This window comes from Streptomyces sp. NPDC057099 (assembly GCF_042671245.1).
Taxonomy (GTDB): domain Bacteria; phylum Actinomycetota; class Actinomycetes; order Streptomycetales; family Streptomycetaceae; genus Streptomyces; species Streptomyces purpurascens.
On the sequence record NZ_JBHUTX010000008.1, the window covers coordinates 112831 to 224904 of the forward strand.

A 112074-nucleotide genomic window follows, 5' to 3' on the forward strand; every position below is an offset into this window, starting at 1 on the left:
GGCCCGCATCCTGGCCCTGCTGGCAGCGGGCGCCACCACGGCCCGGGCCGCCCGCGAGACCGGCCTCACCACCGACGGCGTGACGTACCACCTGCGCCGTCTGTCCTCCCGCTGGCACGCCGCCAACCGCACGGAACTGGTGGCCCGCGCCTACGCGCTGGGGGTACTGGCCCCGGGGGTGTGGCCGCCGGAGCCGGGGTGAGACGGCCTTCCGGAAATTCACTCGCCCCGTTCGTCGCGGCTGTCTAACCTGACCTGGCCCCCAAAACCTAGGACCCCTAGGTTTGGCCCGAGAGAAGCAGGAGCCCTCCCATGAAGCCGCTCACCGAGCAGGACATCCGCACCTCGTTCATCAACTGCTCCAAGGGAGAGGCCAAGCGTCTGGCCGTCCCCCGGGATCTCGGGGAACGCCCCTGGGACGATCTCGACTTCCTCGGGTGGCGGGATCCGGGGGCGCCCGATCGGAGCTATCTCGTGACCGAGCGGGAAGGCCGGCTCGTCGGGGTGACGATGCGGTTCCAGCCCGCGCGGCGGGGGTCCCTGCAGCGCAGCATGTGCTCGCTGTGCCTGACGACGCACCCTCGGGGCGGGGTCTCGCTGATGACCGCACGGAAGGCCGGGGCGGCCGGGCGTGAGGGGAACTCCGTCGGTGTGTACATGTGCACCGACCTCGCCTGTTCCCTCTACGTACGCGGGAAGAAGGTGCCGGAGAGCGGCTCCCGCCTCGAGGAGAGCCTCACCCTGGCGGAGCAGATCGAGCGGACCACGGACGGGCTGGCCGCCTTCCTCGACAAGGTGCACGCCTGAGCGTCCACGGTCGCCCCTGTTTTCCCTCGGCGCTAACGTCCTTCATGGATGCGTTCGATGCGCCAGGCGAAGGGGAACGGCCCGAGGATGCGAGAGGTACGTGAGTGGAGGGCGCACGCCACTCGGATCATGCACAAGCGCCGGGATCCCGTGGTCGTCCAGACGTTCCGGTCAGCGACCGCGGCGACGATCGCGTACGTCATCGCGCTCCGGCTGAGCCCCGAGCCGACGGCCGCCCCTCTCACCGCTCCCCTGACCGCGCTGCTGGTCGTCCAGGTGACGCTGTACGCCACGCTCACCAACGGCTTCCGCCGGGTGAACGCCGTGGTCACGGGAGTCCTCGTCGCCATCGCGTTCAGTCTGCTGGTGGGCCTGACCTGGTGGAGCCTGGCGATGCTCCTCGTGGCGGCGCTGGTCGTGGGGCGGCTGGTCCGGGTGGAGGAGTACGTCCCCGAGGTGGCGATCAGCGCGATGCTGGTCCTCGGGGTCACCACCGTCGGGAACACCGCCTGGGCCCGGGTGGTGGAGACGCTGATCGGCGCGAGCGTCGGGCTCGCCTGCAATCTGCTGCTGGCTCCGCCGGTGTGGGTGGAGGAGGCGGGCGAGTCGATCGAGGGCCTGGCGCGCCGGCTGCGGCAGCTGATGCTGCGCATGGGCGAGGAGGCCGCCGGCGGTACGCCCGTGGACCGCGCGGCGGAGCGACTGCACGAGGCACGCCGCCTGGACCACGACATCATCGAGGTGGATACCGCCCTGAGGCGGGCCGAGGACAGTCTGCGGCTGAATCCGCGTGTGCAGGACAGTGTGCTGCACCGGGTGGTGATGCGCACCGGCCTGGACACGCTGGAGATCTGCACGGTCGTCCTGCGCGTGCTCGCGCGCTCCTTCACCGACCTGGCGAAGGAGCGCGAACCCAAGCCGCTGTTCGAGGCCGAGACGGGGGCCGCCCTGGAGCAGCTGCTGTCCGAGATCGCCGACGCCGTGGTGAGCTTCGCGGTGCTGGTCACCACCCACCTCAGCACGAGCGCCGAGTCGGCGGAGGAACGTCTCGCCGCGGAACTGCACACCGCGGCGGGCACCCGCGACAAGCTGGCCCTGCTGCTGCGCGAGGAGGCCGAGCGCGGCCCAGGGCACTGGCAGCTTCCGGGCGCCGTCCTGACGGAGGTCAACCGCATCCTCGACGAGCTCGACACCGAGCACCGCACCCGGCGCCTGTTCGAGGAGCTGGACCGCGTGTCGCGCGAGCAGCGCGCGCGGATGCCCCGGCTGACGCGACTGCGTGAGCGGCTGGGCGTCACGGAACAGCTCTGGCGGGACCGCGCCGGGTTCGACGCGCGTTCCCGCTGACGTCGGCACCGCCCGTTGCGCATCACGCAACGCGTGGTGCCGTTGTTGCACCCGGTGGGTGATCCACGCGAAGGTGGCTGTCGCGACGGGGACGAGTGACGACCTGAGGGGCGACATGGGCAGTGGTGGCTGGAGCAGGCGCCGGTTCGTCGGCGCGCTGGCAGGAGGATCCGCCGCGGCGGCACTCCCGGCCTGTGACAACGCGCCCCCGCCCGCGGCCTCGACGACTCCGTCGGCCCCCGAGCCGAGCACGTCCGCAGAGGCCCGGCGGCCTTCGGGGCCGCGCCCCCTCTACCTCGGCACCTACACCTCCGTCGAGGGCGGCGGCAAGGGCATCGGCCTCGCGACCTACGACGCGGAGACGGGCCGGATCACCGGCACCGGCACCGTCACGGGCGTCGGCGACCCGTCGTATCTCGCGATCCACCCGGACCGCCGCACGCTGTACGCGGTGGACGAACGCGAGGACGGTGCCGTGACCGCCGTCCGGCTGTCCGACCGGAAGGTCCTCGGCAGCCGGAGCACCGGGGGCGCGGCCCCCTGCCATCTGTCGGTGCATCCGGGCGGGCGCTGGCTGTTCAGCGCGAACTACGGTTCGGGCAGTGTGGCCGTGCATCCGATCGACTCGTCGGGAGCCCTCGGCGAGCGCACCGACCTGGTGCGGCACTCGAGTCCGCCGCCCGGTCCGGGTCAGGACGGGCCGCACGCCCACCAGATCTTCACCGGCCCCGACGGACGGCATGTGCTCGCCGTCGACCTCGGTACGGACACCGTGTACACGTACCGGCTCGACGAGAAGGCCGGAAAGCTCACCGAGGTGTCGCAGGCGAAAACCCGGCCGGGTGCCGGGCCGCGGCACCTCACGTTCCACCCCGGCGGCCGGTACGCCTACCTCGCCGACGAGGTCGACAACACGGTGGCGGTCTGCTCGTACGACCCGGCATCGGGACGCGTGCGCGTCGGCGAGCCGCAGTCCACGGGCACGGGTTCGGGCACGAACTACCCGGCGCAGCTCCTGGTGACCGCGAACGGCCGGTTCGCCTATCTGGCCAACCGCGGCGCCAACAGCCTCACGCGCTACGCGGTCGAGGCGGACGGTGCCCGGCTCCGGCTGCTGGACACCGTGCCGGTGGACGGGGACTTCCCCCGCCAGATCGCCTTCTCGCCGGAGGGCACGCTGCTGTTCGCGGCGAACCAGAAGTCCGGCACCGTCACCGTCTTCCACGTGGACGAGACGAACGGTGCGCTGCGGCGCGCCGGCGAACCGTTTCCCTCACCCGTCGCCGTCTGTGCGCTGCCGCTGTAGGGCCCGCGGGCAGGACGCGGCGCTGGCCTGCGTGAGCAGGACGTGCATGCGCTCGGTGAGCTGCGCGACGTCGTCGGCGGGCGCGTGGAACGCCAGGCGTACGTCGCCGTGGGCGCGGGCCCGCTCGATGCGCAGCGTCAGTCCGTGCCGGTCCACGGCGAGCGGCTGGACGCGGACCGCGCCGTGCAGGCTGTCGTGCTCCACGAGCCGGGTGAGCCGCTCGACCGCGTCGGCGTGGCAGTCGGCGAGGTGCGTCAGCAGCCGGGCCTCGGCCGTGGTGAGCGGGTCGGGCACGGCGGCGGCGAAGTCGTCGAGGTCCACGACCACGGCACCGGACGACTGCCGCAGCACGACCCGCGTGGGCCGGAAGGCCAGCTGCCCCTCCTCCACCGCGAACCAGCCCGCGAGCCACAGCCGGGCGCGGATCCGGCCCCGCACGGGGACGGGCGCGACATCGGCGAACTCCAGCACCGCGGACGGCTCGCCGCGGGGCGCGCAGATCGCGGCCGCGAGCAGGGCGCTGTCCTCCGGCACGGTCACGAGTACCCTGCCGTCCTCGGTCACCGTGTGCGCGCCGACCAGCTCCTCCCGCGTGCCCTCCGCGGTCACCGAGCAAGACCACGCGGCGGCGAGCACCGAGCGCGCCCGCTCCGCCGCGGCAGGGGCCGCCGTCCAGCCTTGGCTGTCGTCACCCATCCCAGACCTCCTTAGGTAAGCCTTGCCTAACCTACCGAAGTTCCGGGTGTGAGCCAACCACGTCACGTGATCTTTACGAGGCCTTTCAGGGGGTGAGCACACCCAGCAGGGCGCGGGCGCACAGTTCGCGCACCTGCTCCCGGCCCAACTCCGCGTCGCGCAGCCACTCCAGACAGACGGCCGTGGTGAACGCCAGCCAGCCGCGCACGGCGAGCCGCACCTCCGGCCGCTCCTCGAAGGCCGGGCCGAACTCGGGGTCCGCGGCGAGGGCGGCGAGGATCTGCCGCTCCTGCGCGGCCAGGGCCCGCTGATAGACCCGCCGCACCGCCTGGTCCCCGGCCGCGTCGGCACGGTGGAAGGCGCGATAGCCGTGCGCGTGGGCCTGTACGTACTCCAGGAACGTGTCGAGACCGGCCGCGAGTTGCGAGCGCACGGGGACGCCCGGAACCGCGGCCGTCATGCGCAGCATCCGCTCGCTCTCGCGCTCCACGACCGCCGCGAAGAAGTCCCGCTTGGTCGGGAAGTAGTGGTACAGCAGCCCCCGCGACACCCCGGCGATCTCGGCGACCTGCTCGATCCACACGTCGTCGTACGGGCTCTCCGAGAACAGCCGGGCCCCCACCGACAGGAGCTGCTCCCGGCGCTCCTCGGTGCTGAGCCGGCGGCGGGTGCGCCCGCCCTGGTTCGCGGCCATGCCGGCACTTTACTTGACGCCGGTTCAACAACGGGATCAGACTGAACCCGCGCTATTGAACCCACGTACAACACGTGCGAACCGGTCGCCGGATCAAGGGAGATCGCGTCATGACGGAGGCGCCGATACGGGCCGCGGGGCCCAAGGGATTCCGGAGTGCCGAGCTGGGCTGGCCCGAGCTGGAGCGCATTCCGCATCCGCCGCGCCGGATCCCGCTGCTCGGTGATGTGGTGGGCGTGAACCGGCGCACTCCCCTGCAGGACTCGCTGCGGTACGCCCGGCAGCTGGGGCCGGTCTTCCGGCGGAAGGCCTTCGGCAAGGAGTTCGTCTTCGTGTGGGGCGCCCGGCACGCGGCCGATCTCGCGGACGAGACGCGGTTCGCCAAGCACGTGGGGCTCGGGATCGCCAACCTGCGGCCCGTCGCCGGGGACGGGCTGTTCACGGCGTACAACCACGAGCCGAACTGGCAGTTGGCGCACGATGTGCTGGCCCCGGGGTTCAGCCGCGAGGCCATGGCCGGCTACCACCCGATGATGCTGGACGTCGCGCGGCGACTGACGGAGCACTGGGACCGGGCGGCGGCCACGGGCCGGTCCGTGGACGTGCCCGGCGACATGACGAAGCTGACGCTGGAGACGATCTCCCGGACCGGCTTCGGGCACGACTTCGGGTCGTTCGAGCGCTCCCGGCCGCATCCCTTCGTGACCGCGATGGTCGGCACGCTGACCTACGCGCAGCGGCTCAACACCGTGCCCTTCCCGCTGGCCCCGCTGCTGCTGCGGAGCGCGAGCCGCCGCAACGCGGCGGACATCGCCCACCTCAACCGCACGGTCGACGAACTGGTCCGGGCCCGGCGCGCGACCGGCGGCGGCGACGGCGACCTGCTGGACAGGATGCTGGAGACGGCCCACCCGGAGACCGGGGAGCGGCTCTCGCCGGAGAACGTGCGCCGTCAGGTGATCACCTTCCTCGTCGCGGGCCACGAGACGACCTCGGGCGCGCTCTCCTTCGCCCTGCACTACCTCTCCCGGCACCCCGAGGCCGCGGCCCGGGCCCGCGCCGAGGTGGACCGGGTGTGGGGCGACACGGCGGAACCGGCCTATGAGCAGGTGGCCCGACTGCGTTACGTCCGCCGGGTGCTGGACGAGTCGCTGCGGCTGTGGCCCACCGCGCCCGCCTTCGCCCGGGAGGCACGCGAGGACACGGTCTTGGCCGGGGAGCATCCCATGCGGCGCGGGGCGTGGACGCTGGTGCTCACGCCGATGCTGCACCGGGACCCCGAGGTGTGGGGCGCGGACGCCGAGCGGTTCGACCCGGACCGCTTCGACGCGCAGGCCGTACGGTCCCGCGCCCCGCACACGTTCAAGCCGTTCGGGACCGGGGCCCGGGCGTGCATCGGACGCCAGTTCGCGCTGCACGAGGCGACGTTGGTCCTCGGTCTGCTGCTGCGCCGCTACGAGCTGCGGTCCGACCCGGCCTACCGGCTGCGCGTCACGGAACGGCTGACGCTGATGCCGGAGGGGCTGCGGCTGCACCCGGAGCGCCGGACCCCGGTGCGGGAGCCGGCGTCAGAGCTGCGCTGTCCAGTGCCCGGGGCGGGTGACTGACTCGGGCAGCAGGGTCCCGGCACTCCCCCGGGCCGCGTTCAGCTGCGGCTGGGTGAGGAAGAACGCCCCGGTCAGGTCGGCGTCGGTGAGGTCCGCGTCGCGCAGATCGGCGCCGATCAGGTCGGCGCCCCTGAGGTCCGCGCCGGTGAGGTCGGCGGCGATGAGGTAGGCGCCGCGCAGATTGGCACCGCGCAGGTCGGCGCCCTTCAGCCGGGCGCCCATGAGGTCCGCGCCCCGGCGGTTCTTCTTCTTGGCGCCCTTGGTGCCGGCCCTGGCCAGCTCGCTCGTCCTCAGCAGCAGGACGTTGACCTCCTGACGGTGCGCCGCCACGTCCAGCCCGGCGATTTCCTCGGGGGTCCCGTCGGTGAGCGCCTCGGTCTTCTCCAGGGCCGTGCGCAGATCCGCGTGGACCGGCCGGGCCGCGGGCAGGGCGAGCGCCTCGGTCAGATACCACAGCAGCTCGTGCAGCTGCCGGACGACCGGGAACACGTCGAACATGCGGCGGGCGTGCTCCGGAGGCCCGGACCTCCAGTCCTGGCCGCCGAAGGTGATCTGCGAGACCTGCTGTCCGGCGCCGAAGCAGTCGTAGACGGTGCAGCCGGTGAATCCTTTCTGCCGCAGTCCGGCGTGGATGCCGCAGCGGTGGTCGTCCTGGAGGTTGCGGCAGGGCGTTCCGGCGTCCTTGTCGACCGCGAAGTCGGCCGATCGCGCGAAGGGCAGGGCGACACAGCACAGCCCGAAGCACCGTTCGCAGTCGCCGCGCAGTTCCGCTCGCGCGGTCTGAAGATCTCGCATGACATTCAGCATACGAAACGAAAAACCCTGTTCAGTCCGTGAACTCGGGTACCTCTACGCGCTCCAGCCGCTCCGGGTCGGCCAGGATGTACATGCCGGTGATCCGGCCGTCGGCGATCGTGACCCCCATGACCGACTGCACCCGTCCCTCGGGCGCGTGGACGAGGCCGACCGAGCCGTTGACCAGCACCAGCCGCGCGGACGTCGCGTACCGGGCGAACATGAGCGCCTGCTCCGCCACCGTCTTGGCGCCCTGGACGACCTTGGAAGCGGCCGCTCCCCGCACGAGGGCACCCGAGTCGGCCCGCAGCACCACGTCCGGGTGCAGCAGCGCGAGCAGCGCCTCGAAGTCGCCGCCGCGCGAGGCGGCCAGGAAGGCGTCGAGCACCTCCTTCTGCCGGCCGAGGTCCGGCTCGGCCGACGGGGTGGCGCCGCGCACCCGGCGCCGGGCGCGGCTCGCGAGCTGCCGGGTCGCGGCCGGGCTGCGCTCCACGACCGGGGCGATGTCGTCGAACGGCACGGCGAACATGTCGTGCAGCACGAACGCCAGCCGCTCGGCGGGCTCCAGGTTCTCCAGCACGACCAGCAGGGCCAGGCCCACCGAGTCGGCCTGCATGACCTCCTCGGCCGGGTCGAGGTGTGTGAGGGGCCTGAGCACCGGGTCCGGGACGAAGGCGTCGCCCATCGGCTCCTCACGGCGTGCGGTGCGCGAGCGCAGCAGGTCCAGGCAGATGCGGCCCGTGACCGTGGTGAGCCAGCCGCCGAGGTTCTGGATGTCGTCCGGGTCGGTGCGGCTCAGCCGCAGCCAGGCTTCCTGGACGGCGTCCTCCGCCTCGGTCAGCGAACCCAGCATGCGGTACGCGACCGCTCTGAGGTGCCCGCGGTGTTCCTCGAACCGGCCGGCCAGTTCCTCGCTGCCTGTCATGGTCTCCCCCGTCGTCCGCCGGTCGTGCGTCACGTCATCTGCCGAACAGTTCGAACGCCACCGCCGGCCTGCCCCCGAACCGCTCGCCCGTGGCCTCGGCGTGCTGCGTCAGGAAGCCGCGGACGTACGTCTCCGGGTCCTGGTCGGTCAGCACCTCGATGTAGGTGCGGTGTTCGAGCAGCGAGGCCACCGCGCGCTCCAGGCCGGGCGTCGCGTCGACGGCGTGGGTGGGGGTGCTGGAACCGGCGACGGCGACCCAGCGCACTCCGTCCCACGGTTCGAGGCCCTGCTCGACGAGTTCCGGGAAGATCCACCGGTTGCCGGCGTCGCCGGCCGCGTCGAGCGTGGCGCGGCCGACGGCGACATGGTCCGGGGTGTTCCAGGCGACGCCGCCCCAGGTGTCCCGGTGGTTGAGCGTGATGACCAGCTCGGGCCGGTGCCGGCGGATCGCGGCGGCGATGTCGCGGCGCAGGGCGGTGCCGTACTCGATGACGCCGTCCTTGTGGTCGAGGAACTCCACGGCCGAGACGCCGACCACCGCCGCGCTCGCCCGCTGCTCACGCTCCCGCAGCGGGCCGCACTTCTCCGGCTCCAGCGTGTCGATGCCCGCCTCGCCCCGGGTCGCCAGCACATAGGCGACCTCGCGGCCCCCGTCGGTCCAGGCCGCGATCGCCGCCGAGCAGCCGTACTCGAGGTCGTCCGGGTGGGCCACGACCGCGAGGGCACGCCGCCAGTCGTCGGGCATGGGCTGGAGTTGAGTGGTCGTCATGTCCGCAGACTAGTCCGGGCCACCGGCTTCAGGCCTCGTCACGCGCCATGGCCAGCAGCCGGTCGAGGACGCGGGTGCCCCCGGTGCGCACACCGTCGTGTTCGAACTCGTCCGTGATCCAGGTGCGCAGACCGCGGATCGTGCGGGCGGTCCGCAGGGAGTGGTCCGTGTCGACGTACATGTCGTCGTGGTAGACGGCCGCGACGACCGGCACCTTGTTGGCGGCCAGGCGCGCCGCGTCGTACAGGGGTGTCCAGTCGGTGCGGGCGGCGAGCAGGTCGGCGGTGTCGCGCAGGGGGCGCAGGGCCGGGTCGCAGTCGAACATCCAGGGGTGGATCGACTCGCCGGTGAACAGCAGCGGCTCGTCACCCGCGAGTGCCTTGGCCGCGTCGAACTGCGGGAACTCGGCGCGGACCCGCTCGGCCGACCATGCGGTGGGCCGGCCGTCCTGGCCGTAGATCGACTCGTGGACCAGGGCGTACAGCGGGTGGCGGGCGTAGGACAGCATGCCCTGCGCCTGCTCCTGGAAGGCGTCGGACAGGGTGAAGCCCTGCGGGCTGCGGACGAAGGCGTCCTCCAGGAGGTAGTGGAGGCGGTGGGTGCCGTCGCCGGTGCCGAGGAGGATGCCGAGGGACTGGAACGCCTCGACGGTGAGCCGGTAGCCGTTCGGCAGGACCACGTCGTGGGTCAGCAGGTGGTCGGCGATCCGGCGGGCGCGCTCGGCGTCCTGCGGGTAGCGGGCGTAGTGGGCGGCGACCTTGCGTTCGATGCGCGGGAAGGCGGCCCGGTAGACGTCGTCGGCGTGGGCGTCCAGGGCGGGCAGCCCGCCGGTGATCACGGCGGTGGCCAGGCCCTCGGGGGCGAGGGAGAGGTAGCTGGTCGCGCAGAAGCCGCCGAAGCTCTGGCCGAGGACGGTCCAGGGCGCGCCGCCCGTGACCAGCGGGCGGATGGCCTCGCAGTCGCGGACGATCGAGTCGGCGCGGAAGCGGGTGAGGTAGTCGGCCTGCTCGGCGGGGCCGCCGCGCAGCGGGAGCGTCTGCCGGTTGGCGGGCGTGGAGTGGCCGGTGCCGCGCTGGTCGAGGAGCAGGACGCGGAACTCCTTCAGGGCCCTGCCCAGCCAGCCGGGCCTGCCGACGGAGCGGTCCGCGCCGAAGCCGGGGCCGCCCTGCAGATAGAGCAGCCAGGGCAGGTCCAGATGGACCTTGTCGCTCGCCACGACCTCGCGGGCGTACAGCTCGATCGTGTCGCCCTCGGGGCGGTCGTGGTCGAGGGGGACGGTGAAGCGGCGGTCGGTGAGGACGACTCCGGGCTGGCGGTAGCTGACGGTCAACAGGGCTCCCGGGACGGACGGACTTTCGGACCGCGTCCCAGTTCATCACAGGGAACGTCCGTGGGTGGGCCCTTCGGATCATGAAACCTTGCTGAACGGCCGTTCAGGCTCAGTGGGCCTGCGGGCTCAGCGCGCGGACAGGCTGGAGCGGCGGACCACCAGCTCCGGCTGGAGGACGACCCGGCGGTGCTCGTGCGGCTTCACCGCGCCCTCCGCCTCCGTCTCCTCCAGGAGCAGATCGGCCGCCATGGCGCCCATGGTGACGGCGGGCTGCCGTACGGAGGTGAGCGGGACGGCCGCGGCGGCCGCGAACTCGATGTCGTCGTAGCCGACGATGGCGAGGTCGTCGGGGACACCGACACCGGCCGCGTACATGGCCTGCAGCACGCCGAGCGCGAGCAGGTCGTTGGCGCAGAACACGGCGGTCGGCCGGTCGGCGAGCCCGAGCAGCCGGGCTCCGGCGTCACGGCCCGCGGCGACGTCCAGCCGTTCGGTGGGCAGCTCGCGCAGCGCGTCGGGGCCGAGCCCGGCCTCGGCGAGTGCTTCCAGGGCGCCCGTGCGCCGGTCGCGGACCTGGTTGAGGCCGGGCGGACCGCTGACATACGCGATCGACCGGTGCCCGGCGTCGACGAGGTGGCGTACCGCCAGGGCACCGCCCGCGACGTCGTCGACGGAGACCGAGCACTCCGTCGTGCCCTCGGCGACCCGGTCGACCAGGACGAACGGGATGCCGTGCCGGCGGAACGTCTCGATGTTGCGGCCCGTGGCGTCGGCGGGGGTGAGCAGCACGCCGCGCACACGCTGCTCGGCGAAGAGCGACAGGTAGTCGGCCTCCTCGCCCGGGTTCTGTGCGCTGTTGCAGACCATCACGCCGAGTCCGGCCTGGCGGGCGGCGCGCTCGGCGCCGCGTGCCACGTCGACGAAGAACGGGTTGCCCATGTCGAGGACGAGCAGCCCCATGATCCGGCTGCGGCCGGCGCGCAGCTGGCGCGCGGACTCGCTGCGGACGTAACCGAGCCGGTCTATCGCGGACTGCACGCGGGCCCGGGTCTCGGTCGCGACCGTGTCCGGGCGGTTGATCACGTTCGACACCGTGCCGACGGAGACTCCGGCGGCACGGGCGACGTCCTTGATACCCACCGACTGGGACATCGGACAGGGACCTCCAGAAGGGGGAAGAGGGGGCGGCGGCCGGAGCGGCTTCACATTACCGGCATGCCGCCCCGGCGACCGGGTCCGGTCAGGCGGGCAGCCGGAAGTCGGTGACGTGCAGCGCCGAGGGCGTCGTACCGCTGGATTTCTCCTGGTACATGAAGGACAGCACCCCGTCCTGCCCGACCCGTGTCTCGTCGATGACGACCTCGCCGAAGGCGTTGAGACCGCTGCCGTCGAACAGGATCTTCCAGTCGGTGTACCCGGAGGCCGCGGAGGCTCCGGCGATCCGGCCGAAGGGGAAGACCGCGTAGGCGTTGTCGTACTTGTCCAGAATCAGCTTGGTGCGCTGGCTGGAGTTCAGCGGGACCGGGATCTCGGTCTTCTGCCAGGTGCCGGAGGCGTTCCTGCGCACGTGGAAGGCACGGCCGTTGGCGGTCCGGTTCGCGACGTAGTTCGTGGTGCACTGCCCGAAGCGGCCGGGAACGTAGGAGATGATCGCGTGCGGCCGGCCCGCGGAGTCGGTGAACTGGCTCTCCTGGTTCATCAGGGAGTGGTCCGGGTTCAGCGGGTCGACGACCAGGCCGGTGTCGTTCACGGACACCTTGTCGGAGCCGCCGGTGGTGCCGACGACGCTGCCGGCGTTGTTGCGCCAGGTGCGGCCCCGGTCGTCGGAGTAGACGTAGCCGGTGTCGTGGTTGCTGATGCCGCCGCCGTTGCACATCACGGCGCCGTTCTGCTCACGCCAGGTGAAGAAGGAGTGCAGCCGCCCGTTCCGGTCGTAGTCGATGCCGTGGAGGTACATGTTCCGGGCGGTCGAGGAGCCGTGCTCGCTGGTGTAGGTCCCCGTCGAGCCGGACCACTCGCCCAGGTTGGTCCACTGGGTGCCGTCGTACTCGGCGAGCGCGTTGCGGCCGTTGCCGGAGACGGCGGCGCGGTAGCTCAGCTGGAGCTTGCCGTCCGGTGTGGAGATGAACTGCGGATAGGTGAACTGCGAGGTCAGCGCCAGGCCGTCCAGGGTCGACTGGGGCGCCCCGAAGCGGGCGGCGGTCCAGCTCAGCCCGCCGGGGTTGTCCATGAGCCCGGCGACCGACTTGACGTAGGTGAAGCCGTCGCTGTGGGAGTCCATGTTGAGGTGCAGACGGCCGTCGACTTTGGAGACACCCATGGAGATGACGTTGTGGGAGTCGTTGTACCGCAGGGTGTGCCCGACCTTCACGGTGGACCAGGTGCTCGACCCGAGGGCGCGGCGGCCGACGACGGCGTTGCGGTCGGCGGTGTACCAGACGGCGTACTGGTAGCCCTTGTAGGTCAGCAGGCCGTTCTTCTGGAACGCGTTGTTGTTGACCAGTCCGTCGTACGACACGAAGAAGACGGCCTGGCTGTCGAGCGTGGTCGTGCCGGTCCGGGTCACGGAGGGCCCCGGGTCGGCGGCCCGGGCGGTGCCGGAGGCGAGGGCGGGGGTCACCACGGCTCCGGCGAGGGCGGCGGCCAGCAGCGTACGTCTGTGCATCTCATGGACTCCATCGTCATACGAGGTGGAACACTTCCGTCAGCGGTTTCATGGCCTCGTCGGGCCGGGCGCCGTCCAGCGACTCGAAGAACGGCGCCATCTCCGCCTGCCAGCGGGCGTTGACGTCGGTGGCTTCCATTCCGGCCAGGGCGGCTGCGAAGTCCTCGGTCTCCAGGTAGCCGACGAGCAGTCCGTCCTCGCGCAGGAACAGCGAGTAGTTGTGCCAACCGGTGTCGATGAGCGCCTGGCGCATCTCCGGCCACACGGTGGCGTGCCGCTCGCGGTACTCGTCGAGGCGGTCCGCCCTGACCTTCAGCAGGAAGCACACGCGCTGCATCAACAGCCCTTTCGGTGATCAGAAGTTGAACTGGTCGATGTTCTTGGCGTCGAAGACGGTCGGCTTGCCGAGGCTGATCACGCCGTCCTTGCCGATGGTGTACTCGCCCATGGAACCGGCCTTGAAGCTCTCGCCCTCCTTGCCGGTGATCTGCCCGGAGGACAGGGCGACGGCGGTACGGGCGGCCAGCTCGCCGAGCTTGGCCGGGTCCCACAGCTCGAACGCCTCGACGGTGCCGTTCTTGACGTACTTGCGCATGTCGTTGGGGGTGCCGAGGCCGGTCAGCTTGACCTTGCCCTTGTACTTCGAGCCCGACAGGTACTGGGCGGCGGCCTTGATGCCGACGGTGGTCGGGGAGATGATCCCCTTCAGGTTCGGGTACTCCTGGAGCAGGCCCTGGGTCTGCTGGAAGGACTGCTGGGCGTCGTCGTTGCCGTACGCCGTCTTCACCAGCTTCATGTTCTTGTACTCGGGCTTCTTCAGCTCGTCCTTCATGAAGTCGATCCAGGTGTTCTGGTTCGTCGCGGTCTGCGCGGCGGACAGGATCGCGATCTCGCCCTTGTAGTCGAGCTGCTTGGCGAGCAGCTGCACCTCGGTACGGCCCAGGTCCTCGGCGGAGGCCTGCGAGACGAAGGCGTTGCGGCAGCCGGCCGTGGTGTCGGAGTCGTAGGTGACGACCTTGATGCCGTTCTTCATGGCCTGCTTGAGCGCGGTGCACAGGGCGCCCGGGTCCTGCGCGGAGACGGCCATCGCGTCGACCTGCTGCTGGGTGAGCGTGTTGACGTAACTGACCTGCCCGGCGGTGTCGGTGGCGCTGGACGGCCCGACCTCCTTGTAACTGGAGCCCAGCTCCTTCAGCGCCTTCTCGCCGCCCTTGTCGGCGGAGGTGAAGTACGGGTTGTTGACCTGCTTGGGCAGGAACCCGACGGTGAGCCCCTTCTTGGTGGCCGCGTTCGGATCGGCCTTGCCGGCGGTGGCGGCGGACGCCCCTTCGTCCGCCACGTCCTTCTTGGTGGTCCCGCCGCAGGCGGTGAGGGCCAGGGCGAGAGAGGTGGCGGTGGCGAGGACCGCACAGCTGCGGCGGAGGGTGGACTTACGCATGTCGATGGTCCTTTACGAGGAAGGGCTTGGTTATGAGGTCGGAGTCGAGGCGGCGGCTCTGCGGCCCGCCCTCGCTACGGAGATCTGACGTGCGACCCGGGGGCCGAGCACGGAAAGCACAAGCAACACACCGGTCACGACGATCTGCGACTGCGCCGAGACATCCTGAAGGCTCATCACGTTCTGCAGCGCCCCGAGCAGAAACACCCCGGCGATCGCACCACCCAACGTGCCCTTGCCCCCGTCGAAGTCGATCCCCCCGAGCAACACCGCCGCCACCACCGACAGTTCGAGCCCCGTCGCGTTGTCATAGCGCGCACTCGCGTAGTGCAGAGCCCAGAAGACGCCGGTCAACGAGGCCATCAACCCGGTCAGCGTGAACAGGAGCAGCTTCTGCCGCTTGACGCGGACACCGGCGAACCGCGCCGCCTCCTCACTCGCCCCGATCGCGAACAACGACCGCCCGAACGGCGTCGCGTGCAGCGCGACCACGGCGATGGCGAGCAGGACGAGGAACGGCAGGAAGGCGTACGGGATGAACGTGTCGCCGAGGCGCCCGGCCGCGAAGTCCAGGTACTGCGTGGGGAAGTCGGTCACCGCGTCGGACCCGAGCACGATCTGCGCGATGCCCCGGTAGGCGGCGAGCGTGCCGATGGTGACGGCGAGGGACGGCAGCCCGAGCCTGGTCACCAGCAGCCCGTTGACCAGCCCGCACACCACACCCAGCAGCAGGCAGATCGGGATGATCGTCTCGATGGCCATGCCCTGGTTCCACAGGGCACCCATCACGGCACCCGACAGGCCCGCCGTGGAGGCGACCGACAGATCGATCTCCCCGGACACCACCAGCAGCGTCATCGGCAGGGCGATCAGCGCGATCGGCAGCGTGTTGCCGATGAGGAACGACAGGTTGAGCGCGTTGCCGAACCCGTCGACGAAACCGAAGGAGAACAGCAGCACCACGATGAGCAGGGCGCCGACCACCGTGTCCCAACGGACCGCTCGAATCAGGGAGATGTCAGCCATGGCGGGCGTTCCTCTTCTTCAGGGCGGAGGCCACGCGCAGCGCGACGACCCGGTCGACCGCGATGGCGAGGATGAGCAGGATGCCGTTGATGGCGAGCACCCAGACCGAGCTGACACCGAGGGCGGGCAGCACACTGTTGATGGAGGTCAGCAGCAGCGCGCCGAGGGCCGCGCCGTAGACGCTGCCGGAGCCGCCGGTGAAGACGACTCCGCCGACCACGACCGCGCTGACGACGGTCAGTTCGTAGCCGTTGCCGGTGCCGGAGTCGACGTTGCCGAACCGGGCGAGGTACATCGCGCCGGCGAGTCCGGCGAGGGCGCCGCAGAAGGTGTACGCGGCGAGGATCCGCTTGCGGACGGGGATGCCGGCGAGCCGGGCGGCCTCCGGGTTGGAGCCGAGGGCGTAGAGCTCGCGTCCGCTGCCGTAGTGCTTGAGGTAGTAGGCCGTCGCCACCAGCACCGCCAGGGCGATCAGCGCCAGGTACGGCACCGTCCAGATGCCGCCGGAGCCGAAGTCGACGAACCCGCCGGGCAGATCGGCCGCGGTGATCTGGCGGGAGCCGACCCAGATGGAGTCGATGCCGCGGATGATGTAGAGCGTGCCGAGGGTGACGACGAGCGCGGGCACCTGGCCCAGGCTGACGAGCAGTCCGTTGAGCAGTCCGAAGCCGATGCCGAGCAGGACGGCCAGCGCGATCGCGACGACCGGGTTGCCCCCGCCCTGGAGATACGTTCCGGCGGCGAAGGCGCTGATGCCGAGCGTGGATCCGACGGACAGGTCGACGTTCCTCGTGATGACCACCAGGGACTGGCCCGTGGCGACCAGCACCAGGATCGTCGCGTTCAGCAGCAGGTCCTTGATGCCCTGCTCGGACAGGAACTCGCTGTTGCCCGCCTGGGTGACGGCGATCATCACCAGGAAGACGGCCAGGATGGCGAGCTCGCGCATCTTGAAGACCCGGTCGACCAGCCGTGTGCCGCTCGACTTGGGCACATCGGCCACGGGGGCCTCTCGGGGAGTGACGACCGTCATGCGGCGGCCCTCCCGGTGGCTGCGGCCATCACGGTTTCCTCGGTGGCGTCGGAGCGCGGGATCTCGGCGGTGAGGCGGCCCTCGTGCATCACCAGCACGCGGTCGGCCATGCCGAGGATCTCGGGCAGGTCGGAGGAGATCATCAGGACGGCCACGCCGTCGGCGGCCAGCTGGGACAGCAGCCGGTGCACCTCGGCCTTGGTGCCGACGTCGATGCCCCGGGTCGGTTCGTCGACGATCAGCACCTTGGGGCCGGTGGCCAGCCACTTGGCGAGCACGACCTTCTGCTGGTTGCCGCCGGAGAGGGTGTTGACGGTGTCGGCGATCCGGGCGTACTTCACCTGGAGCTTGACGGCCCAGTCGAGGGAGCGGCTGCGCTCGGCGCCGCGGTCCATGAGACCCGCCCTGACGGTCGTACGGAGTCCGGTGAGGCCGATGTTCCGCTCGATGGACATGTCCATCACCAGGCCCTGGGCGCGCCGGTCCTCGGGGACCAGGGCGAGTCCGGCGGACATCGCGGTGGAAGGGGCGCCGTTGACGAGGGCCTTGCCCTGGACGGAGACCTCGCCCGCGTCCCAGCGGTCGATGCCGAACACGGCCCGGGCGACCTCGGTGCGGCCCGCGCCGACGAGCCCGGCGAGGCCGACGATCTCGCCGTGCCGCACCTCGAAGGAGACGTCGGTGAAGACGCCCTCGCGGGTCAGGCGGCGCACGCTCAGGGCGACTTCGCCGGGTGTCACGTCCTGCTTGGGGTACAGCTCGTCGAGGTCGCGGCCGACCATGCGGCGCACGAGGTCGTCCTCGGTCATGCCGTCCAGGGGCTCGCTGGCGATCCAGGCGCCGTCGCGCAGGGTGGTGACCGTCCGGCAGATCTCGAAGATCTCCTCCAGCCGGTGGGAGATGAACAGCACGGCGGCGCCCTGGTCGCGCAGGGTGCGTACGACGCCGAAGAGGCGGGCGACCTCGCTGCCGGTGAGGGCGGCGGTCGGCTCGTCCATGATCAGGACGCGGGCGTCGAAGGAGAGGGCCTTGGCGATCTCGACGATCTGCTGGTCGGCGATGGACAGGCCGCGGGCGGGCCGGTCGGGGTCGAGTTCGACGCCGAGGCGCTCCATGAGGGCGGCGGTCGCGTTGTGCGTGGCCTGGTGGTCGATCCGGCCGAGGGCGCGCTTGGGCCTGCGGCCCATGTAGATGTTCTCGGCGATCGACAGATCGGGGAAGAGCGTGGGCTCCTGGTAGATCACGGCGATGCCGGCGTCACGGGCGTCGCCGGGGCCGTTGAAGACGACGGGCGCACCGTCGAGCAGCACCTGGCCGGCGTCCGGCCGGTGCACTCCGGCGAGCGCCTTGATGAGGGTGGACTTGCCGGCACCGTTCTCGCCGGCCAGGGCGTGCACCTCCCCGGGGAACAGCTCCAGGGAGACGTCCCGCAGTGCGCGGACCGCGCCGAAGGACTTGGACACGTCCCTCAGTGCCAGAACCGGGGCCGGACCCGTGGTGGACGGGTGGGTCATGAGGGCTCCTCGACGACGCCGGCGGGAGGCCCTCCCGACGTCGTGAAAGGTTTCAACTGGGTTGCCGGGACGTTAGGCGGGCCGCGCATGTCACGTCAATGGGTACCGGTCGAAAATATTTCGACCCCGGTTCGAGGACTGAAGGTCACGCGCTGGTCACGGGTAACCGTGTGAGCCGGAGGGGTTGACACCCCTTCGGGGGGACCATAGCTTCGCGTCCTGAATCGTTTCATTCAGTGGTCGTTACGACCCGATGCCACAGGAGCCCTGACGTGACCGAGCTCGCCGCGGCGAAGACCGCGCTCAAGACCCAGGCCGTCGAGACGCCGTCGTGGGCGTACGGGAACTCGGGCACCCGGTTCAAGGTGTTCGCGCAGGCGGGTGTGCCGCGCGATCCGTACGAGAAGCTGGACGACGCGGCGAAGGTGCACGAGTTCACGGGGGTCGCCCCGACGGTGGCGCTGCACATCCCGTGGGACAAGGTCGACGACTACGCGGCGCTGGCGAAGCACGCGGAGCGGCGTGGTGTGCGGCTCGGCGCGATCAACTCCAACACCTTCCAGGACGACGACTACAAGCTCGGGAGCATCTGCCATCCGGACGCGGCGGTGCGGCGCAAGGCCGTGGATCATCTGCTGGAGTGCGTCGACATCATGGACGCGACGGGGTCGACGGATCTGAAGCTGTGGTTCGCCGACGGGACGAACTATCCCGGGCAGGACGACATCCGGGGGCGGCAGGACCGGCTGGCCGAGGGGCTCGCGGAGGTCTACGAGCGGCTGGGCGAGGGGCAGCGGATGCTGCTGGAGTACAAGTTCTTCGAGCCGGCGTTCTACACGACGGATGTCCCGGACTGGGGCACCGCTTATGCGCACTGTCTGAAGCTCGGGCCGAAGGCGCAGGTCGTGGTCGACACGGGGCATCACGCGCCGGGGACCAATATCGAGTTCATCGTGGCGACGCTGTTGCGTGAGGGGAAGCTCGGGGGGTTCGATTTCAATTCGCGGTTCTACGCGGATGACGACCTGATGGTGGGGGCGGCGGATCCGTTCCAGTTGTTCCGGATCATGTATGAGGTGATTCGGGGTGGGGGGTTCACGCCTGAGGTGGCGTTCATGCTCGATCAGTGTCACAACATCGAGGCGAAGATTCCGGCGATCATCCGGTCGGTGATGAATGTGCAGGAGGCTACGGCCAAGGCGTTGCTGGTCGATGGGGATGCGCTGCGCGCGGCTCAGGGGGTGGGGGATGTTCTTGAGGCCAATGCCGTGGTGATGGATGCGTACAACACGGATGTGCGGCCGTTGCTGCGGGAGGTGCGGGAGGAACTGGGGTTGGACCCCGAGCCTGTTTCGGCGTACCGGCGGTCTGGTTGGGCGGAGAAGATCGTTGCCGAGCGGGTTGGTGGGGAGCAAGCCGGTTGGGGGGCGTGAGCGTCTGCCGGGTTCTGTTTGATTTCGGGCCGCGGGCCGGTTGTGGCTGGTCGCGCAGTTCCCCGCGCCCCTGAGTGAGTCACCCGCCGTCCCTTGAAAGGAACACGTATTCATGGCTACCCATCCCGAAGCCGCCGCTCTGCTCGCTCGGTCGCATCGGCTCGGTGCTGATCCCCGTAACACCAACTACGCCGGCGGCAACGCCTCCGCCAAGGGCAGCGAGACCGATCCCGTCACCGGGGGTGATGTGGAGTTGATGTGGGTCAAGGGGTCCGGTGGGGATCTGGGGACGTTGACCGAGGGCGGGCTGGCCGTGTTGCGGCTGGATCGGATGCGGGCGCTGGTCGATGTGTATCCGGGGGTGGAGCGCGAGGACGAGATGGTCGCCGCGTTCGACTACTGCCTGCATGGGAAGGGTGGGGCGGCTCCTTCGATCGACACCGCCATGCACGGGCTGGTCGGGGCCGCTCATGTCGATCATCTGCATCCTGATTCCGGGATCGCGCTCGCCTGTGCGGCCGACGGGGAGAAGCTGACCGCCGAGTGTTTCGGGGACCGTGTGGTGTGGGTGCCCTGGCGGCGGCCCGGGTTCCAGCTGGGGCTGGACATCGCCGCCGTGAAGGAGGCCAATCCGCAGGCCATCGGGTGTGTGCTCGGCGGGCACGGGATCACCGCCTGGGGTGACACCTCCGAGGAGTGCGAGCGGAACTCGCTGCACATCATCCGGACCGCCGAGGCGTTCCTCGCCGAACGGGGGAAGGCCGAGCCCTTCGGGCCGGTGATCGAGGGGTATGCCGCGCTGAGCGCCGGTGAGCGCCGGGAGCGGGCCGCCGCGCTCGCGCCGTACGTCCGCGCCCTCGCATCCCAGGACCGGCCCCAGGTCGGGCACTTCGACGACTCCGAGGTCGTTCTCGACTTCCTCGCGAGCGCCGAGCATCCGCGGCTGGCGGCGCTGGGCACCTCCTGCCCGGACCACTTCCTGCGGACCAAGGTCCGGCCGCTCGTTCTCGATCTGCCTCCGTCCTCGACGCTCGACGAGGCCGTCGACCGGCTCAAGGAGCTGCACGCCGGGTACCGCGAGGAGTACGCCGCCTACTACCAACGGCATGCCCTGCCCGACTCCCCCGCCATGCGCGGCGCCGACCCGGCGATCGTGCTGGTCCCGGGGGTGGGGATGTTCTCCTTCGGCAAGGACAAGCAGACCGCCCGGGTGGCCGGGGAGTTCTACGTCAACGCCATCAATGTGATGCGGGGCGCCGAGGCCGTCTCGACATACGCGCCGATCGAGGAGTCGGAGAAGTTCCGTATCGAGTACTGGGCGCTGGAGGAGGCCAAGCTCCAGCGGATGCCGAAGCCCAAGGCACTGGCCACGCGGGTCGCGCTCGTCACCGGGGCGGGCAGCGGCATCGGGAAGGCCATCGCGCGGCGGCTCGTGGCCGAGGGCGCGTGTGTGGTCGTCGCGGATCTCAACGGGGAGAACGCCCAGGCCGTCGCCGAGGAGCTGGGCGGGTCCGACAAGGCCGTGGCGGTGACGGTGGACGTGACGTCCGAGGAGCAGATCGCCGAGGCGTTCCGGGCGGCCGTGCTGGCCTTCGGCGGAGTCGACCTCGTCGTCAACAACGCGGGCATCTCGATCTCCAAGCCGCTGCTGGAGACCTCCGCCAAGGACTGGGATCTGCAGCACGACATCATGGCGCGCGGGTCGTTCCTGGTGTCGCGGGAAGCGGCGCGGGTGATGATCGCGCAGGGGCTCGGGGGCGACATCGTCTACATCGCGTCGAAGAACGCCGTGTTCGCCGGGCCCAACAACATCGCCTACTCCGCCACCAAGGCCGACCAGGCCCACCAGGTCCGGCTGCTCGCCGCCGAGCTGGGCGAGCACGGGGTCCGGGTCAACGGGATCAACCCGGACGGCGTCGTGCGCGGGTCCGGGATCTTCGCCGGCGGGTGGGGGGCGAAGCGGGCCGCCGTGTACGGGGTGGAGGAGGAGAAGCTGGGCGAGTTCTACGCGCAGCGGACCATCCTCAAGCGCGAGGTGCTGCCCGAGCATGTGGCCAACGCCGTCTTCGCCCTGACCGGCGGGGACCTGACCCACACCACCGGACTGCACATCCCGGTCGACGCCGGCGTCGCGGCCGCCTTCCTGCGATGAGCGCGGCGGTGAAGTCGTACGCCGCGGTCGACCTCGGCGCGTCCAGCGGGCGCGTCATGGTCGGCCGCGTCGGCCCGGACTCGCTGGAGCTGAGCGAGGCCCACCGCTTCCCCAACCGCCCTGTGCGGGTGCCGGAGGGGCTGCGCTGGGACGTGCTCGGGCTGTACGCGGGGGTGCTGGACGGGCTGCGGGCGGCCGGGCCGGTCGACTCCGTCGGCATCGACAGCTGGGCCGTGGACTACGGGCTGCTGGACGCCGACGGGGCGCTGCTCGGCAACCCCGTGCACTACCGCGACAGCCGTACCGAGGGCGTCGCGGAGAAGGTGTGGGCGACCGTGCCCGCCGAGGAGCTGTACGCGGCGACGGGACTTCAGTACGCGCCCTTCAACACCCTGTACCAGCTGACCGCCGCCCGCTCCACGACTCAACTCGACCGGGCCCGGCGGCTGTTGCTGATGCCGGATCTGCTGACGTACTGGCTGACCGGTGAGCAGGGCACGGAGCTGACCAACGCCTCGACGACCCAGCTGATCGATCCGGGCACGCGGGACTGGGCGTACGGGGTCGCGGAGCGGCTGGGCATCGATCTCGGGCTGTTCGCGCCGCTGCGGCGGCCCGGGGATCCGGCGGGGGTGCTGCGGCCGGAGGTGCTGGAGGAGACGGGGCTGACCGGGCCCGTGCCGGTGACGGCCGTAGGGTCGCACGACACGGCGTCGGCGGTGGCCGCCGTACCGGCTTCGGGCGAGCGGTTCGCGTACATCTGCACCGGCACCTGGTCGCTGGCCGGTCTGGAGCTGGACGCGCCGGTGCTGACCGAGGAGAGCCGGGCGGCCAACTTCACCAACGAACTGGGGCTGGACGGCACGGTCCGGTATCTGCGCAACATCATGGGGCTGTGGCTGCTCCAGGAGTGCGTGCGGGCCTGGGGCGAGCCGGATCTGGGGGCGCTGCTGCTGGATGCCTCCAAGGTGACGGCGCTGCGGTCGGTCGTCGATGCCGGTGACGCGGCGTTTCTCGCGCCGGGGCGGATGCCCGAGCGGATCGCCGAGGCGTGCCGGGCCTCGGGGCAGCCGGTGCCCGGGTCGCCGGCCGAGGTGACGCGGTGCATCCTCGACTCGCTCGCCCTCGCGCACCGCAAGGCCGTGCAGGACGCGCAGCGGCTCGCCGGGCATCCGGTCGACGTCGTTCATGTGGTGGGCGGCGGCACGCGCAACGCGCTGCTGTGCCAGCTGACCGCCGACGCCTGCGGGCTGCCGGTGGTCGCCGGGCCGACGGAGGCCGCCGCTCTGGGAAACGTGCTGGTGCAGGCGCGGGCGCACGGTCTGGTCGGTGACATGGCGGGGATGCGGCGGCTGCTCGTCCGTACGCAGCCGCTCACGCGGTACGAGCCGCGCGGCGGGACCGAGCGGTGGCGCGCCGCGCAGGACCGGCTCGCCGGGGACTGACGGGGTCTCCCCCGGGTCTTGTCCCCGCACTACGCTTCACTCATCCGATGATCGACCACGAGGAGCCGCGATGCGTGTCGCCCTGTTCCTGACCTGCGTCAACGACACGCTGTATCCGGACACCGGGCGCGCCGTGGTGAAACTGCTGACCAGACTGGGCGTCGACGTCGACTTCCCGATGGCGCAGACCTGCTGCGGACAGGCGCACTACAACACCGGATACCGTCACGAGGCCGAGCCGCTCGCCCGGCATTTCTCCGATGTCTTCGGTGAGTACGAGGCGATCGTGACGCCGTCCGGGTCGTGCGGGGCGATGGTCCGGGAGCTGTATCCGCGGATGGGCGAGCGGGCCAGGGCCGAGGGGCGTGGGGACACCCTCGCGGCCACGCTGGCGCCGGTGGTGCCGAAGACGTACGAACTCACGGAGTTCCTGGTGGACGTGCTGGGCGTGACGGACGTCGGGGCGTACTACCCGCACACGGTCACGTACCACCCGACCTGTCACGGACTGCGCGGACTCGGGCTCGGCGACCGGCCGCGGCGGCTGCTCCAGGCGGTGAAGGGGCTGGAGCTGGCCGAGTTGCCGGGGGCCGACGAATGCTGTGGGTTCGGCGGCACCTTCGCGTTGAAGAACTCCGATGTCTCGGCGGCGATGGGCACCGACAAGGTGCGCAACGCCGAGTCGACGGGCGCGGAGGTGCTGTGCGCGGCCGACAACTCCTGTCTGATGCACATCGGCGGGACGATGACCCGGCTGCGGACCGGCATGCGGCCGGTGCACATCGCGGAGATCCTGGCGAGCACGGAGGAGGAACCGGCCGTATGAGCGGGACGTTCGTCGGCATGCCGGCGTTTCCGGAGGCCGCACGGGAGGCCGTGGGCAACGAGACCCTGCGCGGCAATCTGCGCCACGCCACGCACACCATCCGCGCCAAGCGGGCGAAGGCCGTGACGGAGGTGTCCGACTGGGCCGAGCTGCGCGAGGCGGGCAAGCGGATCAAGGACCACACGCTGCGCCATCTCGACCGCTATCTCGAGCAGTTGGAGGAGTCGGTCACGGCGGCGGGTGGCATCGTCCACTGGGCCGCCGACGCGGCCGAGGCCAACGAGATCGTCACCCAGCTGGTGAAGATGACCGGCGAGTCGGAGGTCGTCAAGGTCAAGTCGATGGCCACACAGGAGATCGGGCTCAACGAGGCGCTGGAGGCCGAGGGCATCCACGCCTACGAGACCGATCTCGCCGAACTGATCGTGCAGTTGGGCAAGGACCGGCCCTCGCACATCCTCGTCCCGGCCATCCACCGCAACCGGGGCGAGATCCGGGACATCTTCCGCGCCGAGATGAGCGAGTGGGGCCGCCCGGCCCCCGAGGGCCTCACCGACGCGCCCGCCGAACTCGCCGAGGCGGCCCGGCTGCATCTGCGGGAGAAGTTCCTGCGCGCCAAGGTCGGCATCTCCGGCGCCAACTTCATGGTCGCCGAGACGGGCACCCTGGTGGTCGTGGAGTCGGAGGGCAACGGGCGGATGTGCCTGACCCTCCCCGAGACACTCATCTCGGTCGTCGGCATCGAGAAGATCGTGCCCACGTGGCGAGACCTGGAGGTGTTCCTGCAGACCCTCCCCCGCTCCTCCACGGCGGAGCGGATGAACCCGTACACCTCGACGTGGACCGGCACCACCGAACAGGACGGGCCCAGCACCTTCCATCTGGTGCTGCTGGACAACGGCCGCACCGACACGCTCGCCGACGAGGTCGGCCGGCAGGCGCTGCGCTGTATCCGCTGCTCGGCGTGTCTCAACGTCTGCCCGGTGTACGAGCGGGCCGGCGGCCACGCCTACGGCTCGGTGTACCCGGGCCCGATCGGCGCGATCCTCAGCCCTCAGCTGCGGGGCACGGCCAGCGAGATCGACGCCTCGCTGCCGTACGCGTCCTCGCTGTGCGGGGCGTGCTACGAGGTGTGCCCGGTCGCCATCGACATCCCCGAGGTGCTGGTGCATCTGCGGGAACGGGTCGTGGAGGGCGGTGAGGTCACCCGGGAGGGCAACAAGGTGGTGCTGCGGCCCGCGAAGGGGCATGCCGCCGAGCGTGCGGCGATGCGGGCGGCCCGCTGGGCGTTCACGCACCCGGGCGCGCTGCGCACCGGCCAGCGCGCCGCCTCGCGCACCCGTCGTTTCCATCCCCGTACGCTGCCGGGGCCCGGCCGGGCCTGGAGCGGGACCCGGGATCTGCCGCCGGTTCCGGCCGAGCCGTTCCGGGACTGGTGGTTGCGGACACGCGGTGGGAAGGACGGGGCCAAGTGAACAGCAGGGAGCGGATCCTCGGCCGGGTGCGGCGCGCGCTGGCGGACGTGCCACGGGACGACACCCCGTACGAGCAGGCGTTTTCGCGTGACTATGTGCGCGAGCACGGGGACCGGAGTGTCGAGCAGACCGTCGAGTTGCTGGCCGAGAACCTGGCGGACTATCGGGCCGTCGTGCACCGCACGGACGCCGAGGGGCTGGCCGCGCTGATCGCGGGGCTGCTCGACAAACGCGGGTCGGCTTCGGTGCTGGCGCCGCCCGGGCTGGACCCGTCGTGGCTGGAGCGGACCGGGGTGACACGGGTGGCGGACCTGGTGGAGAGCACTCCGGCCGAACTCGACCGGGTGGACAGTGTCGTGACGGCCTGTGCGGTGGCGATCGCGGAGACCGGGACGATCGTGCTGGACGGCTCGCCCGACCAGGGCCGGCGCCGGATCACCCTCGTCCCGGACCACCACATCTGCGTGGTCCGCGTCCCCGGGCAGGTCGTGTCGTCGGTGCCGCAGGGACTGGAACGCCTCGACCCGGCGCGGCCGTTGACGTGGATCTCCGGGCCGTCGGCGACCAGTGACATCGAGCTGGACCGGGTCGAGGGGGTGCACGGTCCGCGCACGCTGGAGGTGATCCTGGTGAGCGAGGACCGGCCCGGGGCTCAGGGCAGGATCGAGTCGACGTAGCCGCCGTCGACGCGCAGGGCGCCGCCCGTGGTCGCGGAGGCCTGGTCGGAGCCGAGGTAGACGACCATGTTCGCGATCTCCTCCGGCTCGATCAGCCGCTGCAGCAGGGACTGCGGCCGGTGCTGTCGCATGAAGGCGCGCTGGGCCTCGTCCCAGGGCAGGTCGCGGTCGACTAGCTGGTGGACGAAGTCCTCGACGCCGCCCGTGTGGGTCGGCCCGGCGATGACGGAGTTCACCGTGACGCCGGTGCCGGCCGCCTGCTTGGCGAAGCCCCGGCTCACCGCGAGCAGGGCGGTCTTGGACATGCCGTAGTGGATCATCTCGGCGGGGATGACGACCGCCGAGTCGCTGGCGATGTACTGCACACGGCCCCAGCCGCGTCCGGTCATGCCGGGCAGGACGAGCCGGGTGAGGCGTACGGCGGCCAGGACGTTGACCTCGAAGTAGCGCCGCCACTCGTCGTCGCTGATCTCCAGGGGGTCGGCGGACTCGAAGACGCCGAGGTTGTTGACGAGGATGTCGACCTGTCCCAGGGTGTCCACCGCCTGCCGGGCGCCCTCTTCGGTCGTCACGTCGGCGGCCACGGGCACCAGGTCGGCTCCGGGGGCCTCGCCCCGCATCCGGTCCACGGCCTCTTGCACCCGCCCGGGCGAGCGGCCGTTGACACCCACCCTGGCGCCCGCCCGGGCCAGGCCCGAGGCGATCGCGGCGCCGATGCCCTGCGTGGAGCCGGTCACCAGCGCGGTGCGGCCCTTCAGATCGATCCGCATGCCGTGTCATCCCTTTCGGTGCCGGTGTGTTCGGGTACCCCCGGGGTGTCGCTGAGTACACCCCCCGATACGGGTTCTGCGGCCAGTGTGGTCACGTCCCCTTCTCCGTAGCGTCGAGGACGAGACACAGGGCGTGTCGGACGAAGGGGGACGACGATGGTGCGCACCAGGAGCCCACGGCAGGACCAGGAACCGGGACCCGCCGTCGAGGCGCTGCGGCTGGTCAAGGTCACCAAGACGTACGGGAGCGCCGACAGCGCCGTGACCGCCCTGGACGGTGTGACGCTCGGTCTGGGGCGTGGCACGTTCACGGCGGTGATGGGGCCGTCCGGTTCCGGCAAGTCGACGCTGCTGCAGTGCGCGGCGGGTCTCGACCGGCCCGACAGCGGGATCGTGCAGGTCGACGGCACCGAGCTGACGGGCGGCGGCGAGGCCGAGCTGACGAAGTTCCGGCGCGGCCGGATCGGGTTCGTGTTCCAGCAGTACAACCTGCTGGAGACGCTGACCGTCGCCCAGAACACGGTGCTGCCGCTGAAGCTGGCCGGGCGGCGGGTGGACCGGCAGCGGGTCCGCGAGGTGCTGACGGCGGTGGGGCTGGGCGACCGGCTCGGGCACCGGCCCGATCAGCTCTCTGGCGGTCAGCGCCAGCGGGTCGCGATCGCCCGGGCGCTCGTCACCGAACCGCGGGTGATCTTCGCGGACGAGCCGACGGGCGCGCTGGACACGCGCAGCGCCCGGGATGTGCTGCGGCTGCTCCGGCAGGCGGTGCGGGTGCACGGCCGGACCGTGGTGATGGTGACGCACGACCCGGTCGCCGCCTCGTACGCCGACACCGTGCTGTTCCTGGCGGACGGCCGGCTCGCGGGCCGGATGGACGCGCCGACGGCCGACGCCGTCGCCGAGCGGCTGGCGCACCTGGGCGACGACGTGCAGGCGGGGGTGTGAGCCGTGTTCGTTCTCGCGATGCGGTCGATAGGGCAACGGCCCGGGCGGTTCCTCGCGACCCTGCTGTCCGCGTTCCTCGGCGCGGCGATCGTCATGACGTTCAACTCGATGCACGACACCGCCGGGCAGCCGGGTGTGGACCCGGTGAGCGAGGAGACCCTGTCCACCGCGGCGGGCGTGGTCGGCGGCTACGGCACCCTGCTGGTGTTCTTCGCGATCGCCTCGACGCTGACGGTGAACGTGCGTCAGCGGGCCGCCGAGATGGAGCTGTTGCGCTGCTCGGGGGCGACTCCGGCGCAGATCAAGCGGATGGTCGTGGGTGAGGCGCTGGCCGTGGCCCTGGTGGCCGCGGCGCTGGCGGTCGGCCCGGCGCTGCTCGGCGGCCGGGCGCTGCTGGAGGTGTTCCAGGACAGCGGTCAGGTCGCGCGGTCCGTCGAGTACTCCTTCGGTCCGGTGGCGTCGGCGTCCGGTGTCGGAGTGACGCTGCTCGCCGCCGCGGGGGCCGCGTTCCTCGCCGTGCGGCGTGCGACGGGCGGGGGCCGGCAGCGGGGCCGGGCGCGGACGGTCCTCGCCTACGCGGCGCTGGTGGCCGGTGCCGCGTCGGCGACCTCGACGTTCGTGTTCTCGGCGACGGACGCCGCGCTGATGGCGCCGCCGGCCTACGGGGCGATCCTGCTGTCCGTCGGGTGCGCGCTGCGGGCGCCGCGGCTGCTGGCGGCCGTGCTGGACCGGCTGCCGCTCGGCGGCGCGAGCGGCTGGCTGGCGGTGCGCAATCTGCGCGAGCGGGCCGGGCAGCTCGCCGGGATCCTGATGTCGCTGATCCTGTTCACGGCGGTCGCCACGGCGACGCTGACCATGCAGGCGGTGGAGAGCGACGCCGTCGAGGCTTCGGGCATGGTCAAGTCGGTCGACGCGAAGAACCTCGAGACGCTCAACTTCACGGTCGTCGGGATCATCGTGGTCTTCGTGTGCGTCATGCTGGTCAACTCGCTTTACGCGGCGACCGGTTACCGGGTCCGGGAGTTCGGGCAGCAGCGCCTCGCGGGGGCCACGCCGGGGCAGGTGCTCGCCCTGGTGGGGGTCGAAGGGCTGATCCTGATGGTCACGGGGGTGGTCTTCGGCACGCTGACGGCGCTGGCGGGGGTCGTCCCCTTCACCGTGGTGCGCACCGACGAGGTGGTGCCGGGCGAGTTCTTCGGCATCGGCGCGGCGGTCGTCGCGGTCGCGGCGGTGGTGACGCTGGGCACCAGCCTGGCCACGGCGCGGCGGACGCTGCGCACTCCGGCTGTCGGGGCGGTCGCCGTGGCGTGATGAACAGGACGGTTGCGAGGGGCGGTCGCTTCGGCGGCCGCCCCTTCACCGCATGCCGGACGCGTCCAGCAGCGTGGTCACGGTCGCCGTGGTCAGGCCGTCCAGGGTCTCGATGCCGGCCCCCGCCCGGGCTCCGGCCCCGTCGAAGACCAGCATCAGCTGCCGGGCGAGCAGTTCCGCGTCCCGTGCCCCGCCCTCCTCGGCCTGCTCGCGGAAGAAGCCCAGGAGCCACTCTTTCGCCCCGCGGGCGACCTCACTCGCCGGGTGCTCGGGATTCTTGAGCTCGACCAGCGCGGCGAGATAGGGGCAGCCTTGGTAGGCGGGTTCGGCGGAGGCCTTCTCCAGCCGTTCGAAGACATGCAGGATCCGCTCGCGCGGAGTCCCGGTCTCCTCCTGCGGGCCGGGCACCAGCCGTGCCTCGTACTCCGGGAGCAGCCGGGCCAGGCTCGCCGCCAGGACCTCGTCCTTGCTGGCGAAGAGCTGGTACATGGACCGCTTCGAGACCCCGGCGCTGCGGCACAGCGCCTCCACGCCGACGGAGACGCCCTCGCGGTAGAAGATCTCGGCCGCCGCGTCGAGCAGCCGGTCCCTGGTGGACGCCTTGTCTGTGGTGGCCATGAGGGTGAGGCTACCTCGCCGCGGGCGGCTGGGAAACCGATCGGTCTACCACCTTCCGGTACCCGGAACCCCCGTGACATCATCGCTGAACAAGCGCTTGGAAACCTGTTCCGCACTGCCGCCGCCCTCTGGAGGCCCCGTTGTTCACATCCGTCGACGACGTCTCCGCACGTCTGGCCGAGACCGGGTATCTCGCCTCGCCCGCCGTCGCCACGACCGTCTTCCTGGCCGACCGCCTGGGCAAGCCGCTGCTGGTCGAGGGCCCGGCCGGGGTCGGCAAGACGGAGCTGGCCAAGGCCGTCGCCGAGGTCGCCGGCGCGCGACTGGTACGCCTCCAGTGCTACGAGGGGGTCGACGAGTCCCGGGCGCTGTACGAGTGGAACCACGCCAAGCAGCTCCTGCGCATCAGCGCGGGCCGCGACGAGTCCTGGGACGAGACGCGCACGGACATCTTCAGCGAGGAGTTCCTGCTCACCCGGCCGCTGCTGACCGCCATCCGGGGCGACGACCCGAAGGTGCTGCTGGTCGACGAGACCGACAAGGCGGACGTCGAGGTGGAGGGCCTGCTCCTGGAGGTGCTCAGCGACTTCCAGGTGACCGTGCCCGAGCTGGGCACCATCACCGCGACGCGCCGTCCCTTCGTCGTCCTCACCTCCAACGCGAGCCGGGAGCTGTCCGAGGCGCTGCGCCGCCGCTGTCTCTTCCTTCACATCGGCTTCCCGGACGAGGAGCTGGAGCGCCGGATCGTACGGCTGAAGGTGCCGGGGCTCGACGAGGCGCTGGCCCGCTCGGTCGTCCGGGTCGTGGGCGCGCTGCGGGCGATGGACCTGCGCAAGGTGCCGTCGGTCGCCGAGACCATCGACTGGGCGCGCACGCTGCTCGCGCTGGGCGCCGGAACCCTGGACGAGACGGTCGTGCGGGCCAGCCTCGGCGTGCTCCTCAAGCATCAGGAGGACATCCTCAAGGCGAGCGCCAAGCTCGACCTGGACGCCCTGTGACCACCCCGGCGGGCGCGGGTGTCGCGGAGCGGCTGACGTCCCTGGTCGGGGCGCTGCGCGCGCACGGCATCCGGATCGGCACGGGCGAGACGGTCGACGCGGGGCAGGCGATCGAGGCGCTCGGCCTCACCGACCGGGAGCTGCTGCGCGAGGGGCTGGCGGCGACGCTGCTGCACGGCACCGGGCAACGACAGGTGTTCGACCCGGTCTTCGACCTGTACTTCCCGCGCGGCGTGGGCGCCCCGGAGCAGAAGGCTGCGGGCAGGGAGAACCTGCGTGACCGGCTGGCCGCCGCGCTCGCCGCCGACGACCAGGCGCTGCTGGGCCGGCTGGCGGTCGAGGCGGTCGACAGCTTCGGGGGCTACGGCTCCTCGCCTGAGTCGGACGGCTGGTCGTCCTACCAGGCGCTCGAACGGTTGCGCCCACAGACCCTGCTCGCCCGGGTCCGCGACGACGTGCGCGGGCAGGGCGGCAGTTCGGGGTTCGCCGACCGGCTGCTGGAGGACGAGATCCGGCGACGGATCGAGAGCTTCCGCGCGTTGGTGGCCACGGAGGCGCGGCGCCGGGTCGCCGAGCGGCGCGACCGGGACGAGCTCGCCCGGCGGGCGGTGGCCCCGACCGCCGAGCAGGTCGACTTCCTGTTCGCCGGGAAGGCCCGGCTGGCCGAGCTGCGCCGGGCGGTCCAGCCGCTCGCCCGTAAGCTCGCGACCCGGCTCGCGGCCCGACGCCGCCGCGCCTCCCGGGGCACGATCGACCTGCGGCGGACGCTGCGCGGTTCGCTGTCGACGGGCGGCGTGCCGATGAAGCCGGTGCTGCGCAGGCGCCGCCCCGCCCGTCCCGAACTGGTGCTGCTGTGCGATGTGTCGGGGTCGGTGTCGGGTTTCTCGGACTTCACGATGCTGCTGGTCCAGGCGCTGCACGATCAGTTCAGCAAGGTGCGGGTGTTCGCCTTCGTCAACCGGGTCGACGAGGTGACCTCGCTCCTTCGGCACGGCACCGCGGACCCGGAGGGGCTCAGCGCCCGGATCGGGGCGGAGGCCACCCTCACCGGGTGGCACGACAGCAGCGACTACGGCACGGCGCTGGGCGAGTTCGCCGAGGCCTACGGCGACGCGGTCGGTCCGCGCACGACCGTGTTCGTCCTCGGTGACGCCCGGACGAACCGGAGCGACCCGAATCCGCCCGCCGTGCGGCGGATCGCCGAACGGGCGCGCCGCGTCTACTGGCTGAACCCCGAGCAGCGTTCCCTGTGGGGCACGGGCGATTCCGTCGCGCCGCTCTATGCCGAGCTGGTCGAGATGCACGAGTGCCGCAATGTCGCCCAGCTCAGCGCGCTGGTGGCGCGGCTGCTGCCGGTGTGACCGAGGGCGTGATCAGGCGACGGCGAGCTGCGGGTAGAGAGCGGCGGGGTCGGCCGCCAGCCCGGCCTTGACCTGCCGGGAGATGTCGTCGGCCAGCACCTCGTAGGCGCCCGACGCGATCCCGTCGAGTGCATGGGCCGCGACACTCTCGGCCGTGGACTTCGGAGCGTCGACGGCGGCGGTCAGATCGGTGTCGACGTAGCCGACGTGCAGGCCGGTGACCTCGATGCCCCGCGGCTTGAGGTCGAGGCGCAGCGAGTTGGTCTGGGACCAGAAGGCCGCCTTGGACGCGCTGTAGGAGCCGGCGAGGCCGATCCACGACAGCACGGAGTGGACGTTGAGGATGTGGCCGCCGCCGTTGCGCTCGATGACGGGGACGAAGGCCCGGGTCACCAGGAGCGGACCATAGAAGTTGGTCTCGAACTCCCGGCGGACCTCCTCGACGGGCGAGTCGAGGAAGTTCGCGTTCACCGACGCGCCCGCGTTGTTGATCAGCAGGGTGACGTCCTGCGCCTGCTCGGCCGCCGCCGCGACGGACGCGGGGTCGGTGACCTCCAGCGCGAGCGGCACGGCGTCGGGGTGCGTGACGGTGCGCGGGTCGCGGGCGGTGGCGTACACCTTCTTCGCACCTCGCTCGTACAGGGCCTCGACCAGGGCCCGGCCGATGCCGCGGCTGCCGCCGGTGACGAGTGCGACGGAACCTTCGATGGCGGTCATGAGTGTCTCCCTCGTGTTCTCCACGCAGGAAACCGATCGGTTTCCCACAAGGGGAAGCGTAAACCGATCGGTTTCCGGAGAGCAAGAGGGTGCTACTTCTTCGCGAACTCCCTCGCCGACTGCCCCTGGAAGTCGTAGACCACGACCTGCTCGTCGCCCACCACCCAGGCGTCATGGCCGGGCGTGCAGACGAAGACGTCGCCGGGGCCGACCTCGCTCTCACCGCCGTCGTCCATGCGGATGTGCATGCGGCCCTGGAGCATGTAGGCGTTGTGGTGCATCTGACAGCTGCCGGTGCCCGCGATCGGGGCCACGGACTCGGACCAGCGCCAGCCGGGCTCGAAGGTCGCCACGGCGAAGTCGAGCTCCGTCATGTGGACGGCTTCGAGGTGGCCACGGGGGAAATCACGTCGCTCGTCCGGCTTGTCGAGCGTCTTCACTTCCAACATGACGCGCTCCCTTCCGGCCGCGGCACACCGCAGCCGGGGCCGGTCTCCCCGGCGGCCCTGGGCACCGCGCGTCGGCGGCCGACCTCCTCCCCTCCATCGTCCGCCCACCACTCCGGGACCGCCAACCAGGGAACGCCCACTCAGACCGAGCGATCCATGCTTCAACAATTGGCAATGGTTTTCACATGACTTCGGCCAGAATCCGCTCTTGACATTCATTACCATCTAGCGTGGCGCTGCCAAGTACCCCTTGCGTGTCCGCCCTGGAGGAGCCATGCCCCTGTCCACGTCCCGCCGCCTGGCGCTGCTGACCAGCGCGTCACTGGCCCTTCTCGCGGGCTGCGGCAGCTCGTCGGACTCCGACGGCGGCAAGAGCACACCGGCCCGTGTCTCGGTGGTCGCCTCCACGGACGTCTACGGCGACATCGCGCGGCGCGTGGGCGGCGACAGAGTCGATGTCACCTCGATCATCAGCGACCCCGCCCAGGACCCGCACTCCTACGAGGCCGACCCCCAGAACCAGCTCGCCCTCTCCAAGGCCCGGGTCGTCGTGGAGAACGGCGGCGGCTACGACGACTTCGTCGACCGCATGCTGAAGGGCGGCCACAACGACTCCGCCCAGGTGATCAACGCGGTGAAGGTGTCCGGAAAGACCGCGCCGAAGGGCGGCGAGCTGAACGAGCACGTCTGGTACGACTTCCCCACCGTCGCCAAGGTCGCCGACCGCATAGCCGCGGCCCTCACCGAGGCCGACCCGTCCGACGCGGCCGTCTTCGACAAGCACGCCGCCGCCTTCAAGGCCGGGCTCACGCCGCTGGAGGCGAAGGAAGCCCGGATCAAGAAGGAGCACGGCGGCGCGGGCGTGGCGATCACCGAGCCCGTGCCGCTGTACATGACCGAGGCGAGCGGCCTGGTCGACAGGACGCCCGCGGAGTTCAGCGAGGCGATCGAGGAGGGCGACGACGTCTCCCCCAGGATCCTCCGGGAGAATCTGGCGCTCTTCAGCGGCAGGACGGTCCGGGTCCTCGTCTACAACGAGCAGACCTCCGGCCCGCAGACCGAGAGGACCGAGGCGGCGGCCAAGGCGGCCGGCATCCCCGTGGTGCCCGTGACCGAGACCCTGCCGAAGGGCAAGGGCTACCTCGGCTGGATGACCGCCAACGTCGACGCGCTCGCGGGCGCGCTGGCCAAGTGAGCCCGATATCCGGGCAGGACGGCGGTCCTGTCATCAGTCTGCGCGGCGCGGCCCTGTCGTACGGCGCCCGCGAGGTGTGGAGCGGCCTCGATCTCGATGTACGGGCCGGGGAGTTCCTGGCCGTGCTGGGGCCGAACGGTGCGGGCAAGACCAGTTTCGTACGGGCGCTGCTGGGCCGCAGGCCGCTGTCCGCCGGGACGCTGACCGTCCTCGGCCGCCCCGCGCGCGACGCCGCCCGGGAGATCGGCTACGTCCCGCAGCAGGCCGCGCTGTCCGCGCTGGCCATGCTGCGCGCCCGGGACCTCGTACGGTTCGGCATCGACGGGCACCGCTTCGGGCCACGGCTGCGCACCGGCGGGGTCCGTCGCCGGGTGGACGAGATCCTCGAGTCGGTCGGGGCCTCGGCCTACGCCGATGTCCCGCTCGGGACGCTGTCCGGCGGCGAACGGCAACGCGTCCGCATCGGGCAGGCCCTGGCCACCGACCCGCGGATCCTGCTGTGCGACGAGCCGCTGCTGTCGCTCGATCTGAACCACCAGCGGGCCGTCACCGAACTGATCGACGCCCGGCGCCGTGCCCAGGGCACGGCGGTGGTCTTCGTGACGCACGAGATCAACCCGGTGCTGGGCATGGTCGACCGGGTGCTGTACCTGGCCCCCGGCGGCCACCGCGTCGGCACCCCGGACGAGGTGCTGACCTCCGAGTCGCTGTCCCGGCTCTACGGCACACAGGTCGACGTCGTACGGGTGCGCGGCCGGGTGGTGGTCGCGGGCGTGCCCGACGAACCGGCCGCACCGGCACACCATCCCGAGCAGCCGCACGGTGGGGACGGAGTGCGCGCATGACACTCGCCGCCGGGATCTGGCACCAGATCTTCGACTTCACCGACTACGGCGAACTCCTCGCCCTGGTCCGCAACTCCCTCGTCGCGGGCGTGGCGCTGGGGCTCGTGGGCGGGCTGGCCGGGGTGTTCGTGCTGATGCGGGACCTGCCGTTCGCGGTGCACGGCATCAGCGAACTGTCCTTCGCGGGCGCGTCGGCGGCGCTGCTGCTGGGCGTGAACATCGTGGCGGGCTCGATCGCCGGCTCGCTCCTCGCGGCCGGGGCGATCGGGGTGCTGGGGACGCGGGCCCGGGACCGCAACTCGGTGATCGGCATCATCATGCCGTTCGGGCTGGGCCTGGGCGTGCTCTTCCTGGCCCTCTACAAGGGCCGGGCGGCCAACAAGTTCGGGCTGCTCACCGGGCAGATCGTGGCCGTGGACACGCCGCAGATGTCATGGCTGCTCGGCACGTCCGTGCTGGTGCTCATCGCCCTGGCGGTGATGTGGCGTCCGCTCGCCTTCGCCAGCACCGACCCGGACGTGGCCGAGGCGCGCGGTGTGCCGGTGCGGGCGCTGTCCTTCGGCTTCATGCTGGTGCTCGGGCTCGCGGTCGCCCTGTCGGTGCAGGTCGTCGGCGCGCTGCTGGTGCTCAGCCTGGTCGTCACCCCGGCAGCGGCCGCCGCCCGCGTCACCACGTCGCCGGTGCTGCTGCCCGTGCTGAGCGTGCTGTTCGCCGTGGCCTCGATCGAGGGCGGCATCCTGCTCGCGCTGGGCAGCAGCATCCCCATCAGCCCCTACGTCACGACGATCTCGTTCGCCGTCTACGCGGTGTGCCGGATGGCCGGCCGGCGGCTCAGCGTTCGAAGACCACCCGCCCGTCGAACACCGTGAGGTCCACCAGCGCTTCGGTGATCTCGTGCGGGTCGAGGCCCAGCAGCGGCCGGTCCAGGACACACAGATCGGCGGCCCGGCCCGGTTCGACGGTGCCCTTCCAGTCGTCGGCGAAGTCCTGCCAGGCGGCGGTGGCCGTGTAGGCGCGCAGGGCGTCGGCGAGCGGCACGCACTGTTCGGGGCCGCTGGGCCGGCCGCTGGCCTTGGACTCGCGGAGCATCATCGAGGCCACGCCCTGCCGCCAGTCGGGCTCGGTGATCGGGGCGTCGGAGCTGGCGCAGACCCGCACCCCCGCGTCGAGCGCGGAGCGCACCGGCCACTGGTAGGCGGAGCGTTCGGGACCCACGACCTCGTCCATCAGATCGGAGATGGTCCATTTGATGGCAGGGTTCATGTTGACGCCGTAGCCGTGTGCGGCGAGCTTGGCGAGACCGCCGGGGCTGATGAAGTCGCCGTGAATGACGTAGTGGCGGGCGTCGGGGCGGGGCGCGGCCTCGTTCGCGGCGACGAACGCGTCCACCACCGTGTCGATGGCCCGGTCCCCGGTGACGTGCACGCCGAGCTGGAAACCGGCCTCGTGGGCGACCCGGATCATCTCGCGCAGTTCGTCCGCCTGGAGCGCGGGGGTGTCGCCGTGGACGCAGAGGGCGCCGTGGCCGCCTTCCGGGTAGGGCTCGCTCATCCACGCCGTGCGGTTGGGCGGTACGCCGTCGCCGAAGACCTTGACGCCGATGGCCCGCAGCAGCCGGGGGTCGGCCGACTCGGGGCGGCGCAACTCGGCCAGGCCCTTGCGGACGTCGTCGGCGGAGCCTCCCATCGGGGCGGGCAACAGCAGGACGCTGACGCGGGCCTGGAGTTCGCCGCTCGCCGCGAGTTCGGCGTACGCGGTCCAGTTGTCGGTGCTCAGGCCCCCGAACAGAGTTCCGGCGCCGCCGGGGCCGAGGCCCGGCTCGGTGTAGCTGGTGATGCCGCGCGCGTGCAGCTCGCGGATCACGCCCTGGATGGCCTGGCGGCGCTGGGCGACGGTGGGGGCTGGCAGTTCGGCCTGGACGAGCCGCCCGGCGGCCTCGCGCAGGATACCGGTCGGTCGGCCGTCGGGGTCGTGGTCGATGACGCCGCCGGGCGGGGGCGCGGTGTCCTCGTCGATGCCGCAGCGGCGCAGCGCCTCGGAGTTGGCCCACACCATGTGCGAGGAGAAGTCGGTCAGACAGACCGGGTGGTGCGGCGCCACCGCGTCCAGGTCCCGGCGGTGCGGGAAGCGGCCCGGTTCGGCCAGGCACTCCGCGAGATAGCCGGGGTCCCAGCCCAGGCCGACGATCCACTCGCCGTCCGGGGCGTCCCGTGCCGCCCGGCCCACGGCCGCGGTGATGTCCGCGAGGGAACCCACCGCCGGATGGCCGACGTCGATGGCGAACGGCGGCTTCGTCATCCCGTAGGCGGCCCCGTGCAGATGCGAGTCGTTGATGCCCGGCAGCACGGTCCGGCCGCCCAGTTCGACGATCCGTGTGCCGGGTCCGGCCAGGGCGCGCATCTCCGCGTCGCCGCCGACGGCCAGGATGTCCCGGCCGCGCACGGCCACGCCTTCGGCGACGGTGAAGCCGGCGTCGACGGTGAGGACCTGGCCGCCGGTCAGGACGAGGGTGGGAGCGGTGTCGCTCACGAATGACCTCTTCTCGGGATGTCAGGGATGTCAGGGGGAGGTGGGTCAGCGCCCCGTGCGGGGTGCGAAGTACGCGAGGGCCGCGCCGGCGACCAGCGCGACGCCCTGGGCCATCTGCTGCCAGAACGTCGGGACGTTCAGCAGGGTCAGGCCGTTCTGCAGGCCGCCGAGGAAGAGAACGCCGAGCAGGACGCCGAGGATCGAGCCGGTGCCGCCGGTGAGGGCGACTCCGCCGAGCAGCACCGCGGTGAGCACGGTCAGTTCGAACCCGGCCCCGGAGGTTCCGGCGACCACGCTGTCCAGCACCGACGCCTTGACGGCCCCGGCCAGGGCGGCGGCCACGCCGGTGACGACGAACAGCGCGAACGGGGTCCGGCGGATCTGGATGCCGGAGAGGTGGGCGGCCTCCCGGTTGACGCCGATGGCGAAGACATGGCGTCCGGCCGGGGTGAGCGCCAGGAAGAGCGTGCCCGCGGCCAGCACCAGCGCCGCGATGACGACCGGCGCCGCGACCCCGGCGATGCGCGCCCCGCCGATCCAGGCGAACCCGGAGCCGAAGCCGCTCAGCGGCAGCGGGAACAGCTGCTGTGCCAGGCCTCGTACGGCGGTCAGCATCCCGAGGGTGACGATGAACGCGGACAGGCCGAAGTAGCAGCACAGGACGCCGTTCACCGCCCCCACCACCGCCCCGGCGGCGAGCGCCCCCAGCAGGGCGACGGCGGGTGACTGGTGGTGCTGTCCGGCCAGCCAGCCCGCGACCAGCCCGCCGAGGGCGACCGTGGAGCCGACCGACAGATCGAGGTAGCCGCTGATGACGAGCAGGGCCAGCGGGACGGCGACGATGGCGAGCGTGGCGGCGTCGGTGGCGATGCCGCTCAGGTTGGCCGGGTCGAGGAAGCTGCCCGTGGTCAGCTGGAAGACCAGCACCATCACGACGAGCACGACGAGGAGCGGGTTGCGGCGTACGGTGTCCAGCCCGCCCGTGGCCAGGATTCGGGGGCGCGTGAGGACGGGGTCGGCGGTGGTCATGCTGCTCCTTCGGCGGACAGGGGGGTGTGGACGGCCGACAGCAGGGCCTGTTCGGTGAGTTCGGCACCCGAGAGTTCGCCGGCGATCCGTCCTCCGGCGACGATCAGGCAGCGGTCGGCGAGCGCCACGATCTCCTCGGGGTCGCTGGAGGCGAACAGCACGGCGGTGCCGCGCTCGGCGGCGAGGGACGACACGACCCGGTAGATCTCCTGCCGGGCCCCCACGTCCACGCCCTGCGTCGGCTCGTCCAACAGCAGCACGTCGACCTGCCGGGCCTCGTTGATCCACCGTCCGAGGACCAGCTTCTGCTGGTTGCCGCCGGAGAACGCGCCCGCCGGCAGCCCGGGCCGGGCCGGACGCAATCCCACCGCCGAGGCCAGTGCCTCGAACACCCGGCGCTCGGTGCGCAACGCCCGTACGCCGTGGCGGGACAGGGGCCGGACGGACGGCAGCAGCGTGTTGTCCTGCGCGGACAGCGACGGGAACAGGCCCTGGGCGCGCCGGTCCGCCGGTACGAGGGCGATCCCGGCGGCGAGTCCGTCGGCCGGGCGGGCCGGGGCGACGGTACGGTCACCGACCCTGATCGTTCCGGCGGTGGCGCGGCGCCTGCCGTAGAGCGTCTCCAGAATGCGGGTCCGGCCGGAGCCGATGAGCCCGAACAGGCCGACGCGTTCGCCTGCGGCGACGGTGACATCGACGGGGCCGAAGCCGGGGCCGCGCAAGGCTTGGACGACGAGCCGGGCCGGGGGCGAGGTGCGCCGGGAGCCGGGGACGTCAGGGGTCGGCGTGTACGCGGGGTCGCGCCCGTCTCGGCTGGGAGTGCGCCGTGGTTCATGGGCGTCCGAACCGGGCCCGCGCCCCGGCGCACGCGCATCCGAACCGGGCCCGCGCCGCGGCTCCTGGGCCTCCCGGGCGGGCCCGTGCGGCGGCGCGGGCACGTCCGTGGCCGCCGCGCGGCCAAGCCCAGGCGCGTCCCCCGGCAGCCTGCCCGCGATCGCCGCGACCAGTTCGGCCCGGGTCTGCCCGGCCACCGTGCCCTGGTGCGCGACCCGTCCGTCGCGCAGGACCGTCACCGCGTCCGCGAGCCGTTCGACCTCCGCCAGCAGGTGGGTGACGTAGACGATGGCGAGCCCCTGGGTGCGCAGGTCCTCGACCCGTTCGGCCAGGGCGTCGGTCTCCGCCCCGGACAGGGCGGCCGTGGGCTCGTCGAGGACCAGGACGGAGGCGCTGCGGCTGAGGGCCTTGGCGATCTCGACCAACTGCCGCTGGCCCATGGGCAGATCGCCCACCCGGTCCCGCGGGGAGCACCGGGCCGCGACCCGCTCCAGCAGCCCGGCGGCGACGTCCTCCTGGGCGCGCCGGTCGATGCGGCCGTACCGGGTCCACTCCTGGCCGAGGAAGATGTTCTCCGCCACGGTCAGAGCGTCGACCACGCTGAGCGTCTGGAAGATGATCGCCACGCCGGCCGCGATCGACTCGCGGGGGCTGAGACGGGTGTGGGTCGTCCCGCCCACCTCGATGGTGCCGGCGTCGGGCGGGAAGGCGCCGCCCAGGCACTTGATGAGGGTGGACTTGCCGGCGCCGTTGTGGCCGAGCAGGGCGTGCACCTGGCCGGCGGGGACGGTGAGGTCCACGCCGTCCAGGGCCCGGACTCCGCCGAACGACTTGGTCAGGCCGCGGATGCGGAGGTTCGTGGTCGTCATCGCGGGGCCTAGGCGTTCTGTGCGAGCAGTTTGTCGATCTCGGCGCCGTCCCCGCGCTGGACCAGCGTGATCGGCACCTGGGCGCTGGGGTTCGCCTTGCCCGCGGCGACCGCGCGCGGCACCTCGACGACGGCGGCGGCGATGTCCTTCGGCGCCAGGGCCGCGGAGGCCCGGTAGAAGGTGCCCTGTTTGACGGCGAGGAGCGAGGGCGCGGCCCCGTCCTGGCCACCGACGAAGGTCTTCGCGTCGTCCTTCCCCCGGCCCGTCTGCTGCAGTGCCTTGAACCCGCCGTACGCGGCGGCGTCGGTGACACCGAGGACGAGGTTGAGGTCGGGGTGCTTGGCGAGGATCGCCTTCGTCTTGGACAGGCCCGTGTCCGGGTCGATGGCCTGTTCCCGGGCCACGACGTCGACGCCCGGCGCCAGCTCGGTGAAGGCGTCGATCATGCCCTTGGTGCGTTCGCGGCCCAGCTCGATGGTGCTGTCGGTGAGGAAGGCGATCTTGCCCTTGCCGCCGAGGTGTTCCTCGGCCCACTTCGCCGCGGCCTCGCCGAGCAGGGTGCCGCCCTCGCGGAAGCTGAACCGGATGTCGGCGCTCTGGTGCCGCAGGGAGCCGCCGTAGGTCACCCAGATCAGTCCGGCGTCCAGGGCCGCCTCGGCGATGGGCTCGGCGGCCTCGAAGACCATCGGGAAGGACACGATGGCCGGGACCTTGCGGGCGACCCAGGTGCGGAGGTTGCTCGCCTGGGTGTCGGCACTGGCGTTGTCGCTGGTCGTGAGCAGCGAGATGCCGTGCCGCTTGGCCTGGGCGGTGGAGAGCTTCACCAGCGTGGAGTAGAGCGGTAGCTGGGTGAAGGGGTAGTCGAGGCCGATCTTCGTCAGGGGGGTACCGCCGGAGGACGAGGGTTTGGCCGAGGCGGCCGTGTTCTGCGGTGCCGAGCATCCGGCCGCCGCCAGGGCGGTGGCGGCGGAGAGGGCGAGGAAGTGTCTGCGCGAGGCGGCGTACGACGGTGAGGTCATGGCAGGGGCTCTCCGAGGGGCGGGCCCGACTGGAGCGGGCGTCCGGCTGTGCCGAACAGGAAAGACCCGCCGGGCCCGCCGCACCATCCGTACAAATACCGACTGCCGGCGGCGACGGACGGAACACCGGGCCGCGCGCGCGTCGGTGAACACCTTGTCGGGCACGGACCGGAGCCCTATCGTTAGGCCCCAAACGACATTATCGCCCGAGCCGCCCGGAGGCTCGCCATGCCCAGCCACCACCAGATCGCGGCAGCCGCCCGCATCGGCATGCTCACCCGCGAGCGCGACACCGCGTCGGCCTCCGCGCAGGCCCTGCGCGAACTCGCCCGCGCCCTGCCGCTGGACGCCGCGACCCTGCTCACGATCGACCCGCTGACCGGCTCCCATGTGCAGGTCGCGAGCATCGGCTACACCGCCGCGGCCTCGCAGTCCCTGGCCGGTGAGTTCGTCGGGACGCCCTGGTACCGCAACGTCGTACGGCTGGAGCTGCCGCCGTCCATCTCGCAGGACGCGGAGGATCCCGAGGACGCCGGACCGCGCTTCCGGCAGGGCTGGTTCTACGCCGAGCGCGTCCGCCCGGCCGGTTTCCGGGACGGCGTGACGGGAGCGCTGCGGCACCGGGGCCGTCTGGTGGGCCTGGTCCATCTCTCCACCGAGAGCGCGGACGCCTACGACACCGACGCCCGGCTGCTGCTGGCCTCCGTGATCCCCGCCCTGGCCGCGTTCGCCGACCCGCTGGCGCACGCCGGTGACCTGCACGGTCTGGCCGAGGAGGACGCGGCGAGCCTGGTCACCGGCGACGGCGGGGTGATCGACCTGCCCGGACGGGACCGGCCCCTCGTACTGCGGGACGACGGGCCCTTCCGCGCGCTGCTGGACGCCTTCACGGGCACGGGCGGGCGGCGGCTGCGGCTGCTGTGGCCGGCCGGTGGCGGCTGGCGGCGAGTGACCCTGCACCGGCACCCGCCGGGCCCCGGTCTCGCGTCGGAGGCGGTACTGGTGCACGAGACGCCCACGGAGCTGCCGTACGGGCTGAGCCCCCGGGAGCTGGAGGTGCTCACCCGGGCGGCCACGGGGCAGACCAACCAGGCCATCGCGCAGGCGCTGTTCCTGTCCCCGCGGACGGTGCACAGCCATGTCGAGCATCTGCTGCGCAAGACCGGCTGCGCCTCCCGCGCCGAGGCCACCGCGCTCGCGGTCCGGGACGGGCTGCTGCGGCCGGACCCGGATCACCTCGCGCGCTTCGTCGAGCGGTGATCCGGGCCCCGGCCGTCACGAGGTCAGGGACTCGACGCGCCGCATGACCTCGCGGCAGAACGCCCCGACCCCGTCGGGGTCGTCGATGAACTGGTTCGGCTTGATACAGAACGTGGTGAAGCCCTGCTCCAGTTGCTCAGGGATCACCGAGAGCGCCGCGCCGAGGTCGGCCGGTGAGCGGTCGTCGGGGAAGACGGCCTGGGTGCCGCCGATCATCTCCAGACCGGCGATGTCCCGCCCGGCGGCGGCCATCGACTCCTTCAGCGTCTGGAGGTCCTCTGGCGTGGGACGGCCGAGCGGGTGGAAGCCGTGGCCGTACCGCACCAGGCGGCGCAGGACGGGTCCGTGCAGGCGCTGTCCGCCGAACCAGAGCCGGGGGCCGTCCGGGCGGTGGGCCTTGGGCTCGAACCAGACGTCCTGGAAGGGGTAGTGCGGTCCCTCGTGGGACAGCGGGGACGGGCCCCAGGCCTTCGCCCAGACCTCCAGATGCTCGTCGAGGAGCCGTCCCCGCCGGGCGAAGGGCACACCGAGGGCGTCGTACTCGTCCCTGCTCCAGCTGACCGTGGGCTGCACGACGAGCCGTCCCTCGCTGAGGAGGTCGAGGGTGCCGAGCTCACGGGCGAGCAGCAGCGGGTGGCGCAGTGGGGCGAGAACGGCCGCGGCGGCGAGGCGCAGCCGGGAGGTGACGGAGGCGATGGCGGCGAGCAGCAGCAGGGAATTGGGCCAGGGGGTGTGCGGGTCCTGGTTGCCCGGGAGGGCGTAGTCGCGGGGGTTGCCCATGATGCCGGCGGCCGCCGCGTCGGGGCCGAGGACGATGTGCTCGCTGACCATGACGGCGTCGAAGCCGGTGTCCTCGGCCTCGCGGGCCCAGCGGACGGCGGCGGGCAGATCGGCCCGGCCCCCGGTCAGGGTCCAGTTCTCGCTGAGGACAAGGAGCATGCGGGGAGGGTTGGGCATGTCGGTTTTCCCTTTCATCTCCGTACAATTTGAGCCCGAACGATGGGGTGGCGATGATGAGCCGCCCGTGCGTGACGCGTCGCGACCAGAAGAAGCGTGACCAGACGAAGGAGCCGCCCGTGCCGGGCCACCGATCCATCACCGAGGCCGAGAAGCTCGCAGCGGCGAAGCTCGGCGGTTTTCCGATCCGCCGGGAGCAGATGGCGGCGGTGGCGAACATCTACCGGGCCGCGTCCGCGGTGCGGCAGCACCTGGAGAACTCGGTGCTGCGCGGTTCGGACCTGACCTGGACGGCCTTCGTGGTGCTGTGGGTGGTCTGGGTGTGGGGCGAGTCGGAGACCCGGCACGTGGCGGAGGAGGCGGGGATCTCCAAGGGCACGCTGACGGGGGTGGTGCGCACGCTGGAGTCGCGGGGCCTGCTGCGGCGGGCGGACCACCCGAGCGACGGGCGGCTGGTGCTGCTGAGCCTCACGGAGGAGGGCGACGCGTTCATGCGGCGGGTCTTCCCGGCGTTCAACGACGAGGAGGCCTTCGTGACGGCCCGGCTCAGCGACGCGGAGTGCCGCAGCCTCGCCGAGGGGCTGCGCAGTGTCGTGCTGCAGGTGGAGGAGCAGGGCGAGGAGCGGAGGCAGTCGTTGCTGGGCGGTGCCGAGCCCACTCCCCGGCGCAGCGGGCGGCGGCCCCGGGCCTGAATCCCGCGGCGGCGTCACCGGGCGGCGGCCCGTACGAGCGCGTCGAACAGGCCCTGCTGGGCGGGGTCTTCGTGGGCGGTGTCCTCGGGGTGCCACTGGACGGCCGCGAACCAGCCCTGGGAGCCAGGGAGTTCGAGGGCCTCGATGGTGCCGTCGGCCGCCCGGGCCGTGACGCGCAGGCCGGTGCCCAGGCGGTCGACGCGCTGGTGGTGGTAGCAGGACGCGTCGGTCTTCTCGGCGGCGGTGGCGCGGGCGACGACCGAGTCCGGCTCCAGGGTGACGGGGTGCATCAGGTGCCGGTGTTCGCGCTCGGGGCCACCCATGTCCTGCTCCAGGGTGCCGCCGAGGGCCACGTTGACGACCTGGAGGCCGCGGCAGATCGCGAGCAGGGGCAGGCCCGAGTCCAGGGCGTGGCGGGCGACGTCGAGGTCGAAGCCGTCCTGGAGGGTGTCGACGTCGTAGACGGTGTCGTGCGTGTGGGCGGCGCCGTAGCGGGCGGGGGCGAGGTCGCCGCCGCCGGGGAGCAGGACGCCGTCGAAGCGGGCGAGCCGGGCTGCGGTGCCGCTGTCCGCCGGGTGGATGCTCGCCGGTTCGCCGCCGGCCCGCCAGACGGCCTCGATCAGGGCACGAGCGGTGACCTCGGCGGCGTGGCGGAGGGCGGAGGTCCGTGCGGAGAACCGGGCGGGGACGGCGATCAGCGGCCTCACAGCTGGATCCAGGTGGTCTTGAGCTCGGTGTACTTCTCCAGCGCGTGGGCGGACTTGTCGCGGCCGTTGCCCGACTGCTTCATGCCGCCGAAGGGCACGGTCAGGTCGCCCTCCTCGTAGCAGTTGACCCAGACCGTGCCGGCCCGCAGCCGGCGGGAGACCTGGTGGGCGGTGGACAGGTCGGAGGTCCACAGGCCGGCGGCGAGACCGTACTCGGTGGCGTTGGCCAGGCGGACCGCCTCGTCGAGATCGTCGAAGGCGAGCACGGACAGGACGGGGCCGAAGATCTCCTCCCGGGCCAGTCGCGAGCCGGGATCGACCTGGTCGAGGACGGTCGGCTCCAGGTACGTCCCGCCCGTCTCGGCGAGGACCCGTTCGCCGCCGATGCGCAGACGGGCGCCCTCGTCGACGCCGCGCCGCACGTGGTCGTGCACGCGGTCCAGGTGCGCCCGTCCGACCAGCGCGCCCATCTCCGTCTCCGGGTCGAGGGGGTCGCCGACCCGCAGCTCCCGGGCCCGCCGGACGACGGCCTCGGTGACGCGCTCGGCGATCGAGGAGTGCACGAGCAGCCGGGAGGGGGCCGTGCACATCTCGCCCTGGTTGAAGAAGATGCCCCAGGCGGCCGTGGCGGCGGCCTGGTCGAGGTCGGGGGCGTCGGGCAGGACGATGTTGGGCGACTTGCCGCCGAGTTCCAGCCAGACCCGCTTCAGGTTGGAGTCGGCGGCGTAGCGCAGGAAGTGGCGTCCGACGGCGGTGGAGCCGGTGAAGGCCAGGACGTCGACGCCGGGATGGAGCCCGAGGGCCCGGCCGGCCGTCGGTCCGTCGCCGCCCACGACGTTGAGCACGCCCGGCGGCAGCCCGGCCTCGGTCGCGAGTCGGCCCAGGAGCAGGGCGGAGAGCGGGGAGTGCTCGGAGGGTTTCAGGACGACCGTGCAGCCGGCCGCCAGTGCGGGGGCGATCTTCCAGCCGGCCAGGGTCAGCGGGAAGTTCCAGGGGACGACCGCCCCGACCACCCCGGCGGCCTCCCGGGTGACCAGGGCGAGGGCGTCCGGGGCGGTGTGCAGGGACTCGTCGGTGAGCTTGTCCGCGAGCTGGCCGTACCAGCGGAAGGTGTTGACGACGGCGCGCAGTTCGATGCCGTCGGCGTCCGAGATGGGTTTGCCCATCTCCAGGCTGACGGCCAACGCCAGTTCCTCGCGCCGCTCGTCGAGCAGGTCGGCGAGGTGGAGCAGGGCCCGGCCGCGCTCGGCGGGCGCCAGGCGCGGCCAGGGGCCGGTGTCGAAGGCCCGCCGGGCGGCGGCGACGGCCGCGTCCACCTCGGCGGTGCCCGCGTCGGCGACCTCGGCGATGACCCGGCCGTCCCGCGGGGACACGACCGGGAACGTCGCCCCGCTCCCGGGTTCGTCGGCGCCGTCGAGGTGATGGGCGCCGGAGAGCTGGAACGCCTTGGCGCGGCGCAGCCACTCGTCGTGGGTGACGGCCGGCATGGAACCTCCTTGGGGTTTCCCTGATCAGGTCGATGGGTCGGCGGACGGTTTGCGCACCCGCGCGGCCGCGATGCCCAGCGCCATGACCACCGGCACCGACAACGTGAGCCACAGAGCCGTGGTGCGCTCACCGCCGATGAGGGTGGTGAAGTTGGCGAGGATGAGCCAGATCGCCCCGGCGATGCCGAGCGCGCCCAGGAGGGGTGCGATCAAGGTGTTCCAGGGGCGGGCGTCGAGGCGTTCGCGGCGGAAGAAGACGACGACGGACACCGACGTCAGCAGGTACAGCAGCATCATCGCCAGGACGGCGACCCCGCTGAACCAGGAGAACAGCGTGAGCACCGGGTCCTTGCCCGCCAGCGCGAAGGGGAGCACGAGGAGGACGGCCAGGACGGTCTGGACGCACCCCGCCGTCCAGGGGGCGTGGCGGCGGTTGAGCCCGCACAGCCGGCGTGGCAGCAGCCGGTCGCGGCCGAGCGAGAACAGATAGCGGTTGGCGGAGTTGTGGAAGGTGAGGATGCCGGCGAAGAGCGAGGTGGCGAGCAGGATCGGCAGTACGTCGCCCACCCAGCCGCCGAACTCGGCCGCGATGGGCGCGAAGACGAACCCGGCCCCGTCGCCGCCCTCCAGGGCCTTGCCCGCGGCCGCGGTGGCCTGGGAGGCGCCGTAGGAGGAGATGATCATCCAGGAGGTCAGGGCGAAGAAGCCGGTGACGACGGCGACCGCGAGATATGTGGCCCGCGGCACGGTCTTCTTCGGCTCGCGGGCCTCCTCGCCGTAGATCGCGGTGGCCTCGAAGCCGAACATCGATGCCACGGCGAACATCACGGCCACGCCCGGCGCTCCGTCCAGGGCGGCGGACGGGGAGAAGCTGTCGGCGAGGCCGAGCCCCTCGGGGCCGCCGCCCTTGACGAGGGTGACCAGGGCGAAGACGGCGAGGATGCTGAACTCCGCCAGGACGAAGACGGCCAGCACCTTGGCGCCCATCTCGACACCGGCCGCCCCCAGCGCCTGGACGACGGCCATGGTGGCCAGAGTCCAGACCCACCACGGCAGGTCGAGGCCGGTGTGGCTCGCGACCAGGCCGCTCACGATGGCTCCGTAGAGCCCATACATGGCGGCCTGGATGGTGCAGTAGGCGAAGAGCGCGAGGCCCGCGCTGCCGGTGCCGGTGGTCCGGCCCAGGCCCTTGCCGATGTAGGTGTAGAAGGCGCCCGCGTCCACGACATGGCGGCCCATGGCGACGAAGCCCACCGAGAACAGCAGGATCACCAGGCCCGCCACCAGATAGGCGGCGGGCACGCCGGGCCCGTTGCCGAGCGCCACGGCGATGGGGGCCGCGCCGGCGATGCCGGTGAGCGGGGCCTGGGCGGACAGGACGAAGAAGAGGATGCCCAGGACGCCGAGGGCGTCGGGCTTGAGCGTGCCTGCGGTGGGCGCGTCCGGTTTCGCCGTGTGCGGGGAGACCGTCTGACTGTCCACTCGGATCACCTGCCAGAGGGAGGAAGGATCGTTTCAGGCCAAACGAGTTGCCTCATCGTGGGGCGGAACTATCCGTTTGGCAAGGGGTGAGGGACGAGGAATTCCAGGGCTTCGGGGCCGAGGCGGCGCGGGAGAGACGTGGAGAGGCGCCGAGAGGTCAGGCCTCGTCGCCCCGCCGCTCGGCGAGCAGCCGCAGCACCGAGCGCAGCTCGTCGAGAGCCGCGTCGATGACCTCGCGCTCGCCGAAGACCAGCTGGTGCAGGACGAGTCCCTCCAGCGTGGCGAAGACCATCCGGGACAGGCCCTCGTCGACCGGTCCGGGCAGCATCTGGGTGAGTTCGCGCCGGGTCGCGTCGAAGTACTCCTCGTACAGCGACCGCAGGTGGGCCAGGAGCTCGGGGCGGCGCCGGGACTCCAGCAGCAGTTCGTACTGGAACGCCTGGAGGTCGGGCCCCGCCTCCACCATGTCCGTCAGGCCCACCGAGAAGTCGGCGGCCTTGCCCGTGCCGGGCTCCAGGGCGCTGCTGTTCAGGGAGGAGCGGATGGCGTGGGTGAGGGCTTCCTCGATCAGGGCGTCGCGGGAGCCGAAGTGGTGCACGACCAGGCCGTGGGTGACACCGGCCTCCTCCGCGACCGCCCGGTAGGTGAGCCTGCGCAGCCCGCCCCGGGCGACGACCCGCACGGCGGCCTCCAGCAGGGCCTCGCGGCCCGTGCCGTAGTTCACGCGCTTGCGGGGGCGGCGGCCGGCGGGCTCGGTCATGCCCGCGACCCTACCCGGGCCGTCCCGATCGGCGACGGGGCCGGTCCTCCCGGCGGCGACACCGCGTCCGGTCCCCGCCTCAGCGACGCGGCGGCCGGATGCCACGGAACTCCCAGTCGCCGCCGAGCGCGGTCGACAGCACCTCCTCCGACTCGGTGGGCTGGGCACCCACGTCCGTGCGGACGGCGGTCGGCCCGGTCACGATGTGGTTGGTGAGCCGCCCCAGCCCTTCCACCTCCACCTCGACCACGTCTCCCGGCTGGACGGGACGCGAGTTGGCCGGGGTGCCGGACAGCAGGACGTCCCCGGGGTACAGGGTGATGGTGCGGGCGATGTCGGCGACGAGGTAGTGCATGTCCCACGTCATCTCGTCGGTGGAGCCGTCCTGCACGACCTCCCCGTTGACGTAGGTCCGCAGCCGCTTGCCGTGGAACTCCCAGTCGGTGACGAGACCGGGGCCGAGCGGGCAGAGGGTGTCGGAGCCCTTGACGCGGAGCATGGAGCCGGCGTCGGTGTCGCGGAAGTCGTGCAGCCCGTAGTCGTTGGCGACGGTGTAGCCGGCGATGTACTCCCCCGCCTCGGCCGGGGCGATGTTCCGCGCGGTCCGCCCGATGACGATGGCGACCTCGCCCTCGTAGTTGAGCCACTTGCAGCCCTCGGGCCGGACGATCGCGCCCTGGTGGGCGTTGAGGGCGGAGGTCGGCTTGTGGAAATACGTAGGCGTGTCGGGCAGGCCGATCTGAAACTCGTCGACCCGGCTGCGGTGGTTGAGGTGGACGGCGATGACCTTGGACGGCACGACCGGCGGCAGATGCCGGGCGTCCTCGGTCTTGACGCGGCGGCCGTCCCCGGCGACGAGTTCGTCACCGTCGACGGTGACCTGGACGGCGGCGCCGTCGAGGAGGATACGGCGGTACTCAGGCATGTGCGGACTCCTGCGCGGGGGTGTGGTCTGCGGTCCAGCCGTCGGCCGGGCGGTCGAACCAGAGATGGACCTGGCCGGTGCCGACGGAGTTCTCGTACGCGCCGTACTGGCGGGCCCGGGCGACACAGGCCTGCTCGCCGAGGGCGCCGGCCAGCATCAGGTAGTGGAAGAACTTCGCCTCGGGCTTGTACCGCCAGAACTCGTCCATGGTGTCGAGGACCTTGTCGTGACGGCCCTCCTTGAACCAGGCGATCCGCTCCTGGTCGGCCTCGCGCGCCTCGGGCGTACGGATGTGGCGGGGGTCGCTGGCCTCGTGGTCGCGCAGTTCGCGCAGGGGCCAGAAGGTGTGCGACAGGGCGCCGGAGGCGATGACCAGGACCCGTCTCCCCGGGGTGGCGGCGATCCCGTCGGCCAAGGCCCGCCCGAGCCGCAGATGGTCCTCCATGTCGCCGGTCTGGCAGACACCGATGGTGACCCAGCGCTTGTCGGGCAGGCCCTCGCCCAGGTACTTCCAGAGGTTGAGGGTGGCGTAGTAGATCGGCAGGTACGCGTCGTCGATCGGGGTGATCCAGGTGCCGTGCCGGTCGGCGAACTCGGCCACGTTGTGGGCGAGTTCGGGGTCACCCGGGAAGTCGTACGGCATCCTGCACATGCCGCGCGGCAGTTCCTCGGAGGTGAACAGGCCCGCGCGCCGCTCCTGCGCGGTGACGACGAACTCGACGGTGGTCGCCCAGTGGGAGTCGAGCACGACCACGGTGTCGTAGTCGTCACGCTCGAAGACGTCCCCGCGGAGCTCCCGGAGCCCGGTCACGAGGGTGATCTCCTTGCCCTCGTTGAGGTCCCGGCGTTCCGTCTCGGGCAGCACGATGGTGGGGACGTGGGCGAGCAGCCCGGCCCCGACGATCTCACCCATGGTCCTGGTTCCATCCCTTCGGGGCGGTGACGGTGTTCTTCAGGTCGCAGTAGAAGTCGAAGCTCCAGGTACCGCCCTCACGGCCGACACCGGACTGCCGGGAGCCGCCGAAGGGCGCCTGGAGGTCGCGCACGAAGAAGCAGTTGACCCAGACCGTGCCCGCGACGAGCCGCGCGGTGACCCGCTCGGCACGGTCGCGGTCGCCGGTGGCGACGGTGGCGGCCAGCCCGAAGCGGGTGTCGTTGGCGAGCCGGACGGCCTCGTCCTCGCCCGCGAAGGTCTGGAGGGTCAGGACCGGCCCGAAGACCTCCTCCTGCACGATCTCGGAGTCCTGGGCGACATCGGTGAGCAGGGTCGGCAGGTAGTACTGCCCGTCCTTCCGATGCCCTCCGATGAGGGCCCGCGCCCCGGCCGCGACGGCCCGCTGCACGAACCCGTCGATCTTCTCCAGCTGGCGGGGGTGGATGGTGGGCCCGATGTCGGTGGCCTCGTCCCTCGGGTCGCCCTGTGCCAGAGCCGTGGCCTTCTCGACGAACCGTCGGGTGAACTCGTCGGCGACCGTCTCCTCGACCAGCAGCCGGGTGCCCGCCAGACAGACCTGCCCGGCGTTGTCGTACTGCTCGACGGCCAGGTCGACGGCCAGCTCGAGATCGGCGTCGGCGAACACCAACAGCGGTGACTTCCCTCCGAGTTCAAGACTCAGGGGGGTGAGCTGCGCGGCGGCCGACTCCGCGATCCGCTTCGCCGTCGGCACGGACCCCGTGAAGCTGATCCTGCGTACGTCCGGGTGCGAGGTCAGGGCGTCCCCGATCTCCGAGCCGAACCCCTGCACGACATTCAGCACCCCGGCCGGCAGCCCCGCCTCGGCCGCGATGTCGGCCAGCAGGGAGGCGGTCAGCGGGGACCACTCCGCCGGCTTGAGAACGACGGTGTTGCCTGCGGCGAGGGCCGGCGCGACCTTCCAGGTGGCCAGCATCAGGGGTGCGTTCCACGGGGTGATCAGCACGCAGGGACCTGCCGGATCCCATGAGACGTGATTGGTGTGCCCCCGCGTCTCGAAGTCCTCGTGATCGAGCGACAGCAACCAGTCGGCGAAGAACCGGAAGTTGTGCGCGACGCGGGGCATCACGCCCCGGCGATGCGAGCGCAGAAGGGCGCCGTTGTCGGTCGTCTCGACGATCGCCAGCTCTTCGATCCGCTTCTCGACGCCATCGGCTATGGCGTGGAGGAGGCGGGCGCGTTCGGTTCGGGGGGTGGCGGCCCATTCCGGGAAGGCGTCCCGGGCGGCAGCGACCGCGGCTTCAGCCTCAGCGGGCCCGCCCCGGGCGATCTCGCCGAGGAGGTTGCCGTCGATCGGAGAGTGGTCGGCAAAAGTGCCGGCGGAGGCGACGCGCTCGCCGCCGATCCAGTGCCGGGTGTCGACGGAGACACCGGCGACAGTGATCTTGTCAGGCATGAGAAGAGTTCCATTCAGAAGAGGGGCTGTTGCAGGTCCTCAGGGGCGCGGGGAACTGCGCGAACAACCACGACGGACCCGCACCCACCCACAAACCTCACTCGGCACACGCTCCGGACGTACCGACCTCAAGCAGCCGCCCTCCGTCCCAGACCACCCCGACCTGCCGGAAATACGCAGCGATCGGCTCACGCACCTCCAGCCGCGCCAACTCCTCCGTAGGCGCCTCGAACAACTCCAACTCCGCATCGCCGACCCACGGCCGCCCACCCTCGAACGAAGCCGCCCCGGACTCGATCAGCTCGTCAAGAGCCAGCCCCTTGCCCTCGATCGACGGCAACCACCGGTGATGAGCCATGGGATGCCCGTTGACGAAGCCGCCGCTCTCAGACGGCTCCCGCAGCGTCACCACGGCCTGAGCCAACCGCCGGTCCGCCGCGGCCAGCGTCGCCCCGAACCGCGCCCCCGCCTCGATCCGCGGCGCGGGCCCGTACGGATGCGGCCGCGTCTGATGGATGGACCCGAGCTTCTTCGGATACCCCTGGTGCAGCCCCCGCGCGATCGCGAAGTCCTTGTCCACCCAGATGTAGACGCACCGCGAGTAGATCCGCCCGCGGAACCCGCACCGCACGACCGCGAACGCCTCCTTGTACTGCGCCCGCACAGGATCGAGCAGCTCCTCCCCCGCCCCCGAGCACGACTGCCAGTCCGCCCAGATCAGGGCGACGGCCCCCGGATCCTCGTCGGCCAACTCCAAGGGCTCGGGCAGCAGTTCACGCACCCGGGACGGATCCGTCCGGTACTCGACGGTCAGCAGGTCTCCGGAGTAGCGCCACGGCGGCGCGGGAATCAGCGACGAGGCACCGCTCGCCGTCTTGGGGTGGAAGTAACCCTGAACAACGGTCACTTGAGGGCTCCTTGCACAGTGAGGGCGGGCTGCTTCAGCAGCTCGGCGCGATGACGGGCGGCGGCACGGCCGACGGCCGGTCCGCCGAGCGCGACGACACCGACCAGCAGTCCGTCGCGGTGGTAGCCGGCCAGGACGTCCCCCGACGGATCGCCGTCGAGGACCCGGACGTCACCGAGCCCCAGGACGGGCGCGCCGAAGGACTGGAGCCGGAAGTCGTGCTGGTCGCTCCAGAAGGTGGGCAGCGGCGCGAAGGGCGCCAGCCCGGCCACGCCGCCGACCAGCACCTTCGCGGCATGCTTCGCCGAGTCGGCCGGGACGGACCAGTGCTCGACCCGGCGCGGCACACCGTCGTAGCGGGCATTGGGAAAGCGGGCGACATCGCCGACGGCGACGACGTCCGGACGGCCACCGACCCGCAAGTGCTCGTCGGTGAGCACGCCGTCGCTCAGATCGAGTCCGTTGCCGCCCAGCCACTCGGTATTGGCGACCGAGCCGACGGACTCCACCACCACATCGGCGGGAAGCACGGAGCCGTCGCCCAGGACGACACCGGTGACGCGGTCCCGCCCCTCGAATCCGGCGACACCCGCGCCGAGCGCGAAGCGGACCCCGTGCTCCTCGTGCCGCCGCAGCAGCGCGCGGGCGAGCAGCTCGCCGAGCGGCCCGACCATCGGCAGGGGCAGCGGGTCGACCACGGTCACCTCGGACGCGCCCAGCCCGACGGCCGTCGCGGCGACCTCGCAGCCGATGAAGCCCGCACCGACCACGACCACCCGCACCCCGGGCCGGGTGAGTTCGCGCCGCAGGGCCTGGGCGTCGTCGATCGTGCGGACGGTGTGGCGGCCGGTGAGCGGCCCGGGGCAGCGCAGCCGCCGGGGCCGCATGCCGGTGGCGACGACCAGGCCGTCGTAGGAGAGCACCGAGCCGTCGTCGAGTTCGACGGTCCGCTCGGCGAGCCGGGCCGCGACCGCCTTCGTGCCCAGCCGCCACTCCACGTCCGCGACGGACGCCTTCGGGGTGAAGGCCAGCGAGGTGAAGGCCGCCTTGCCGGCGAGGACCTCCTTGGACAGCGGGGGCCGGTTGTAGGGCGGGTGCGGCTCGTCGCCGAGCACCGTGATGCCGCCGGTCCAGCCGGCGGTGCGCAGCTGCTCGGCCGCCCGCAGGCCGCCCAGGGAGGCGCCTGCCACGACGATGCGCCCGCTCATGTCAGTCCTCGATCCGGATGGCCTGGAGCGGGCAGACGTCCGCGGCCTCCTCGACCTCGTCGCGCAGCGCGTCGTCGGGGTCGGGGACGTAGGCCAGGCGGCCGGCGTCGTCCATGTGGAAGACGTCGGGGGCCGCGAAGACGCACTGGCCGTGGTCCTGGCATTTGTTCATGTCGACGACGACCTTCATGGCCGGTCCTCCTGAATGTGAGGGCGTCGAAGGGGAGGGAAAAGGGGCCCGGCCGGAAGGGCCGGACCCCGGCCAACGGGGTGCGATCGAACGCGCCCCGAACTCGTTTGGCTTCAAACAAGGTAGGCAGGGGCAGGGGTCTGGTCAATAGCTATCCGGATGGATAAATTCTTGCCCCCGCCCCCTTGCGGCACCCCTCACCCAGCCCTACCGTTTGGCATCAAACAAAGCACCGGGCGGTCCCTGGCTCCGCCGCGCCCGGCCTGCTCGCTCTCCCGCCACCCGCCTCCCCGGCCCCGTGCCCCGGAGGTGTCCCGACGTCCGCCCGAGGAGACAACGGTGAGCGCTCACGACCTTGAAGAAGTCCGCCGCCACATGGAGCGGCTCGCCGCCGACGGCATCGACGTGGTCCGGGTGACCTATCCCGACCTCATCGGCACCGACCGGGCTCGTGACGTGTTGCTCGAGGAGCTGCCCCGGGCCTGCGCGCACGGTCTCGCGTTCTGCCGGGCCGTCTACCACACCAGCCCGCAGGGCGACGTGGTCCCGGTCAGCGGCGGGCTGGACGCGGGGCTGCCGGACATCTGCGTACGGCCGGACCTCGGCACGCTGGTGCCCCTGCCCTGGGAGCCGGGGGTGGCCGCCTGTCTGGGCGAGGTCGTCGACCCGGCGACCGGCGCCCCCGCCCCGGAGTCGCCCCGCGACCTGCTGCGCGCCGTCCTCGCCCGGTGTGCCGAGCACGGGCTGCGGCCGGTGGTCGGGCCCGAGCTGGAGTACTTCCTGTGCGATCCGGACCCGTCCGGCGGCTGGCGCCGCTACGCGCCCGACCCGGGCGTCGTCTACACCGCCGGGCTGCGCGCCGACCCCGACAACCACCTGCTGCGCACCCTGCGCCACGTCCGCGATCTGAGGATCGGGGTGATCAGCGGCAACCACGAGTTCGACGGCGGACAGATCGAGATCAACCTGGCGCACTCCGACGCCCTCTCGGCCGCCGACCGGTCCTTCCGCTTCAAGGCGGCGATCAAGGAACTGGCCCGTAAAGAGGGCCGACTGGCCACCTTCATGGCCAAGCCCTTCAACGACGCGGGCGGCTCCGGCTTCCACCTCCACCTCTCGGGCGAGGACGACCAGGGCGGCAACACGTTCGACGACCCGTCGGGCGCGTACGGACTGTCCGCCGTCGCCCGGCACGCCGTGGCCGGTGTCCTCGCCCACGCGCCGGCCCTGGCCGCGCTGCTCAACCCCACCGTCAACTCGTACAAGCGCTTCGGCCCGGACACCCTCGCGCCCTGGCTGATCGACTGGGGGCTGGACAACCGCAGCGCCATGGTGCGCATCCCGCCCGAGCGCGGCTCGGGTGCCCGGCTCGAACTGCGGCTGGGCGACGCGAGCGCCAACCCCTATCTGGCGATCGCCGCCACGACGGCCGCCGCCCTCCTGGGCGTCCTGGCCGGCGAGGAGCCGCCCGCCCCGCTGGAGGGCTACGGCTACGACACCGCCCGGTCCGCCGTCCTGCCGCAGACCCTGTCCGCCGCGCTCGACGCGCTGGAGGCGGACACCGCCCTGACCGACCTGCTCGGCAAGGGCTTCACCACCTCCTTCCTCTCCTACAAGCGCGACGAGGTCGAACGCTTCCACCGGCACGTCACCGACTGGGAGTTCACCGAGTACGCCTACCACCTGTGACGCCCCCTGCGACGCCGAGGAGCTGTTCGATGACCACCGAGACCCCGACCGACGCCCTGCGCGAGCCGCTTCCCCTGGCCGATGTGAACCTCGCCGACCTGGACCGTTTCACGGACGGTGTCACGCCCTGGCGGATGTTCCACACCCTGCGTCACCAGGACCCCGTGCACTGGCAGCCCGAGGAGGCGCCCAACTCCGGTTTCTGGGCGGTGACCCGGCACCAGGACATCGTCCGGGTCGACCGCGACCCGGAGACGTTCACCTCCACGAGGTTCGTCAACCTGGAGGAGGTCGACGACGACCAGATCAAGAAACGCGCCTCGATCCTCGAACTGGACGGGGTCCGGCACCGGGCGCTGCGCAGCCTGATCCAGCGGCAGTTCGGCGCGAACGTGATCAGCGGCTACACCGACTTCCTGCGCGGACTGACGGCACGGACCCTCGACGCCGCCCTCGCCAAGGGCCGCTTCGACTTCGTCGAGGACGTCTCGGCGGACTTCCCGATCAACGTCCTGGCCCGGCTGCTGGACGTGCCCCCGGAGGACAACCAGCGGCTGATCGACTGGGGCAACCGCATCATCGGCCACACCGACCCCGACTACGCGGACGTCCTGCTGCACAGCGAGGAGAGCGAGCGGTACCGCGATCTGCCGTTCCGCTCCCCCGCCTCACTGGAGGTCTTCGAGTACGGCCGGGAGCTGGCGCGCCGGCGGCGCGGCGGCGACGGCACCGACCTGGTCTCCCGGCTGGTCAACACCACCCCCCGGGACGGTGTGCCGCTCTCCCCGCAGGACTTCGACAACTACTTCCTGCTCCTGGTCGTCGCCGGCAACGAGACCACCCGGCACACCATCTCCCACTCGATGCTGGCCCTGATCCAGCACCCCGAGCAGCTGGCCCGCCTCCAGGAGGACCCCTCGCTGATCCCGGTCGCGGTGGAGGAGTTCCTGCGCTGGTCCTCCCCCGTCTACCACTTCCGCCGCACCGCCACGCGCGACGTCGAGCTGGGCGGCAGGCTGGTCAGGGAGGGCGACAAGGTCGTGATGTGGTTCGCCTCCGGCAACCGCGACGAGGAGGTCTTCGGCGATCCGTACGCCTTCGACGTCACGCGCGCCGACAACGACCACGTCACCTTCGGCAAGGGCAGTCCCCATCTGTGCCTGGGCAATCTGCTCGCGCGCACCGAGATCCGGATCATGTTCGAGGAGCTGATCCCGCGCCTCGCGGACGTCCGCCTGGCCGGTGACGTGCCGCGGGTGCGGTCCAATTTCGTCAACGGCATCAAGAGGCTGCCGGTGGAGGTCGCGCTGACCTGAATCCGCGGACGGCCGGGCGGTGACTCCCCGCCGGACATGCACAGCCGCGCGGTCGGCGGGAGGCTGGTGATGTCAGCACGGGCACGCGTCCCGAGGAGATCGTCATGAACAGCGCCACCCTGGAAGACATGCGGACCACGCTGCGAGGGCCGGTCATAGGCCCACGGGACGCGGAGTACGACCAGGCCCGCAAGATCTACAACGCGATGATCGACAAGCACCCCGCCGCCATCGTGCGGTGCGCGGACGCCGCGGATGTCATGGCCGCGGTCGCCTACGTCCGCGATCACGGACTGGAACTCGCCGTGCGGGGCGGCGGGCACAGCGGCCCGGGCCTGTGCCTGGTGGACGACGGCGTCACCATCGACCTGTCGCCGATGCGCGGGGTGCACGTCGACCCGGCGGCGCGGACCGCGCAGGCCGGCGGCGGCGCTCAGCTCGGCGACCTGGACCACGCCACGCACGCCTTCGGCCTGGCCACCCCGACCGGCATCATCTCCATGACGGGGGTCGGGGGCCTGACCCTCGGCGGCGGACACGGCTATCTCACCCGCAAGTACGGCCTGACCGCGGACAACCTGATCGCCGCCGACGTCGTACTGGCCGACGGCAGCTACGTCACCGCCAACGCGGAGGAGCACCCCGACCTTTTCTGGGCCCTGCGCGGTGGCGGCGGCAACTTCGGCATCGCGACCTCCCTCACCTACCGGCTGCACCCGGTGGACACGGTCGGCGTCGGGGTGACCGTCTGGCCGGTCGATCACACCCGCGAGGTGCTGGCCTGGTACCGCGCGTTCCTCCCGCAGGCACCCGAGGACGTGTACGGCTTCTTCAACATGTTCGTCGTCCCGCCCGGTCCGCCCTTCCCCGAGGAGCTGCACCGGCGGAAGATGTGCGGCATCGTCTGGTGCCACACCGGCGACCTGGACCGGCTCGACGAGACACTCTCCGTGGTGCACGAGGCCGGACCGCCGGCCTTCCACTTCACGACTCCGATGCCGTACGTCGGGCTGCAGAGCATGTTCGACGAACTGATCCCGACCGGCTACCAGTGGTACTGGCGCGGCGACTTCTTCGACCACATCCCGGACGCCGCCCTGGACGTGCACCTCAAGTACGGCGAGAGCAACCCCACCCAGCTCTCGCTGATGCACCTCTACCCGGTCGACGGGGCGGCCCACCGGATGGGCCCGGACGAGACGGCGTGGAGCTACCGGGACGCGGTCTGGTCGGGCGTCTTCGCCGGTGTGGACCCCGATCCGGTCAACGCCGGGGCCATCAGGCAGTGGTGCGTGGACTACCAGGAGGAACTGCACCCGTACTCCATGGGCGGCTCGTACGTGAACTTCATGGGTACGGGCGAGGGCCAGGAGCGGGTCCGGGCGACGTACCGCGACCACTACGACAGGCTCGCCCGGGTCAAGCGGACCTACGACCCGGACAACCTGTTCCACGCCAACCAGAACATCGCGCCGGCGCGAGGGTGACGACCACGGTTCCCCGCTCCGGGAGGCGGCCATGGGACAGATGATCGACGCGGGCGGCGTGGAGCTCTGGGTCGAGCGACGGGGCCAGGGGTCCGATGTCCTGCTCATCTCGGGGCTCGGGGATCCCGTCGAGGCGTGGCAGCCACAGCTCGACGGGCTCGCGGACCGCTACCGGCTCACCGCCTTCGACAACCGGGGCGCCGGGCGTACGCCGCTGCCCGAAGGACCGCTCACCATGCCCCGGATGGCCGACGACGCCGCCGCGCTGCTGCGCACGCTCCAGATCCAGGCCGCCCACGTGACCGGTTTCTCGGGAGGCAGTTTCATCGCGCAGGAGCTGGCGCTGAGGCATCCCGGCCTCGTCCGCAGCCTGGTCCTGATGAGCACGACGGCGCGCCCGGACTCCTACTTCCGCGCGATGACGCGCTTCTGGGAGTGGATGGTGGAGCGGGCTCCGACCGAGCGGGCCATGCTCGAGGCGTTCTACCTGTGGATCTACACACCTCGCGCCCATGCCGACGGCCTGGTCGACCGCCTCATCGACGAGACGCTGGCGTTCGAGCACCCGCAGTCCGCCGAGGCCTTCCAGCGTCAGCTCGCGGCATTCAGCCGCCATGACACGTCCGACCGCCTCGGCGGCATCACCGCGCCGACCCTCGTCCTCTCCGGCGAACTCGACCTGGCCACGCCCCCGCGCCTCGGCCGTGAGGTCGCGGAGAGCATCCCGGACGCCGAGTTCGAGGTGCTGCCCGGAGAGGCTCATCAGCCGTTCCAGGAGGTGCCGGAGGTGTTCAACGCGCGGGTCGACGCGTTCTGGCGAGAGGTGGAGGCAGGAGACTGACGGCTGGTCACTCCTCGAGCCGGCGCAACCGTTCCGTGTCGCAGGTGCGGGGGCAGGTGCCGCAGGCCTCGTCGGGCCGGATGGCGTAGTAGAGGCAGCAGCCGGCGCGGGTGCGGGTCGTGTGGCGGCGGCCGTCGGTGCCGGTCAGCAGGCGGAAGTCCGCTCCCGAGGGGTAGGGGCTGACGGGTTCGGGGAGCAGCGCGGTCGCCGCGCGTACGGCGTCCTCCTCGCGGCCGAGGGTCCGGCCCAGGTACCAGATCCCGGAGACGAGGTCGTCGCCGACCATGCCCCACAGGGCACGCGGTCCGCGGCGCACGGCGGGGCCCAGGGCGGTGAGCAGCGGGCGCATGTGGTCGGCGACCGCGGCGCGTAGTTCGGCCCGCAGGGCCTCCTCGCCCACGACGGTCACCGCGCCGGGCAGCGCGGCGACGGGGTCGCCGGGCAGGCAGGCGACGCGGGGCTCGGGCGTGATCGTGTACGCCCCGGCCGCGAGGTCCAGGCGCACCGACTGGGGCCGGATGCGCGGCACCCGGCGCTCCAGGTACCAGACGCCGCTCATCAGGAGGGCGACCGTCCAGGCGTAGTCGTGCAGGGCGCGGGAGGCGGTGACGTGGGAGCGGGGGGTGTGGGCGTAGCGGGTGTGGATGCGCGTCGCCTCGGCGTCCAGGAAGGCGTCGAGGGCCGACTGATCCGACATCAGTTCGGCGCCGGTGATGGTCTGTTGATCGTAGGCCGTCCCGGGGTCCGCGACCTCGACGGTCAGCGCCTCGCAGATGCCGGTCAGCCGCCGGTAGGCGGTACCGAGGACGGCGGCGAGGGTCGGCGGTGACTCCAGGACAGTGCGCATCGATCACTCCTACGGGCAGTTGCAACCCGCGATTGGATAGGTAAGGCTAACCTAAGGTACAAGATCGTCGGACGTGCTCCCGACCCACCGATGGAAGACCGCCATGCGCCTGTACCTGCTCGCCCTCAATCCGACCGACTCCGTCACCGAGGGCTTCCTGCCCGCCGCCGCCCGGCTGGGCCTGGAGGTCACCGTCCTCACCGACCAGCCCGACGCCCACCGCAGAACCCGCCCGGACGCCGAGGTCCTGGAGTGTGACGTGCGGGACTTCCGGGCCGTCGTGTCGCGGATCTCGGCCCATGACAGCCCGGCCGCCGTCTTCACCAACAGCGACCACCTCCAGACCCAGGCCGCGCTGGCCGCCGCCTACTTCGGCCTGCCCGGCAAGGACTGGCGGGCCACCCTGCGCTGCAAGGACAAGGCGGAGACGCGCCGCCGGCTGGCCGCCGCCGGAGCGGACACCGTCTGGTCGGCCGAACTCACCGCACCGACCGCTCTGGACGCGCCCTACCCGTGTGTCGTCAAGCCCCGCGAGGGCGTGGCCAGCGAGGACGTCGTGCTCGTCGACGGCCCCGAGGACCTGGCGATCCGCGCCAAGGAGATCCTGGAGCGACGGCCGGGCATCACCCTGGTCGTCGAGGAGTACCTCCCCGGCGAGCTGTGCACGCTGGAGACCCTGGGCGACGGCCGGGTCCGGCACGTCCTGGGCGGCTTCCGCACCGCGCTGTCGCCGCTCCCGTACTTCATCGAGGAGCGCCTCACCTTCGTCCCGGCCCACCCCGAGCCGGTCGTCGCGCAGGTGCTCGCCCAATTGGACGCGCTCGGCGTCGGATTCGGCGCCTGTCACACCGAGTTCGTGGTGCACGAGGGACGGGCACGGATCATCGAGGTCAACTACCGGGCCATCGGCGACCAGTGCGACCTGCTGCTCGAACGGCTCCTCGACATCCCGCTGTTCGAGCACATCCTCCGCACCCATCTGGGCGAACCGCTCCCGGCCGATCCGGGTGCCCGCCGCGACCGCGCCGCCCTCCTGGAGTACCCGTGCGCCGACCGGGCCGGGACCCTGACCGACGCCCCGGCCGCCACCGAGCTCAGCGTCGACGGGGTGTGTCTGACGTACCGTCCGCTGCGGGCGGTCGGCGAGCGGCACGAGCTGTACCGCACCAACCGCGACTACCTCGGCGTCCTGCGGGCCACCGGCACCGACCAGGACACCGTGGACCGCGTGGCCGCCGACTTCCTGGCCACCCTCCGCTGGGAGATCCGGGCGTGACCGTACTGCCACCCGCCCCGGACGGCTGCGCGGCCGAGCTGCTCACCCGGGTGCTGAGCGCCCTCCTGCGCGAGGACGTCGTCGGACTGCGCACCCGGAGCACCCTCGTCCACCGGCCGGACGGACCCTGGCTGCGGCTTGCCGCCGGCCGTGACGCCCTGCTGCTGCCGGTCACCGAGGACGGCTTCCAGTGCCGGTACGCCGCCCGGCTGCCGCTGCTCCTGCGCGCCTCGGACGGCGCCGAACTGACGTCGTACGAAGAGGTGCTGGACGCGCTGCGCGCGCTCGCCGAGCCCGAGGACCGGGCCGGTTTCGACGCCTTCGCCGAGGAGTGCCGGCAGACGCTGGCCACGTTACGGCTGCACGCGGACACCCGCGATGCCGTCGCCGGGCGGCTGACGGACCGCCACGGCGCCGATCCGGCCCGCTGGACGGGCCTCGGCCGTGGTCCGGCGTTCGACACGCTCGCCGCCCGTCTGGACCATCCGGTGTACCCGACCGCGCGCGGCCGGGCGGGGCTGGACGAGGAGCACCTGCGGTCGTACGCGCCCGAGTTCCATCCGCGGTTCCCGCTGCGCTGGCTCGCCGTGCCCCGGGAGGCGCTGCTGCTGACCGGCACGCTTCCCGAGCTGTGGCCGACGCCCGGGCGGCTCGGTCTGCCCGGGCTGGAGCGCACGCACCTCGCCCTGCCGGTGCACCCGCTGACCGTCGGCCCTCCGCTCGACGCGGCCTTAGGCGCCACCGGCCTGCGCGGGCGGGCGGTACTGGCCGAACAGAGCTGCCTCGACGTCGTACCCACCCTGTCCATGCGGACGGTGGCGACCGTGACGGACCCGGCGCTGCACCTCAAACTGCCCCTCGCCACCTCCTCGTTGGGACTGCGCAACAAGCGGTCCGTCAAGCCCGGCACGCTCGTCGACGGGGCCCTCGGGCAGCGGCTCGTCCAAGAGGTGGTCGCCCGCGAGCCCCGGTTCCGGGACACGATCCTGCACGCCGACGAGACCACGTACGCCCACGCGGGACACGAACTGCTGGCCGTGCTGTGCCGCCGCCACCCGGCCGGACTCGAGGACTCGGTCGTCGTGCCGATGGCGGCGCTCCTCGCCGAGGCGCCGGACGGCCGGCTGGTCGTCGACCATCTCGCCGACCGCTTCCACGGCGGCGACCCGCTCGCCCTGCTCGACGCCTGTCTGACGCTGCTGTTCGACTGGCAGACCACCCTGTTCGGGTACGGAGTCGCGCTGGAGTCGCATCAGCAGAACATCTCCCTGGTACTGCGCCCGGGCAGTCTCCGACTGCTGTTGAAGGACAACGACGGTCCGCGCGTCGACAGGCGGCGGCTGCACGCCCGGCTCCCGGGCCGGTGGGACTTCGACGACCCCCGGGTGCTCGGCACGGAGGACGGGCCGGTGGCCGACCTCTTCGCCACCATCACCGTCCATCTGTGCGCGGGCGCCTACGCGTTCGGGCTGGCCCGGCACGGCCGCGCCCCGCTGCCCGTGCTGCTGCGGCTGGTGCGCGACCGGCTGGCCGAGGCCGTGGAGCGGCTCGGCGACGAGGCGGGGGAGGTCCTGCGCGCCCGGGTCCTCGACGCCCCGGAACTGCCGGTGAAGGCGATGGTCACGGCCGGGACGCTGCTCAGCAAGGAGCGGTCGGGCGCCGCCGACATCAACAAGCACTACACCACCGGGCCCAACTACCTGCTGCCGTCCCGGAGTACGCCATGAGAGCCGCGAGCCGGACCGCCGGTTCCGCCGTCCGTACCCCGTACTCGCCCCCTCCCTCCCACGAACCCGCGCAACCGCTGGAGCCTGCCATGCCCTCGCTGACCGAATCGCCCGGCCGCACCGCCGACCCGGTCTGCCTGCCCACCGCCGACGACGTGGTGGCCCACACCCTGCTGAACTGTCTGCTGCGCGAGGTGTCCGGGCCCGAGCGGCAGACCGTCGTCGCCGACGGCCGTCTGCTGCTGCGGCTGCCCCGCCGCGGGGTGCTGCTGAGTGTCGCCCTGCGCCGTACGTCGCTGCTCGGCGCGCACCGGTTCACCGGCCCGGTGCGCGAGGAGGGAGCCGGCGGCTGGGCGGACGTGGACTGGCGGCGGCTGGCCGAGTACACGCGTGACGAGCTGTCGCTGCGCACCGGCGTGCGCAACGAGGAGTTCCTGGCGCAGGTCGTCTCCAGCCACGCGGCCGTCGAGGGTGCGCTCACCGCCCTGCCGGAGGTTCCGGAGCCTCCGGGCGACCCGCTGTCCGCCTACCTCGCCTCCGAGCAGTCCCTGCTCTTCGGGCACCGCTTCCACCCCACGCCCAAGGCCCGCACCGGCGACCCGCGTTCCTGGGCCGCGTACGCCCCCGAGACGGGCGCCTCCTTCCCGCTGCGGCACCTCGCCGTGCGGGAGCAGCTGATCGCGCAGGAGAGCGCGGAGCCGTGGGCCACCGCCGCCCTGGACCGGCAGCGCCCGGACGTCCCGGCCGGCTACCGGCTGCTGCCCGCCCACCCCTGGCAGTACGAGACGCTCCGGGAGCACCCGCTGCTGCGTGCCGCCCTGGACCGCGGTGACGTGCTCGACCTGGGGCCGGGCGGCCGGCCCTTCGCGGCCACCGCGTCCGTGCGCACGCTGTACGACGGGGAGACGTTCCTGAAGTTCAGCCTGAACGTGCGGATCACCAACTGCCTGCGCAAGAACAGCAGTTACGAGCTGACCGGGGCGGTCGCCCTCACCCGGGCGCTGGCCCCGGCCCTGTCCGACCTGGCCGCGCGCTTCCCCGGCAGTGCCGTGCTCCGCGAACCGGCCTACCGCACCCTCGCCCTGCCCGGCCCCGACGGCGTGCCGGACCGCGATCTGCTGGAGGGCTTCGGCGTCATCGTCCGCGAGGGCCTGTCCCGGCGGCTCGCCCCCGATACCACTCCCCTGCTCGCGGCCGCCGTCGCCGACGAGTACCCGACGGGTGCCGCCCAGGTCTCCCGGCTCCTCTCCGGGGCGGACGCGGTCACGGCGCTCGACTGGTGGTCGGCCTACCTGGAGCTCCTCCTGCCGCCCGTCCTGGCCGCCTACTTCGACCACGGCCTGGTCCTGGAGCCGCATCTGCAGAACGTGCTGCTCTGCGTCGACGGCACGGGCCGGCCCGCCCAGGTCCTCTTCCGGGACCTGGAGGGCACCAAGCTGGTGCCCGAGCAGCACACGGAGACGCTGGCCGCGCTGCCGCCCGAGGTGGCCGGGCCGATGACGTACGACGCGCGGCGCGGCTGGGACCGGGTCGTGTACTGCCTGCTCGTCAACCACGTGGCCGAAATGCTCGCGGCCCTCGCCGACCTGCGTCCGGAGACGGAGGCGGCACTGTGGGCCCGCGTACGGGACACGCTGCGCGCCTACGCCGGCCGGCACGGCTGCCCGCCCCGCCTGGCCGCCCTGCTCGCCGGGGTGCCGCTACCCGCCAAGACCAACCTGCTCACCCGCTGGGAGCGCAAGGCCGACCGCGAGGCCGGATACGTCCGGCTGCCGTCGCCGCTGGGCGAAGAGGTGCTGCACGAGGCGAAGAGGAGCTCCCGATGACCCACCCGACCCCTGCGGTGCGCGAGCGTGCCGCGTCGCTGCCGTCCCCGGAACTCCCGTCCTATCTCTATGACTTGGCGGCTCTGCGCACCCACGCCGCCGGGGTCCGGGCCGCGCTGCCCGGGCGGGTCGAGCTGTACTACGCGGCCAAGGCGAACCCGGAGCCGGAGATCCTGGCCGCGCTGGAGTCCAGCGTCGACGGCTACGAGGCCGCGTCCGGCGGTGAACTCGCGCATGTCGCCAAGGCGGTGCCGGGGCGGCCGCTGGCCTTCGGCGGGCCCGGCAAGACGCCGGACGAGCTGACGGCCGCGCTGGAGCTGGGCGTCGACCGCTTCCACGTCGAGAGCGAGCACGAGCTGCGCGTACTGGCCGAGCTGGCCCGCCGCGTCGCGCCCCGGCGGCGTGTCGCGGTGCTGCCGCGCGTCAACCTGCCGGTGCCCGACGGCTCGCTCGCCGGGAGTTCGCTGGCGATGGGCGGGCGGCCGACGCCCTTCGGCATGGACCCCGCCCGGGCCGAACCCGTGATCCGGTCGCTCGCCGCCGGCACCTACCCGCAGCTCGAACTACGGGGTGTGCATGCCCACTTGGCGAGCGGCCCGGAAGCGGGCGAGCTGGTGGCGGTCGCGGGGAGCGTGGTCGGCTGGGCCACGGGTCTCGGTGTGCCGATCCCGGAGGTGAACGTCGGCGGTGGCATGAGCGTCGACTACACCGACCCGGAGCGCCGCTTCGACTGGGCCGCGTACGGCGAGGGGCTGGCCCGGCTCACCGAGGCTCATCCGGGGCTGACACTGCGGATCGAGCCGGGGCGGGCGCTCACCGCGTACTGCGGCTGGTACGCCACGGAGGTGCTGGACGTGAAGCGCAGCCACGGCGAGGAGTTCGCCGTGGTCCGGGGCGGCACGCACCATCTGCGCACCCCGGCGACGAAGGGCCACGACCAGCCCTGCTCCGTCCTGCCCGTGGACTCCTGGCCGCACCCCTGGCCCCGGCCGGCGGCGAGGAGCGGGCCCGTCACGCTCGCGGGGCAGCTGTGCACACCGAAGGACGTGCTGGCCCACCGGGTACCGGTGCCGCAACTCAGGGCCGGGGACCGGGTGGTGTTCTGCCTGGCTGGCGCCTACGCCTGGAACATCTCGCATCACGACTTCCTGATGCATCCCAGGCCCGGGTTCCACTTCCTGGACGACGCCACCCAGGTTTCCTGAGCCGCACCCAGGCCTCCTGATCCGCCCGCGGGCCTCGGTGCCCGCCGGACCGGGCCGGCGGGCACCGAGCCCGGGATGCGTCAGGCCGCGGCCAGGGCGGGCGTCGGCGTTTCCTCCGCCTCGGCCAGCTGGGCCATGAGCGTCGCCCGGGCACGGGCCACCCGGGAGCGGACCGTGCCGACCGGGCAGTCGCTCAGCACGGCCGCCTCCGCGTACGGCAGACCGAGCAGCTGCGTGAGGACGAACGCCTCGCGCCGCTCCTCGGGCAGTCCGTCCATCAGCTCGACCAGCGCCACGCCGTCGTCGAAGCCGGGCAGGCCGCGCGGCTGGGCGAGCTCGACCGCCAGCTCCCAGTCCGCCAGATCGGCCGGGCGGGGGCGGACGGCGGAGTAGCGGAGGCTGTCCGCCACCGCGCGCCGTGCGATGGCCAGCAGCCAGACGCGCGCCGAGGAACGGCCCTCGAACCGGTGCAGACTGCCGAGCGCCCGCAGGAACGTGTCCTGCGCCAGATCGTCCACGGCCTGCGGATCGGCGCACAGGTGGGCGACATAGCGGATGACGTCACGGTGCAGGGCGCGCACGAAACGGTCGACGGCGGCGGAGTCGCCGCCGCGGGCGGCCAGCGCCCAGGCGGTTATCGACTCGTCGGCCGACGGGCTTCGCTCGGATGAAAGGGGCAGGGCAGGAGTGATCACCTGGTGTCCTTCTCGGAATTCCGGGAGCACACGAAACACGCGTGCGGCCGGTGAGCGGGGATACGGCCGCGTCCGTACGGCGTGATGTACGGACGTACGACCGAGACCGGGGCGCGCGGAGTGCCGCCCCGGGACTGCCGGCTGCCGTCAGGCGGCAGCGGCCCCCACGGGCGGTCCTCGAGAGGTGATCGCGTGGACGAGAAGGAGAAGGCGCGGCGCGCGGTCGCAGGACCAGCGCCGTACGCGCACGGGCGGGGGCGGCGGCGTGGGCAGGGCGAACAGGAGCCGCAGCGGCGCGGCCAGCCGGCTGCCCACGGCGCGCAGCAGCCGGAAGACGGCCCGTTCGCCGTGACCCAGCCACAGACCGCACAGCAGCGCGGCCAGCAGGTGGGCGGCGAGCATGCCGAGGGACGAGTCGCCGTCCGGGGCGTGTCCCGTATGCCCCATGTGCTGGGACATGGAGCCCATTTCATGACTCATGGACCCCTTGCCGTGGCCCATGGATCCCATGCCATGGCCCATGGAGGGCATGTCCATGGAGTCCGTGCCGCCGGCTGCCCCTGCGGCCGGTGCCGGCGCGAGCGAGAACGCCGAGTGCAGTCCGGTCTGGACGATCACGGCGACGGCGACGACCAGCCGGAGTCCCCGCTCACGGCCCGCCAGGGACCAGCCCACCACACCCGTCACGGCCCAGCCGGCCACCAGGGTCGACAAGGGCACATGGTCGCCGGACATCATGACGTGCCCCAGGGCGGCGAGCACGACACAGACGGCCGCGAACACCGCGGCCCGTGTCGTGCGAGCACACCACCCAGCTGTCATGGCGCCTCATCTTCGCATCCGGCCCCGCCCCGTCGCCCAGGGGTACGGAAATCGCCCGGCCCTGATACTCAATCCGTAACGTGTGATCCAGGCCACTGCCCAGGAATCGATGCCTCCGGTCGGGTCACGGCAGAATCCCCGGCGTGGACATCACCGCGCAGGAGCTCAACCGGGCGACCCTCGGCCGTCAGATGCTGCTGGGCCGGGAGGTGATGGAGGCCGGGGAGGCCGTGCGGCGTGTGGTGGCGCTCCAGGCGCAGCATGCCGCCTCTCCGTACGTGGCGCTGTGGAACCGGCTGGCCGGCTTCTCCCCGGCCGAGCTGGACGACGCCTTCGCGCGGCGTGCGGTGGTCAAGGCGACCCTGATGCGGATCACGCTGCACGCGGTCCACGCGGACGACTACCAGGTGTTCCGTGAGGCGATGCAGCAGACGCTGTACGCCTCACGGCTCGGCTACCGCTTCGCCGCCGCGGGGCTCACACCGGCCGACGGCGAGGCACTCGTCCCGGAGCTGCTGGACTTCGCCGACCGGCCGCGGACGGCCGTGGAGCTTCAGGCATGGCTGGAGGACCGGGTCGGCGCGGACAAGAAGGCCGGCGCGTGGTGGGGGCTCAAGGGGTACGCGCCGCTGCTCCACCTCCCGACCGGCGGGCCGTGGTCGTTCGGCACCCGGGCGTCGTTCGTCGCGGCGCGGACCGGTCCCGTACCGACGGGCCGGGAGCCGGCGGCCGGGGCGCTGCGGGAGCTCGTCCTGCGCTATCTCCGGGGCTTCGGGCCGGCGTCGGTCGCGGACGTGGCACAGTTCGCGACGCTGCCGCGACAGCCCGTACGGCAGGCGCTGCTCGCCCTGTCCGACACGGTGGAGGAGCTGCGCGGACCGGACGGAACGGTCCTGTTCGACCTACCGGACGCCCCACGCCCACCGGCGGACACTCCGGCGCCCCCGCGCCTCATGGCCATGTGGGACAGCGTCCTCCTGGCGCACGTCGACCGCAGCCGCGTGATCCCCCCTGACTATCGCCGTCTGGTGATCCGCGTCAACGGTGACGTGCTGCCCACCCTCCTGGTCGACGGCCGGGTCGCCGGCGTGTGGCGCGCGACCGACGAAGGCATCGAGGCGACGGCGTTCCATGACCTGCCACACACCACATGGGACGGTCTCGCGGAAGAGGCCGCGTCGTTGACAACTCTCCTGACCGACCGCGACACCGAGGTCTACCGCCGCTACCACCACTGGTGGCCGAAACTCCCCGCCGGGCACGTACGCCTGCTCACCGGCCGCGGGTGACTCGCCCGTGCCGTAAGGCGACTTCACGTCAGTGGTGGGCGTGCACGACGGCATGACCCTTGCCCCGGCCGATCATCCACTTGTTGACCGGGGTCGTGATCAGGAACGCGACCGCGAAGCCGCCCAGCAGCGCGGACCAGAACAGTCCGGCCGTGAGGTGGGCCTCCATCGCGCCCGGGGTGAGCGCGATGATCGCGTTGTCGACGAGTTCCATCACCGCGATCGAGACCGTGTCGGCGGCCAGCGCGACCTTGATCGCGGCCCTGAGGCCGAGGCCGCCCCGCAGGACGGCGAACAGGGTGAACGAGTAGCCGAAGAGGAAGGCGAGCCCGATCGCCAGGACCATGGTGGGCACGTCGCCCCACGCGAGCGCGGTGCCGATGACCATGCCGAGGATCTCGCCGATCGCACACCCCGTCAGACAGTGCAGCGTCGCCTTCACGGCAGTCCCCCAGGACGCCTGCCCGCGCGGGTGCCGTTCGGGGTGGTGAGGGGTGTGGTCCATGACGTGCCAGTATGCGGCAGCCGCGTGCTTCCCCCGTGATCCATCCGCCTAGAGTGTCGGGTCATGACGACACAGACGACCCGGTCAACGCAGGCGTATCTCTCCGAGTTGTTCTCCCTGGACGGCCGCGTCGCGGTGGTCACCGGCGGTAGTTCCGGTATCGGGCGCGCCATCACGGGTGCCCTCGCACGGGCCGGTGCGAGCGTCGTGGTCGTGGCCCGTGGCGAGGCCGGACTGGCCGCGACGGTCGAGGAGTTGACAGCTGAGGGCTGCCGGGCCGCGTGGGTCAGCGCGGATCTGGGCACGCGCGAGGGTGTGCGGACGGCCGCCGAGCGGGCGGTCGAGGCGTTCGGGGAGCCCGACATTCTCGTCAACAGTGCCGGGATCAATCTGCGCCCGCCGATGGACGAACTGACCGAGGACGTCTGGGACCTCACGATGGCCGTCAACCTGGAGGCGCCCTTCCTGCTGGGGCAGCGCTTCGGCCCGGGCATGGCGGAGCGCGGGTTCGGGCGGATCCTGCACATCAGCTCGCAGCAGGCGCACCGGGCGTTCGTGCAGAGCGGCGCGTACGGCGCCTCGAAGGGCGGGCTGGAGTCGCTGGCGCGTTCCCAGGCCGAGGCGTGGTCGCCGCGCGGCGTCACCTGCAACGTCCTGGTGCCGGGCTTCGTCATGACAGCGCTCAACAAGCGCCTTTCGTCGGACCCGGAGAAGGTCGCCGCCCTCGCCGAGCGCACGCTGATCGGGCGGAACGGCCTGGCCGAGGACTTCGCGGGCGCGGCCGTCTTCCTGGCGAGCCCGGCGTCCGCCTACGTCACCGGACAGTCGGTCTACGTCGACGGCGGTATGTCCGTCCACTGACACGGCCGGCCCTTCCTTCAGGCGGCGGCCGGGCCCTTCCGCCACACGAAGACCTCCGTGCTCGGTGCCCGTTCGGAGAACCGGCCCGACGGCGAGGCCTCGCGCAACAGCAGCCGCAGGTCCGTCTCGAAGTCGTCCCGGCGCCCTTCGAAGAGATGCGGCGCCGAGAACGACATGGAGAACACCCAGGCGACGACATCGTCGTAGGTCCGCTCCAGCACCTGCCCGCCGGGGACGACGAGACGCCCGGGGCCGGAGAAGCCCGCCCGGGCGAGCACCTCGTCCTCCGCGCCCGGTGTCCCCTGCGTCAGCACCCCGCGGCCCGCTCGTCGCACGGGCCCGAGGTAGCGCTTCACCAGGTCGTCCACCTCCGCGTAGGGGACCGCCGGGTGCGGCATGCCGTCGACGGTCCGGGGCTCCGTCTTCAGGTCGGCGATGTGCACCAGCGCCCCGCCGGGCCGGAGCATCTCCCGGACGGTCGCGGCCACCAGGTCGCGGTCCATCCAGTGGAAGGACTGACCGAAGGTGGCGACGTCGAACGTGCCGAGCCCCGCGGGCAGCGCTTCGGCCCGCGCCCGTACCCACCGGGTCCTGGCGCCCACTCCCCGGCCGGCGGCCCCACGCCCGGCTTCGGCGATCATCCCGCTGTCGGGATCCACCCCGACGATCTCGCCGAACAGATGCGCGAGGCTCAGGGCGATGGTCCCGGGCCCGCAGCCCACGTCGAGGAGGCGCCCCTCCCCGTCGAGCCGCAACTCCTCGGCGAGCGCGTCCGCCAGACCGGCGGCGTAGGGCAACCGCCCCCGCTCGTAGTAGGCGGCGGTCCCCGAGAACAACGTGTCGTCCCACTCCCAGCCGACCACCACGCCCGCCCACCACCCTCACCGCACAGAACTCCGCGACCACCCGACCGGCCGACGACCCCGATGATTCCACGGCCGACCGGAGGTCCCCCAGAGGAGAGCGGCCGACGGGCGCTTGTCAGTGCCCGGTGCCACGCTGGGCACACTGGACCTGCGGAAGGGAAAGCATCGCCATGATCACCACGGAGTTCGCCCCCGGTTCCCCCTGTTGGCTCGACCTCGGCGCTCCGGACGTCCGGACCGCCGCTGCCTTCTACGGCGCCGTACTCGGGTGGGACTACGAGTCCATGGGCGAGAGCGAGGACTTCGAGGGCGGGATGTTCCGGAAGGACGGCAAGATCGTCGCCGGGCTCGGCAAGCTCACCGAGGAGGGAGCCCGCTCGGCCTGGATGCTCTACTACAGCGTCGCCGACGCGGACGCCACGACGAAGGCCGTGGAGCAGTCGGGCGGCAGCGTGCGCGTCGCGCCGATGGACCTCGAGGAATGGGGCCGGATGGCGCAGTACACCGACCCGCAGGGAGGCCAGTTCGCCGTCTGGCAGCCGGGGACGTCCAAGGGCCTCGACCTCGTCGACGCGCCGGGTTCGTTGTCCTGGACCGAGTTGATGACGACCGACGCGGCGGCCGCGAGGGCGTTCTACGGCGGACTCTTCGACTGGCAGTTCAGCGACATGCCGATGCCGGGCGACGCGGGCATGTACACCCTGATCACCCCCGCCGGGCTGCCCGAGGACCGGATGCACGGCGGCCTCGTGGAGCTCCGCCCGGAGGACCTGGATCTGACGGACGGGCGGCCGTACTGGCACCCGGTCTTCGCCGTCGGCGACTGCGACGCCGCCGTGGCCAAGGTCAGGGAGCACGGCGGCAGCGTGCAGATGGGACCCGAGGACATGGAGGGCGTCGGCCGGCTGGCCGTCTGTCTCGACCCGGCGAACGCGGACTTCGTGGTGCTCGCTCCGTCCGAGGGCTGAACCGGGCGAGTCACCACCACCGATGGCTGTCCCCGGCGATGCGCCGCTTCCCGAGCGGCTGCACCTCGCGGGCGTTGCCCTCGGGGAAGAGGCTCCGGTAGTGCGCCAGCGCGGCGGCGGACGCCTGGACCGGATGGGTCAGGACGGTCCAGCGCACGCCGGTGGTGTAGGGGCAGGTCGTGGTGGATCCGAGGTAGCGGTAGGACTCGGTGCAGGGCGGCAGCAGGGTGTCGATCTCCACGTCGGGCACGTCCCAGGGGTCTTCGCTCCGGCTGGCGGACTCCAGCAGCCGGTCCAGGGAGCCGTTGGCGTCGCCCGGGTGGACGAAGACGGCGAGCACGGCGTACTCCTTCGCACCGGCCGCGGTCGCGGTCGCGTCCCCGTGCCCGTCCCCGATCGTCCGTGCGTACTTCAGGTGCTGCTCCATCGGGAACGCCACCCCGCCGACGGTGTGCTCGGACGGCGTGTGCCAGTGGATGTCCTCCAGGTGGTAGATGGCGTCGCCGATGCTCATCAGGCAGTCCTGTCCGCGCGGCGGCTCGGCCTTCACCGAGCCCTCCTCGGCCCGGACGCAGTCAGGCCGGTGCCGCTTCGGACGCTCGAAGCTCAGCCGCAGGGAGAGCCGCGCCGGATGGCGCAGGCGCAGGGGTGGCAGCGCCGACACGTCGGTGGCCTGCGGACGGATGTCGACCGGGCTCTGGGAGTGCAGCGCGGTGCCGACGGCGGAGGGGGCGGGGGCGGTCAGGGACACGGTGATCACTTTCGGAAGACGGACGGACGGCCGGACAACGACGACCGCATCCTTTTCCCACGTCGGCGCCCGAGACGCGCGAGGTCACCCGGACTGCTGAACACCCCGGATCGCGGCCTTGACGCGCTACGGTCGCGACATGAACCAAGATCCCGACGCGGCGGCCCAGGAACCCGGCGAGGACACCGTCCGCGAGTTCGCCGGTCTGGTGAAGGACTGGGCGGCCGCGATCGTCGCCAACGACCCCGCACGCATCGCGGGCTTCATGGCGGACGAGTGGGTGATCGTCTCCGAGTCGGGGATCGATCCGAAGGAGAGGTTCCTCTCCTTCGTCGGGTCCGGGGAGCTCACCCACTCGGCCATGGACCTCAGGACCCGGCCCAGGGTCCGCGTCTACGGCGACACTGCCGTGGTCACCGGACGGGTCACCAACACGGCCCACTACCAGGGCGAGCGCTATGACGCCGACGAGTGGACGACGGACGTGTTCGTGAAGCGGGACGGGCGCTGGCGGTGCGTGCTGAGCCAGATCACCTCGGCGGCCCCCGGAACCACATCAGCGGCCCCTGAATGAGCGTTCAACTGATTTGCATATGATGCGCAAATGCACGACTACAGCATCAGGGAAGCCACGCCTGCGGACATCGACGGGGCGCGGGTGGTGATGCTGGACGCCGTGTACCGCGACTTCGACACCGGCTATGTGCCGACCTGGCACGCCGACATCATCGACCCGGTGCCGTTCTACGTCGAACCGCCGCGGCACACCCTCCTGGTGGCCGTGGACGAGCGGGACGGGACGGTGGCGGCCACGGGGGCACTGGACGCGCGCGGGCCGGCCCATCCGCCGAACCCGCGCTGGCTGGCCGAGCGGTACCCCTCGGGCGAGACCGCGCAACTGCGGCGGCTGTACGTAAGCCCCGCACACCGGCGGCGCGGACTGGCCCGGCGGCTCGTCGAGGGGCTGGTCGACTTCGCCCGGGCCGACGGCGGGTACCGGTCCCTCTATCTGCACACGTACCCGCACTCGCCCGGCGCGATGGGCCTGTGGCGGACGCTGGGCAAGGTGGTCTGCGACGAGCGGGAGGAAGTGCCCGGCGGGGGCAACGGCGTGGTGCACTTCGAGATTCCCTTCGCTTGAACACCACGGGGACGACACTGAACACCTCGACCTCACCCCTGGCCAAGGGCCTCGCCGCCCTGCGCGTCCTGGCACGGGGCGCCGCCCCGACGCTGCTGTGGCGGGCCGTCCTCATGGCCGCCCTGGTGGGCGCGATCGGCCTGCTGCCGTGGCTGTCGCGCACCGACCCGGCGCTGACCGTGCTCAAGGCCCGCTCGGCGGACCGTGATCCGACGCCCGAGACCCTGCGCGCCATCCGCGACCAGCTCGGCCTGGACGACGGCCCGCCGGCACTGCTCGGCCGCTGGCTGGGCGGGCTGCTGCACGGGGACGCCGGCACGTCGTGGGTGTCCGGCGGCCAGGTGCTGCCCGGCGTCGTGCAGGCGCTCGGCGCTTCGCTGCTGCTGATGTCCGGGGCTCTCGTGGTCGCGGCGGGCACCGTGGCGGCGGTGTGCGCCCGCACCCTGCGGCTCGGCTCGCGGGGGCGGCTCGCCGCACGCGGCCCGGGCGGCGCGGCGTCGGCCGTGCTGGCCGCATTGCCCGAGTTCCTCGTCGCCTCCGTGCTGGCCTCGGTGATCGGCGTCCAGCTGGGCTGGCTGCCCGCCCTCGGCTGGTACGGGCCGCAGTGGATGGTGCTGCCCTCGCTCGCCCTCGGTCTGCCCGCCGGGGCGATCCTCGGACGGATGCTGGACGACCTGCTGCCCAGCGCGTTCGCCGAACCGTGGTCCCTGGCGGCCGCGGCACGCGGCGTCCCGCCGAAGTCCGTGGCACGGCAGGCGGTGCGCCGCTGCGTGCCCGGACTGCTGCCGAATCTGGGCCTGTTCGTGGTCGGCCTGACCGGCGGCTCGGTCGCCGTCGAGCAGATCTTCGACATACCGGGGCTGGGCCGGCTCACCCTGCACGCCGCCCTCGCCCAGGACCTGCCCGTCCTGCAGACCGGCACCCTCGCCCTCGCCCTGGTCGCGGCCCTCGCAGGGGTCCTCGCCCGGCTGTCGGCCCGGCTGCTCATCGGGCCCGCGCTGCGCGACGGCGCCCTGCACTCCCTGCACCGCCCCGGCCCGTCCGCGCGCCGCGCCCTGCCCCTGCTCTACGGGGCGCTGCTCGCCGCCGTCATCGGGTTCGGCCTGCCCCGCGACGCGCTCGCCCTGGACACCCTCGCCCGGCTCCGGCCCCCCTCCCCGGCGCATCCGTTCGGGACGGACGCGCTCGGCAGGGACGTCCTCGCCCGGGTCTCCCACGGCGCGCTGACCACCCTCGGCCTCGCCCTCGCGGTGAGCGCCGCCGCACTCGTCGCGGGGCTGCTGCTGGGGCTGCTGCCGAGGCTGTCGGGGCCGCTGGTCGACACCGTCAGCGCCGTGCCGCCCGTCCTGGCCGGACTCCTCGTCTCCGGCATCGCGGGCAGCGGGCCCTGGACACCGGCGTTCGCCGTGGGCGTCGTGGCCTGGTCCCCGCTGGCCGCCCACACGTCCTCCCTGCTGCGGCAGGAGCGCGCGACCACACACCTGGCCGCGACCCGCGCCCTGGGCGCCGGCCGCTGGTATCTGCTCTGGCACGAACTGCTGCCCGCCGTACTGTCGCCGGTGGCCCGGCACGCCCTGCTCCGGCTGCCCGGCATCGCGCTGAGCCTCGCCGCGCTCGGCTTCCTCGGCCTGGGCGCCCAGCCGCCGTCCCCCGAGTGGGGCCTGCTGCTCGCCGAGAACCAGCCGTACGCCGAGCGCGCCCCGTGGGCCGTCCTCTTCCCCGCCGCCGTACTCGCCCTGCTGGGGGCGCTCGCGGTGACGGCCGCGGGCGGCGTACGGCTGCCCCGGCGGCGCGGGCGGCCCGAGGGCCCGGCCGGATCGCCCGGGGAGCGGGTCATGCCCCCGCAGCGGCGGCGGAACAGCCCCGACGCGCTACTGGCCCCTGTGTCCACGTCCACCTCACCGGCAGAAGAACGATGACCGACCTCATCTCCCGCGTGCTGGCCCGCCGGGCCGCCCGTACGTCCAAGACCCCGCGCGAAAGCACCTGGCGGCTCTGGAAGGAGCTGTCGCCGCTGCTGCGGCTGCTGATCCTGACCCAGCTCGCCTTCAACGTCGGCTTTTACGCGGTCCTGCCGTTCCTCGCCGAGCACCTGGGCACCGCGATCGGCATGGCGGGCTGGCTGGTCGGGTTCGTGCTCGGGCTGCGCACCTTCAGCCAGCAGGGGCTGTTCGTGGTCGGCGGCTGGCTCGTCGACCGGTTCGGGGTGCGGCCGGTCGTGCTGGCCGGCTGTGTGCTGCGGATCGCCGGGTTCGCGTGGCTCGGGTACGCGGAGGCGAGCTGGGCCGTGATCGGCGCCGTGCTGGTGATCGGTTTCGCCGCCGCGCTGTTCTCTCCCGCCGTGGAGTCCGAGGTGGCCCGCCAGGCGGTGGTCTGGGAGGAGGAGGGACACGGCTCGCGCACGCGTCTCCTCGCCCTGTTCAGCGTCGCTGGCCAGGCCGGGGCCTTCGTCGGACCGCTGCTCGGCGCTCTGCTGCTCGCCGTCGACTTCCGCACCGCGTGCCTCGCCGGTGCGGCGGTCTTCGTGCTCGTCCTGGCCGGGCATCTGTGGCTGATGCCGCAGCACATCCCGGGCCGGGTCCGTACCCGGGAGCGGGGCGGGGTGCGCCTGCTGCTGCGCAACCGCCGCTTCCTGGCCCTGTGCGGGGCGTACGGCTCGTACCTGCTCGCCTACAACCAGCTGTATCTGGCCCTGCCGGACGAGGTGCAGCGCGCGGCGGGCTCCCAGGCGCCGCTGTCCTGGCTGTTCGCCCTGTCCTCGGTGCTGGTGGTGTTCACCCAGCTGCCGGTGACCCGCTGGGCGGGCGACCGGCTGGACCTGCGCCGTTCCATGACGGCCGGGCTGCTGCTGATCGCGGCCGGTTTCGCGGTGGTGGCCGCGGCGCGCCCCGCGGGCTGGACGGGAGTCGCCGGGCTGCTGCCCGCCGCGGGCTTCGTCGTGCTGCTCACCGTGGGACAGATGCTGGTCGTGCCCGCCGCCCGCGCCTGGGTGCCCGACCTGGCCGAGGAGGGCCGGATCGGCCTCTACATGGGCGCGCTGTCCTCGGTCTCCGGCCTGATCGTCCTGGCCGGCAGCGCGGCCACCGGTTCCCTGCTCGACCTCGGCCTCCCGGCCGCCGTGCCCTGGCTGGTCCTCGCGGCCGTACCGGCCCTGACGGTGGCTCTGCTGCCGCGCCGGGAGGAGCCGGCGGAGGAGGCGGACGAGGCGGCCTGACCCGGCACGCCCGGACACCGGAAGACGACCCCGGCGCCCTGGGCGCGCGAAGGGCACCCCGGCAACCGCGCGCACCGCACCGTCACCCCGCCGTGCGACTCCTCCGCTCCCGGATTTCCGGGACCGTACCGTCCCTCTCCACCGCCGCGGAGATCATTGGCCACGCGGCGCCAGTATCCTGGGTCGGCTGCGACGTTCCCCACCAACCCCCGCGTCAAAACGGGGAGTTCGGCATGCGGTGACGTACCTTCCCCCACGCATGAGACGAGGACGAGTGCTGCTAGCGGGCCGCTACCGGCTGGATGTTGAGATCGGGCGCGGTGGAATGGGAGAGGTCTGGCGCGCGTACGACGAGACGCTCGCCAGAGCGGTGGCCGTCAAGCTGCTGCTGCCCCAGGACACCGATGTCACGGCGGCCTCCCGGTTCCGTCTGGAGGCCCAGACCGCCGGGCGTCTCAACCACCCCCATCTGGTCGGGGTCCTGGACTTCGGCGAGTACGACAACCGGCTGTACCTGGTGATGGAACTGGTCGAGGGCGACAGCCTCGCCGGGGTGCTGGCCGTCTCCGGCGCGCTGCCCGCCGAGCGGGTCGCCGATCTCGCCGCGCAGGCCGCCGCCGGGCTCGCCGCCGCACACGCGCAGGGCATCGTCCACCGCGACGTCAAACCCGCCAACCTCCTGCTGGACGCCCACGGCACCCTGAAGATCGGCGACTTCGGCATCGCCCGCTTCCTCGACGACCCCGGCGCCGCGCTCACCGCCACCGGCCAGATCGTCGGCACCGGCCTCTACCTCGCGCCCGAACGCGCCCTGGGCCAGCCCGCCGGTCCCGCCTCCGACATGTACTCCCTGGGGTGTCTGCTCTACCAACTCCTCAGCGGACGGCCGCCGTTCCAGGCCGACACCGCCGTCGCGCTCCTCCACCAGCACCTCGATTCCGCGCCCGTACCGCCCCGCGAGCTCGGTGTCGCCGGACTCCCGCCGGCCTTCGAGAACTACCTGCTCGGCCTGCTCGCCAAGCAGCCCGAGGACCGGCCCACCGCCCAGCGGACCGCCGAGTGGTTCGCCGGCGGCGCCTGGCGGGGACTGTCCGAGCCGCTGCCGGAGGCCGCGCCCCCGGTGACGTCCGCCACGCCGAGGCCGTATCCGGCCGCCGAGACCCGCAACCCGGCCACGTACGCGCTGCCCGGCGCCCCGGGGCTGCGCACCGGCCGCACGCCCCAGGCCGGTCGTTCGCGTCGCGCCGCGCCCCGGGGCGGCAACGACAACCGGCGCAAAGCGGCCGCCACGGTCGCCGCGGCGGCGCTCTTCGCCGCCGCGATGCTCGCCGGCATGCTGTGGTTCTCGCCCGACGACACCGCGACGGAGGGCACGGAACCCGACGCGTCCCCCTCCGCGAGCAGCCCCGTCGCCACGCCGTCCGCCGGCTCCGCCTCGCCGCTCTCCTCCGCTCCGGCGGCGGACACGGCTCCGGACGCCACCGTTCCGGCCGCCGGCACAGTGGCCGATATCACCCCGTCCACCAGCGCACCCGCTTCCCCGATCCCCGTCGAAGCGACGCCCAGCCCCACGACTCCGGCCCAGGAGACGGCCGACGCACCGCGAAAGGCGGACAAACCCCGGCAGGAGCAGCCCCGTCAGACCTGGGAGAACGGCGACGACGATGACGACGGGGGGCGACGACTGAGCGGCCCTGCGCCGGTGTGCGAGCGGTCGCCCCCTCGCGCGCCCCCTCGGGTGGCTTGTCATCGTCCTTATCTCGGCATTACTGTCACCACGCCTTGGTGAACGGGAAAGCCGGTGTGATGCCGGTGCGGCCCTCGCCACTGTGAATCGGGAAGTCCGGCTCCAGCCCTCACGGGCAGCCACTGGGTTCTTCGGAACCCGGGAAGGCGGAGCACGGGCGGTGGTACCCGTAAGCCAGGAGACCGGCCAAGGCGCGTCAACCATCCACGAGGTGCTGGAGAGGGTCTGCTGAGCCATGCACATAGCCGAGGGTTTTCTGCCGCCGGCACACGCGGTCGCCTGGGGCGTCGCGTCGGCGCCGTTCGTCGTCCACGGGGTCCGGTCGCTCACCCGTGAGGTGCGCGAGCACCCCGAGAGCACCCTGCTCCTCGGTGCCTCCGGTGCCTTCACGTTCGTTCTGTCCGCCCTGAAACTGCCGTCGGTCACCGGCAGTTGCTCCCACCCCACCGGAACGGGTCTGGGAGCCATCCTCTTCCGGCCACCCATCATGGCGGTGCTGGGCACCATCACCCTGCTCTTCCAGGCGCTGCTGCTCGCGCACGGCGGTCTGACCACGCTGGGCGCCAACGTCTTCTCCATGGCGATCGTCGGGCCTTGGGCCGGATACGCCGTGTACAAGCTGCTGCGGCGGTACGGCGTGCCGCTGATGGTCGCGGTCTTCTTCGGGGCGTTCTTCGCCGACCTGTCCACGTACTGCGTCACCAGCGTTCAGCTGGCGCTCGCCTTCCCCGACCCGGGCAGCGGGTTCGTGGGCGCGCTCGGCAAGTTCGGCACCATCTTCGCCGTCACCCAGATCCCGCTCGCGGTGAGCGAGGGGCTGCTGACCGTGCTCGTGATGCGGCTGCTGGTGCAGTCCAGCAAGGGCGAACTGACCCGGCTGGGCGTGCTCCTCGCCAAGAAGCAGTCCGGGACCGAGACCGAGGTGGCGGCCCGATGAAGAAGAACACGAAGATCAACCTCCTGCTGCTGATCGCCGTGGCCGCGCTCGCCGTACTGCCGCTCGCGCTCGGCCTCGGCGACCACAAGGAGGAGCCGTTCACGGGCGCCGACGCGCAGGCCGAGACGGCGATCACCGAGATCGACCCGGACTACAAGCCCTGGTTCTCGCCGCTGTACGAGCCGCCGTCGGGTGAGATCGAATCGGCCCTGTTCGCCCTGCAGGCGGCGCTGGGTGCCGGTGTCCTCGCCTACTACTTCGGCCTGCGCCGGGGCCGGCGCCAGGGTGAGCAGCAGGCGCGGGAACGCGATCCCGAGGAGTCCACGGCCGAAAGGGCCTGAGCCGCGTGCTGCCGATCGACGCGGCGGCGCACAGCAGTCGCTGGCGCCACCGCCATCCCGTGGACAAGGCCGTGCTCGGTCTGGGACTCACCGTACTGGCCATCTCGCTGCCGCCCTGGCCGGGCGCCGCCCTGGTGCTGGTGACGGCCGTGTCCCTGCTGCTGGGGCCGGCCGGGGTACCCGGCCGCAGGCTGTGGCGGGCCTACCGGGTGCCGCTGGGCTTCTGCGTGACCGGTGCCCTCACACTGCTCGTCCAGGTCGGCGGGCCGGAGGGCTTCGTCTCCCTCGCGGACGACGGGCCGCTGCGGGCCGGGGAGTTGCTGCTGCGCACCTCGGCGGCCTCCCTCGGGGTGCTGCTGTTCGCCTTCACCACACCCATGTCCGACCTGCTGCCGCGCCTGGTCCGGGCCGGCGTCCCGGCGCCGGTCGTCGATGTCGCGCTCGTGACGTACCGCATGAGCTTTCTGCTGCTTGACTCCGTGCGCCGGATCCGTGACGCGCAGGCAGCCCGGCTCGGGCACACCACGCGGGCCGCCGCCTGGCGTTCGCTGGGCGGGCTCGGCGCGACCGCGTTCGTCCGGGCCTTCGACCGGGCGGCCCGCCTCCAGGCGGGTCTCGCCGGGCGCGGCTACGACGGGACCCTGCGTGTCCTGGTGCCCGAGGCCCGCGTCTCCGTCCGCTTCACGGTCGCCAGTTGCGCGCTCCTCGCGGCACTGGCCGTCCTCACCTTCGTACTGGAAAGGCCGCTGACATGAGCGAGCCCGCCCTCGTCGCCCTGCGGGGCGCGTCCTTCGCCTACGAGGACGGCCCGGCCGTGCTCAGCGGCCTCGACTTCGAGATCCGCGAGGGGCGGGCGCTCGCGCTGCTCGGCCGCAACGGCAGCGGCAAGACCACGCTGATGCGGCTGCTCAGCGGCGGACTGCGGCCGCACGAGGGGCGGTTGACGGTCGACGGGCAGCCGGTGACGTACGACCGCAAGGGCCTGACCCGGCTGCGGACGACCGTCCAGCTCGTGGTGCAGGACCCTGACGACCAGCTGTTCGCGGCGTCCGTCGAGCAGGACGTGTCGTTCGGGCCGCTGAACCTCGGGCTGTCCGACACGGAGGTACGGGCGCGGGTGGCGGAGTCGCTCGCCGCCCTGGACATCGGCGCCCTGGCCGACCGGCCCACCCATCTGCTCTCCTACGGGCAGCGCAAGCGGACCGCCATCGCGGGCGCGGTCGCCATGCGGCCCCGTGTCCTGATCCTCGACGAGCCGACGGCCGGACTCGACCCCGACGGCCAGGAACGGCTCCTGGCCACGCTCGACGGGCTGCGGGCGAGCGGCACCACGGTGGTGATGGCCACCCACGACGTCGATCTCGCCCTGCGCTGGGCCGACGACGCGGCGCTCCTCACCCCGGACGGTGTGCACCTCGCCCCCGCGCCCACGGCGCTGGCCCGGACCGATCTCCTCCGGCAGGCGGGACTGCGGTTGCCGTGGGGTGCCGCCGCCGCGGACCTCCTGCGCGCGCAGGGGCTGTTGACCGGGTCGGCGCCCGGTCCGCGCACCCCGGAGGAGCTGGCCGCGCTGGCGGCGGGGCGGCCGGTGAGCGGCGGCTGAGGGTCGCTTCCGCGGCCTGACCGTGTATAGGCTGGCGGTGCAGCTGGTTCGCCCCGTCAGCCAGGCGGGATGCGTCGCAAGAGGGAACCCGGTGGGAATCCGGGACTGCCCCGCAGCGGTGAGCGGGAACGACCGCCGTCATACGCACTGGGTCCACGCAGGGCCCGGGAAGCGACGGCCAGTAGGTGTTCTCACATGGTGAGAACGTGCCCGCGAGTCCGAAGACCTGCCAACTGCCCGCGCGCGGACGATCCGTGCGCGGACATTCCGGTGACCTCGAGGGCGGGTCGGCGTACTTACCAGGCGAACGACCGCGCTGTGCCGCGCGAGGTCGACTCCGTCGGGTTCGTCACCCCTTCGCGCTCTCGTCCCGTCGCCGGGATCTCAGGGATTCGTCTCGCGAAGGAGATCTCCGTGACCACCAAGCCCGCAGCCGCGGCAGCACGGGCCACCGTGTACGGCTACCCCCGCCAGGGACAGAACAGGGAACTGAAGAAGGCGATCGAGGGCTACTGGAAGGGCCGCGTCACCGCCGACGCCCTCCGGGCCACCGCCGCCGACCTGCGCGCCTCGAACTGGCGGCAGCTGGCCGACGCCGGCATCGACGAGGTCCCGACGGGCGACTTCTCGTTCTACGACCACGTCCTGGACACCACCGTCATGGTCGGCGCGATCCCCGACCGTCACCGGGAGGCCGTCGCGGCGGACGCCCTGGACGGCTGCTTCGCCATGGCGCGTGGCACGCAGGACGTGGCGCCACTGGAGATGACCAAGTGGTTCGACACGAACTACCACTACCTGGTGCCCGAGCTGGGTCCGGACACGGTCTTCACCGCCGACTCCGCCAAGCAGGTCGCCGAGCTGCGCGAGGCGCTGGCGCTCGGCCACACCGCGCGCCCCGTCCTCGTCGGCCCCGTCACGTATCTGCTTCTCGCCAAGCCCGCTCCGGGTGTGCCCGCCGACTTCGAGCCGCTCACGCTCCTGGACCGGCTGCTGCCCGTGTACGCAGAGGTCCTCGCCGACCTGCGCGCGGCGGGCGCCGAGTGGGTCCAGCTGGACGAGCCTGCCCTGGTCCAGGACCGGACCCCGGCCGAGCTGAACGCCGCCGAGCGTGCCTACCGCGACCTCGGAGCCCTCACCGACCGGTCGAAGCTGCTGGTGGCCTCGTACTTCGACCGGCTCGGGAACGCCCTGCCGGTACTGGCGAAGGCGCCGGTCGAGGGACTCGCGGTGGACTTCACGGAGTCGGCGGCGGCCAACCTGGACGATCTGGCGGCGGTGGGCGGTCTGCCGGGCAAGCGGCTGGTCGCCGGTGTGGTCAACGGCCGCAACATCTGGATCAACGACCTGGCGGCCTCGCTCTCCCGGCTCGGCACGCTCCTCGGCCTGGCCGACCGGGTCGACGTCTCGGCCTCCTGCTCCCTCCTGCACGTGCCGCTGGACACGGGGGCGGAGCGGGACATCGAGCCGCAGGTCCTGCGCTGGCTCGCCTTCGCGCGGCAGAAGACCGCCGAGATCGTCACCCTCGCGCGCGGTCTCGCGCAGGGCACCGACACGATCGGCGCGCAACTCGCCGCGAACCGGGCGGACCTGTCCTCCCGGGCGAACTCCCCGATCACCCGCGACCCGGCGGTCCGCGCCCGCACGGCCGCGGTGTCCGGGGCGGACGCCCGCCGCTCGCTGCCGTACGCCGAGCGAACCGCCGCCCAGCGCGCCCGGCTCGGTCTGCCCCTGCTGCCGACGACCACGATCGGCTCCTTCCCGCAGACCGGTGAGGTGCGTACCGCCCGGGCGGACCTGCGGTCGGGCCGTATCGACACGGCCGGCTACGAGGAGCGCATCAAGGCCGAGATCCAGGAGGTGATCTCCTTCCAGGAGAAGGCCGGTCTGGACGTCCTGGTGCACGGCGAGGCCGAACGCAACGACATGGTCCAGTACTTCGCCGAGCAGCTCACCGGCTACCTCGCCACGCAGCACGGCTGGGTCCAGTCCTACGGCACCCGCTACGTCCGCCCGCCGATCCTGGCCGGCGACATCTCCCGCCCCGAGCCGATGACCGTGCGCTGGACGACGTACGCGCAGTCCCTCACGGACCGTCCGGTCAAGGGCATGCTCACCGGGCCGGTCACCATGCTCGCCTGGTCCTTCGTCCGCGACGACCAGCCGCTCGCCGAGACGGCCCGGCAGGTCGCCCTCGCCCTGCGCGACGAGGTGGGAGACCTGGAGACGGCCGGGACGTCGGTCATCCAGGTCGACGAGCCCGCCCTGCGCGAGACACTGCCGCTGCGTGCCGCCGACCGGCCGGAGTATCTGGCGTGGGCCACGGAGGCCTTCCGGCTCAGCACGGCCGGGGTGCGGCCGGACACGCAGATCCACACGCACATGTGCTACGCCGAGTTCGGCGACATCGTGCAGGCCATCGACGACCTCGACGCGGACGTCATCAGCCTGGAGGCCGCCCGCTCCCATATGCAGGTCGCCCGCGAACTCGCCTCGCACGGCTATCCGCGCGAGGCGGGGCCGGGTGTCTACGACATCCACTCCCCGCGGGTTCCGGGCGCACAGGAGGCGGCCGACCTGCTGCGCACCGGCCTGCAGGCCATCCCCGCCGAGCGGCTGTGGGTCAACCCCGACTGCGGCCTGAAGACCCGCGGCTGGACCGAGACCCGCGCGTCCCTGGAGAACCTGGTCTCGGCGGCCCGGACCGTCCGCGCCGAACTGGACGGGGAGCGGCCCGGACTCGCCTGACGCTCGCGGCCGGGGGCGGGCCGGGCATGGCCCGCCCCCGGTCGGGTCAGGTCGCCGTCGCGGCCGCCGCCGCCCGGCCCGCCGCGCGGCCCGAGAACAGGCAGCCGCCCAGGAAGGTGCCTTCGAGGGAGCGGTAGCCGTGGACGCCGCCGCCGCCGAAGCCGGCGACCTCGCCGGCCGCGTACAGACCGCTGATCGGCTTGCCGGAGGCGTTCAGGACGCGGCCGGAGAGGTCGGTCTGGAGGCCGCCGAGGGTCTTGCGGGTGAGGATGTTGAGACGTACGGCGATCAGCGGCCCTGCGCTGGTGTCCAGGATCCGGTGGGCGGAGGCGGTGCGGCTGAGGGTGTCGCCGGGGTAGGCGAGGGCGTTGCGGATGCCCATGACCTGGGCGTCCTTGGTGTACGGGTTGGCGATCTCGCGGTCGCGGGCCTCGATCTGCCGTTGCAGGCCGGCCAGGTCGATCAGGTCGTCCCCCGTCAGTTTGTTCATGCCGGCGACGAGTTCGGGCAGGGTCGTGGCGACGACGAAGTCCTCGCCCTTCTCCTTGAACCGCTCGATCGGCTCGGGGGTCTGCCAGATGCGCGACAGCAGCTTCCAGACGTTCTTCTCGGTGAGGTCCGGGTTCTGCTCCGAGCCGGAGAGCGCGAACTCCTTGGCGATGATCTTCTGGGTCGTGACGAACCAGGAGTAGTCGTATCCGGTGTCGGTGATCGACTTGAGGGTGTGGAGCGTGTCGTAGCCCGGGATGTCGGGGCTGGAGAAGCGCTTGCCCGTGGCGTCGAACCACATGGAGGACGGGCCGGGCAGGATGCGGATGCCGTGGTCGGGCCAGATCGGGTCGTAGTTCTTCAGGCCCTCGGTGTAGTGCCACATGCGGTCGGGGTTGACGATCCGTCCGCCCGCCTTCTCGGTGATCGCGAGCATCCGGCCGTCCACGTGCGCGGGCACGCCCGTGATCATGGACTTCGGGGGCTTGCCGAGGCGCGCGGGCCAGTTCTGCCGGACGAGGTCGTGGTTGGCGCCGATGCCGCCCGAGGTGACGATCACGACGGGGGCGTTCAGTTCGAAGTCGCCCACGACCTTGCGGGAGCTGGGCTTGCCGCGGGCCGCGCTGCTGGGCTCCAGGACCTTTCCGCGTACGCCGGTGACGGCTCCGTTCGTGACGATCAGGTCGTCCACCCGGTGGCGGAACCTGAACGTCACCTTGCCGTCCTCGACGGCGGCGCGCACCTTCTTCTCGAAGGGCTCGACCACGGCGGGCCCGGTGCCCCAGGTGACGTGGAAGCGGGGTACGGAGTTGCCGTGCCCGTCCGCGAGGCCACCGCCGCGCTCGGCCCAGCCGACGATCGGGAACCACTGCATCCCGAGCCCCGCGAGCCAGGAGTGCTTCTCCCCCGAGGCGAAGTCCACGTACGCCTCGGCCCACTTGTGGGCCCAGTGGTCCTGGCCCGACGGGTCGGTGATGCCACGGTCGAAGCCGGCCGTGCCCAGCCAGTCCTGCCAGGCCAGTTCCTTCGAGTCCTTGATGCCCATGAGCCGCTGCTCAGAGGAATCGACGAAGAACAGCCCGCCGAAGGACCAGAAGGCCTGCCCGCCCAGACCGGCCTCCGGCTCCTGGTCGAGCAGCAGCACCTTGCGTCCGGCGGCGGCCAGTTCGGCGGTGGCGACGAGCCCGGCGAGGCCGTGGCCGATGACGATGGCGTCCGCGTCCGACGCTCCGGCTCCGGCCGCGAAGGCCGGGAACGTCGCCTGCGCGAGCGCGGCACCGGCGAGCACACCGCCCGCGACGGTCAGGGCACGGCGGCGGGTGAACGCGGCGGGTTCTGACGGGTGTTCCATGGGCCGCCTTCCGGAGGAGGTGCGCAGGGGTCGGGAGAGGCCCCTGTGGCAACCAGGGGTGTTACCGACGGTAGCCCAGGAATTCTTGAGGTCGCCAGAGTCCTGCGCCTATGAACTCGAGGGCAGGGTTCACGAGTTGGCACGAGGGCGTACCAACCGCCCGAAATGCGTTTGTCCGCCCGCGCCGCACCGCACTACGGTGCCGAGGTGGATCTCTTCTCACGCTCCTGGACGGCGTTGCGCGCGGCGGTCGCCGACCTGGCCGACGAGGACTTCGCCCGGCCGTCCGGCTGTACCGGCTGGCTGGTGCGGGACCTGGTGTGCCATCTCGTCATCGACGCCCAGGACGTCCTGATCACCCTCGCCACCCCGTCCGACCTGGAGCCGACCCGTGACGCGGTGACCTACTGGGAGCTCGCCGACAGGCCGCCGACCGGTGACGACCCGCTCGACGCGCTGACCGTCCGGCTCGCCGCCGCGTACGAGGATCCGCATCTGCTCACGTTCCACTTGGACGACGTCGGCTCCGCCGCCGGCCGTGCCGCCCGGCTCGCCGACCCGGCCGGCCGGGTCGGCACCCGCGACGAGGTCCTCACCGTGGCGGACTATCTCTCGGCGTACGTCCTGGAGTGGACGCTGCACCACCTCGACCTGATCGCGCACCTCCCGGACGCGGAGCAGCCGCCGGCGGAGGGGCTCACCCGCTCCCGCGAGCTGCTGGAGCGGATCGCGGGGAGCGCGTTCCCCGCGTCGTTCACCGACCGGGACGCGCTGCTGGTGGGCACCGGGAGGCGGGCGCTCACGGAGGCGGAGCGGGCCGAACTCGGCGACCTGGCCTTGAAGTTCCCGGTCTACCTGGGCTGACCCGGCTCCCCGACCCTCCTCGGCCGTCCGTCAGTTCGTGTACACCTCCGCCCGGTCCACGCTCACGAACGCGCCCCGGGACTGGGCGTTGTGCTCCCCGGTGACCCGGATCCGCAGGGTGTGCCGCCCGTGGGGCAGCTTGGGGCTGACGTACTGCAGCTTCTCGCCGGTGCGGATCGCGCCGTGGAAGTCGACGCGCTGCTCGGCTCCGCCGTCGACGCTGATCCCGGCGATGCCGTTGCCGGTGTCGCGGACGGACAACAGGGCGATGCGGGTCCCGGTGAAGGTGAGGGTGGCGGTGGCGCCGGCCCGGTCGCTCCAGTGGTCGTCGCTCCAGAAGCACTGGGTGGCGCAGCCGGTGCCGGAGTTCCAGTCGCCCGTGTAGGCCACGCTTCCGGCGCCGCTGGAGCGGCCGTCGTCGTTGATCCAGTACGTGCCGGATCCGGGGTCGCCGGAGGGCAGGTCCTGGGTGGCCCCGAGGGCGAGCGGGCGGCCGAGGTCAGGGCTGCCGTCCGCGTTCCAGGTGATCTTCTGGGCGCGGGTCGTGCGGTCGGTGTAGGTGTTCGTCGAGGTCGTCTTGGCGTGGTAGACGAGCCAGTCCTCGGTGCCGTCGGGCGAGCGGAAGAAGGCGTGGTGGCCGGGGCCGTACACACCTCGGTCGTCGGCGCGCGAGAACACCGGCCCCGAGTGCTGGGTCCAGTTGCCGGGCACGAGCGGGTCGGCGCCGTCGCGCAGGGACATCATCCAGACCTGGTAGTCCGGCTTGCCGGTGTCGCAGGTCGAATACGTCATCCAGGTACGGCCGTTGCGGTGGAGGAACTCCGGCCCCTCACGCACCTCGGGGCAGCCGCCGGCGGCGTCGAGGGGGACGGCGTCACCGGAGACGGTGTAGGGGTTGGACATCGGGGCGATGTTGAGGCCGTTGTGCTGGTACCGGTTGAGCCCGGCGTAGGCGAGGTAAAGGCGGCCGTTGTGCTGGAACACGCCCGGGTCGATCGCGTACTTGTCGGCGTGGTTGGGCGGGGTGAGCTTCGCCTTGAAGCGGTACGGGCCCGCCGGGTCGTCCCGCTCGGACTCCAGGACGTACAGCCGGTGGTGTTCGTCGACCCCGTCGTCGGCCGTGTAGTAGAGGTACCAGCGGTCGCCGAAGCGGTAGAACTCCGGCGCCCAGATGTTGCGGTTGCGGGAGGTGTCGCTGTCCTTCCACACGGTCACCGGGTCCGAGGTGAGCAGGGTGCTCAGCGAGGGCGAGCGCCACATGCGGATGCTGTCGCCCTGGGTGGTGGTGAGGTGGTAGTTGCCCTTCCAGTACGAGACGTACGGGTCGGGGCCGGGGTTGAGCGGGTTGCGGAACGTGCCCGCGGCGGCCTTCGGCCCGGCGTCGCGGCCGACCGCGGACGGGACGGCGGTGAGCCCCGGCAGCAGGGCCAGGAGGACGGCGAACAGTGAACTTCGGGATCGTAAGCGCATGTGCGGTTTCTCCTTGCATCGTTGTAGTCACGGATGCCGTGGCACGTCCTCGAAGGCGGCCGGGCGGGTCTGGGCGTCACGCAGGAGTGTGGTGTCGGCTTTCTCGGAGCGGTCGAAGCGGTAGACGCCGTTGCGTTCCTGGAAGACGTCGGTGAGCTGGGTGTAGCAGTAGCCGAACATGTCCGGGTCGTCGAGCAGTACCCCGGTCAGTCCGGTGAAGCGCGCGACGAACTCCTCGGCACTGCACGGCCGTTGTCCGTAACCCCAGGAGGTGTCCTGGTCGTCGCCATCCGTGCCGGCCGCCGCGTCCGGGTCCCACCAGATGCCACCGAACTCGCTGCAGAAGTACGGCTGTCCACGGTAGGGCACCGACCACGGCCGCCCGTCCGGCGCCTGGTTGACATACGGCCGGTCCTGAGCCAGACCCTCCATCGTCCTGGCGAAGACGTCGGGGTCCTGCTCGTAGCAGTGCGAGTCGTAGACGTCGGTCTCCGGCACCCGGTGGGCGTAGCCGGACGCGTCGATCACCGGGCGGGTGGCGTCGGCCTGCTTGGTGGCCAGGAACATCGCCCGGGTGACGTCGTCGAGCCCGGTGACACGGTCGTGCAGCGGCTGGTACGTCTCGTTCAGCGGGCACCAGCCGACGATCGAGGGGTGGGAGTGGTCGCGCTCCAGGGCCTCCAGCCACTGGGTGACGTAGGAGGCGTCGGGGCTCTGGTTGTCGTCGCGTACGCCGGTCTCGCAGCCCCAGTCGCCGAACTCGCCCCAGACCAGATAGCCGAGCCGGTCGGCGTGGTGGAGGTAGCGCTCCTCGAAGACCTTCTGGTGCAGACGGGCGCCGTTGAAGCCCGCCCGTAGGCCCAGCTCGATGTCCCGGACGAGGTCGGCGTCGGTCGGGGCGGTCATCAGGCCGTCCGGGTAGTAGCCCTGGTCGAGGACGAGCCGCTGGAAGACGGGTTCGCCGTTCAGCAGCAGCCGCTTGCCGTGGACGGCGACCGAGCGCAGACCGGCGTAGGAGTGTGCCGTGTCGACCATCGCGCCGGAGGCGTCGAGGACCTCCAGGGTCAGGTCGTAGAGGTGTGGATCCCGCGGTGACCAGACGCGCAGCCGGTCGGCGGGCACGGGCAGGACGAGCCGGGGGCACAGGTCGAGGTCGGCGCGTACCTCGGCGGCGACGACGTCCCCGTGGCCGTCGGCGAGCGTGGCACGGACGCGGTGGCCGGGCGCGTTGGCGGAGAGCGGGAGTTCCAGGAAGAAGGAGCCCGAGGCCAGGTCGGGCGTGATGCGGGGGCGCCGGAGGGCGACGGTGCGCGGGACCGGCTCCAGCCACACGGTCTGCCAGATTCCCGTCGTCCGGGTGTAGTGGCAGTGGGAGTTGGCGTACCAGGTCGCCTGCTTGCCGCGCGCCTGGACGCCGTGGCGGCTGTCCCGGGCCCGTACGACGATGGTCAGTTCCTCGCCGGGGACGGCGACTTCGCCGAGGTCGGCGGTGAACGGTGTGAAGCCGCCGCGGTGCCGGGCGACTTCACGGCCGTCGGCCCAGACGGTGGTGTCGTGGTCCACGGCCCCGAAGTGCAGCAGCACCCGGGCGCCGGCCCAGTCCGCGGGCACGGTCACGGTCCGCCGGTACCAGACCGCTTCCATGAAGTCCGTGTCCCCGACCCCGGAGAGCTCCGACTCCGGGCAGAAGGGGACGACGATCGTGCCGGTGAGTTCGCGTGTCGCCAGTCCGCGTTCCAGGCCGGTGTCCGACCGGTCGATCTCGAACTGCCACGCGCCGTTGAGGTTCAGCCAGGCGTCACGGACGAACTGCGGCCTCGGATACTCGGGGCGGGGCACGTCCATGGGGCTCCTCGTGTCGCGTGTGCCGGTCGGTGCTCATGGCACCATGGGTTTACATCGATGTAAACCCGTCGGACGGCCCGGTGAGCGGAGTCGGTACGATCTCGGCAGTCGGAAGGACGGGGCAGCGTGGCGGCCAGACCCAGGATCAAGGACGTGGCGGAGTACGCCGGCGTCTCCCCCAAGACCGTCTCCAACGTGATCAACAACTTCGAGCATGTCTCGGAGCGGACCCGCGCCGCCGTCCAGGAGGCCATCGACGCCCTGGGATACCGCGTCAACATCGCCGGGCGGCAACTGCGCCAGGGCCGCACCGGCATGATCACCCTGGCGGTCCCGGAGCTGGACGTCGCCTACTTCGCCGAGCTCGCCAAGCACGTCATGGCCGAGGCCGACCGGCGCGGGCACACCGTGCTGCTGCACCAGACCGGGGCGGTGCGCGAGCGGGAGCTGGCGGCGCTGCACGGTTTCGACGCGCAGTTCTCCGACGGCGTCATCCTCAGTCCGCTCTCCCTGCAGCCGCGCGATCTCGCCGTCCGCGACCGGCGCCTGCCCGTGGTGCTGCTCGGCGAGCGCTCCGCCGAGGGCGGCACCGACCATGTCGGCATCGACAACGTGCGCGCGGCGCGCGAGGCCACCGAGCACCTCCTGTCCCGGGGCCGCCGGCGCATCGCGGTGGTCGGCGGCGCCCTGCACGGCCGCCAGGGCACCGACCGGCTGCGCACCGACGGGCACCGCGAGGCCCTCGAAGCGGCGGGCCTGCCCTTCGAGCCCGGCCTGGTGGTGCGGGTGGACGCCTATCACTGGCAGGACGGCGCGCGGGCCGCCGTCGCGCTGATGGAACGCGATCCCCGCCCGGACGCGCTGCTGTGCCTGAACGACCATCTCGCCCTGGGCGCCCTGCGGGCCCTGCACGAGCTGGGCCGTTCCGTGCCGGGCGAGCTCGACGTGGTCGGCTTCGACGACATCGAGGCCTCCCGCTTCAGCGTCCCCACCCTGACGACCGTCGCCCCGGACAAGCAAGAGATCGCCAGGGCCGCCGTCGCCCAGCTGCTGGCCCGGATCGACGCCCCGGACACCGCGCCGCCCGGCGACCATGTGGCCGGGCACCGGCTCATCGTGCGGGAGAGCTCGGGGGGCTGAGGCGAGGAAGGGCGGCCTTTCTCGCCCGGGCGGGACGCGCCCCACCGGCCGCATCACCCTTTCGAATGGCCGAGGCCGGCCCGGTCACGGCACCCGACGTCGTCCACGCCCGGCGAGAACGATCATGTCGCCGAGCGGCCCGCCATCGAAGCCCGCCGGTCGGGGTGACAGCATGGCCGCATGGACATCCGCCGCAGGAACAACGTGAACATCATCGGCCGAGACGACGCGCCGGTGCTGGTTCTGGCACACGGGTTCGGCTGCGACCAGAACATGTGGCGCCTGGTGGTGCCGGCTCTGGCAGAGCGGTACCGGGTGGTGCTGTTCGACTACGTGGGTTCCGGCGGGTCGGATCTGTCGGCCTGGAGCGAGGAGCGGTACTCCTCGCTGCACGGCTACGCCGCCGACGTCGTCGACGTGTGCGAGGAGCTGGACCTGCGGCGGGCGGTGTTCGTGGGGCACTCGGTCAGCTCCATGATCGGGGTGCTGGCGGCGCAGGCCGCGCCGGAGCGGATCGGGGCGCTCGTGATGGTGACGCCCTCGCCCCGCTACATCGACGACGAGGGATACCGCGGCGGCTTCAGCACCGAGGACATCGACGAGCTGCTGGACTCCCTGGAGGCGAACTACCTGGGCTGGTCGTCGGCGATGGCCCCGGTGATCATGGGCAACCCGGAGCGTCCGGAGCTGGGCCAGGAGCTGACCAACAGCTTCTGCGCCACCGACCCCGACATCGCCCGGGTCTTCGCCCGTACGACCTTCCTGACCGACAGCCGCGAGGACCTCAAGGGCGTGACCGTACCGACCCTCGTACTGGAGTGCGAGCAGGACGCCATCGCGCCCCGCGAGGTCGGCGCCTATGTGCACACGACGATCCCCTCCTCCCGCCTGGTCACCCTCGACGCCACCGGGCACTGTCCGCAGCTGAGCGCGCCGGAGGCCACCGCCGAGGCGATCCTCGACTTCCTGGAGTCCCTGAAGTGATGTGTCGCCCCAACGGCACGCCCGAGCCTGCCGGGACCGGCGGCACGGCAGGCACGGACGCGGCGTTCACCGCGCTGCTGGAGGACAGTGCGGAGGACCTGTACGAGTCGGCACCGTGCGGCTATCTGTCCACGCTGATGGACGGCACCATCGCCAAGATCAACACCACGCTGCTGGAGTGGCTCGGCCTGGAGCGTGAGGCCGTGGTGGGCCACAAGCGCTTCACGGATCTGCTCACCGTCGGCGGGAAGCTGTACCACGAGACGCACTTCGCGCCGCTGCTGCGCATGCAGGGCGAGCTGCGCGGCATCGCCCTGGACCTGAGGCGCCAGGGCGGCGGTCGGCTGCCGGTGCTGGCCTCCGCCGTGGTCAAGTACGGCACCGAGGGCGAACCCCTGCTGATCCGGGTCACCGTCTTCGACGCCTCGGACCGCCGCTCCTACGAAACGGAACTCCTGCACCGCCGCAAGGAAGCCGAGCGGGCCCGCGCCGAAGCGGACGAGGCCCGGCGGCAGGCCGAGGCCGACCGGGTCCGGCTGGCCGACGCGCTCGCCGTTCTGCAGCGGTCCCTCGTGCCGGACTCCCTGCCCGACGTACCGGGTCTCGAGACGGCCGTCCACTACCACACGGCCGCCCCGGACCAGCTCGGCGGCGACTTCTACGACCTGTTCCCCGTCGCCGGCGACCGGTGGGCGTTCTTCCTCGGCGACGTGTGCGGCAAGGGCCCCGAAGCCGCCTCCCTCACCTCGCTGACCCGCTACACCCTCCGGGCCGCCGCCCACCACGACCCGGATCCGGCCGCGGCCCTGGCCACGCTGAACGCCGTCCTGCACGAGCGGTACACGGCCGGCGGCGACCCCCGGTACTGCACCTGCGTCTTCGGGATCGTCGAGCCCGGCGGGGACCACGGTCCGACGGTCGTGCGCCTCGCCTCCGGCGGCCACCCGCCGGCACTCGTCCTGCGCTCCGACGGCCGCGCCGAGTTCCTGCACACGCCCGGCGGCCTGCTCGTCGGCGTGCTGCCCGACGCACCGATCAGCACCGTGGAGACGGTCCTGGCCGCCGGCGACACGATCGTGCTGTACACCGACGGACTCACGGAGGCCCGCACCGGCCCCGGCCGCGACGACCTGTACGGCGAGGACGCCCTGCTGGCCTTCGGCACCGACCTCGCTCCCGCCGCCCCGGGTGAGGTGATCACCGCACTCACCGGGCTGCTGGACGGCTTCGGCGACGGACTGAACGACGACACCGCCCTGCTCGCCCTCGGCGTCCCCGCCGACTCCTCCCTCATACGCCCCGCAACGGGGTTCTCCTCATGAAGACGCTGACCATCGATCACCGCGACACCGCGGCCGGCCCCGTTCTGGACGTGGCCGGCGACCTGGACTACGCCCAGGCCCCCGAACTGCGCCGCCAGGTCGACCAAGTGGCCCTGACCTCGGGGCAGTGCCTGGTCCTCGACCTCTCCGGCCTCGCGTTCTGCGACTCCACCGGCATCACCGCCCTGCTCGCCGCCCGCCAGCACGCCCTGGCCGCCGACGCCGACATCGTCCTGGCCGGCGTACCGGCGAACCTGCTGCGGGTCCTCACGCTCGTGGGTCTCGACCAGGTCTTCACCCTGCGCCCGGACAGCAGCCACGCGTCATGACCCGCCCGGCAGGTTCGCACCGTCGGCCCTGACGAAGACCGGCTTGAGGTGCTTGTCCGGCAGCGCGGCCGGCAGGTCCTCCCAGTCGATGACGTGGGAGACCACCTTCTCGGGGGCGACCGTGCCGGAGGCGGCGAGTGCGAGGGCGTCGGGGATGTGCGCGCGCACGCTGTCGCGGGCGACACGCAGGGTGACGCCGGTGAGGTACATGTCGAGCAGGGGCAGTTCGCCGGGACGGAAGTGGTTGCCCGCGCTCTCGCAGATCCCTTCCGGCGTCAGGCACTTGAGGGCGAGGGTGAGCTGCTCGACGCGGCCGGTGGCCTCCACGGCGATGTCGAACCTCTGCGGGACCGGCTCCAGGGTCTCGGCGGTGGCGGCGCCGAAGGTGCGAGCCAGCATGCGGTGTTCGGGGTCGGGGTCGACGTAGAGCACGTCGGAGGCGCCGAGCGCGCGGGCGATGTCGCACACGTAGAGGCCGATGCTGCCGCGGGCGACGACCAGGACCCGGGCTCCGGGACGGACCTTGAGGTGGGGGGCGACCAGGCGCCAGGCCAGGGACCAGTTGTCACTGGCGGAGGCCATGGCGACCGGGTCGAGGCCGGTGGGCAGCGGAACGAGCATGGCGTCGGCGTAGGGCACTCGGACCAGGTCGGAGAAGAGCCCGCCCCACCCGCCGCCGATCGGCGCGCCGTACATCGCCATGTAGGGGACGGCGGTGCAGTGCGCGGTCAGCCCGGCCCGGCAGCGGTCGCAGGTACCGCAGTTGATGGACCAGGGGACGACGACCAGGTCACCGGGGGCCACGGCGGTGACGGCGTCGCCGGTTTCGACGACCCGGGCGACGCACTCGTGGCCGAGGGCGAAGGGCGGCTCGATGAAGCCGTGCCCGGCAAGGATCGAGGAGTCCACATCGCAGGGGGTGGCCGCCACCGGTGCGACGACCGCCTCCCGGTCGGACTGAAGCTCGAGGTCGGGCGCCTCACGCCACTCGACGGTGCGCCTGGCGACATAGGTCAGTTCACGCATCGGTGCTCTGCCCCTTCGCCAGGACGACGAGGTCGGCGTAGCGGATGACGGAGCCGCCCGCACCCCAGGTGCCGTCGGGCTGCTCGTGCACCAGCACCCACACCCGCAGGGCGTCGTCCGGGGTGAGTCCAGCGGCGGCCAGGACGGTCTGTGTGGCCTCCTCGACCAGGCCGGCCTTGCGGCGCTCGGACAGGGCGCCCTGCGGGACGGTCACCTCCACCAGGAAGCGCGGCGCGTCGTCCTCGGCGGTGGTCTGGGTGCCTTCGGGCAGTTCGACGAGGTAGCTCCACGCTTGGGCGCGGAAGAACGCCGTGTCGGGTGCGCCCTCCCAGCGCAGCAGTACGCCGGCGAGGTCGCGCTGGACGGACCGGCGGCCGTCCTCGGTCAGGGCGCCGGCCGGGGTCGTGAGGCGGATCATCGGCATGGACATGCCTTTCTATGACAGTCGTTATAGGCGACGGTCACGCTAGACTATGACGGTCGTTATAGCCAGTGGGGTCGGAAGGGACCGCGAACGTGACCAAGCACAGCCCTACGGCGCGCGAGCGGATCGTGGCCGGTGCGGCCGACATGATCAGCCGGCGCGGCCTGAACGCGACGAGCATCCGCGAGACGGCCAAGCACGCCAGGGCGCCGCTCGGCTCGACGTACCACTACTTCCCCGAGGGCAAGCAGCAGTTGGCGACCGAGGCAGTGCGCCACACGGGCGCGTGGGCCGCCCGCAGCCTGCGCGAGGAACTGGAGGCGGGCCCGGTCGCCGGGCTGCGGGCCTTCCTCGCCCTCTGGCGCAAGATCGTCATGGACAGTGACTTCCGGGCGGGCTGCCCGGTCCTCGCCGTCGCCATCGAGGAGCCCCCCGCCGACGAGACGCCCACGGCCCTGGCGGCCGCCGCCGACGTCTTCGAGGAATGGGAGGGCCTGCTGGCCGCCTCGCTGCGCGAGCACGGCGCCGAGTCCGAGCGGGCGGCACAGCTCGCGACGCTGATCGTCGCGGCGGTCGAGGGAACCGTGGCCATGTGCCGCGCCAAGCGCAGCACGCAGCCGCTGGATCACACCGCCGAGCAACTGCAGGCACTAGTCCGCGCCGCGATCAAGGACTAGCTCTGCGGTGGTCCCCGAGACCTGGAACATTGGGCACAGGACGTTTCGAGAAGGAAGGGATCGGCCGGCCATGTCACTCGCTCGCGTTCACAACTTCTCCATCTCGCTCGACGGCTTCGGAACCGGTGAGGGTCTGAGCCGTGAGGCTCCGTTCGGCCATGCCGGTGAGAGGCTGCACGAGTGGATGTTCGCCACCCAGTTCTGGCACGAGATGACTCGCCGACCCGGCGGGACCCGCGGCCTCGACGATGCCTTCGCACGGCAGCACACGCCCGGGATCGGAGCCGAGATCATGGGCGCCGGGAAGTTCGGCCACCCCGGATGGCACGAGGACCCGGAGTGGAAGGGGTGGTGGGGGCCCAACCCGCCGTTCCACACACCGACCTTCATCCTCACCCATCACCCGCGCCCGTCGATCGAGATGGAGGGCGGCACGACCTTCCACTTCCTCGACGTCTCGCCCGCCGAGGCGCTCGAGGCGGCCCGCGAGGCCGCGGGCGGCCAGGACGTACGCATCGGCGGGGGCCCCGGCGTGATCCGCGACTTCCTCGCCGCAGGGCTCATCGACCACCTGCACGTCACGGTGGTTCCGATCCTGCTCGGCCGCGGCGTACGCCTCTGGGACGGACTGGAGGACCTGGAGAAGGGCTACGAGGTCGAAGCCACCTCCTCGCCCGGCGGAGTCACGCATGTGACGTTCACCCGCCCGGGTCACTGAGTGGCAGGAGGGACCACCCCGTCGTCGTCCGCGTGAAGGACGTCCCGGGCTCGTGGAGCAACTCCTGCAGCAGGGCGTTGCCCTCGCTCCATTTGAGGTGAACCGCACGCCACACGCGCGCGGTTGAACGCTGCAGCGGGACCGGTCAGACCAGCCCCGATCCGCCGCCGCACTCCTTGGCGCTCCCCCGCGCACCACCGCCCGGCCGGAAAACGCTTGGACGGCGCGGTCGCCGTCGCGGGACACTGCCGGACTCGACCGAAATCCACACATTCGTTGCGGCGATGCCCCCTGCCCGCGTGAGCGCGTGGCGGGCTGCCACAGGACGACACAGGGGTGGAATGGAAACGCCTGAATCTCGCAGGGTCCAGCCGGGCAAGCGCTCGGTCTTACTCGCACTTCGTTACTACGGACGGGAGTTGGCGCGGCTGCGGCGGCTGACCGTACCCGCGATGCTGCTCATGGCGCTGGGCAACATCGGAATCAACTACGTGGCGCCGCTGATCGTCGCCAAGCTCGTCGGCGACATCGCCGGTGACAAGGGCGTCACGGTCGACTCGGCACTGCCGTACGTGCTCGGCTTCGCCGGTGTGCTGCTGCTCGCCGAGGCACTGTGGCGTGTCGCCCTGCACTGCCTCAACCGCCTCGACGCCCTCGGCATCGAGCATCTCTACGTGCTCGGAATGGACGAGCTGTTCGCCAAGGACGCCGCGTTCTTCCACGACAACTTCGCCGGTTCGCTGACCAAGCGGGTGCTGAGCTTCGCCTCGCGTTTCGAGCAGTTCGTGGACACGGTGACGTTCCAGATCGTGGGGAGCTTCGTGCCGCTGGCGTTCGGCGCGGTGGTGCTGTGGCGCTACGAACCGCTGCTCGTCGCCGGTCTGCTGGTGATGATCGCGCTGACGGCGGTGCTCGTCGTGCCGCTCATCCGGCGCCGCCAGCGGATCGTCGACCAGCGTGAGGAGGCGATCGCCCGGGTGTCGGGCCATGTCGCCGACAGCCTGATGAACATGGACACCGTACGGGCGTTCGCCGCCGAGGGGAGTGAGGCGGCCGAGCACCGCGCCCGGGTCGCGGTGTCGCGCCGGCTCACCGTGCGGTCGTGGGACTACGGCAACCTGCGCATCGACACCCTGGTGGCGCCGATGTCCGTGCTCACCAACGCGATGGGCCTGCTGCTCGCGATCACCCTCGCCGGGGGCTCGCACGGCGTGGAGGCGATCGTGGTCGCCTTCGCCTACTACGGCAACGCGACCCGGATCATGTTCGAGTTCAACCAGATATACCGCCGGCTGGAGAGTTCGATGACGGAGGCCGCGCAGTTCACCGAGCTGCTGCTGACGCCGCCGACCGTGCTCGACCCGGCGTCGCCGGAGCCGCTGCGGTCCCGGGCGGCCGATGTCCGCTTCGAGAAGGTGACTTTCGCACACCGTGGCGGTCGACCGTTGTTCGACGGGCTGGACCTGGCCGTGCCGAGCGGGGCGAAGCTCGGCCTGGTCGGCCGGTCCGGCGGCGGCAAGACCTCGCTCACGCGGCTGCTGTTGCGGATGACCGACATCGACGCGGGCCGGATCCTGATCGGCGGTCAGGACATCAGCCGGCTTCGCCAGGCCGATCTGCGCAGCCGGATCGCCTATGTGCCGCAGGACCCGGCTATGTTCCACCGCACCCTGCGGGACAACATCGCGTTCGCCCGGCCGGACGCCACCGACGCCGAGATCCGCCAGGCGGCCGAGGCGGCCCACGTCACCGAGTTCGCCGACGCGCTGCCGGACGGCTTCGACACGATGGTGGGCGAGCGCGGCATCAAGCTGTCCGGCGGTCAGCGCCAGCGTGTCGCCCTCGCCCGGGCGATCCTGCGTGACGCGCCGATCCTGCTGCTCGACGAGGCGACCAGCGCCCTGGACTCCGAGAGCGAGTTGCTCGTCCAGGAGGCGCTGTGGCGGCTCATGGAGGGACGGACGGCGCTCGTGGTGGCACACCGGCTGAGCACGGTCGCCACCATGGACCAGCTCGTCGTCCTCGACCGCGGCCGCATCGTCGAACAGGGCACCCACCAGGAGCTGCTCGCGATCGACGGCGCCTACGCGAAGCTGTGGCAGCACCAGTCGGGCGGCTTCCTGGACGACAACCCGGGGAAGGCGGAGGTGGGGTGACGGCGGGCGCGGCTCTGGTGGGGCCCTGTTCGAGGCGGGTGTGGCGGTCCGCGCTCACGCCTTTCTGCGTCCCGCCGGGGACCGGGCCGTCAGGGCCTCCAGGAGGAGGTCCACCGCCTGTTCGAAGGAGCTGTCCGCCATTCCGGGCAGTTGGGGACGGACCGCGGTGAGGGACGGGTAGGTCTGCGGGTCCAGGTCCTGGTAGACGTCCCGCCAGGCCCGGTGGTCGGCCTCGCGCTGCTGTCGCGGGAGGGCGTGGAACGCGGCCTCGGTGGCCGCGTGGCTGAGTACCGTGTCGATGAAGGCCAGATAGAGCCGGGCGGCGTCAGCCGGTGCGAAGCCCGCGTTCAGCAGGAGGCCGATCCCGGTGTCCACGGCGTGGATCTCGTTCCGGCGCCGGGTCACCCGGTGTGCGGCCATGGCGGCCGCCCGGGGATGGGCGAGGTATCCCGCGCGCACCCTCAGGGCGATCTCGCGCAGCGCGGCGACCCAGTCGTCGCCGGGGACGAAGCCGGCCATCGCGTCGCCGATGATCCGGTCGGCGATGGCCAGCACCAGGTCGTCGGTGCCGTGGAAGTAGCGGTACAGAGCGGTCGGGTCGCAACCCAGTGCCGCGCCGAGCCGGCGCACGCTCAGCGCCTCGGGGCCGTGCTCCCCGATCAGACGCAGGGCCGTCTCGACGATCAGCTCTTCCGAGAGCACGACACCGGAACGGGTGGGCCGGCGGCGCCGGCGCTCCTGCGGGACACGGGTGGTCATGACCCGGACTCCTCTCGTCGCACGCATGTGCAACGCAGTGAACGGCGCCGGCCCGCCTTACGTCAACAGGGTTGACCCAATATGGACGCCGGTTGTTCCATCGCATTCCCGCGCGGCTCTTCCCGACCCTTCCCCCGAGGAGCCCTCCATGTCGTCCGCCCCTCCGAGTCCGACCACCACGCTGCGCCGATCCCTCGGTGTCGTCGACGGCGTCGCCATCGCCGCGTCCAGCACCGCGGCCACCACCAGCATCGCCATCGGCATGGGCACGATCGCGACGGTCGTGGGTCTCCAGGCCCCGGCGCTGCTGCTCCTGGCGTTCCTGCCGGTGCTCGGCATCGCCACCGCCTACGCCCGACTCAACCGCTCCGAGCCCAACTGCGGCAACGGCTATGTCTGGGTCGGCAGATCCCTCGGCCCCTGGCCCGGCTTCCTGACCGGCTGGGTGACGCTGGTCGGCTCGGTCATCTTCTGCGCCTACACCAGCGCGATCATGGGCTCGGTCGTCCTGCTCTTCGCCAACAAGGCCGGACTGACCAGCCTCGCCGGTATCGCCCTCGATCCGACGTCCACCGGCGTCAGCACCGCGGTCGGGCTGGTGATCCTCCTCGCCCTCACGGCCCTGGCCGTCACCGGGATGCGGGCCGCCACCCGGTTCCAGTTCGTGCTGCTGGTCTTCGAGTACACGGTGCTGCTGGGCTTCTGCGGCTGGGCCCTGGTCACCGGCGACCACGCCTTCTCCCTCTCCTGGTTCAACCCCTTCGAGATCTCCAGCGGGACCAGCTTCGCCCAGGGCATGGTCCTCGCGGTGTTCTTCTTCTGGGGCTGGGACGCGGCCTTCAGCGTCACCGAGGAGACGAAGCACCCGGAGGACTCGGCCCGCGGGGGTCTCATCGCCCTCTTCGCCATGCTCGGTCTGTTCCTCTTCGCCTCGGTCGCCTTCCAGCGGGAGATGAGCCTGGCCGAACTCGTCCGCAACGGCCCGCAGGCCCTCCCCTACCTCGGGGCGAAACTGGCCGCCGAACCCTGGGCCACCCTGCCCCTGGTCGCGCTGATGTTCTCCGCCGTGGCCTCCGTGCAGGCCACCCTGATCCCCACGGCACGCGGACTGCTCGCCATGGGCCGCGACCGCACGATGGGGCCGCTGTGGACCCGGATCCACCCGCGGTACGGCACCCCCGCCGTCGGTACGGCCGTCGTGATGTCCGTCGCCGCCGTGATCGCCCTGGCCGCCTTCGCGATCCCCAAGCTGAGCGACATGCTGCTGGCCGCCGTCAACGCCATCGGCCTGATCGTCGCCCTCTACTACGGCCTCACCGCGCTCGCCTGCGCCGTGCGCTTCCGCTCGGCGCGTCACGACGGCCCGCGCGAGGCGCTGCTCGCCGTCGGTGTGCCCGCCGTGGCCGGGCTGGTGCTGCTGGGCCTCGGCGGCTACCTCGGATACTCGTACCTGACCATGAGCGATCACTTCGAACTGAGCCCGGACAACGGCTGGTTCATGTTCTCGCTGCCCGCCGTGATCGTGCTCGCCGGGCTGGGCATGGCGGCCGTGGCCAAGTACGTCCGGCGCTCGCCGTACTTCACGACGGGGCACGGCACCGACGCCGACGCCCTCACCCTCCCGATGGACCGCACGGCGGTCTGAACCCTCCCCCCATGGAGTTCACCCTCATGTCGCACCCCCACGCCACGGGACCGGCCGACCTCGTCTTCACGGGCGGCCCCGTGCACACCGTCGATCCCGCCCGCAGCCGCGCCACCACCGTGGCCGTGCGCGGCGGGCGGATCGCCGCCGTCGGCCACGACGAGGTGCGCGAGCTGATCGGGCCGCGCACCGAGGTCGTCGACCTGGCGGGGAAGCTGCTGCTGCCCGGCTTCCAGGACGCCCACGTCCATCCGCTGGGCGCGGGCATCGAACTCGGCCAGTGCCATCTCGGCGACACCGTCGACCCGGCCGAGTACCTGCGCAGGATCAGGGCGTACGCGGACGAACACCCGGACGCCGAGTGGATCACCGGTGGCGGCTGGTCCCTTGAGGCGTTCCCCGGCGGCTCCCCCACCGCCGCCGCCCTCGACGCGATCGTCCCGGACCGCCCCGTCTTCCTGCCCAACCGCGACCACCACGGCGCCTGGGTCAACAGCCGGGCCCTGGAGCGCGCGGGCATCGACGCCCGTACGCCCGACCCCGCCGACGGCCGTATCGAGCGCGACGCCGGGGGAAACCCCACCGGGATGCTCCAGGAGGGCGCGGTCCACCTGGTGGGCCGGCTGCTGCCGGACCCCACGCCCGAGGAGAAGCTCGCCGCCCTGCTGCGCGCCCAGGCCGTGCTGCACTCCCACGGCGTCACCGCCTGGCAGGACGCCATCATCGGCACGTACGCCAACATGACCGACCCGGCGCCCGCCTACCAGGCGGCCCTGGACCGGGGCCTGCTCACCGCCCGGGTGGTCGGCGCCCTGTGGTGGGACCGCGAGCGCGGCGCCGATCAGATCGCCGAACTGGCGGCTGCCCGGGACGAGTTGTGCCGGGACCGGTTCCGCGCCGGCACGGTGAAGGTCATGCAGGACGGCATCGCCGAGAACCACACCGCCGCGATGCTCGACCCCTACCTGACCGGCTGCGGCTGCGCCTCGGACAACAGCGGGATCAGCTTCGTGGAGGCGGGCGAGCTGCGGAAGTACGTCACCGAGCTGGACGCGCTCGGATTCCAGGTCCACTTCCACGCGCTCGGCGACCGCGCGGTGCGTGAGGCGCTCGACGCGGTGGAGGCCGCCCGCGCTGCCAACGGCCAACGCGACACACGGCACCACCTCGCGCACCTCCAGGTCGTCCACCCGCACGACCTGCCCCGCTTCCGCACCCTGGGCGCGAGCGCCAACCTGCAGATGCTGTGGGCCGCGCACGAACCGCAGATGGACGAACTGACGCTGCCCTTCCTGGGCGCGGAGCGCGGCGCGTGGCAGTACCCCTTCGGTGATCTGCTGCGCGCCGGCGCGACCCTCGCCGCGGGCAGCGACTGGCCGGTCAGCAGCCCGGATCCGCTCCAGGCCATCCATGTCGCCGTCAACCGGATCTCGCCCGACGCGCCCGCGGGCACCCCGGCCTTCCTGCCGGAGCAGCGCCTCGACCTGGGCACGGCCATCGCCGCCTACACGGCGGGCAGCGCCCATGTGAACCACCTCGACGACACCACCGGCAGCATCACCGCCGGGAAGTCGGCCGACCTCGTCGTCCTCGACCGCGATCCGTTCGCGGGCCCGACCGAGGAGATCGCCGCGACCCGGGTCCTGGAGACCTTCGTCGAGGGCCGGCGCGTCCACACCTCCGAGTAAAAGGCCTGGGCGTGGACCCGCGGGCGTGTTCCAATGCGCCTGCGGGTTCCGCGTGAACGGGGGGTACGAGACATGGTGGAGTCGCCGGGACGCGAGGCGCTGCGGTCCGTTCTCTGGCTGTTGATCGCTGTCGCGGCTCTCGGGTTCGGAGTGGCGTCGGCCCTCGAGATCCGGGGAGCGCTGGAGCGGGAGCGGGAGTTCCGTGCCGCGCCGGCCTGCGCTGCTGTCCCGGTGCGGGCGTCGGGGTGCGTGTGGGAGCAGGAGTTCACGGTCCGGGAGGCCGACACGAACCGTGGTGAGCGGAACGCGTCCCCGGAGGCGGAGCTGGTCCTGCCGTCCGGCAAGCCGTGGAAGGTGACGTTCCTGCGGGCCGATCCCGTGGTCTCCGAACTGGAGCCGGACGACAAGGTCGTCGGCCTGATCTGGCACGGGCGGGTCGTCGAGGTACGGGACTCCGACGGGCGGCGGCAGCAGACGTCCGCCGGGCCGGTGGGGTGGCCCGAGGACCGGCTGGGCGGCGCGCTGGCCTGTGTGTCGTTCGGCCTGACGGCCCTCGTGGGAGGACTGTGGCCGCTCCTCGCACGGGGCGACCGGCGTCACGCCAAGGCGGGGACCGTGGTGCGGTGGCACGGCGTCGGCTTGGGCGCCACCGCGATCCTGACCCTCTGGGCCCAGTCGGCCAATGACTGGCCGATGTGGGCGATTCCGGCGATCTGGGGGCCGCTCGCGGTGCTCGTCCTGGCCTCCATGACGGCCTTCGCTCTCGCCGCCGTACGCGGCGACCTGGACGACGACGCGCCGCGGGAACCTCAACCGCAGACCACGTGAGGCCCCGCCGCGTAGGCCCGGCCACGTGAGCCCCGGCCGCACGCACCCTCAGGTCTGCCGCGCGTGCACCGGACTGTTGGCGACATCCTCCGGGCAGGTCCCGTGCCCCTGCCTGTTCCGCCGGTCGCGCCGCCAGTCGAACGTCGCGAGGGCCAGGGCGGCCGCCATGCCGGCGAGTGCGGCGCCCAGCGCGATGACGAGGGCGCCCCGGTAGTCGTCGCTCCCGCCGAGCACCAGGTAGAAGAGCCCCGGCAGGGCGGCGGTGCCCACGGCGGCGCCGAGCCGCTGCCCGGTCTGCAGCGCGCCGCCCGCCGCACCCGCCATGCGCACGGGCACATCGCGCAGGGTCATGGTGATGTTCGGGGAGATCACACAGCCGCTGCCGGCGCCGCCGAGGAACAGCGCCGGGGCGGCCACCCAGGGCGCGATGCCGAGGGGTGCGAAGCGCAGCAGCACCGCGGTGCCGCCCAGGCCGACGATCACCGCCGCGAGTCCGCCGACGGTGAGCATGCGCCCGAGCCGGTCCACCAGCCGCCCGGCGATCGCGGCCGCGCAGGCCGAGCCGAGGGCGAAGGGGGTCACGGCGAGGCCGGACCGGAGCGGGGAGAAGCCCAGACCGTCCTGGTAGAAGAGCGCGAAGACCAGCCAGACGCCGCTGAAGCCGACGAAGTAGAGGGTGCCTACGCCGGCACCGACGGCGTAGCCGCGCACGGTGGTGAACAGTCGCGGATCCAGCAGCGGCTGGGTACCGCGGGCCACCAGGCGGCGCTGCCGTCGGGCGAAGGCGACCAGGAGCGCGGCGCCGGCGGGGAACAGCCACCACAGCCGTCCGATGCCGCCGGAGCCCGCCTGGACCAGCGGAAACATGAGGGCGAGTACGCCGAGGCCGAGGAGCAGGACCCCGGGCAGGTCCACCTGGCCCCGGCCGGACCGCTGGGTGCGGGGCAGCAGGCGGCGGCCGAGCAGGACGGCCAGGATGCCGATGGGGACGTTGACGTAGAAGATCCACCGCCAGCCCTGGGCGCCGTCGGCCAGGGCGAGGATCATGCCGCCGGCGAGGGGGCCGACGGCGGAGGAGATGCCGACGGTGGCGCCGAAGAACCCGAAGGCGCGACCGCGTTCGGCCCCGCGGAACATCTGCTGGATGAGCGCGGAGTTCTGGGGCGCCATGAAACCGGCGGCCAGGCCTTGGGCGAGCCGCGCCGCCACCAGCAGCGTGATGCTGGGGGCCGCCCCGCAGGCCGCGCTGAAGACCACGAAGCCGCCGAGGGCCAGCAGGAAGATGCGGCGGCGGTCCAGCGCGTCTCCGAGGCGGCCCGCGGTGACGAGGGCGAGCGCGAAGGCGAGGGCGTATCCGGAGACCACCCACTGCACCTGGGCGGGAGAGGCGTGCAGGCCGCGCTGGACGGAGGGCAGCGCGACCACCACGATCGAGACGTCCAGCAGGCTCATGAATCCGGCCACCAGCGTGACCCACAGGGCCCGCCACCGGCGCGGATCCGGCTCGTACCCGGCAGCCTCCTGTGCCGACGCTGTCACCTGGGCTCCTCTCACCGGGGCCCCACTGTCACCCGGGGAATCACGTTCCCCCACCAGGGGACGGGCACACGCCACAGCCCGCAAGCGGAAGCGGCCGGACACCAGGAAGATCATTTGTGACGCGGAGGAACGTTTGAGCGCGCGAGAACTGTGCAGGCGTGGTGCTTGGGAAAACCACCGGCGAAAGGAACGACGTAATGGCGGCGACCGACAATGACGAGTCGGTGGATCCCGCGGCTGTGAGACGACACCGGATGCTGTTCCGGGCGATCGAGAAGCGCCGCCACCCGAAGCTGCGCCGCAGCGACATCACCGTGACCGACGACGCGGCGGTCAAGCGCGCCACGAAGGCCGCCGCTCTCGGCAACGCGATGGAGTGGTACGACTTCGGCATCTACAGCTATCTGGCCGTGACCATCGGCAAGGTCTTCTTCCCGTCCGGGAACGACACGGCCCAGCTGCTCAGCTCCTTCGCGACGTTCGCGGTGGCGTTCCTGGTGCGCCCGCTCGGCGGCATGGTCTTCGGGCCGCTGGGCGACAAGGTCGGCCGCAAGCGCATCCTCTCCCTCACCATGATCATGATGGCGGTGGGGACCTTCGCGATCGGCCTCGTCCCCTCGCACGACGTCATCGGCATGTGGGCCCCGGCCCTGCTGATCTTCTTCCGGCTGGTGCAGGGCTTCTCGACCGGCGGGGAGTACGGGGGCGCCTCCACGTTCATCGCGGAGTACGCGCCCGACAAGAGGCGCGGCTTCTTCGGCAGCTTCCTGGAGCTGGGCACGCTCGGCGGCTATGTCGGGGCCTCCGGCCTCGTCGTCGTCCTCAACACCGTGCTCAGCGCGGACGAGATGCTGGCGTGGGGCTGGCGCATCCCCTTCCTGGTCGCGGCGCCGCTCGGATTCATCGGTCTCTATCTGCGGCTCAAGCTGGACGAGACGCCCGCCTTCCAGAAGCTGGAGGGCGGCCAGGTCAAGGCGAGCGAGGCCGCCGATTCCGTGGAGACCTCGGCCACCGGGGACCTCGGCAAGATCTTCACCCGGTACTGGCGGCCGCTGCTGCTGTGCCTGGCGCTCGTGGCGGCGTACAACATCAACGACTACATGCTGTTGTCGTACATGCCGACGTACCTGTCCGACGAGCTGGGCTACGGCACCAATCACGGGCTGCTGATCCTGCTCCTCGTGATGGTCCTGCAGATGTGCGTCATCAACTACGTCGGGCGGCTCTCCGACCGCTTCGGGCGCAAGCCGCTGCTGATGACGGGGATGCTGGGCTTCCTGTTCCTCTCCGTGCCGTCGTTCCTGCTCATCCGGCAGGGCAGTGTCGTCCTCATCGCCCTGGGACTGCTGCTGATGGGGCTGTCCCTGGTGATGATGCTCGGCACGATGTCGGCGGCGCTCCCGGCGATCTTCCCGACCCACGTCCGCTACGGCTCCCTCTCGGTGGCCTACAACCTGGCCACCTCGCTCTTCGGCGGTACGACGCCGCTGGTGATCACCGCTCTGATCAGCGCCTTCGACTCGACCCTCGTGCCGGCGTACTACGCCACGGGTGCCGCCGTCATCGGCGTCATCGCAGTCCTTTGCATGCGGGAGACGGCGAACAAGCCCCTGGCGGGCTCGCCGCCGTCCGTGGAGACGGAGGCGGAGGCCACGGAACTCGTCCAGGCGCAGTCGCCCCAGCCGAAGTTCTGAGGACCGACGTGAAAGGCCCCGCCCGCACCCTGCGGACGGGGCCTTTCGCGGTTGGGTCCCGGCAGGCCGGGAACGCGGTGCGCTGTACGCCCCCGAAGCGAGGCAGGTACCGCGATGACCGAGTACGAACGTTCACGCACGATGCCCGCACAGCCCGAGCATGTCTTCGACGAGGCCGCGAACGTCGGCCGGCTGGACACCTGGCTGCCGGAAGCCCTGCATGTGCGGGCCGAGGAACTGCCCGCCGTCACCGTGCACGAGGACCGCACGGACGAGGACACCTCCGCCCTGCTGCGCGCCCGGCGCGATCAGATGCGGCTCGAGTGGGGCACCCGCGAGCAGGGCGGCTACGCGGGATGGCTCCAGGTCGCCGGCCTGGGCGGCGGAGCCAGTGAGGTGACGGTGCACCTGTCGTTCTTCGACACCGGCCACGATCCCGGCGAACGGGCCGTCGGCGACGCGCTGGACACCAGCCTCGAGCGGCTGGAGGAACAGGTGCGGCTGCGCGTCGACCACGCGGCCGGCTGACGGCGGCACGCGCGACGGCTCACGGCAGGCAGTACGCGGACCCGCAGCTACGCGAGCACCCCGGGCAGGTCCGCGACGCTGTCCAGCACATGCCGCGCCCCCGCCGCCCGCAGCGCGTCCGCGTCGTGCGCGCCGGTCAGGACACCGGCGACCACGCCCGCTCCCGACCGGACCCCGGTGAGCATGTCGTACGAGGTGTCGCCCACGACGGCGATCTGCCGGACGTCGTCCGCCGCCGCCGTACGGAGGAACGCGGTCAGGACCATGTCGGGGAACGGTCGCCCCCGGCCCCCTGCGTCGGCGGGGCACAGCGTCAGCGGCACCAGGTCCTGCCAGCCCAGCGCGGCCAGGATCGCGTCCTGTGTGGCGCGGGCGAAGCCGGTGGTCAGTACGACCGTACGGCCCTGGGCGGTGAGCGCCTCGATGGCCTCGCGCGCACCGGGCAGGGCCGCGACCCGCCCGGCGTCGACGAGTTCCGCGTAGGCCTGCTCGAAGGCCCGGTTGGCCTCCTGGGCCTTCGTCTCCTCACCGAACAGATGCCGGAAGACGGAGATCTTGGACTCGCCCATGGTGGCGCGGACGTAGTCCAGCATCGCGTCGGGATCCGCGTCGAGGCGCCGGGCCGCCGCCGCGAACGCCTGCTCGACGAGGCCGCCGTCGGCGACGGTCGTACCGGCCATGTCGAGGACGACGAGTCGGATGTCCTCGGGTGTGTCTACCATCCCAGCTCCTCGGCGGTGGTCTCGGCTATCGCGGGCGAGCAGGTCATGCCGCGCCCGCCGGGCCCGGTGACGAGCCACACCCCGTCGCGCACCTGCTGCCGGTGCACGACCCGGGCGGTGTCGGTGCACTGGGCGTACACCCCGGCCCAGCGGCGCCTGATCCTCGGCAGCGGGCGGCCGAGGAGGGACTCGACGACACCGGTGAGGTGGTCGTAGGGGTCTTCGAGGGTGTCGAAGGCGAAGGGGTGCTCGTACTCGTGGGTGTCGCCGATGGTCAGCCCGCCGTCGGCGCGCTGGACCATGAGCAGCTGCATGCGGTGGGCCGCGGCGGTCTCGGCCTGCGGCTTTCCGGCGTCGAGCGCGTCGAGTGCGGCGGAGGCATAGGCCGGGTAGTAGCGGAAGCTGTCCGCGTCGGCGACCGAGGTGGTCAGCGGCTCGCCCAGCGGGTCGGTCTGCATCATCTGGAGGCGTACGCGGCGCACGGGCAGGTCGGGTCCGGCCAGCTCGCGGACCAGGCCGCCGAGCCAGGCGCCGGTGCAGAGGACGACCGCGTCGCCCCGGTGGATGTCGCCGTGGTCGTCGCGGACGGCGCCCGGGCCGACGACGTCGCGTACCTCGCGGCCGGGCAGGAAGCGGTAGCGCGGGGACTCGAGCAGCTCCGCGCGCAGGGCGAGCTGGGCGGTGCGGGGCTCGACGGCCGCGTCGCGCTCGCAGTACAGGGCGGCGGTGAACTCGCCGCGCAGGGCGGGGTTCAGGGCGCGGGCCTCGCCGGGGGTCAGCAGCTTGTAACCGCGGGCGGCGGCGTCCGGTCGGGCCACGGCGGCCTCGGCGACGGCGAGTTCCAGGTCGCCGCGGACGGGGGTGAGGGAGCCGTTCGGGCGGAAGCCGAGGGCCGGGACCCGGCCGCCGATCTCCTCCCACAGCTCCCGGGCCCGCAGGGCGGTGTCCAGTTCCTCGCCGCCCGCGCGGCCACTCACCCAGATCTGGCCGAAGTTGCGCAGGGACGCGCCGCGCGCCTCCGCCTCGCGCTCGATCTGTACGACCTCATGGCCGCGGTTCACCGCCTGCCAGGCGTGCATGGTGCCCACCACGCCGCCTCCGACGACTGTCACTCTCACGTCCTACACGCTCCTTGTGCTCGGGAACCGGATGGTCCGGCTCCCTACGACAGCGTGAACGAGGCAGCCCTTTTGGGCTAGACCCGTTATCATTTCGTGATATTCAGAGAGGGTGGGGCCCGGATGGCTTTCAGTCGTGCAGTCGGGTCGTGAAGGAGAACCGGTCGCCCCGGTAGAGCGCCCGCACCCGCTCCAGCGGCCGCCCCTCCGTGTCCCGGGAGAGGCGGTGGATCAGCAGCATCGGCAGCGCGGGCGGCGTCCCGATGAGCAACGCCTCGCGCGGCGTGGCCAGTACGGTCTCGATGCGCTCGTCGGCGTCACCGAAACCGATGTCCTGGCTCTGGAGCCACGCGTAGAACGAGGAGTCGGGGTCGAAATCGCTGTCGAGCCGGGGCACCCGGGCCACCGCGACGTACGTGCTCTCCAGGCCCACCCGCTCGTCGTCGGCGAGCAGCACACGCTCCAGGTGCCAGACGGGCTCGCCCCGCCGCAGCCCGGTCTCGGCGGCCAGCGCGTCCGGGCAGGGGAAGCGGTCGAGGGTGACGAGACTCCGCCCCGGGGTCCGCCCCTGCCGCCGCACCCCTTCCGTGTAACTCGCGAGGGACAGCGGCTGCTCCAGCTTGGGCCCCGCCACGACGGTCCCTCGCCCCTGCCGCCGCAGCTTGCCCTCCAGCACCAGCTCGCGGATCGCCTGCCGGACGGTCTCGCGGGCCACCTCGTACCGCTCGGAGAGCTCACGCTCGGTGGGCAGCGGTCCGCCCTCCCCCAGTTCCTCGACGAGCCGGTCGAGCCGCGCCTTGACCGCGTAGTACTTGGGGATGCGGCCGTGTTCGGGGATGCCGGAGCGGACAGGGGCGCCGGGGGCCTGGTCGTTCGGGTAGTCCACGCGGAGATCGTCGCATGTGCGGCCCGTTCCCCTGAGCCGGCCGCCGCGACGGCTACCTCGGTGCCCGGGTGTCGCCGGACGCCGATGCCCGGCCGTCGCACGACTGGGCCGTGCCGCACGCGGCGGCTCGTGCCCGGATGGGGACGCCGTTGGAGCGCAGCACCTCGCGGACGTCCAGGATCAGGGAGAACACCTCGTGATTGCGGTCCTCGCCCTGCTCGTCCCAGGCCCGCTGCTCGGCTTCGACGGCCATGCGGTCCTCGGCGAAGACGCGCTCGGTGAAGCGTCTGATGAACGGCCAGGCCAGCCGGAGCGCGCCGGGAACCCGGGGCTTCTCGATCATCAGCAGACCGTAGGTGTGGCAGACGCGCTGCTCGGCGTCCTCGGGAACATAGGCGGCCCAGAGGCGGAAGGCCGGACGCTCGGCGTTCTCCGGGACCAGGTCGAGTGTCTGGTACGGGTACGCGGTGCGGATGGTCATGACGTCGCTGGAGTCGCTGCCCCTGATGCCCTCGGCGGCCAGCAGGCCGGCGCCGCGGTTCCGCTTTCCCCCGGCGTGGGTGAACAGATAGCGGGCCTCCACCGACCGGGCGTCGGTCCGGTGTTCCAGCAGTTCGGGATGGAGCCTGCCGACGACGCCCCGGTGGAGGAACTGGTGGTTCATGTCGAGCAGGTTCTCGTGCATGAACGAGTAGTGGCAGCGCACCGTCCGGGAGTAGGTCATGGTCCGGTACCGCGGTGAGCCGAAGGCCGGCAGGTCGGGCAGGGCGGTGCCGG

General features: G+C 72.1%; 103 protein-coding genes and 2 riboswitches (2 of these 105 cut by a window edge). Of the genes, 54 read left to right on the forward strand and 49 right to left on the reverse strand.

What is annotated here, in order from left to right:
* The 4 genes from ACFT4A_RS13985 to ACFT4A_RS14000 all read left to right on the forward strand — a co-directional run.
* Positions 1-202, forward strand: the 3' portion of a protein-coding gene (locus ACFT4A_RS13985; protein WP_382829340.1) for a PAS domain S-box protein. Its footprint begins 428 nt before the window's first position; the window shows 202 of its 630 coding nt (coding positions 429-630); the start codon falls outside the window, past its left edge; the stop codon is at positions 200-202.
* 110 nt (positions 203-312) lie between these two features.
* Positions 313-807, forward strand: a complete 495-nt coding sequence (locus tag ACFT4A_RS13990; RefSeq protein ID WP_382829343.1) for an FBP domain-containing protein — start codon at positions 313-315, stop codon at positions 805-807.
* A gap of 87 nt (positions 808-894) precedes the next feature.
* Positions 895-2154, forward strand: coding sequence for an FUSC family protein (locus tag ACFT4A_RS13995; protein WP_382829346.1), 1260 nt, complete (start codon positions 895-897; stop codon positions 2152-2154).
* Positions 2155-2269: 115 nt separating this feature from the next.
* A complete protein-coding gene (locus tag ACFT4A_RS14000) occupies positions 2270-3460 on the forward strand; it encodes a lactonase family protein (protein WP_382829734.1) in 1191 nt (396 codons plus the stop codon).
* On the opposite strand, the gene ACFT4A_RS14005 is transcribed toward ACFT4A_RS14000, so the two are convergent.
* On the reverse strand, positions 3428-4156 hold the full coding sequence (locus tag ACFT4A_RS14005) for a DUF2470 domain-containing protein (protein ID WP_382829349.1): 729 nt from the start codon (positions 4154-4156) through the stop codon (positions 3428-3430). The genes ACFT4A_RS14000 and ACFT4A_RS14005 overlap by 33 nt on opposite strands.
* A gap of 85 nt (positions 4157-4241) precedes the next feature.
* Positions 4242-4850 carry a TetR/AcrR family transcriptional regulator gene (locus ACFT4A_RS14010; protein WP_382829351.1) on the reverse strand — a complete coding sequence of 203 codons (609 nt, stop codon included), beginning with the start codon at positions 4848-4850 and terminating at the stop codon, positions 4242-4244.
* A 110-nt stretch (positions 4851-4960) separates the two neighbouring features.
* Here ACFT4A_RS14010 and ACFT4A_RS14015 point away from each other — a divergent pair, with 110 nt between their 5' ends.
* On the forward strand, positions 4961-6457 hold the full coding sequence (locus ACFT4A_RS14015; protein ID WP_382829353.1) for a cytochrome P450: 1497 nt from the start codon (positions 4961-4963) through the stop codon (positions 6455-6457).
* Here ACFT4A_RS14015 and ACFT4A_RS14020 read toward each other — a convergent pair.
* The 11 genes from ACFT4A_RS14020 to ACFT4A_RS14070 all read right to left on the reverse strand — a co-directional run bounded on the left by ACFT4A_RS14020 (position 6419) and on the right by ACFT4A_RS14070 (position 17952).
* Positions 6419-7264 (reverse strand): pentapeptide repeat-containing protein, encoded by an 846-nt coding sequence (locus ACFT4A_RS14020; protein ID WP_382829356.1) that lies wholly within the window; start codon positions 7262-7264, stop codon positions 6419-6421. The two genes, ACFT4A_RS14015 and ACFT4A_RS14020, sit on opposite strands and share 39 nt — an antisense overlap.
* Before the next feature lie 19 nt (positions 7265-7283).
* The gene (gene sigJ, locus ACFT4A_RS14025) at positions 7284-8177 is read right to left on the reverse strand and encodes an RNA polymerase sigma factor SigJ (protein WP_382829359.1); all 894 of its coding nucleotides are present in this window, start codon (positions 8175-8177) and stop codon (positions 7284-7286) included.
* Between the two features lie 34 nt (positions 8178-8211).
* Positions 8212-8946, reverse strand: coding sequence for a PIG-L deacetylase family protein (locus tag ACFT4A_RS14030; RefSeq protein ID WP_382829362.1), 735 nt, complete (start codon positions 8944-8946; stop codon positions 8212-8214).
* Positions 8947-8974: 28 nt separating this feature from the next.
* Positions 8975-10276, reverse strand: a complete 1302-nt coding sequence (locus ACFT4A_RS14035; RefSeq protein ID WP_382829363.1) for an alpha/beta fold hydrolase — start codon at positions 10274-10276, stop codon at positions 8975-8977.
* A 126-nt stretch (positions 10277-10402) separates the two neighbouring features.
* Entirely contained in the window at positions 10403-11428 is a 1026-nt protein-coding gene (locus ACFT4A_RS14040) for a LacI family DNA-binding transcriptional regulator (protein WP_215116870.1), read from the reverse strand.
* An 88-nt stretch (positions 11429-11516) separates the two neighbouring features.
* Positions 11517-12941: a BNR repeat-containing protein gene (locus ACFT4A_RS14045; protein WP_382829367.1), complete on the reverse strand. Its 1425-nt coding sequence runs from the start codon at positions 12939-12941 to the stop codon at positions 11517-11519.
* Positions 12942-12957: 16 nt separating this feature from the next.
* Complete coding sequence (locus ACFT4A_RS14050) at positions 12958-13278, reverse strand: L-rhamnose mutarotase (RefSeq protein WP_382829371.1); 321 nt, start codon at positions 13276-13278, stop codon at positions 12958-12960.
* 18 nt (positions 13279-13296) lie between these two features.
* Entirely contained in the window at positions 13297-14379 is a 1083-nt protein-coding gene (gene rhaS, locus ACFT4A_RS14055; RefSeq protein ID WP_382829373.1) for a rhamnose ABC transporter substrate-binding protein, read from the reverse strand.
* A 30-nt stretch (positions 14380-14409) separates the two neighbouring features.
* A complete protein-coding gene (locus ACFT4A_RS14060; RefSeq protein ID WP_382829376.1) occupies positions 14410-15405 on the reverse strand; it encodes an ABC transporter permease in 996 nt (331 codons plus the stop codon).
* Positions 15398-16438, reverse strand: coding sequence for an ABC transporter permease (locus ACFT4A_RS14065; protein WP_382829379.1), 1041 nt, complete (start codon positions 16436-16438; stop codon positions 15398-15400). Before ACFT4A_RS14065 ends, ACFT4A_RS14060 begins: the two co-directional genes overlap by 8 nt.
* Positions 16435-17952, reverse strand: a complete 1518-nt coding sequence (locus tag ACFT4A_RS14070; RefSeq protein ID WP_382829382.1) for a sugar ABC transporter ATP-binding protein — start codon at positions 17950-17952, stop codon at positions 16435-16437. The genes ACFT4A_RS14065 and ACFT4A_RS14070 overlap by 4 nt, the downstream gene beginning before the upstream one ends.
* Positions 17953-18224: 272 nt before the next feature.
* Here ACFT4A_RS14070 and rhaI point away from each other — a divergent pair, with 272 nt between their 5' ends.
* The 6 genes from rhaI (at position 18225) to ACFT4A_RS14100 (ending at position 25960) form a co-directional block, all read left to right on the forward strand.
* Positions 18225-19385, forward strand: a complete 1161-nt coding sequence (gene rhaI, locus ACFT4A_RS14075; RefSeq protein ID WP_382829385.1) for an L-rhamnose isomerase — start codon at positions 18225-18227, stop codon at positions 19383-19385.
* 112 nt (positions 19386-19497) lie between these two features.
* On the forward strand, positions 19498-21537 hold the full coding sequence (locus ACFT4A_RS14080; protein WP_382829387.1) for a bifunctional aldolase/short-chain dehydrogenase: 2040 nt from the start codon (positions 19498-19500) through the stop codon (positions 21535-21537).
* Positions 21534-22982 (forward strand): rhamnulokinase family protein, encoded by a 1449-nt coding sequence (locus tag ACFT4A_RS14085; protein ID WP_382829389.1) that lies wholly within the window; start codon positions 21534-21536, stop codon positions 22980-22982. The genes ACFT4A_RS14080 and ACFT4A_RS14085 overlap by 4 nt, the downstream gene beginning before the upstream one ends.
* A 70-nt stretch (positions 22983-23052) precedes the next feature.
* Positions 23053-23808 (forward strand): (Fe-S)-binding protein, encoded by a 756-nt coding sequence (locus ACFT4A_RS14090; RefSeq protein WP_382829392.1) that lies wholly within the window; start codon positions 23053-23055, stop codon positions 23806-23808.
* Positions 23805-25283 carry a LutB/LldF family L-lactate oxidation iron-sulfur protein gene (locus ACFT4A_RS14095; RefSeq protein WP_382829395.1) on the forward strand — a complete coding sequence of 493 codons (1479 nt, stop codon included), beginning with the start codon at positions 23805-23807 and terminating at the stop codon, positions 25281-25283. Before ACFT4A_RS14090 ends, ACFT4A_RS14095 begins: the two co-directional genes overlap by 4 nt.
* Positions 25280-25960, forward strand: a complete 681-nt coding sequence (locus ACFT4A_RS14100; RefSeq protein ID WP_382829398.1) for a lactate utilization protein C — start codon at positions 25280-25282, stop codon at positions 25958-25960. Before ACFT4A_RS14095 ends, ACFT4A_RS14100 begins: the two co-directional genes overlap by 4 nt.
* Here the strand turns inward: ACFT4A_RS14100 and ACFT4A_RS14105 are convergent.
* Positions 25936-26730 carry an SDR family NAD(P)-dependent oxidoreductase gene (locus ACFT4A_RS14105; protein WP_382829400.1) on the reverse strand — a complete coding sequence of 265 codons (795 nt, stop codon included), beginning with the start codon at positions 26728-26730 and terminating at the stop codon, positions 25936-25938. The two genes, ACFT4A_RS14100 and ACFT4A_RS14105, sit on opposite strands and share 25 nt — an antisense overlap.
* A gap of 156 nt (positions 26731-26886) precedes the next feature.
* Between ACFT4A_RS14105 and ACFT4A_RS14110 the strand changes: the two genes are divergently transcribed.
* Entirely contained in the window at positions 26887-27675 is a 789-nt protein-coding gene (locus tag ACFT4A_RS14110; protein ID WP_382829403.1) for an ABC transporter ATP-binding protein, read from the forward strand.
* A 3-nt stretch (positions 27676-27678) separates the two neighbouring features.
* Positions 27679-28986: an FtsX-like permease family protein gene (locus tag ACFT4A_RS14115; protein ID WP_382829404.1), complete on the forward strand. Its 1308-nt coding sequence runs from the start codon at positions 27679-27681 to the stop codon at positions 28984-28986.
* 45 nt (positions 28987-29031) lie between these two features.
* Here ACFT4A_RS14115 and ACFT4A_RS14120 read toward each other — a convergent pair whose 3' ends face one another.
* Positions 29032-29604 carry a TetR/AcrR family transcriptional regulator gene (locus tag ACFT4A_RS14120; protein ID WP_382829406.1) on the reverse strand — a complete coding sequence of 191 codons (573 nt, stop codon included), beginning with the start codon at positions 29602-29604 and terminating at the stop codon, positions 29032-29034.
* 140 nt (positions 29605-29744) lie between these two features.
* Here ACFT4A_RS14120 and ACFT4A_RS14125 point away from each other — a divergent pair, with 140 nt between their 5' ends.
* Complete coding sequence (locus ACFT4A_RS14125; RefSeq protein WP_382829408.1) at positions 29745-30602, forward strand: AAA family ATPase; 858 nt, start codon at positions 29745-29747, stop codon at positions 30600-30602.
* Positions 30599-31963 (forward strand): VWA domain-containing protein, encoded by a 1365-nt coding sequence (locus ACFT4A_RS14130; RefSeq protein WP_382829410.1) that lies wholly within the window; start codon positions 30599-30601, stop codon positions 31961-31963. The genes ACFT4A_RS14125 and ACFT4A_RS14130 overlap by 4 nt, the downstream gene beginning before the upstream one ends.
* Positions 31964-31975: 12 nt before the next feature.
* On the opposite strand, the gene ACFT4A_RS14135 is transcribed toward ACFT4A_RS14130, so the two are convergent.
* Both ACFT4A_RS14135 and ACFT4A_RS14140 read right to left on the reverse strand, forming a co-directional pair.
* On the reverse strand, positions 31976-32680 hold the full coding sequence (locus tag ACFT4A_RS14135) for an SDR family oxidoreductase (protein ID WP_382829412.1): 705 nt from the start codon (positions 32678-32680) through the stop codon (positions 31976-31978).
* A gap of 92 nt (positions 32681-32772) precedes the next feature.
* On the reverse strand, positions 32773-33129 hold the full coding sequence (locus tag ACFT4A_RS14140; protein WP_382829415.1) for a cupin domain-containing protein: 357 nt from the start codon (positions 33127-33129) through the stop codon (positions 32773-32775).
* Positions 33130-33403: 274 nt separating this feature from the next.
* Here ACFT4A_RS14140 and ACFT4A_RS14145 point away from each other — a divergent pair, with 274 nt between their 5' ends.
* The 3 genes from ACFT4A_RS14145 to ACFT4A_RS14155 are packed head-to-tail and all read left to right on the forward strand — an operon-like array spanning position 33404 to position 36038.
* The gene (locus tag ACFT4A_RS14145) at positions 33404-34324 is read left to right on the forward strand and encodes a metal ABC transporter solute-binding protein, Zn/Mn family (protein ID WP_382829417.1); all 921 of its coding nucleotides are present in this window, start codon (positions 33404-33406) and stop codon (positions 34322-34324) included.
* Positions 34321-35169, forward strand: coding sequence for a metal ABC transporter ATP-binding protein (locus ACFT4A_RS14150; protein WP_382829419.1), 849 nt, complete (start codon positions 34321-34323; stop codon positions 35167-35169). The genes ACFT4A_RS14145 and ACFT4A_RS14150 overlap by 4 nt, the downstream gene beginning before the upstream one ends.
* Positions 35166-36038, forward strand: a complete 873-nt coding sequence (locus tag ACFT4A_RS14155) for a metal ABC transporter permease (RefSeq protein ID WP_382829421.1) — start codon at positions 35166-35168, stop codon at positions 36036-36038. Before ACFT4A_RS14150 ends, ACFT4A_RS14155 begins: the two co-directional genes overlap by 4 nt.
* Here the strand turns inward: ACFT4A_RS14155 and ACFT4A_RS14160 are convergent.
* Genes ACFT4A_RS14160 through ACFT4A_RS14175 form a run of 4 tightly spaced genes read right to left on the reverse strand, consistent with a single transcriptional unit; the run spans position 36001 to position 41449 of the window.
* The gene (locus tag ACFT4A_RS14160) at positions 36001-37698 is read right to left on the reverse strand and encodes an amidohydrolase (RefSeq protein ID WP_382829424.1); all 1698 of its coding nucleotides are present in this window, start codon (positions 37696-37698) and stop codon (positions 36001-36003) included. The genes ACFT4A_RS14155 and ACFT4A_RS14160 overlap by 38 nt on opposite strands.
* Before the next feature lie 45 nt (positions 37699-37743).
* A complete protein-coding gene (locus tag ACFT4A_RS14165) occupies positions 37744-38727 on the reverse strand; it encodes an ABC transporter permease (protein ID WP_382829427.1) in 984 nt (327 codons plus the stop codon).
* Positions 38724-40430 (reverse strand): sugar ABC transporter ATP-binding protein, encoded by a 1707-nt coding sequence (locus ACFT4A_RS14170; protein WP_382829429.1) that lies wholly within the window; start codon positions 40428-40430, stop codon positions 38724-38726. The genes ACFT4A_RS14165 and ACFT4A_RS14170 overlap by 4 nt, the downstream gene beginning before the upstream one ends.
* An 8-nt stretch (positions 40431-40438) precedes the next feature.
* On the reverse strand, positions 40439-41449 hold the full coding sequence (locus ACFT4A_RS14175; RefSeq protein WP_382829431.1) for a sugar ABC transporter substrate-binding protein: 1011 nt from the start codon (positions 41447-41449) through the stop codon (positions 40439-40441).
* 228 nt (positions 41450-41677) lie between these two features.
* Here ACFT4A_RS14175 and ACFT4A_RS14180 point away from each other — a divergent pair, with 228 nt between their 5' ends.
* A complete protein-coding gene (locus ACFT4A_RS14180) occupies positions 41678-42709 on the forward strand; it encodes a response regulator transcription factor (RefSeq protein WP_382829433.1) in 1032 nt (343 codons plus the stop codon).
* A 15-nt stretch (positions 42710-42724) separates the two neighbouring features.
* On the opposite strand, the gene ACFT4A_RS14185 is transcribed toward ACFT4A_RS14180, so the two are convergent.
* On the reverse strand, positions 42725-43666 hold the full coding sequence (locus ACFT4A_RS14185; RefSeq protein WP_382829435.1) for a TIGR03619 family F420-dependent LLM class oxidoreductase: 942 nt from the start codon (positions 43664-43666) through the stop codon (positions 42725-42727).
* Between the two features lie 119 nt (positions 43667-43785).
* Between ACFT4A_RS14185 and ACFT4A_RS14190 the strand changes: the two genes are divergently transcribed.
* Positions 43786-44358 (forward strand): MarR family winged helix-turn-helix transcriptional regulator, encoded by a 573-nt coding sequence (locus tag ACFT4A_RS14190; protein ID WP_382829736.1) that lies wholly within the window; start codon positions 43786-43788, stop codon positions 44356-44358.
* A gap of 14 nt (positions 44359-44372) precedes the next feature.
* On the opposite strand, the gene ACFT4A_RS14195 is transcribed toward ACFT4A_RS14190, so the two are convergent.
* From ACFT4A_RS14195 to ACFT4A_RS14240, 10 genes are all read right to left on the reverse strand, one after another.
* Complete coding sequence (locus tag ACFT4A_RS14195) at positions 44373-45065, reverse strand: gamma-glutamyl-gamma-aminobutyrate hydrolase family protein (protein WP_382829438.1); 693 nt, start codon at positions 45063-45065, stop codon at positions 44373-44375.
* Positions 45062-46552: an aldehyde dehydrogenase gene (locus ACFT4A_RS14200; protein ID WP_382829440.1), complete on the reverse strand. Its 1491-nt coding sequence runs from the start codon at positions 46550-46552 to the stop codon at positions 45062-45064. The genes ACFT4A_RS14195 and ACFT4A_RS14200 overlap by 4 nt, the downstream gene beginning before the upstream one ends.
* 24 nt (positions 46553-46576) lie before the next feature.
* Positions 46577-48034, reverse strand: a complete 1458-nt coding sequence (locus ACFT4A_RS14205) for an APC family permease (RefSeq protein ID WP_382829442.1) — start codon at positions 48032-48034, stop codon at positions 46577-46579.
* Between the two features lie 157 nt (positions 48035-48191).
* Positions 48192-48794: a TetR/AcrR family transcriptional regulator gene (locus ACFT4A_RS14210; RefSeq protein ID WP_382829444.1), complete on the reverse strand. Its 603-nt coding sequence runs from the start codon at positions 48792-48794 to the stop codon at positions 48192-48194.
* A gap of 79 nt (positions 48795-48873) precedes the next feature.
* A complete protein-coding gene (locus tag ACFT4A_RS14215) occupies positions 48874-49719 on the reverse strand; it encodes a fumarylacetoacetate hydrolase family protein (RefSeq protein ID WP_382829446.1) in 846 nt (281 codons plus the stop codon).
* A complete protein-coding gene (locus tag ACFT4A_RS14220) occupies positions 49712-50632 on the reverse strand; it encodes a 3,4-dihydroxyphenylacetate 2,3-dioxygenase (protein WP_382829449.1) in 921 nt (306 codons plus the stop codon). Before ACFT4A_RS14220 ends, ACFT4A_RS14215 begins: the two co-directional genes overlap by 8 nt.
* The gene (locus ACFT4A_RS14225) at positions 50625-52088 is read right to left on the reverse strand and encodes an aldehyde dehydrogenase (RefSeq protein ID WP_382829450.1); all 1464 of its coding nucleotides are present in this window, start codon (positions 52086-52088) and stop codon (positions 50625-50627) included. The genes ACFT4A_RS14220 and ACFT4A_RS14225 overlap by 8 nt, the downstream gene beginning before the upstream one ends.
* A gap of 97 nt (positions 52089-52185) precedes the next feature.
* On the reverse strand, positions 52186-52995 hold the full coding sequence (locus tag ACFT4A_RS14230; RefSeq protein WP_382829453.1) for an acetoacetate decarboxylase family protein: 810 nt from the start codon (positions 52993-52995) through the stop codon (positions 52186-52188).
* On the reverse strand, positions 52992-54203 hold the full coding sequence (locus ACFT4A_RS14235; protein WP_382829455.1) for an NAD(P)/FAD-dependent oxidoreductase: 1212 nt from the start codon (positions 54201-54203) through the stop codon (positions 52992-52994). Before ACFT4A_RS14235 ends, ACFT4A_RS14230 begins: the two co-directional genes overlap by 4 nt.
* Position 54204: 1 nt before the next feature.
* Positions 54205-54393, reverse strand: a complete 189-nt coding sequence (locus ACFT4A_RS14240) for a ferredoxin (protein ID WP_189722078.1) — start codon at positions 54391-54393, stop codon at positions 54205-54207.
* 339 nt (positions 54394-54732) lie between these two features.
* Here ACFT4A_RS14240 and ACFT4A_RS14245 point away from each other — a divergent pair, with 339 nt between their 5' ends.
* From ACFT4A_RS14245 to ACFT4A_RS14260, 4 genes are all read left to right on the forward strand, one after another.
* Positions 54733-56082, forward strand: a complete 1350-nt coding sequence (locus ACFT4A_RS14245) for a glutamine synthetase family protein (RefSeq protein ID WP_382829457.1) — start codon at positions 54733-54735, stop codon at positions 56080-56082.
* A gap of 29 nt (positions 56083-56111) precedes the next feature.
* Complete coding sequence (locus ACFT4A_RS14250) at positions 56112-57398, forward strand: cytochrome P450 (protein WP_382829460.1); 1287 nt, start codon at positions 56112-56114, stop codon at positions 57396-57398.
* 104 nt (positions 57399-57502) lie between these two features.
* Positions 57503-58885 (forward strand): FAD-binding oxidoreductase, encoded by a 1383-nt coding sequence (locus tag ACFT4A_RS14255; protein WP_382829463.1) that lies wholly within the window; start codon positions 57503-57505, stop codon positions 58883-58885.
* A gap of 31 nt (positions 58886-58916) precedes the next feature.
* The gene (locus ACFT4A_RS14260) at positions 58917-59726 is read left to right on the forward strand and encodes an alpha/beta fold hydrolase (RefSeq protein ID WP_382829465.1); all 810 of its coding nucleotides are present in this window, start codon (positions 58917-58919) and stop codon (positions 59724-59726) included.
* 7 nt (positions 59727-59733) lie between these two features.
* On the opposite strand, the gene ACFT4A_RS14265 is transcribed toward ACFT4A_RS14260, so the two are convergent.
* Positions 59734-60573 carry a (2Fe-2S)-binding protein gene (locus tag ACFT4A_RS14265; protein ID WP_382829468.1) on the reverse strand — a complete coding sequence of 280 codons (840 nt, stop codon included), beginning with the start codon at positions 60571-60573 and terminating at the stop codon, positions 59734-59736.
* Positions 60574-60676: 103 nt separating this feature from the next.
* On the opposite strand from ACFT4A_RS14265, the gene ACFT4A_RS14270 reads away from it, so the two are divergent.
* From ACFT4A_RS14270 to ACFT4A_RS14285, 4 genes are all read left to right on the forward strand, one after another.
* On the forward strand, positions 60677-61849 hold the full coding sequence (locus ACFT4A_RS14270; protein ID WP_382829470.1) for an acetyl-CoA carboxylase biotin carboxylase subunit family protein: 1173 nt from the start codon (positions 60677-60679) through the stop codon (positions 61847-61849).
* Positions 61846-63576: an IucA/IucC family protein gene (locus ACFT4A_RS14275; RefSeq protein WP_382829473.1), complete on the forward strand. Its 1731-nt coding sequence runs from the start codon at positions 61846-61848 to the stop codon at positions 63574-63576. Before ACFT4A_RS14270 ends, ACFT4A_RS14275 begins: the two co-directional genes overlap by 4 nt.
* 89 nt (positions 63577-63665) lie before the next feature.
* Positions 63666-65402 (forward strand): IucA/IucC family protein, encoded by a 1737-nt coding sequence (locus ACFT4A_RS14280; protein WP_382829476.1) that lies wholly within the window; start codon positions 63666-63668, stop codon positions 65400-65402.
* Positions 65399-66607 (forward strand): type III PLP-dependent enzyme, encoded by a 1209-nt coding sequence (locus ACFT4A_RS14285; protein ID WP_382829479.1) that lies wholly within the window; start codon positions 65399-65401, stop codon positions 66605-66607. The genes ACFT4A_RS14280 and ACFT4A_RS14285 overlap by 4 nt, the downstream gene beginning before the upstream one ends.
* A gap of 80 nt (positions 66608-66687) precedes the next feature.
* On the opposite strand, the gene ACFT4A_RS14290 is transcribed toward ACFT4A_RS14285, so the two are convergent.
* Together ACFT4A_RS14290 and ACFT4A_RS14295 are read right to left on the reverse strand one after the other, a co-directional pair.
* Positions 66688-67302 (reverse strand): sigma-70 family RNA polymerase sigma factor, encoded by a 615-nt coding sequence (locus ACFT4A_RS14290; RefSeq protein WP_382829482.1) that lies wholly within the window; start codon positions 67300-67302, stop codon positions 66688-66690.
* A 147-nt stretch (positions 67303-67449) separates the two neighbouring features.
* Entirely contained in the window at positions 67450-68124 is a 675-nt protein-coding gene (locus ACFT4A_RS14295; protein ID WP_382829484.1) for a hypothetical protein, read from the reverse strand.
* 143 nt (positions 68125-68267) lie between these two features.
* On the opposite strand from ACFT4A_RS14295, the gene ACFT4A_RS14300 reads away from it, so the two are divergent.
* A complete protein-coding gene (locus ACFT4A_RS14300) occupies positions 68268-69413 on the forward strand; it encodes a winged helix DNA-binding domain-containing protein (protein WP_382829487.1) in 1146 nt (381 codons plus the stop codon).
* A gap of 28 nt (positions 69414-69441) precedes the next feature.
* Here the strand turns inward: ACFT4A_RS14300 and ACFT4A_RS14305 are convergent, their stop codons facing one another.
* A complete protein-coding gene (locus ACFT4A_RS14305; protein ID WP_382829490.1) occupies positions 69442-69918 on the reverse strand; it encodes a DUF4396 domain-containing protein in 477 nt (158 codons plus the stop codon).
* A gap of 63 nt (positions 69919-69981) precedes the next feature.
* Here ACFT4A_RS14305 and ACFT4A_RS14310 point away from each other — a divergent pair, with 63 nt between their 5' ends.
* Positions 69982-70779 carry an SDR family NAD(P)-dependent oxidoreductase gene (locus ACFT4A_RS14310; protein WP_382829493.1) on the forward strand — a complete coding sequence of 266 codons (798 nt, stop codon included), beginning with the start codon at positions 69982-69984 and terminating at the stop codon, positions 70777-70779.
* A gap of 17 nt (positions 70780-70796) precedes the next feature.
* Here ACFT4A_RS14310 and ACFT4A_RS14315 read toward each other — a convergent pair whose 3' ends face one another.
* The gene (locus tag ACFT4A_RS14315) at positions 70797-71645 is read right to left on the reverse strand and encodes a class I SAM-dependent methyltransferase (protein WP_382829494.1); all 849 of its coding nucleotides are present in this window, start codon (positions 71643-71645) and stop codon (positions 70797-70799) included.
* 170 nt (positions 71646-71815) lie between these two features.
* Between ACFT4A_RS14315 and ACFT4A_RS14320 the strand changes: the two genes are divergently transcribed.
* Complete coding sequence (locus tag ACFT4A_RS14320) at positions 71816-72613, forward strand: VOC family protein (RefSeq protein WP_382829497.1); 798 nt, start codon at positions 71816-71818, stop codon at positions 72611-72613.
* 10 nt (positions 72614-72623) lie between these two features.
* Here the strand turns inward: ACFT4A_RS14320 and ACFT4A_RS14325 are convergent, their stop codons facing one another.
* On the reverse strand, positions 72624-73364 hold the full coding sequence (locus ACFT4A_RS14325; RefSeq protein ID WP_382829500.1) for a carbonic anhydrase family protein: 741 nt from the start codon (positions 73362-73364) through the stop codon (positions 72624-72626).
* 139 nt (positions 73365-73503) lie between these two features.
* On the opposite strand from ACFT4A_RS14325, the gene ACFT4A_RS14330 reads away from it, so the two are divergent.
* The 10 genes from ACFT4A_RS14330 to metE all read left to right on the forward strand — a co-directional run bounded on the left by ACFT4A_RS14330 (position 73504) and on the right by metE (position 85095).
* Complete coding sequence (locus tag ACFT4A_RS14330) at positions 73504-73938, forward strand: nuclear transport factor 2 family protein (RefSeq protein ID WP_382829502.1); 435 nt, start codon at positions 73504-73506, stop codon at positions 73936-73938.
* 30 nt (positions 73939-73968) lie between these two features.
* Complete coding sequence (locus tag ACFT4A_RS14335; protein ID WP_382829504.1) at positions 73969-74505, forward strand: GNAT family N-acetyltransferase; 537 nt, start codon at positions 73969-73971, stop codon at positions 74503-74505.
* Between the two features lie 113 nt (positions 74506-74618).
* Positions 74619-76424, forward strand: a complete 1806-nt coding sequence (locus ACFT4A_RS14340; RefSeq protein ID WP_382829738.1) for an ABC transporter permease subunit — start codon at positions 74619-74621, stop codon at positions 76422-76424.
* Positions 76421-77719 carry an MFS transporter gene (locus ACFT4A_RS14345; protein WP_382829506.1) on the forward strand — a complete coding sequence of 433 codons (1299 nt, stop codon included), beginning with the start codon at positions 76421-76423 and terminating at the stop codon, positions 77717-77719. The genes ACFT4A_RS14340 and ACFT4A_RS14345 overlap by 4 nt, the downstream gene beginning before the upstream one ends.
* 259 nt (positions 77720-77978) lie before the next feature.
* Positions 77979-79508, forward strand: coding sequence for a protein kinase (locus ACFT4A_RS14350; RefSeq protein ID WP_382829509.1), 1530 nt, complete (start codon positions 77979-77981; stop codon positions 79506-79508).
* A riboswitch (cobalamin riboswitch) is annotated at positions 79464-79672 on the forward strand. (Overlaps the previous gene by 45 nt.)
* A 29-nt stretch (positions 79673-79701) precedes the next feature.
* Positions 79702-80403: an energy-coupling factor ABC transporter permease gene (locus ACFT4A_RS14355; protein WP_382829512.1), complete on the forward strand. Its 702-nt coding sequence runs from the start codon at positions 79702-79704 to the stop codon at positions 80401-80403.
* On the forward strand, positions 80400-80744 hold the full coding sequence (locus ACFT4A_RS14360; RefSeq protein WP_382829515.1) for an energy-coupling factor ABC transporter substrate-binding protein: 345 nt from the start codon (positions 80400-80402) through the stop codon (positions 80742-80744). Before ACFT4A_RS14355 ends, ACFT4A_RS14360 begins: the two co-directional genes overlap by 4 nt.
* A 5-nt stretch (positions 80745-80749) precedes the next feature.
* Positions 80750-81499, forward strand: coding sequence for a cobalt ECF transporter T component CbiQ (cbiQ, locus tag ACFT4A_RS14365; RefSeq protein ID WP_382829518.1), 750 nt, complete (start codon positions 80750-80752; stop codon positions 81497-81499).
* Positions 81496-82347, forward strand: a complete 852-nt coding sequence (locus ACFT4A_RS14370) for an energy-coupling factor ABC transporter ATP-binding protein (protein WP_382829521.1) — start codon at positions 81496-81498, stop codon at positions 82345-82347. Before cbiQ ends, ACFT4A_RS14370 begins: the two co-directional genes overlap by 4 nt.
* Positions 82348-82374: 27 nt before the next feature.
* A riboswitch (cobalamin riboswitch) is annotated at positions 82375-82596 on the forward strand.
* A gap of 165 nt (positions 82597-82761) precedes the next feature.
* Entirely contained in the window at positions 82762-85095 is a 2334-nt protein-coding gene (gene metE / locus ACFT4A_RS14375; RefSeq protein WP_382829524.1) for a 5-methyltetrahydropteroyltriglutamate--homocysteine S-methyltransferase, read from the forward strand.
* 46 nt (positions 85096-85141) lie between these two features.
* Here metE and ACFT4A_RS14380 read toward each other — a convergent pair whose 3' ends face one another.
* On the reverse strand, positions 85142-86935 hold the full coding sequence (locus tag ACFT4A_RS14380) for an FAD-binding dehydrogenase (RefSeq protein WP_382829526.1): 1794 nt from the start codon (positions 86933-86935) through the stop codon (positions 85142-85144).
* A gap of 207 nt (positions 86936-87142) precedes the next feature.
* On the opposite strand from ACFT4A_RS14380, the gene ACFT4A_RS14385 reads away from it, so the two are divergent.
* Entirely contained in the window at positions 87143-87799 is a 657-nt protein-coding gene (locus ACFT4A_RS14385) for a maleylpyruvate isomerase N-terminal domain-containing protein (RefSeq protein ID WP_382829529.1), read from the forward strand.
* Between the two features lie 30 nt (positions 87800-87829).
* Here ACFT4A_RS14385 and ACFT4A_RS14390 read toward each other — a convergent pair whose 3' ends face one another.
* Together ACFT4A_RS14390 and ACFT4A_RS14395 are read right to left on the reverse strand one after the other, a co-directional pair.
* Positions 87830-89269, reverse strand: coding sequence for a glycoside hydrolase family 43 protein (locus tag ACFT4A_RS14390; protein WP_382829530.1), 1440 nt, complete (start codon positions 89267-89269; stop codon positions 87830-87832).
* A gap of 27 nt (positions 89270-89296) precedes the next feature.
* Positions 89297-91114, reverse strand: coding sequence for a glycoside hydrolase family 2 protein (locus ACFT4A_RS14395; RefSeq protein ID WP_382829533.1), 1818 nt, complete (start codon positions 91112-91114; stop codon positions 89297-89299).
* A gap of 126 nt (positions 91115-91240) precedes the next feature.
* On the opposite strand from ACFT4A_RS14395, the gene ACFT4A_RS14400 reads away from it, so the two are divergent.
* The 4 genes from ACFT4A_RS14400 (at position 91241) to ACFT4A_RS14415 (ending at position 94889) form a co-directional block, all read left to right on the forward strand.
* A complete protein-coding gene (locus ACFT4A_RS14400) occupies positions 91241-92254 on the forward strand; it encodes a LacI family DNA-binding transcriptional regulator (protein ID WP_382829536.1) in 1014 nt (337 codons plus the stop codon).
* A gap of 180 nt (positions 92255-92434) precedes the next feature.
* Positions 92435-93238, forward strand: coding sequence for an alpha/beta fold hydrolase (locus tag ACFT4A_RS14405; RefSeq protein ID WP_382829538.1), 804 nt, complete (start codon positions 92435-92437; stop codon positions 93236-93238).
* The gene (locus tag ACFT4A_RS14410) at positions 93238-94560 is read left to right on the forward strand and encodes a PP2C family protein-serine/threonine phosphatase (RefSeq protein WP_382829541.1); all 1323 of its coding nucleotides are present in this window, start codon (positions 93238-93240) and stop codon (positions 94558-94560) included. The genes ACFT4A_RS14405 and ACFT4A_RS14410 overlap by 1 nt, the downstream gene beginning before the upstream one ends.
* Entirely contained in the window at positions 94557-94889 is a 333-nt protein-coding gene (locus tag ACFT4A_RS14415) for an STAS domain-containing protein (RefSeq protein ID WP_382829543.1), read from the forward strand. The genes ACFT4A_RS14410 and ACFT4A_RS14415 overlap by 4 nt, the downstream gene beginning before the upstream one ends.
* Here ACFT4A_RS14415 and ACFT4A_RS14420 read toward each other — a convergent pair.
* Together ACFT4A_RS14420 and ACFT4A_RS14425 are read right to left on the reverse strand one after the other, a co-directional pair.
* Positions 94884-95915, reverse strand: a complete 1032-nt coding sequence (locus ACFT4A_RS14420; RefSeq protein WP_382829546.1) for a zinc-binding dehydrogenase — start codon at positions 95913-95915, stop codon at positions 94884-94886. The genes ACFT4A_RS14415 and ACFT4A_RS14420 overlap by 6 nt on opposite strands.
* A complete protein-coding gene (locus ACFT4A_RS14425) occupies positions 95908-96339 on the reverse strand; it encodes a 4-oxalocrotonate tautomerase family protein (RefSeq protein ID WP_382829741.1) in 432 nt (143 codons plus the stop codon). Before ACFT4A_RS14425 ends, ACFT4A_RS14420 begins: the two co-directional genes overlap by 8 nt.
* 92 nt (positions 96340-96431) lie before the next feature.
* Between ACFT4A_RS14425 and ACFT4A_RS14430 the strand changes: the two genes are divergently transcribed.
* From ACFT4A_RS14430 to ACFT4A_RS14440, 3 genes are all read left to right on the forward strand, one after another.
* A complete protein-coding gene (locus tag ACFT4A_RS14430; RefSeq protein ID WP_382829548.1) occupies positions 96432-97016 on the forward strand; it encodes a TetR/AcrR family transcriptional regulator in 585 nt (194 codons plus the stop codon).
* A gap of 70 nt (positions 97017-97086) precedes the next feature.
* Entirely contained in the window at positions 97087-97734 is a 648-nt protein-coding gene (locus ACFT4A_RS14435; protein WP_382829550.1) for a dihydrofolate reductase family protein, read from the forward strand.
* 341 nt (positions 97735-98075) lie between these two features.
* Positions 98076-99890, forward strand: coding sequence for an ABC transporter ATP-binding protein (locus ACFT4A_RS14440; RefSeq protein ID WP_382829553.1), 1815 nt, complete (start codon positions 98076-98078; stop codon positions 99888-99890).
* A 54-nt stretch (positions 99891-99944) separates the two neighbouring features.
* Here ACFT4A_RS14440 and ACFT4A_RS14445 read toward each other — a convergent pair whose 3' ends face one another.
* Complete coding sequence (locus ACFT4A_RS14445) at positions 99945-100649, reverse strand: TetR/AcrR family transcriptional regulator (protein ID WP_382829557.1); 705 nt, start codon at positions 100647-100649, stop codon at positions 99945-99947.
* Between the two features lie 148 nt (positions 100650-100797).
* On the opposite strand from ACFT4A_RS14445, the gene ACFT4A_RS14450 reads away from it, so the two are divergent.
* From ACFT4A_RS14450 to ACFT4A_RS14460, 3 genes are all read left to right on the forward strand, one after another.
* Positions 100798-102294: an APC family permease gene (locus ACFT4A_RS14450; RefSeq protein WP_382829560.1), complete on the forward strand. Its 1497-nt coding sequence runs from the start codon at positions 100798-100800 to the stop codon at positions 102292-102294.
* 11 nt (positions 102295-102305) lie between these two features.
* Complete coding sequence (locus ACFT4A_RS14455; RefSeq protein WP_382829563.1) at positions 102306-103982, forward strand: amidohydrolase; 1677 nt, start codon at positions 102306-102308, stop codon at positions 103980-103982.
* Positions 103983-104054: 72 nt separating this feature from the next.
* A complete protein-coding gene (locus ACFT4A_RS14460; protein WP_382829566.1) occupies positions 104055-104810 on the forward strand; it encodes a hypothetical protein in 756 nt (251 codons plus the stop codon).
* A gap of 48 nt (positions 104811-104858) precedes the next feature.
* Here ACFT4A_RS14460 and ACFT4A_RS14465 read toward each other — a convergent pair whose 3' ends face one another.
* Positions 104859-106349: an MFS transporter gene (locus ACFT4A_RS14465; protein ID WP_382829569.1), complete on the reverse strand. Its 1491-nt coding sequence runs from the start codon at positions 106347-106349 to the stop codon at positions 104859-104861.
* Between the two features lie 197 nt (positions 106350-106546).
* Between ACFT4A_RS14465 and ACFT4A_RS14470 the strand changes: the two genes are divergently transcribed.
* Positions 106547-108043, forward strand: a complete 1497-nt coding sequence (locus ACFT4A_RS14470) for an MFS transporter (protein ID WP_382829571.1) — start codon at positions 106547-106549, stop codon at positions 108041-108043.
* 114 nt (positions 108044-108157) lie between these two features.
* Complete coding sequence (locus tag ACFT4A_RS14475; protein WP_382829574.1) at positions 108158-108571, forward strand: SRPBCC family protein; 414 nt, start codon at positions 108158-108160, stop codon at positions 108569-108571.
* 47 nt (positions 108572-108618) lie between these two features.
* Here ACFT4A_RS14475 and ACFT4A_RS14480 read toward each other — a convergent pair whose 3' ends face one another.
* The 4 genes from ACFT4A_RS14480 to ACFT4A_RS14495 form a co-directional block, all read right to left on the reverse strand.
* A complete protein-coding gene (locus ACFT4A_RS14480; RefSeq protein WP_382829576.1) occupies positions 108619-109293 on the reverse strand; it encodes a phosphonatase-like hydrolase in 675 nt (224 codons plus the stop codon).
* The gene (locus tag ACFT4A_RS14485) at positions 109287-110411 is read right to left on the reverse strand and encodes a TIGR03364 family FAD-dependent oxidoreductase (protein WP_382829578.1); all 1125 of its coding nucleotides are present in this window, start codon (positions 110409-110411) and stop codon (positions 109287-109289) included. Before ACFT4A_RS14485 ends, ACFT4A_RS14480 begins: the two co-directional genes overlap by 7 nt.
* A gap of 130 nt (positions 110412-110541) precedes the next feature.
* On the reverse strand, positions 110542-111297 hold the full coding sequence (locus ACFT4A_RS14490) for a GntR family transcriptional regulator (protein ID WP_382829581.1): 756 nt from the start codon (positions 111295-111297) through the stop codon (positions 110542-110544).
* A gap of 52 nt (positions 111298-111349) precedes the next feature.
* Positions 111350-112074: the 3' portion of a Rieske 2Fe-2S domain-containing protein gene (locus ACFT4A_RS14495; RefSeq protein WP_382829584.1), read on the reverse strand. It continues 460 nt past the right edge of the window; the window shows 725 of its 1185 coding nt (coding positions 461-1185); its start codon lies off the right edge, out of view; it ends in the stop codon at positions 111350-111352.

What these genes read in the sequence shown, in the direction of transcription:
- ACFT4A_RS13990 (WP_382829343.1), top strand. Translation starts at nt 313, where the DNA reads ATGAAGCCGCTCACCGAGCAGGACATCCGCACCTCGTTCATCAACTGC.
- ACFT4A_RS13995 (WP_382829346.1), top strand. Translation starts at nt 895, where the DNA reads ATGCGAGAGGTACGTGAGTGGAGGGCGCACGCCACTCGGATCATGCAC.
- ACFT4A_RS14000 (WP_382829734.1), top strand. Translation starts at nt 2,270, where the DNA reads ATGGGCAGTGGTGGCTGGAGCAGGCGCCGGTTCGTCGGCGCGCTGGCA.
- ACFT4A_RS14005 (WP_382829349.1), bottom strand. Translation starts at nt 4,156, where the DNA reads ATGGGTGACGACAGCCAAGGCTGGACGGCGGCCCCTGCCGCGGCGGAG.
- ACFT4A_RS14010 (WP_382829351.1), bottom strand. Translation starts at nt 4,850, where the DNA reads ATGGCCGCGAACCAGGGCGGGCGCACCCGCCGCCGGCTCAGCACCGAG.
- ACFT4A_RS14015 (WP_382829353.1), top strand. Translation starts at nt 4,961, where the DNA reads ATGACGGAGGCGCCGATACGGGCCGCGGGGCCCAAGGGATTCCGGAGT.
- ACFT4A_RS14020 (WP_382829356.1), bottom strand. Translation starts at nt 7,264, where the DNA reads ATGCTGAATGTCATGCGAGATCTTCAGACCGCGCGAGCGGAACTGCGC.
- sigJ (WP_382829359.1), bottom strand. Translation starts at nt 8,177, where the DNA reads ATGACAGGCAGCGAGGAACTGGCCGGCCGGTTCGAGGAACACCGCGGG.
- ACFT4A_RS14030 (WP_382829362.1), bottom strand. Translation starts at nt 8,946, where the DNA reads ATGACGACCACTCAACTCCAGCCCATGCCCGACGACTGGCGGCGTGCC.
- ACFT4A_RS14040 (WP_215116870.1), bottom strand. Translation starts at nt 11,428, where the DNA reads ATGTCCCAGTCGGTGGGTATCAAGGACGTCGCCCGTGCCGCCGGAGTC.
- ACFT4A_RS14045 (WP_382829367.1), bottom strand. Translation starts at nt 12,941, where the DNA reads ATGCACAGACGTACGCTGCTGGCCGCCGCCCTCGCCGGAGCCGTGGTG.
- ACFT4A_RS14050 (WP_382829371.1), bottom strand. Translation starts at nt 13,278, where the DNA reads ATGCAGCGCGTGTGCTTCCTGCTGAAGGTCAGGGCGGACCGCCTCGAC.
- rhaS (WP_382829373.1), bottom strand. Translation starts at nt 14,379, where the DNA reads ATGCGTAAGTCCACCCTCCGCCGCAGCTGTGCGGTCCTCGCCACCGCC.
- ACFT4A_RS14060 (WP_382829376.1), bottom strand. Translation starts at nt 15,405, where the DNA reads ATGGCTGACATCTCCCTGATTCGAGCGGTCCGTTGGGACACGGTGGTC.
- ACFT4A_RS14065 (WP_382829379.1), bottom strand. Translation starts at nt 16,438, where the DNA reads ATGACGGTCGTCACTCCCCGAGAGGCCCCCGTGGCCGATGTGCCCAAG.
- ACFT4A_RS14070 (WP_382829382.1), bottom strand. Translation starts at nt 17,952, where the DNA reads ATGACCCACCCGTCCACCACGGGTCCGGCCCCGGTTCTGGCACTGAGG.
- ACFT4A_RS14080 (WP_382829387.1), top strand. Translation starts at nt 19,498, where the DNA reads ATGGCTACCCATCCCGAAGCCGCCGCTCTGCTCGCTCGGTCGCATCGG.
- ACFT4A_RS14085 (WP_382829389.1), top strand. Translation starts at nt 21,534, where the DNA reads ATGAGCGCGGCGGTGAAGTCGTACGCCGCGGTCGACCTCGGCGCGTCC.
- ACFT4A_RS14090 (WP_382829392.1), top strand. Translation starts at nt 23,053, where the DNA reads ATGCGTGTCGCCCTGTTCCTGACCTGCGTCAACGACACGCTGTATCCG.
- ACFT4A_RS14095 (WP_382829395.1), top strand. Translation starts at nt 23,805, where the DNA reads ATGAGCGGGACGTTCGTCGGCATGCCGGCGTTTCCGGAGGCCGCACGG.
- ACFT4A_RS14105 (WP_382829400.1), bottom strand. Translation starts at nt 26,730, where the DNA reads ATGCGGATCGATCTGAAGGGCCGCACCGCGCTGGTGACCGGCTCCACG.
- ACFT4A_RS14110 (WP_382829403.1), top strand. Translation starts at nt 26,887, where the DNA reads ATGGTGCGCACCAGGAGCCCACGGCAGGACCAGGAACCGGGACCCGCC.
- ACFT4A_RS14120 (WP_382829406.1), bottom strand. Translation starts at nt 29,604, where the DNA reads ATGGCCACCACAGACAAGGCGTCCACCAGGGACCGGCTGCTCGACGCG.
- ACFT4A_RS14135 (WP_382829412.1), bottom strand. Translation starts at nt 32,680, where the DNA reads ATGACCGCCATCGAAGGTTCCGTCGCACTCGTCACCGGCGGCAGCCGC.
- ACFT4A_RS14140 (WP_382829415.1), bottom strand. Translation starts at nt 33,129, where the DNA reads ATGTTGGAAGTGAAGACGCTCGACAAGCCGGACGAGCGACGTGATTTC.
- ACFT4A_RS14145 (WP_382829417.1), top strand. Translation starts at nt 33,404, where the DNA reads ATGCCCCTGTCCACGTCCCGCCGCCTGGCGCTGCTGACCAGCGCGTCA.
- ACFT4A_RS14155 (WP_382829421.1), top strand. Translation starts at nt 35,166, where the DNA reads ATGACACTCGCCGCCGGGATCTGGCACCAGATCTTCGACTTCACCGAC.
- ACFT4A_RS14165 (WP_382829427.1), bottom strand. Translation starts at nt 38,727, where the DNA reads ATGACCACCGCCGACCCCGTCCTCACGCGCCCCCGAATCCTGGCCACG.
- ACFT4A_RS14170 (WP_382829429.1), bottom strand. Translation starts at nt 40,430, where the DNA reads ATGACGACCACGAACCTCCGCATCCGCGGCCTGACCAAGTCGTTCGGC.
- ACFT4A_RS14175 (WP_382829431.1), bottom strand. Translation starts at nt 41,449, where the DNA reads ATGACCTCACCGTCGTACGCCGCCTCGCGCAGACACTTCCTCGCCCTC.
- ACFT4A_RS14180 (WP_382829433.1), top strand. Translation starts at nt 41,678, where the DNA reads ATGCCCAGCCACCACCAGATCGCGGCAGCCGCCCGCATCGGCATGCTC.
- ACFT4A_RS14185 (WP_382829435.1), bottom strand. Translation starts at nt 43,666, where the DNA reads ATGCCCAACCCTCCCCGCATGCTCCTTGTCCTCAGCGAGAACTGGACC.
- ACFT4A_RS14200 (WP_382829440.1), bottom strand. Translation starts at nt 46,552, where the DNA reads ATGCCGGCCGTCACCCACGACGAGTGGCTGCGCCGCGCCAAGGCGTTC.
- ACFT4A_RS14210 (WP_382829444.1), bottom strand. Translation starts at nt 48,794, where the DNA reads ATGACCGAGCCCGCCGGCCGCCGCCCCCGCAAGCGCGTGAACTACGGC.
- ACFT4A_RS14215 (WP_382829446.1), bottom strand. Translation starts at nt 49,719, where the DNA reads ATGCCTGAGTACCGCCGTATCCTCCTCGACGGCGCCGCCGTCCAGGTC.
- ACFT4A_RS14220 (WP_382829449.1), bottom strand. Translation starts at nt 50,632, where the DNA reads ATGGGTGAGATCGTCGGGGCCGGGCTGCTCGCCCACGTCCCCACCATC.
- ACFT4A_RS14225 (WP_382829450.1), bottom strand. Translation starts at nt 52,088, where the DNA reads ATGCCTGACAAGATCACTGTCGCCGGTGTCTCCGTCGACACCCGGCAC.
- ACFT4A_RS14235 (WP_382829455.1), bottom strand. Translation starts at nt 54,203, where the DNA reads ATGAGCGGGCGCATCGTCGTGGCAGGCGCCTCCCTGGGCGGCCTGCGG.
- ACFT4A_RS14240 (WP_189722078.1), bottom strand. Translation starts at nt 54,393, where the DNA reads ATGAAGGTCGTCGTCGACATGAACAAATGCCAGGACCACGGCCAGTGC.
- ACFT4A_RS14250 (WP_382829460.1), top strand. Translation starts at nt 56,112, where the DNA reads ATGACCACCGAGACCCCGACCGACGCCCTGCGCGAGCCGCTTCCCCTG.
- ACFT4A_RS14255 (WP_382829463.1), top strand. Translation starts at nt 57,503, where the DNA reads ATGAACAGCGCCACCCTGGAAGACATGCGGACCACGCTGCGAGGGCCG.
- ACFT4A_RS14260 (WP_382829465.1), top strand. Translation starts at nt 58,917, where the DNA reads ATGGGACAGATGATCGACGCGGGCGGCGTGGAGCTCTGGGTCGAGCGA.
- ACFT4A_RS14265 (WP_382829468.1), bottom strand. Translation starts at nt 60,573, where the DNA reads ATGCGCACTGTCCTGGAGTCACCGCCGACCCTCGCCGCCGTCCTCGGT.
- ACFT4A_RS14270 (WP_382829470.1), top strand. Translation starts at nt 60,677, where the DNA reads ATGCGCCTGTACCTGCTCGCCCTCAATCCGACCGACTCCGTCACCGAG.
- ACFT4A_RS14280 (WP_382829476.1), top strand. Translation starts at nt 63,666, where the DNA reads ATGCCCTCGCTGACCGAATCGCCCGGCCGCACCGCCGACCCGGTCTGC.
- ACFT4A_RS14285 (WP_382829479.1), top strand. Translation starts at nt 65,399, where the DNA reads ATGACCCACCCGACCCCTGCGGTGCGCGAGCGTGCCGCGTCGCTGCCG.
- ACFT4A_RS14295 (WP_382829484.1), bottom strand. Translation starts at nt 68,124, where the DNA reads ATGACAGCTGGGTGGTGTGCTCGCACGACACGGGCCGCGGTGTTCGCG.
- ACFT4A_RS14305 (WP_382829490.1), bottom strand. Translation starts at nt 69,918, where the DNA reads ATGGACCACACCCCTCACCACCCCGAACGGCACCCGCGCGGGCAGGCG.
- ACFT4A_RS14310 (WP_382829493.1), top strand. Translation starts at nt 69,982, where the DNA reads ATGACGACACAGACGACCCGGTCAACGCAGGCGTATCTCTCCGAGTTG.
- ACFT4A_RS14320 (WP_382829497.1), top strand. Translation starts at nt 71,816, where the DNA reads ATGATCACCACGGAGTTCGCCCCCGGTTCCCCCTGTTGGCTCGACCTC.
- ACFT4A_RS14330 (WP_382829502.1), top strand. Translation starts at nt 73,504, where the DNA reads ATGAACCAAGATCCCGACGCGGCGGCCCAGGAACCCGGCGAGGACACC.
- ACFT4A_RS14335 (WP_382829504.1), top strand. Translation starts at nt 73,969, where the DNA reads ATGCACGACTACAGCATCAGGGAAGCCACGCCTGCGGACATCGACGGG.
- ACFT4A_RS14340 (WP_382829738.1), top strand. Translation starts at nt 74,619, where the DNA reads ATGGCCGCCCTGGTGGGCGCGATCGGCCTGCTGCCGTGGCTGTCGCGC.
- ACFT4A_RS14345 (WP_382829506.1), top strand. Translation starts at nt 76,421, where the DNA reads ATGACCGACCTCATCTCCCGCGTGCTGGCCCGCCGGGCCGCCCGTACG.
- ACFT4A_RS14350 (WP_382829509.1), top strand. Translation starts at nt 77,979, where the DNA reads ATGAGACGAGGACGAGTGCTGCTAGCGGGCCGCTACCGGCTGGATGTT.
- ACFT4A_RS14355 (WP_382829512.1), top strand. Translation starts at nt 79,702, where the DNA reads ATGCACATAGCCGAGGGTTTTCTGCCGCCGGCACACGCGGTCGCCTGG.
- ACFT4A_RS14360 (WP_382829515.1), top strand. Translation starts at nt 80,400, where the DNA reads ATGAAGAAGAACACGAAGATCAACCTCCTGCTGCTGATCGCCGTGGCC.
- ACFT4A_RS14370 (WP_382829521.1), top strand. Translation starts at nt 81,496, where the DNA reads ATGAGCGAGCCCGCCCTCGTCGCCCTGCGGGGCGCGTCCTTCGCCTAC.
- ACFT4A_RS14380 (WP_382829526.1), bottom strand. Translation starts at nt 86,935, where the DNA reads ATGGAACACCCGTCAGAACCCGCCGCGTTCACCCGCCGCCGTGCCCTG.
- ACFT4A_RS14390 (WP_382829530.1), bottom strand. Translation starts at nt 89,269, where the DNA reads ATGCGCTTACGATCCCGAAGTTCACTGTTCGCCGTCCTCCTGGCCCTG.
- ACFT4A_RS14395 (WP_382829533.1), bottom strand. Translation starts at nt 91,114, where the DNA reads ATGGACGTGCCCCGCCCCGAGTATCCGAGGCCGCAGTTCGTCCGTGAC.
- ACFT4A_RS14405 (WP_382829538.1), top strand. Translation starts at nt 92,435, where the DNA reads ATGGACATCCGCCGCAGGAACAACGTGAACATCATCGGCCGAGACGAC.
- ACFT4A_RS14410 (WP_382829541.1), top strand. Translation starts at nt 93,238, where the DNA reads ATGTGTCGCCCCAACGGCACGCCCGAGCCTGCCGGGACCGGCGGCACG.
- ACFT4A_RS14415 (WP_382829543.1), top strand. Translation starts at nt 94,557, where the DNA reads ATGAAGACGCTGACCATCGATCACCGCGACACCGCGGCCGGCCCCGTT.
- ACFT4A_RS14420 (WP_382829546.1), bottom strand. Translation starts at nt 95,915, where the DNA reads ATGCGTGAACTGACCTATGTCGCCAGGCGCACCGTCGAGTGGCGTGAG.
- ACFT4A_RS14425 (WP_382829741.1), bottom strand. Translation starts at nt 96,339, where the DNA reads ATGCCGATGATCCGCCTCACGACCCCGGCCGGCGCCCTGACCGAGGAC.
- ACFT4A_RS14435 (WP_382829550.1), top strand. Translation starts at nt 97,087, where the DNA reads ATGTCACTCGCTCGCGTTCACAACTTCTCCATCTCGCTCGACGGCTTC.
- ACFT4A_RS14440 (WP_382829553.1), top strand. Translation starts at nt 98,076, where the DNA reads ATGGAAACGCCTGAATCTCGCAGGGTCCAGCCGGGCAAGCGCTCGGTC.
- ACFT4A_RS14445 (WP_382829557.1), bottom strand. Translation starts at nt 100,649, where the DNA reads ATGACCACCCGTGTCCCGCAGGAGCGCCGGCGCCGCCGGCCCACCCGT.
- ACFT4A_RS14450 (WP_382829560.1), top strand. Translation starts at nt 100,798, where the DNA reads ATGTCGTCCGCCCCTCCGAGTCCGACCACCACGCTGCGCCGATCCCTC.
- ACFT4A_RS14455 (WP_382829563.1), top strand. Translation starts at nt 102,306, where the DNA reads ATGGAGTTCACCCTCATGTCGCACCCCCACGCCACGGGACCGGCCGAC.
- ACFT4A_RS14460 (WP_382829566.1), top strand. Translation starts at nt 104,055, where the DNA reads ATGGTGGAGTCGCCGGGACGCGAGGCGCTGCGGTCCGTTCTCTGGCTG.
- ACFT4A_RS14470 (WP_382829571.1), top strand. Translation starts at nt 106,547, where the DNA reads ATGGCGGCGACCGACAATGACGAGTCGGTGGATCCCGCGGCTGTGAGA.
- ACFT4A_RS14475 (WP_382829574.1), top strand. Translation starts at nt 108,158, where the DNA reads ATGACCGAGTACGAACGTTCACGCACGATGCCCGCACAGCCCGAGCAT.
- ACFT4A_RS14480 (WP_382829576.1), bottom strand. Translation starts at nt 109,293, where the DNA reads ATGGTAGACACACCCGAGGACATCCGACTCGTCGTCCTCGACATGGCC.